Raw genomic sequence first — 112871 nt, forward strand, 5'->3', positions numbered from 1 at the left:
CATCGTTCGGCACATGCTGGGCAAGGGTTGGCGCTACATGATCGGCTATGCGGTGGTGCTGGCGCTGGTGGTGTTCGGCTTCATGAAACTGCCGGTCGGGTTCCTGCCCGACGAAGACCAGGGCACGCTGTTCGTGCTGATCCAGTTGCCGCCCGGCGCCACCGCGGTGCGCACCGATGCGGTGATCCGCCAGGTCGAGCAGCACTTCCTGGTCGACCAGAAGGATTCGGTCTCCGGCGTGTTCGCCGTCAATGGCTTCAGTTTCGCCGGCAGCGGGCAGAACCTGGGTCTGGCCTTCGTCAAGCTGCGGCCGTGGGACGAGCGCACCGGCAAGGACCAGAGCGTGACCGCGGTGGCCGCCAAGGCCGGCAAGGTCTTCGCCGGCATCCGCGACGCCAGGGTGTTCGCGTTCGCGCCGCCGGCGGTGTCGGAACTGGGCAATGCCACCGGCTTCGACCTGATGCTGCAGGATCGCGCCAACCTCGGCCACGACGCGCTGATGCAGGCGCGCAACCAGTTGCTGGCCGAACTGTCCAAGGACCAGCGGCTGGTCGCGGTGCGCCCGAACGGGCAGGAGGACACGCCGGAGTTCAAGCTGGACATCGACGCGCACAAGGCCGAGACGCTGGGCCTGTCGATCTCCGACATCAACGCCACGTTCTCCAGCGCCTGGGGCAGCAGCTACGTCAACGACTTCATCGACAAGGGCCGGGTCAAGAAGGTGATGCTGCAGGCCGAAGCGCCGTACCGCATGCTGCCGGAGGACATCGACCGCTGGTACGTGCGCAACGGCGCCGGCGAGATGGTCGCGTTCAGTTCCTTCGCCACGGCCGGCTGGACCATGGGCTCGCCGCGCCTGGAGCGGTACAACAGCCTGCCGTCGGTGGAGATCTTGGGCATGGCCAAGCCGGGCGCGGCCTCCAGCGGGCAGGCCCTGGCCATCGTCGAGGCCGCCGCGGCCAAGCTGCCGCCGGGCATCGGCTACGAATGGACCGGGTTGTCGCGGCAGGAGAAGGCGTCCAGCGGCCAGACCGGCCTGCTGTACGGACTGTCGATCCTGATCGTGTTCCTGTGCCTGGCGGCGCTGTACGAAAGCTGGTCGATCCCGTTCGCGGTGATCCTGGTGGTGCCGCTGGGCGTGATCGGCGCGCTGCTCGGCGCGGTGCTCACCTGGAAGATGAACGATGTCTACTTCCAGGTGGGCCTGCTGACCACCATCGGCCTGGCCTGCAAGAACGCGATCCTGATCGTGGAGTTCGCCAAGGAACTGCACGAGGGCGGCAAGAGCCTGGTCGAGGCGGCACTGGAAGCGGCGCGCATGCGCCTGCGGCCGATCCTGATGACCTCGCTGGCGTTCATCCTCGGCGTGGTGCCGCTGGTGCTGGGCAGCGGCGCCGGCGCCGGCGCGCAGCACGCGCTGGGCACCGCGGTGATCGGCGGCATGCTGTCGGGCACGGTGCTGGCGATCTTCTTCGTGCCGCTATTCTTCGTGCTGGTGTGCGGCCTGTTGAAGCGCCGCACCGGGTCCGCTCCGGATCCGTCCGCCACGCCTGCCGCGGGAGGCGCCTGACATGGTGCGTTCGCGCTTCGCGCCGCTGTTGCTGGCGCTGGCGATACCGGCCCTGCGCGCCGGCTGCAGCCTGATGCCGGCCTATGCGCGTCAGGCCGCAAAGGCATTGGGCGGCGGTCGGGTGGAAGCGCCAGACACGGCGATGGCCTCGGCGAGCCGCTAGCCATGGCCCGCGGTGGACGCGCCGGGCCGCGCCGCCGCGCCGGCAGCGCCTTCGTCGCCAGGCGCCAGGCGATCCTGGCGGCGGCCAGGCGCCTGTTCGTGGAGGCGGGGTTCGACACCACCAGCATGGATGCGATCGCCGTCCATGCCGGTGTTTCCAAGGCCACGCTGTACGCGCACTTCCTCGACAAGAAGGACCTGTTCCTGTGCGCGCTGGAAGAGACGCTGCGGCAGGCGCCCGATCCGTGGCAGGCGCTGCCCTCCGTGGACGGGCCGTTGCGCGCGCGCCTGGCGGCGGTGGCGCACGTGCTGCTCGACGTCATCGCCGGGCTGGCGCTGGACGAGATCCGGCGCATGCTGGCCGGCTGTGCGCGGCACGCCTTCGTGCGCCGCGACGTGTTCTGGGAGCTGTGCTTCGAGCGCTACCACCTGGCGATGCAGGCGGTGCTGGCGCGCGAGGTCGAACGCGGCGAACTGGCGGTGCCCGATCCGGCGCAGGCCTCCCGCCAGTTCTTCGGCCTGATCGCGGCCGGGCCGCTGCTGCGGATGCGCTCGGCGGCGCTGTCGGGCGCCGGAGGCGACTGGACGCACCAGGATGTCGGGGCCTCGGTGGAGGTGTTCCTGCGCATCTACGGTGCCGGACGCGCCTGCGGCTAGCCGTCGCGGCGCGCCCGGTGCCGCGACGGCTAGCCGCAGGCGCATCCGGTGCCGCGCCGGAAGCGGCGGGGCGGGCCGGCGCGCACTTGTCGGCGGGCGTGGCCGCGATACCGGACCGGCGCGATCGCGTCTGGCGACCTCGCCGCCGCGCAGGCGCGCACGGCGCCCTTGCTATCCTGCGCCGATCCTCGCGATGTCCCGACGCCCATGCCGAAGCCCAGGTCGCCCGCCGCCTCCCTCCCCATCGCCGCCGCGCACGCGCGCGCGCTGTGGCTGGACGCGCAACGGCTGACCAGCCCGGCGCCATTCGGCGCCGGCGTCGAGGCGGTGCGGCAGGCGACCGCGCATCTGGGCTACGTGCAGATCGACACTATCCACGTGATCGAGCGCAGCCATCACCACGTGCTGTACACCCGCATTCCCGACTACCGCAGGCAGGACCTGGAGCAGGCCCAGGCGCAGGACAAGTCGGTGTTTGAATACTGGACGCATGCGCTGGCCTACGTGCCGGTCGCCGACTACCGCATGTATGTGGCGCAGATGGCGCGCTATCGCGCCGAGGCGGACGCGGCCGGCAGGATCGATCCGGCCGATTACGCCAAGCTGCTGCGCCGCATCCGCAACGACGGGCCGTTGTCGATCCGCGACATCGACGACGACGTGCTGGTCGAGAAGACCCATCCGTGGGGCAGCCGCAAGCCCTCGCGCGCGGCGTTGCGCTACGGCTTCTTCAGCGGCGACCTGGTGGTCAGCCAGCGCAGCGGCATGCTCAAGACCTACGACCTGGCCACGCGCCATTTCGGCTGGACGCGGCGCCCGCGCCCGGCCAGCGCCGCGCAGTACGCGCGCTACCTGCTGCAGCGCGCCTTGCGCGCGCAGGGCGTGGTCGGCGTGGATTCGATCTGCTACGGCGACGCCGGCGCCAAGCCCGCGGTGCGCGCGCTGCTCGCCGCCGCGGTCGCCGCCCGGCGCCTGGTGCCGGTGCACCTGCAGGGTCAGGAGCGGGGCGCGCTCTGGGTCGAGCCGGCGTTGCTGGAGCGGGTCCCACCGGTGCCGGACCCGAGCGTCGCGCATCTGCTGTCGCCGTTCGACCCGCTGGTGATCCAGCGCAAGCGGCTGCAGCTGTTCTTCGACTACGAACACCGCTTCGAGGCCTACGTGCCGGCGGCGCAGCGGGTGCTCGGCTACTTCGCGCTGCCGGTGCTGGTCGGCGACCGCATCGTCGCCGCGCTCGATCTGAAGATGGACCGCCAGGGCGGCCGCCTGCTGGTGCAGAAGTGGACCTGGCTGGTGCCGCGGCGGCCGGCGCTGAAGGCGGCGATCGAGGCGGCGCTGCACCGCTTCGAACACTTCCATTTGCGCTAGCGACGGCGCGCGACCGAGCGTCGCGTTCGCGCCGGACCCTCACCCCAACCCCTCTCCCGGTGGAGCGGGGGCTAGGCTGTGCCACCCGCGCAGTTCTTCGTACTGATCGGCAGCGCGTCGGCGTTGCGCGGATGGCTGCCCGGGGCACTGCAGCGGCCGGGCGCGCGTTGCCCGGAAAGCGCGGTCGCATTGTCGGCGCGCGGCTATCGCGCGGACGCGCATCCTGCGCCGGCATCGCGCTGCGCGCCGCCGCCGGATCCTAGGCGGGCCGTGCGGCCGCGAGCGGACGCTGTTCGCGGATCGGTAGATTGACCAGCGCCGCCGCCACCGCCAGGGCCATGTCGGCGTACCACATCCACTGGTAGTTGCCGAAGCGCTCCAGCGCCACGCCGCCGAGCCAGGCGCCGAAGAAGCCGCCGATCTGGTGCGACAGCAGGGTCAGGCCGAACAGGGTGCCCAGGTAGCGGGGCCCGAACAGTTTGCCGATCAGGCCGGCGGTGGGCGGGACCGTCGCCAACCAGGTGAAACCGAGCGCGGCGGCGAACAGGTAGAAGGTCAGCGGCGTCGGCGGCGCGACCAGGTACAGGGCGATCAGCACCGCGCGGCTGGCGTACATCGCCAGCAGCAGCCACTTCATGCGCACGCGCTCGCCGAGCTTGCCGGCGATCAGGCTGCCGGCGACGTTGAACAGGCCGATCAGCGCGATGGCGATGGCCGACACGCTGGGCGCCAGCCCGCACAACGCGATTTCCCCGGGCAGGTGGGTCACCAGGAAGGCGATGTGCACGCCACAGGTGAAAAAGCCCAGGTGCAGGCACCAATAGCTGCGGTCGCGCAGGGCGACGCGCACCTGCGCGCGCAAGCCGCCGTCCGCCGCGACCGCCGTCGCCACATTGGCTTGCGCCTTGCCCTTGCGGCGCAGCGGCCAGGCCAGCGGCAGGGTCAGCAGCGACAGCGCGGCCATGCCGGTCATCGCCATCGCCCAGCCGGCCGCGCCGATCATCCATTGCACCAGCGGCGCGAACGCGAACTGGCCGAGCGAGCCGCCGGCGTTGATCAGCCCGGCGGCGAACGAGCGCTGTTCCGGCGCGAGGCGATGCGCGGTGGCGCCGATCAGCACCGAGAAGCTGCCGGCACCGGCGCCCGCTGCGGCGAGCAGGCCCAGGCTGACGATCAGGCCCCATTCGCTCGGCATCCAGGGCGCCAGCCCCAGGCCCAACGCCAGCAACAGCCCGCCCAGCCATAGCACCGGCAACGGACCGCGCTGGTCGGCGATGGCGCCGAACACCGGCTGCACCGCGCCCCATACGAACTGGCCGACCGCCAGCGCGAAGCTGATCGCGGCGATGCCGACGCCGCTGCTGCGGTGGATCGGTTCGACGAACAGGCCGGTGGTCTGGCGCGCGCCCATGGTCAGCATCAGCGTCGCCGAGGCGATGAGCAGCAGGCCCCAGTGGCGGCCGGCCCGCGCGTGCGGCGCCGCGGCGCTCATGCGGCGGCGTCCTCGCGCTCGGCGCACAGCGCGCGTTCCAGTTGCCGCAATTGGCGGTGCAGGGTGGCGATGGCGGCATCGCCGGCCAGCGCGTCGATGCGCGCCTGCGCGCGTTCCCAATGCGGCAGCGCGCGCTTGAGCAGGCGCCGGCCGGCGGCGCTGATCACCACCAGCTTCTGCCGCGCATCGTCGCCGCGGCGTTGCTCGATCCAGCCGGCCGCCTGCATCGGCTTGAGGTTGCGCGACAGCGTGCTGCGGTCCATGCCCAGGCGCTCGGCCAGCGCGCCCAGCTGCTGCGCGGTGCCGGCGCGGCGCAGGATCGAATACTCGTTCAGGCTCAGCCCCACCGCACTGAGTTCGCGGTCGTAGACCTGCGAGGTCCGCCGCGCCGCTCGGCGCAGCAGGAAGCAGGTGCAGCGGCAGGGGGCCGTGTCGTCCATGTCCGGCAAATTACGTGCATATGCATGTAATTGGCAAGCGCCGGGCGGAGAAGGTGGCGCATCGCCGCCATTCAAGGGCGACGCTGGCAGGGCATGTCCCGGTGGTCGACGGTATACTTCGAGCGCTTCCATCCGCAACGGCCAGCGCGGCGCTTGCCGCGTCCGTGCGCCGCCGGGTTGCGCTGACCTGGCCACGCCGCACGCACGAGGCACGGCCCATGGCGGGTGCGTCGTATACTCGCCGCCTCGTGCAAGAACGGCGCAGCGGGTGCGGTCACATGCGGCTGATCCTCGAAGACGCCGAGCAGTCCCTCACCGAGCAGGAGCTGGACGAATTCCAGCAGCGCTTCGATGCGCGGTTGCCGGCGGGGTTCAGGCGATTCTATCTGCGGCACAATGGCGGCGACCTGTCAGAGGACAACGGCGGCAACGATGTTCTGCTGCGCGGTTTCACGCCGATCAAGTACGGCGTCGCCCCGATCGAGCGTGTCTACCGCGACCTGATCGACAGCGTCCCCTCGCTGCAGGGAATGCTTCCCTTCGCCTACGACGAGGGCGGCAATTCCTTCCTGTTGTCGCTCAGGGAAGACGACCACGGAAGCATCTACCTCTACCTGATGGTCGAGGCGGAACTGGCATGGGTCTGCGATTCCTTTGACGAGTTCATCGCCGACCTCACGGGCTGAGCGGCCGCCGCCTAGTTCTTGCAGGCCGCTGCCGCCGCTTCGCTTGCGCCTGCGCCGACCGCCTCCGCCACTGCACGCGCCAGGCCGGCGCGGGTGTACGGCTTGGGCAGGCGCGGCAACTGCGGGTGCGCGCCGGGCGGCAGGTCGGTGTAGCCGGACACCAGCAGGATCGGTTGCGCCGGCCGCGCCGCGCGGATCGCCATCGTCAGTTGCATGCCGGTCATGTCCGGCATCGCGTAATCGGTCACCACCAGGTCGAAGCTGCGCTGCTGCAACCGGCGCAGCGCCTCGGGACCGGAGTCGGCGACGGTGACGTGGTGGCCGAGTTCGTCGAGCATCTGCGCCGTGTTGGCGAGCACCAGCGGATCGTCGTCCACCACCAGGATCGCCAGCGGGCCGGCCGCGCCCGCAGGCGCCGCGGACGCGCGCGGTGCCGGTGCGGCGGCGACAGCGACCTCCGCGCTGGCGGCAGGCAACCAGATTTCCGCGGTGGTGCCCAGGCCGGGCGTGCTGTGGATCAACAGCGCGCCGCCGCATTGCTGGGCCAGCCCATGCACCATCGACAGGCCCAGGCCGGTGCCCTTGCCGACGCCCTTGGTGGTGAAGAACGGTTCGGCGGCGCGCTTGAGCGTGGCCTCGTCCATGCCGGTGCCGGTATCGGTGACCGCCAGGCACACGTAGCGGCCGGGACGCAGCCCGTCGGCCGCGTGCCTGCGCTGCGCCGCGCGCGCGGCGATCAGGATGCGGCCCTGGCCGTCCATCGCGTCGCGCGCGTTGACCGCCAGGTTCAGCAGCGCGGTTTCCAACTGGTTGGCGTCGGTCTCGACCGCGGGCAGGTGCGCCGGCAATTGCAGCTGCAGCGCGATGGTCGCGCCCAGCGAGCGTTCCAGCAGGTCGGTCATGCCCTCGACCAGGGCCTTCACGTCGAGCCGTTCGGTCTGCAGGTCCTGCTTGCGCGCGAACGCCAGCATGCGCGCGGTCAGCGCGGCGCCGCGCTCGGCGCCGGCGGTGGCGTTGTCCAGCAGCCGCTGCAGCCGCGGGTCGTCGGGGACGCGCGCGCGCAGCAGTTCGAGGTTGCCGAGGATCACCGTCAGCAGGTTGTTGAAGTCGTGCGCGATGCCGCCGGTGAGGTTGCCGATTTCCTCCATCTTCTGCGCTTGCCGCAGCGCCTTCTCGGCCATGATCCGCGCGGTCATCTCCACCGCCTCGAACACCAGGCCGACCGCCGCGCCGGCCGGGTCCAGCACCGGCCGCAGCGACAGGTCGAAGGCGCGCACGCCGGTGGGCAAGTGCAAGGTCATGCTCATGTGTTCGGTGGCGCCGGCGGCGGCGCGGCGTACCGCCGCCTCGACCAGCTCCGGTGCGCCCTCGGTGCCGGCGAACCACGGCGTGGTCCACAGCGGCCAACCGCGGATGTCGTCCAGGCGCGCGGCGATGCCCTGCAGCGCGGTGGCGTTGGTGTAGCGCAGGCGGCCGTCCAGGTCCAGCAGGCCCTGGAACAGATGCGAGGTTTCCAGCACGGTGCGGATATGCGACTGGCTCTGCGCCAGCTCGGCGGTGCGCTCGTCCACCTTGCGCTCCAGTTCGCGCAGGAAGCGTTGTTCGTCGAGCCTGCGCTGCGTCTCCGAACGCACCCGCTCGATGTGCGCCCAGGAACGCTCGGTGACCTCGGTCAGCAAGGCCAGTTCCTCCTGGGTCCAGCGGTGCGGATCCTTGTCGTGGACCGCCATCAGCGCGGTCAGGCGCCCTTCCTTGACCAGCGGCATGCAGATGGTGGCGGTGACCCCGATCCGCTGGAACGTGGCCGCCTCCTCCGGCGGCAACTGCACGCGGTTGTCGTCCAGCACGAGCGGCAGGCCGGCGCGCAGCCTGGCGACCGCCAGTTGGCCGAAGGCCGCCAGGCTGTAGTGGCCGGCGATGCTGCGCGAGCCCGAGGCGTTCCATTCGCCGCGGATGGTGAAGCCGTCCTGGTCCGCATCCATGTCCGCGTAGGCGCACACCGACACGTCCAGGTGCTGGCCGAGCATGCGCGTGGTGGTGGTGAGCACGACGCTGGCGTCGGTGCTGGCGGCGGTGGCCTTGCTCAGCGCGTCGAGGAAGCGCAGGCGGCGCTCGTTGGCGCGCAGCGCATCGGCGGCCAGATGCTGCTTGGTGACGTCGTGGCCTTCGACGAAGATGCCGGTGACCTGGCCGTCGGGTCCCGTCACCGGCTGGCAGACGAAATCGAGGATGCGTTCGGAAGCCTGGCCGTCGTGGCGCAACTGGATCTTGGCCGCGTTGGCGACGACGGCGGTGCCGGTGCGGTAGGCGTTGTCCAGGATGTCGATGAACTCCTGTTCCGCGAGCTCCTGCAGCACGGCGCGGATCGGCCGTCCGAGCAGGGCGCGGCCGCCGCTGAGGCGCACGAACGCCGGGTTGGCCAGTTCGATCACGTGCTCCGCGCCTGACAGCATCAACATCAGCCCGGGCGCCTGGTCGAACAGCCGCGCCAGGCGCGTGCGTTCGGCCTGGATCTGCGCCTGCGCGCGCACCCGTTCGCTGGTGTCCACGACGAAGGCGATGACGCCGCCCGGCCGCCCGTCGTCGTCCAGCACCGGCGAATAATCCAGGTCCATCCACACTTGTTCCGGCCGGCCGTGGCGATGCAGGGTCAGTTCCTGGTCCTTGTACGACAGCGTCTTGCCGGCCAGTCCCACCTTCATCACGTTGTCGTTGAACTCGGCCACTTCCGCCCAGCCCTGGCGCACCTGCGAACCGAGCAGTTGCGGATGCCGCGCGCCGGCGAACACGGCATAGGCGTCGTTGTAGATCATGATGCCTTCCGGGCCCCACAGCAGCACGATCGGCAGCGGCGAGCGCAGCAGCAGCGCGGTCACCGTGCGCAGGCTTTGCGGCCACTGCGGCAACGGCCCCACCGAGGTGCGCGACCAGTCGAAGCGGCCGATCAGCGCGCCGGTCTGGCCGCCGCCGCGCAGGAACGCCGCCGCATCGGCGGCGGCGTCGGGAGTCGGGTGGTCGAGGCTCATGGGGGGCGTGCGATGTGGTGCTGGTCGACGGCGGTACTCTACCGGAGCGTCGTGCGGCGGCCGTGATCCGGCGTTCATGCGCGCGGCCGCTGCCGGGCCGCCGGCCGCGCGCGCCGTGGCGGGGATGGCGTACGGGACGCCGTGCCGCGCCTGCGCGGCGAGGGGACGCAGGCCGGTGCGACGCGGTGGCCGAGCGCGAACGGATCGTGTCTTCACGGAGGCCTGCTTAGTCTGGCGCTTCCATTCCCGCCCGCGCGATCGCATGTCCGCCGCCCGCCACTGTCTCCACGCCGCTCTCGTCGCCTGCCAGGAACGCGCACCCGCCGTGCTGGCGGTGGTGATGGGCAGCGAGGGTTCCACCTATGCGGGCGCTGGTGCGATCGCGCTGTTCGGGGCCGATGGCGCGCAGCACGGCTGGCTCAGCGGCGGTTGCCTGGAGCCGGAGATCGCACGCTGCGCGGCGCGCGCGGCGGCCGCCGGCGAGGTGGCATGGATGGAGATCGACACGCGCGACGACGCCGATCTGTTGTCCGGCTCGGCGGTGGGGTGCCGCGGACGCCTGCACCTGGCCTTGTTGCCGTTGCCGGCGCTGCCCGGCTTCGCGCGCCTGGCGCAGGCATGGCTGCAGCGGCGCGGCGGCCTGAGCCTGGCGCTGGATGGCGACGGCGGCATCGTCGCGGCAGTGGCCGACGCCACGTTGCAGTGGCGCCTGCCGTGCCGTGCGTGGGAGGGCGCGACCGCCTGCGCCGGGCAGGTGCGGATTCCGCCGCCGCCGCGGGTCAGCGTCTTCGGCGCCGGCCCGGAAACCGCCACGCTGGTGCCATTGCTGCGGCAACTGGGATGGATGACCACACTGGTCGAGCAGCGCCCGCGCTGGGTGGCGCAGGCGGCGTTGGCCGACCAGGCCCTGGCCTGCATGCCGGCGCGCGCGCTGGCCGCGTGCGCCGACAGCGACGCGGCATTGGTGATGCACCATCACTTCGAACTGGACCGCGAGGCCTTGGAGGCGCTGGCGGCCAGCGCGATCCCGTTCGTGGGCCTGCTCGGGCCGGCGCGCCGGCGCGAGGATCTGTTCCGGCTTCTGCGACCGCAGCAGCAGGCGCAACTGCGGCCGCGGCTGCATGCGCCGATCGGCTTGCGGCTCGGCGGCAGCGGCGCGGAGGCGATCGCGCTGAGCATCGCCGCGCAGTTGCAGGCGACCCGCGCCGCGCCGGCGCAACTGCACGCGGTACCGCCGCTGCGTGGCGCCACGCCGTGCGCAGATGCCGAGGCACGGGCCATGGCGACGCCGGTGCCGCTGCAGGCCGGGGGTGGGCGATGAACGCGACGCATGCGGCCTTGATCCTGGCCGCCGGCGGCAGTCGCCGCCTTGGTCAGCTCAAACAGGCGCTGACCCGCGACGGCGAGCCGCTGCTGCGGCGCACCGTGCGTCTGGCGCTGGCCACCGCGCCGGCGCGCTGCGTGGTGGTGCTGGGCGCGCATGACGCGGCGCTGCGTCCGCTGCTGGACGGATTGCCGGTGGAACTGGTGCGCAATCCGCACTGGTCCGCGGGCATGGGCGGCAGCCTCGCCTGTCTGCGTGCGGCGGTGCAGGGCGATGCCGCGCTCAGCCATAGCCTGATCCTGGGCTGCGACCAGCCGGCGCTGGAAGCGGCGCACCTGCAGGATCTGTTGGCGGCGGCGGGTCGCGCCGCGTCCGGCTGCGCGGTCAGCGGCTACGCCGGCATCCGCGGCATGCCCGTCGTGGTGGCGCAGCCGCGCTGGCGCGCGCTGCGCCTGCAGGGCGACCAGGGCCTGCGCGCGCTGTTCGACGCGATGGCGCCGGACAGCCTCGGCTGCATCGTTGCGCCGGCGCTGGCGCTGGATGTGGACACGCCGCAGGATCTGCTGGCGGCGGTGGAGCGCGGTTGGTTGGATCCGTAACGTGGGTGTTGCGGTGGCTTGAAGACGGAATGGTCGTCGGCTTCGTTCGTCGCGGCTGAAGCCGCTCCTACAGGGATTTGCGGGTGGGTGGCTGGTGTGCTGTGGGAGGAACTTCAGTCCCGACTGCGTCCGGCATCGGATGGCGGGCCGCTTTGTTCGTCGCGGCTGAAACCGCTCCTGTAGGGATCGCGAGGGCAGGGCAGGTTGAAAGGTGGATTTCGCTCGATGGCGAGGCTATCGCACCGCTGCCAACATCGCGCCTCGCATCGATGGCCTCGCCTCAACCGATCAGCTTGTCCGGGGTGATCGGCAGTTCGCGGATACGCTTGCCGGTGGCATGGAACACTGCGTTGGCGATCGCCGCGGGAATGCCGACCATGCCCAGTTCGCCCATGCCCTTGACCCCGAGCGCATTGACGACGCGGTCCTGCTCTTCGACGAACATGGTCTCGATCTGCTGGACGTCGGCGTTGACCGGCACGTGGTAGTCGGCCAGCGAGGCGTTGAGCATGCGCCCGTAGCGATGATCGACCTCGGTGCCCTCGCTGAGCGCCATGCCGATGCCCATCACCACCGCGCCGATCTCCTGGCTGTGCGAGGTCAGCGGGTTCATGATCTTGCCGCAGGCGGTGGCCTCGATGACCCGGGTCACCTGCACCATGCCGGTATCCGGATCGACCTTGACCTCGATGAACTGCGCGCCGTGCGCGGCGGTCGCGTATTTCTTGCGCTCTGCGGAAGGCTTGGATTCGTGCACCACTTCCAGTTCCTGCAGGCCGTGCTGGCGCATCAACCTGGTCACCTCCAGGCCCGCCTCGGGCTTGCCGAGCGGTCGCAGGCGGCCGTTGGCCAGTTCCACCTTGTCCACGTCCAGCCCGGCGAAGGCGGCCTGGCCATCCTGCCGCGCCAGCTCCAGCAGCTTGCCGCGGATCTCGCGCGCGGCGCCGTGGATGGCGCTGCCGACGCTGGCGGTGGTCCACGAGCCGCCCTGCGACGGCGCCTTCGGCAGGCGCGTGTCGCCGAGTTCGAACTGCACGCGCTTGGCGTCCAGGCCCAGGTACTCGGCGGCGATCAGGGTCATCACCGTGTAGGTGCCGGGGCCGATGTCGGCGGTGGCGCTGCCGACCACGGCGCTGCCGTCGGCCTTGAGCAGCACCCGCGCCAGCGCCGGCATCTGCATCGCCGGCCAGGTGCCGGTGGCCATGCCCCAGCCGACCAGCAGGCGGCCGTCGCGCATCGAGCGCGGCTCGGGGGTGCGCTTGCTCCAGCCGAAGGTCTCCGCGCCCAACTGGTAGCACTCGCGCAGCGCCTTGCTGGAGAATGGCTTGCCGGTCTCCGGGTCGGTCTCGGCGTAGTTGGCCAGGCGCAGCTGCAAGGGATCCATCTTCAGCGCGTAGGCCAGTTCGTCCATCGCGCACTCGATGCCGAACATCTGGCTGATCGCGCCGGGCGCGCGCATCGCCTGCGGCGTCGGCAGGTCGGTGTCCACCACTTCGAAGCGGTCCTCGACGTTGGGGCAGGCGTACAGCCCGCGCGCATTGCGCAGGAACGCCTCGTTGAACGCCTCGATGCGCGAGGTGTTCAGTACGTGCCGGTAGCGGATCGCCTGCAGCTTGCCGGCGGCGTCGGCGCCCAGCGCCAGCTCCACGCGGTAGTAGGGGCGGTAGCCGTGGCCGCTGAACATCTGCCGGCGGGTGTAGACGATCTTGACCGGGCGCCCGACCGCCTTGGACACCGCGCCGAGCAGGAAGGTGTAGTAGTTCGGACGCAGGCACGAGCCGAACGCGCCGCCGACGAACAGCGACACCACGTTGACTCGCTCGATCGGGATGCCGAAATAGCCGGCCAACTGCTCGCGGTCCTGGTGGACGTTCTGGCTCTTGTTGATCACGGTCAGCGTGTCGCCGATCCAGTAGCCGATGCCGCCGTGCGGTTCCATCGGGTTGTGGTGCTCGATCGGCATGGTGTACGCGGCCTGCACCTTGACCGGTGCGCCCGCGAACGCCGCGGCCGGCGTGCCGCGCGGCTTCGGCGACTGCTCCGGCGTCGGGTCGTAGGCCTGGTCGAGCAGCGCGACGAAATCGGTCTGCGGCGTTTCTTGCGCGTACTCGACCTGGATCAGCCGCGCCGCGTACCGCGCCTGCTCGAAGCTGGCGGCGACCACCACCGCGATCGGTTGCGCGCTGAAATGGATGCGATCGTCGACCAGGGCGCGGAACGACAGGTCCTCGCCCTTCTTCTTGACCGCGTCGGACACCGGCTTGATGGAATTGAGGTGGGTCAGCACCTTGATCACGCCCGGTGCGGCCTCGGCGGCGCGGGTGTCCATGCGCACGATGCGGCCCTTGGCGATCGTGCTGGTGAGGATGTAGCCGTGGACCAGATGCGGGATCTGGAATTCCGCGGCGTAGCGCGCCTTGCCGGTGACCTTGGCGTAGCCGTCGACGCGGCGCATTTCCTTGCCGATGTAGTTCATTGCGCAGTCTCCGGTTCGGCACTCACGCGGCGTCGCCGCCGCTGGCGCGATGCAGGGCGCGGATCATCGCGTGCGTGCCCGTCGGTACCTTGTAGGCGTTGTGCGCCAGCGGACGCGCCGCGGCCATCTCGGCCTGCGCGGCGGCGGCGAAGGCGGCCTCGCCCACGCGCTGCCCGCGCAAGGCGCGTTCGGCGGCGTGCGCGCGCCACGGCTTGTGCGCCACGCCGCCCATCGCGATCCGCGCCTCGCCGATGCGCCCGTCCGGCTCCAGCGCCAGCGCCGCGGCCACCGAAACCAGGGCGAAGGCATAGCTGGCGCGGTCGCGCACCTTCAGATAGTGGCTGTGCGCGGCGAAGCGCGGCGCCGGCAATACGATCGCCTCGATCAGTTCGCCATGCGCCAGTTGATTGTCCAGGTCGGCGCGCGCGTCGGGCAGCAGGTGGAAGTCGGCGAAGGCGATCTCGCGGCGCGTGCCGGCCGGCGTGCGCACCTGCACCGTGGCGTCCAGCGCGGCCAGCGCCACGCACATGTCGGAAGGGTGCACCGCCACGCAGTGTTCGCTGTGGCCGAAGATGGCATGGGTGCGGTTGAGTCCCTCGCGTGCGCCGCAGCCGCTGCCGGGACTGCGCTTGTTGCAGGGCAGGGCGGTGTCGTAGAAGTAGCCGCAGCGCGTGCGCTGCAGCAGGTTGCCGCCGTTGGTGGCCATGTTGCGCAGCTGCATCGTCGCCCCGGCCAGGATCGCCTGGCTCAGCAGCGGATAGCGCGCGCGCACCAGCGGATGGTTGGCGGTGCGGGTGTTGTTGGCCAGCGCGCCCAGGCGCAGGCCGCCCTCGGCGGTCTCGGCGATCTCGGCCAGGTCCTGGAGCCGGGTCAGGTCGACGATCTCGTCGGCGCCGGTCACGCCTTCCTTCATCAGATCCAGCAGGTTGGTGCCGCCGCCCAGGAAGCGCGCCTGCGGATTGGCGGCGACGCGGCGTACCGCGTCCTCGGCGGAACTGGCGCGCTGGTACTTAAACGGCGTCATCGGCCACCTCCTTCGCCATCTTCAGCGCGGTCAGCTCGGACTGGTCCACGTAGCGCCAGGTCAGCGGCCGCGGCGCGCCGCCGCTGTGCACGTCCTGGATCGCGGCGACGATCTTGGGGTAGGCGCCGCAGCGGCAGATGTTGCCGCTCATGCGTTCGCGCACCTCGGCGTCGCTGAGCGCGGTCACCGGCTGGCGTACGTCGGCGCTGACATGGCTGGCGTCGCCGCGCTTGATTTCCTCCAGCAGCGCCACCGCCGAGCAGATCTGGCCCGGCGTGCAGTAGCCGCACTGGAAGCTGTCGTGCTGCACGAACGCGGCCTGCATCGGATGCAGCCGTTCGCCGTCGGCCAGGCCTTCGATGGTGGTGATCCGCGTGTCCTCGGCCTGCGCGGCCAGGGTCAGGCAGGACAGCCGCCGCTCGCCGTCCACGATCACCGTGCATGCGCCGCACTGGCCGTGGTCGCAGCCCTTCTTGGTGCCGGTCAGGGCCAGGTGCTCGCGCAGCGCGTCCAGCAGCGTGGTGCGCGGATCCAGCCGCAGCGCGTGGCGCTGGCCATTGACCTGCAGCGTCACCGGCATCGCATTCTGCGGCGGCGTCGGCGCGCTCGCCGGCGCGGCGAAGGCGGCCTCGCTGAAGGCGATCTGGCCGCCCGCGCCGCTCAGCCCGGCGGCCGAGAGCAGGGCGAGGAATTCGCGCCGGGACAGGCCGTTGATGCCGAGCCGGCGCGCCAGCGCGGCCTCGTCGGCGCTGAGCGGCGCGTCCTGCGGCGCTTCGGCGCTGCCGGGCGTTGTCTGGGACGGATGGGGATCGTGCTGCATCGGTCTCTCCTGCCTGGGGGACCGCCGCGCCGCCGCGCGTGGCGCGGCGGAGGCAGGCGGTACGACCTGGGTAGCGGCGCCGCCGTCGAAGCCGGCAACGGACGCGCGATGGCGACCTGTCCGAGGATTGCAGCGCCGCCGCGAAGGATGTGCGAAGAGGCGCCGCGCGCGCCTTCTGTAGGAGCGGCTTCAGCCGCGACAGGACCTGTCTGGGGTGTCTGTCGCGGCTGAAGCCGCTCCTACAGGGGCATTGCGCTATTGCCCACGCATCGCTACCAGCGGTACGCCACCGAGACCTGGTACTGGCGGCCGGCGATGGGGCGGCCCATGAACACGCCGCCGGTGGCCGCGCCGGGCACGCGCACGTTGCCTTCGGTCAGGCCCAGTTCGTCGGTCACGTTGCTGCCGCTGGCGGTGAATTCCCAGTGATCGCCGGCATGCAGGCTGGCGCCGACGTCGAGCATGTCGTAGGACGGCAGGCGCTGGCTGTTGGCCAGATCCGCGTAGCGCTCGCCAATGTAGGAGTAGGTGGCGAACACGCGCAGGTCGCCGAACGGCAGCATCCAGTAGTAGCTCGGGGTCAGCCGGAACTGGCGCTTGGGCTGGCGCATCACCTGGTTGCCGGTGAATTCGCGGTAGTTGCGGTACTTGGCATCCAGCCACACGCCGGTGCCGGCCAGTTCGAAGCCGCCGAACGGACGGATCGCGCCTTCCACCTCCAGGCCGTAGGCGCGCGAATCGCCGACCGTGGTGAAGTTCTCGCCGTTGGCCAGGAACGCCTGGAATGGCGAGTTCTTGAAGGTGTTGTAGAACGCGGTCAGGTACAGGTCGTAGGCGGCGCCGCCGGATTTCAGGCCCAGTTCGTACTGGTCGATGTCCTGCACCTTGGTCTGCCCGTCGCGCAGGTTGTCGAAGCCCGGGAACTTGACCCCGGAATTGACCCGCGCGAACAGGCTGTTGTGCGCGTCGAGCTTGAAGTTCAGGCCCGCGGTCCACGACAGCGCGTTGTCGTCCTGGTCGATGCGGCGCGCGCTCGGCAGCGAGATCGAGGTGGCGTTGTCGTACAGCGTGGCCGGATCGCCGTCCAGGTCCACGGTGGCGGTGTCGTGCACGCTGCCGGTGACGCGCTGGCGCTCGTAGCGCACGCCCAGGTCCAGGCGCAGGCGTTCGTCCAGTTCCCATTCGTCGGCCACGAACACCGCGCTGTTCTCGCCCTTGTAGTGCGCGCGTAGGGCGAAGAAGGCGGTGCTGGTGAAGCCATCGCGGGTCGGCCGTCGGCCGTCGGCCAGGTCCACGTCGATGCGCCGCGCATGGTTCTGCGCGGTCAGCAGCATGCTGTTGCCGAGATACCAGGTGTCGTCGGAGGTGTACCTGGCGTAGTAGCTGCCCACCGTCAGGGTGTTGCCGGCGAACAGTTCGCGGCTCAGGCGCAGGTCGTTGGTGAAGGCGTTGAGGCGCTTGTCCACCGACCACCAGCCGGCCTCCAGCACCTGCTGGTCCGGATCCACCGCGCCGCCGCCATTGGTGTAGCGGCCGCTGCCGACGCTGCCGTAGCCGGCGATGAAATCGCCCAGGCGCTGCGGCGCATCGCCGGTGAACAGCGCGTAGGTCGGCGCGTCGCCGCCCATCACGCTGAAGCGGTCGGCCAGGGTCCAGTCGCCGACCTGCCAGTTCAGTTCGCCGCCGAACACGTCGATGTTGACGCCGCGGCCGTCGGCCAGATCGCGCTGGATGGTCTGCCCGTTCGGTCCCACCGGCAAGGTGACGTTGCGGAAGTCGTTGCTGAGCAGGGTGCCGCGTTGCGCGTTGAGGCCGGGGAAGCTGGACAGGTCGCTGCCGTTGTTGCGCGACAGCAGCGGGATCGCGGTGTAGAAGGCGTTGTTGTCGTCGGTGTGGCGCGCGTAGAACGTCAGGTCGCCGCTGTCCCAGCGCTTGCTCAGGGTGGCGCTGAACTGGCCGCCCTTGTCGGCGGAGAACTGCGGGTCGCGCACGCCGTCGGTCTCGCGGAAGAAGCCGCCGATGCTGTAGTACCAGCCGTTGCCCATCGGCCCGCTGTTGAAGAGGTCGATGCGGCGCAGATTGTCGCTGCCGCCGGTCAGGCGCACGCTGCCTTCCGGTTCGTCCTGGCCCTGCTTCTGGATGAAGTTGGCGGTGATGCCGGCCTGGCCGTTGGAGAAGATCGGGCTGGAACCGCCGCGCAGCACCTCCATGCGCTCGATGGTGTCGTCGGTGCGGAACAGCGTGGAGTTTTCCAGGAACGACAGCGTCGGTGGCGGAAACAGCGGCGAGCCGTCGAGCTGGAAGGTGACGAACGGCGCGTCGCCCTCCGACGGCATGCCGCGCACGAAGATGTTGGCGCCGGTACCGCCGCCGCTGGGTTCGGCCCACACGCCGGGGACGATCTTCAGCAGGTCGGCGCTGCTCTGCGGCACCGCCTGCTGGATCTGCTCGGGCGTGGCGGTGGTGATGGAGAAGCTGGCGTCGCGCTTGCGCAGGCCCTTGAAGCGCGCGGTGCCGCTGACGACGACGGTATCCAGCGTGGTGGCGTCGGGTTGCGCGGCCGGCGCATCGGTGGCGGTGGCGGGGTCGGTCTGCGCCAGCGCTGGTGGCGCGAGCAGAACGACGGCGACGGACAGAGGCAGCAAACGCAGGGACAGGGTGGGCTTCATGAAGAATCTCTCCTTTCTTCATTCGAATACGGTGCGCCGGCGGTGGCGAATCGCGCGTGTCGCACGCGCATGCGCGAGAACGGGTCCGGCGCGGCGCGCAGCGGGGGCTGTGCGCCGCGCCCTTTGTAACGCCGTTGTGCGGCAACACTGTTGTGCGCCGCGGTATAGGCCGCGATTGCGTGATGGGATGCGCAGGCTTGCGCTGTCATGGGCATGGGCCCGCGGCAAGATCCGCGAGGTCGCGCCTGATGCCGGTTGCGCGCTTTGTCGCCGATGGCGCGGTGAGACGTGTGCATGGCGCACTCAACGCCAGGCGCATCCGCGCATGCATTGCGCAGGCGCAATGCCCGCCGGAGAGCATCCTGTAGGAGCGGCTTCAGCCGCGACGGATATCCTCCGCAATCAATGCACTCCCAGGGCCGATGTCGCGGCTGAAGCCGCTCCTACATTGCACAGCTGCGTTCGGCGCGGGCACGCGGCTTGAGGCGTCCTTGCATCGTGGATTGCGCATCGTGCTCTGGTCGCGACGCGCGGCGTCGACTGCGTTGGCTGGCTGTGGCTCGCTGCCTCGCGAGGCGTGCGATGCACGCGGCGCGTCAGCCGTTGCAGGCTGTCTTAAAAAAAAAGGCCGCCCGAAGGCGGCCTCGCTGACGTGCGGGAGAGCGCGGCGTCAGAAGAACAGGCGCACGCCGAAGGAGGCATTGCGGCCGGGCAGCATCACGTCGTCTTTCAGGAACGAAGTGTGCACGCGCGCGTCCTGGTCGGTCAGGTTGTTGCCGTCCAGGAACACTTCCCATGCGGTCGCGCCGGCATCGACGTGGTAGGCCAGGTGCGCATCGACCATGGTGTAGCCGGCGGTCGGGGTCTCCTCGACCGCGACCTTGTCCTGCTTCTGGTAGCGCGTGGCGCCGAGCGCGGCGCGCCAGTTGTTCGCGTCCCAGCGCAGTTGCGCGCCATAGCGTGCCGGCGCGATGCGCGGCAGGTTGCCGCCGTCCTTCAGTCGCGCGCGCACCGTGTCGCCGAACACGCGCAGATCCCAGGCGCCGTTGTCGTTGTTGGCCAGGTGGAAGGTGGCCTCGCCCTCGAAGCCGTGGAAGATCGCATCGGCCTGGGTCCACTGGCGGATCGGCAGGAAGTCGTTGTCCTCCTCGTGGAACCACTGCGCGCCGGTATCGACGATGTAGATGAAGTCGTCGTAGCGGTTGTAGTACGCCGAGACCTTGGCATCGACCCAGTCGTTCTTGAAGTTCAGCCCGAGCTCGGCCTGGTTCGCCTTCTCGGTCTTGAGGTCGGGGTTGCCGATCTCGTAGGCGAGGGTGGCGATGTGCGGGCCGTCGGCGAACAGTTCCTCCTCGGCCGGGGCGCGCTCGGCGTGGTCGAGGTTGGCGGTCAGGCGCCACTGTTCGTTGAAGCGGAAGCCGCCGCTGAGCGAGAGGCTGTTCGGGGTGAAGTCGCGGTCCGCGCCGCTGTCGGTGCGGTACTTGGTCTTGTCCACGCGCGCGCCGACCTCGGCGCTGACGCGCTCCCAGGTGTTGCGCGCCACCGCGAACACGCCGATCGCGCGGGTGTCGGTCTTGGGCACGAAGGCTTCCTCGCCGATCGCCTGGAAGGTGCTGTCGCTGCCCTGCACGCCGAACGCGGTCTGCCAGCCGCCGCCGAAGCTGAAGGAGGCTTCCACGCGGCCCTCGTTGGCGCGCTTGTTGAACACCGTGCCCACTTCCTCGCCCTCGAACTCGGTGTGGGTATACGCGGTGTGGCCGAAGCTGTAGCGCAGCGCGCTGCCGTCGCCCCACGGATCGGTCAGGCCGCCCTTGAGCTCGTAGCGGTCCTGGTGCAGGCGCAGCGACACGCCGCGCTCGCCGGCGGCCGGATCGCCGGGTTCGCCCGGGTTGCCGTAGTTGTCGCGGTAGCGCGAGGCCGACAGGCCGACGAAGCCCCAGTCGCCGGCCAGCGAGGCGCCGATCGAGCCGGTCTTGGTATCGAGGAAGGAGTTGGCCTGGCGTCCCTGCGGGGTGTCGTAGTCCTTCTGGTTGCGGTACACGCCGTCGGCGTGGATCGACAGGCCGCTGCCGTTGCCGGCATCGACCCGGAACATGTCGGTGTTGCCGTCCTTGTCGCCGCCGTCGACGCGTACCTCGGCGCGGCCGTGCACGCCGTCCACCGGGGTCTCGGCGATGCGCCCGTCGACCACGTTGACCACGCCGCCGATCGCGCCGGAGCCGTACAGCAGGGTGGACGGGCCCTTGAGCACCTCGATCTGGTCGGCCAGGAACGATTCCACCGCCGGCGAATGGTCCTGGCTGACGGTGGACACGTCCTGCGTGGCCAGGCCGTCGCTGAGGACCGCCACGCGAGGGCCGTCCAGGCCGCGGATGATCGGGCGGCCGACGCCGGGGCCGAAGTTGGAGCTCTGCACGCCCGGCAGGCTGGCCACGGTCTCGCCGATGCTGGCGCCGCGGTTCTCGTCCAGGCGCTCGCCGGCCAGCACGTCGACCGGCTGGCTCAGGTCGCCGGCGGCGTCGCGCAGCGGGCTGGCGGTCACCACCACCGCGTCCAGGTCCTTCACATGCCGGCCCTGGCGATGGCCGTCGTTGTGGCGGCTGTCGCTGGCCGGTGGGGTGGCGTCGGCGTCGGTGGGAGCGTCGGCGGCCAGGGCCAGGGCGGGGCCGAGCAGGGTGCCCAGCGCCAGGAACAGCGCGGTGCGATGGAGCGAACGGGAGCGGGAGGAGGACATAGGCATACCGGGTGAGAGGAAAAGGCATCCAGGCGAGCGCGGACGCTCGCGTTCGCCGCGCGGGCGGCGGACAGGCACGGAGGTGGGGGAGGCGAGGCGACACTGGTCGCCGGCCAGGTGATGTTATATTATTCCATAACGCAACCACCACTGTGCTGGAAGTCATGTCGCCATCCTCCGATCTGCGCGCATTGCTCGACCGCCTCGGCGCCACCGGCTCATTGCTGTGCGCGGTGCATTGCGCGCTGCTGCCGCTGGCGCTGGCGGTGCTGCCGTCGCTGGGCCTGTCCATCTGGCTGGGCGATGGGGTGGAGCGCTCGTTGGTGCTGTTCGTGACCTGCCTGGGCCTGTTCAGCCTGGTCCTGGGCTACCGCCGCCACCGCGCCTGGCAGGCGCTGGGCGTGCTGCTGGTCGGCCTGCTCTCGCTGTGGGCCGGCATGCTGGTGCCGGCGCTGCACCACGCGGTCGCGCCGCACGCGGCGATCATGACCTTCGGCGGCACCCTGGTCGGGCTCGCGCACCTGCTCAACCTGCGGCTCAACCACGGCCACGTGCACGACGCAAGCTGCGCCCACTGAGCGCACGTGGTAGGCTTGCCGGCCTTGCGCGAGGGCGCCGACCGCGTTGCCTCGCCAAACCCGTGCACCGCGCGGGGATTTCGCACACACATTCAGGAGTCGATGAGCATGGGTAAGGGTGACCGCAAGACCGCCAAGGGCAAGCGCTACAACGCCAGCTATGGCAATTCGCGCTTGCACAACGTCAGCAAGGTGGCCGTGGGCGCCGCTGCGCCGGCCGCCAAGAAGTCGGTGGTCAAGAGCCCGGCGGCGAAGAAGGCCGTGGCCAAGAAGACGGTCGCCAAGGCCGGCTGAGCCTGGCTTCCGGCGGTAACGAAAGACGCGGCGCTTGCGCCGCGTTTTTTTGTGCTCGGGAAAAGTGCCGCCACCCGCAGGGCCGCGATTTAAGCCCCTCTCCCCCGGGAGAGGGGTTGGGGTGAGGGTCCGGCGCGAAAGCGTCTCGCGGATTTGGGTACACGAGGCTGCGCCCGTCCCCTCATCCGCCCCTGCGGGGCACCTTCTCCCGATGGGAGAAGGAACTGCGTAAGCCCCTCTCCCATCGGGAGAGGGGTTGGGGTGAGGGTTCGGCGCGAAGCGACCCGCGGAGTTCGGCGCTCAGCGCGGCGGATCGTCCGCGCCGCTGTCGCCGGCTAGGTCGGCGGCCAGCGAGGTCGTTTCCGGTTCGGGCTCGGCGACGGCGGTGGTCGGCAGCAGCTGTTCCGCCAGGCCGCGATAGATCGGCGTGCGGCACACCAGCGCCGAGGCGCCGCGCGCGATCAGCACGGTGGCCAGGATCGGCAGCAGCATGTCGCTGGTGTCGGTGAGTTCCAGCGAGATCACCGCCGAGGTCAGCGGGGCCTGGGTCACGCCGGTCAGGTAGGCGCACATGCCCAGCAGCACGAAGGTGCGCGGATCCACGTCCGGCATCAGCACCGACAGGTTGTGGCCGAGACCGGCGCCCACCGCCAGCGCGGGCGAGAACAGGCCGCCGGGGATGCCGGCCACGTACGACACCAGGTTCGCCAGCAGCTTCATCAACCCGAATTCGTGGCCGACGCTGGCCTGGCCCTGCACCAGGCTGCGCGCCTGCTCGTAGCCGGTGCCGAACGCGCCGGCGCCGAACACCAGGCCCAACGCGACCAGCGCCACGCCGCACAGCGCGGCCAGCAGCACCGGATGGCGGCCGCGCAGCGTGCCCAGCCAGCGCGGCCGGCCGGCGACGGTGGCCAGCACCATGCGGCTGAACACGCCGCCGAGCAGGCCGGCGACCGCGCCGCACAACGCGATCGCCAGCCACGCCCGGCCCAGCGGCAGCGCCGCGGAGACCTTGCCGAAATAGGTGTAGTTGCCGAGCAGGCCCAGCGAGACCACGCCGCCGACGATCACCGCGGTCAGCAGCGTGCCGGAGAAGCGGTGCTCGAAGCGTCCGCTCAGTTCCTCGATCGCGAACACCACCCCGGCCAGCGGCGTGTTGAACGCGGCGGCGATGCCGGCGGCGCCGCCGGCGAGCAGGAAATGCGAGGCCTGGCGCGCATCGCGGAAGCCGAACCAGCGCCCGAGCACGTACATCAGGCTGGCGCCGACGTGCACGGTCGGGCCTTCGCGGCCGACCGAGGCGCCGCCGAATAAGGCCATGGTGGTCAGCAGCAGCTTGCCGGCGGAGACGCGCAGCGACAGGTTGGTCTGCCGGAACCCGTCGTCGGGCCGCTCCAGGGCGGCGATCACCTGCGGGATGCCGCTGCCGCGGGTGGGGCGCAGCACGCCGTTGGTCAGCCAGGCGAGCAGCGCGAACACGCTCGGGGTGAGCAGCAGCGCCCACCACGGCGAGTGCGCGACGATGCGCTGGAACAGGTGGAAGGCCGCGTCGCTGGCCTTGGCGAACACGATCGCCACCAGCGCCACGGCCACGGCGCCGCCCCACAGCACGGCGCGTTGTTTCCAGCCGTCGTGCGAGAGCAGCGGGCGCAGGCGGTGGCGCATGCGGCGCGGCGCGGATTCGGGCGAGGTCATGCGCCAATTGTCGCACGCGTGCCAGGCGCGGGCCCGGTCGGCGGCGCGGGCATTCATGCCTCGCGCAGGGCGGGAGGCGTTTCGTGCGACGGGCGCGCCGGATCTGACGCGTGTTCCAGCGGGCTTCGCACCACGGCCTGACGCATCGCTGCATCAGCGCAAGCGTCGCAGCGCATGAAAGGCCTGGCAGCGCTCTAGCAGGCCGTTGCCGCTGTGCGCGGTGCGTCGCAGCGCATGCGTGTCGTAAGCGGATGTGGGAACCCTGGCGCGAAGGGCGCTGCCGATAAGGTGCGTCGCGACGGAAGGGCACCTGTGACGGCCTGCCTTCGCGATGATCGATCCAGATGCAGCTTGCCTGATGGGAGAGGCTTCAGCCGCGACAGGCACCCTCCATCGCTGGGATCGTCCCTACCATGGCGCTGAACGCGTAGATGCGACGGAACTGACCTAGATCATCCCGCGCAATACGGTTCGCCGGACAGTGTCTGTCGCGGCTGAAGCCGCTCCTACAGGACACTTTCCGACGTTGTTAGGGATGCCCTGAAGCCGCTCCCACGCGCGGCCGATCAGACCACCGCAATGCTGCCTCCACGAATCCCCAATCCCGAATCCCCAATCCCGGCCGTCAACGGCGCAAGGCCGGCAACAGCGCCTGCGGATCGCCGTCGTTGGGCGCGGCGGGAATGCCGAGCAGGCGCGCCAGCAGCGGATACACGTCGACGTTGTCGATCGGCGCCAGCGTCGCGCCCTGACGGAACGCCGGGCCGCGCGCGACGAACACCGCGCGCATCGACGGCAGCGCCGGGTCGTAGCCGTGCGAGCCGCGCAGGCCGGTGGGCGGGCGCTTGGCGGCGAGCGCGGCCGGCAGCGCGTCCCAGCCCTCGTGCATCTGGCACACGATCGGCGGAATGCGCGGATGGCTGCCGTAGTGCCAGCGCGCCGGCAGTTCGGCCTTGCGCCAGCAGTCGTACTGCGGATGCGCGCCGAGCAGCCTGGCCTCGACCCGCGCCTGCTGGCCGGGGCGCGGCGCGATGCCGACCACCTGGCCGTAGCTGATCACCTCGGCATCCTGCGTCGGCACCATGTCCTCGACCGCGACCACGTGATCCGCCGGCACCGTGGCCATGCCGTGGTCGGAGACGACGACCAGGTTGGTGCGCTCCAACTGCCCGCGCCGGGCCAGGCCGTCGAGCAGGTGGCCGATCGCCGCATCGACCTGTTCGATCGCGCGCGCGTATTGCGCCGATTGCGGGCCGAAATCGTGGCCGGCCTGGTCGACCTGCTCGAAGTACAGCGCCAGCAACCGCGGCGGCGGGGCGCTGCGGTCGTCGAGCCAACCCAGTGCCTGGTCGATCCGCGCGTTCGGGGCGACGGTTTCGTCGAAGGGCTGCTGGCGGCTCGGGCGCACGCCCTGGATCGCCGCCTCGCTGCCCGGCCAGGCCCAGCTCGCCGCGGGTAGGCCGGCCTTCTCGGCGCCGACCCAGATCGGCTCGCCGCCCCACCAGCGGCCGTCGCCGACCGCGTCGCGGTCGCTTTTCTCGAACGTGCCCAGCACCGGGTCGCGCATGTTGTTGTGGACGATGCCGTGATGGTCCGGGCGCAGTCCGGTGACCAGGGTGTAATGGTTGGGGAAGGTCAGCGACGGATACGACGGCGTCATCCATTGCGCGCGCACGCCCTCGCGCACCAGCCGGTCCAGGTTCGGGGAGAGGCCGCGGCCGAGCATGTCCGCGCGCAGCGCGTCGATCGAGATCAGCACGAGCAACGGCGGTGTCGTGCTGGCCGGCGCCGCGTGCGCGGCGTCCGGTGCATGCGAGGTGGAAGGAGGGGCGGAGGCGCAGGCGCCGAGCAGCAGCGCCGCGCAGGCGCCGGCCAATCGTAGGGCGATCAAAGTCATCGGCGCATCATAAGACGCGCATGGTGACCTGGCGAAGACATGGCGTGGCGCGTACCGCACGATCGTGCCTGCGGTGCTGGAGTGTGTGATGGCGTTGTTGTTGCTTTGTGAGGCGGCGGCTTCGGCGCGACGGGTTTGCTGATGGTGGTTGTCGCGGCTGAAGCCGCTCCTACAGTGGGTGTGGGCGACGATTGGAAAGCGCGATGCGGTTTCAGTCGAACAGCGGCGCGGTCGCGCCTTGGGCCGCGGCCGCGCCGCGCTGTTCCAGCGCCAGCAGCGCGGCCTTGGTCGGCAGGCCGCCGCCGAAGCCGGTCAGCGCGCCATTGGCCCCGATCACGCGGTGGCAGGGCAGCACGATCGGCAGCGGATTGCGGCCGTTGGCGGCGCCGACCGCGCGCACCGCACGTGGCTGCCCGATGTGCTGCGCCAGTTGCGCGTAGCTCCAGGTCGCGCCGAACGGGATCGCCGCCAGCGCCTGCCAGACGCGGCACTGGAATGCGGTGCCGCGCGGCGCCAGCGGCAGGTCGAAGGCGTCGCGCTCGCCGGCGAAATAGGCCAGCAACTGCGCCCGCGCCTCGCGCACCGGCGCCGCGTCGCGGATCCAGTCGCCGCGGCCGCGCGCGTCGTAGCGGTTCTCCGGGAACAGGATGTGGCGCACGCCGTCGTCGGCGACGGCCACGGTCAGTTCGCCGATCGGGGTGGCGAAGGCGTCGTAGTACAGGCGTTCACGCATGCGAAGTCTCCTCGGCCGGATCGCCAGCCAGATGCCATAGATGCAGGACGGCGTAGGCGCGCCACGGCCGCCAGGCCTGCGCGCGGGCCTCGGTGGCGCGTGCGCTCAGGCGCGCGCCGTCGGCGCCGAGCACGCGTTGCAGGACCAGGTCGCCGGCCGGGAACGCATCGGGTTGGCCGAGCGCGCGCAAGGCGATGTACTGCGCGGTCCAGTCGCCGATGCCGGGCAGGGCGGTGGCGCGCGCGACGAAGTCGGACAGGCGCTGGCCGGCGCGGAACTGCAGGCGTCCGCCCACCACCGCCGCGGCCAGCGCGCGGATCGTGGCCGCGCGCGAGCGCGGCAGGCCGATCGCTTCCAGCGGCGCGTCCAGCAGGTCCTGCGGCGCGGGGAACGCGCGGTCCAGTCCCGGCGGCTGGCCCGGCCGCTGCGCGCCGTGGCGCTCCACCAGGCGCGCGGCCAGGGTCGCCGCGCCGGCCACGCTGACCTGCTGGCCGAGCACCGCGCGCACCGCCACCTCGAAGCCGTCCCAGCCGCCGGGCACGCGCAGCCCCGGGCGCCGCGCGATCGCGCGCGCCAGCAGCGGTTCGGCGGCCAGGGTGGCGTGCACCGCGCGCAGGTCGGCGTCCAGGTCGAAGATGCGCCGTACCCGGCGCACGATGTCCGGGATCGCGCGCGGATCGCCGCCGACGATGCGCAGGCGCAGTTCGTGGCGCAGCGGGTCGGCTTCGACGTGGATCCGGGTCGAGGCGTCCAGCGCCCCCAGCACGCGTTCGTAGCTGGTCTCGCCGATGCGCTCGATGCCGGGGATGGCGCGCTTGCGCAGGAACCCGAGCATGGCCGGGAAGTCCAGCGGCGGGCGATAGCCCAGGCGCAGCACCAGGTCGCCGCCGGGCACCTCGGCGCGCCGCTTGCGGATCGCCGACGGCGGCATGCCGCAGCCCTCCAGGAACGCGGCGTTGAAGCGGCGCAAGCTGTTGAAGCCGGCGGCCAGCGCCACCTGGGTGATCGGCAATGCGGTTTCGGTCAGCAATTGCTTGGCCAGCAGCAGCCGCCGCGTCGCGTGCACCGCGGCCGGGGTGGCGCCGAGCTGGGCGACGAACACGCGTTGCAACTGGCGCGCGCTGAGCCCGATCTCGCCGGCGAGCTGCGCCACGCTCGCCTCCTGCAGCGCGCCGTCGGCGATCAGCGCCAGCGCGCGCCGCACCGCCTCCTCGCCCAGGTGCTGCTGCGCCTCCGGCGACAGCTCCGGCCGGCAGCGCAGGCAGGGGCGATAGCCGGCGGCCGCGGCGGCCGCGGCGCTGGGGTAGTAGTGCACGTTGCTGCGCTTGGGCACCGGCGCCGGGCACACCGGACGGCAATAGATGCCGGTGCTGCGCACCGCGGTGAAGAACACGCCGTCGAAGCGCGCATCGCGCGCCAGGCGGGCGCGGTCGTAGAGGGCGTGGTCGGCGGATGCGGCGTGGGTCATGGCGCCAGTCTAGTCGGCACCGGCGGCGCGTACTGGCCGCTTTCGGACATGGTTGCGCCGGGCCGGTCGCGGCGCGGGCGCCGTCGCCGCGGCGGCGGCGCCGGTTTAGGCGCAGTTCGGAAGCGACCGCGCATCGGCACTAGACTAGACACGCGCACCGCAGGTGCGTCGTCCCTTCGCCCGTGGACCCGCCGCTTGTCTTTCCGATCCAAAACCTGGTGGTTGTCGCTGTGCTGCGCGGGCCTGTTGTCGTGCCAGCAGGGCACGCCGTCCGCCAACAGGACCCTGGCCGACAGCCCGCCCGGCGATGGCGAGCACATGGTCTCGGTGGGGGCGCCGCCCGCACCGCCCGCGCCGCCGCCGGCGGCCAAGCCCAAGCCGGCCAACGACGTCGACGCCGACCTGTGGGACGAGGCCGCGCTGGAGAACGGCGAGGCCTTCGTCAGCTGCGATACCGACTACGCGGCCGAGGCCGGCGACGGCGCGCCGCTGGCCGGGCTGGACCGGCCGGCGATCGAGGCGGCGCTGACGCCGTGCCGCGAGCGCGGCCTGCTGCGGGTGCGCTACGAAGGCAAGATCAACGCCGGATTCGCCGCGCTGGTGCGGCGCCTGGCCAAGGTCGCCGCGCAGCAGGGCATCGGCAAGCGCGTGCTGGACCTGGATTCCAGCGGCGGCCAGGTCGAGGCCGCGATCCGCGCCGGCGACGCGATCGGCGAGTCCGGCTGGACCATCTGGGTGCGCGAAGGCTCGATCTGCCACAGCGCCTGCGTGTTCGTGCTCGCCGCCGGCGACAACCGGCTGATCTCCGGCAAGGTCGGCATCCACCGCATGATGCGGATCAGCTCCACCGCGACCTCGCGCGCCGAACTCAACCGCGAGTTGCAGGAGGTCTACGGCAACGTCAAGGACTACCTGGAGCGCAACGGCGTGGCGGTGGCGGTGGCGGACCTGATGATGACCGTGCCCAACCGCAGCCTGCGCCTGCTCAGCAGCGACGAACTCAAGCAGTACGGGCTGGACGGGACCAACGCGGTGCAGGACGACCTGGAGCGGATCAAGCAGTTGCGCAAGTGCGGCGACGATTTCCTGCGGCGCAAGGACGCCTTCCTGGTCGCCTTCGACCACGAGTGCAAGGCCAAGGAGGTGGACCTGGAGACGCTGACCGCCTGCGGGCAGGCCTTGAAGCAACGCTTCGGCTTTCCCGACCAGGCCTGCCCGGCGGAGAGCCCGCTGTCGGAGATCGACGTGGCCACGCTGCCGCTGGCCTCGCCCGGCGCCTGAACGCCCGCTCAGGGTCCGCGCCGCGCGTTCACGTCTCGGGCACCGCGGCGGCGCTAGCGTCCGCGCCATCCACTTCGGGAGCGCGCGCATGGCCGTCGGAGCCAAGTTGATGGTGCGGCTGTATCTGCCGCCGGCCTTGCTGGCGCTGGGCGGCTTCGTGGTCGCGGAACTGCTGCTGCAGTTCGCCAGTGGCGCGCATGCGCAGGCGCTGGCGCGCACCGCCTCGCTGCTGAGCCTGGCCGGCCTGCTGGGCGGGACCGTGTGGGCGCTGTGGGTGAGCTGGCGCGCCTGGCATCGGCAGCGCTACGCGGTGCCGGTGAGCGCGGTCGCACCGGGCGAGGAGCCGTGAGCGCCACTGCGCGGGCGCGTGCTGTCGACGTAGACTGCGGCCCCGCCGCTGCCACGCGGCCTGCGCGATGACCATCCCGATGCCGTCCCTGTCGATTCGCCTGATCTCGTTGTGCGCGGCCGCCTGGCTGCTGGCGCCGCCGGCCGCTGCGCAGTCAGTCACGCCGCCGCCGGCCGTGCCGTCCGCTGCCGCGCCGCCAGCCGCCACGCAAGCGGCGCCCCCGCAGGCTGCGCCGCCGCAGGCTGCGCCGCCGCCGGCGCGGCCGGCCGCGGCCAAGCCTGGCGCCACGCCCGCGCCGGGGCCGCTGTCCAAGCAGGATGCGCAGATGGCGCAGGCCGGGTTGCGCGCCGCGCAACTGGTCGATGCCGGGCGCAGCGGCGAACTGTGGGATGGCGCCTCGGAGGTGGCGAAGAAGGCGGTCACGCGCGAGGTCTTCGTGCGCCAGGTCGAGGCGGCGCGCGCGCGCCTCGGCGCGCTGCTCGGCCGCGGCGTGGCCAGCGTGGCGCGGGTGCAGTACGCGGCCGGCTCGCAGGTGCCGCCGGGCGTCTACGTCAACGTCAGCTTCCCCAGCCGCTTCGCCAATGCGCCGCAGCCGGTGCGCGAACTGGTGTCGCTGCGCCTGGACGACGACAAGACCTGGCGCCTGGTCGGCTACCACGTCGGCCCGCCCGAGTGACCGGCCCCGTCGCGCTTTCGCTTTCCGTCCCGACCGAGGTCTCCATGAACATCGAAATCCGCATGCTGGCCTGGGCGATCCTGCTCGGGATCGTGCAACTGCTGCTGGCCGCCGCCTTCGTCACCGCGCAGCGCGGGATGAAGTGGAATGCCAGCGCGCGCGACGCGCCGCAGCCGCCGGCGAGCGGGGTGGCCGGGCGCCTGGAGCGCGCGATGCGCAATTTCCTGGAGACATTTCCGTTCTTCGCCGCGGCGGCGGTGGCGGTGGTGGCGACCGGCCAGGGCAGCGCGCATACCGCGTTGGCGGCGCAGCTTTATTTCTGGGCACGGGTGGCCTACGTGCCCTTGTACGCGGCCGGCGTGCCGTACGTGCGTAGCCTGGTGTGGGCGGTGTCGCTGTGGGCGATCCTGCAACTGGTGTGGGCGCTGCTGTGATGCGCGTGCGGCGTGGCGCGGCAGCCCGTGCCACGGCCGGGCGGACGCTGTGCCGCGACCGTTTGCCGCAGCCCTGATCCAGATCAATGCGGCGCGCCGCGACCGGTCTATGCTGACGGCGTCCGTTACGGGAAGCGCTGCAATGCATGTGGATATCGCCATCGTCGGTGCCGGTCCCGCCGGCCTGTGTTTCGCCCGCTCGCTGGCCGGCAGCGGGCTGTCGCTGGCGCTGATCGAGCCGCAGCCGCGCGCGGCGCTGGCCGAGGCCGCCTTCGATGGCCGCGAGATCGCCCTGACCCATGCCTCGCGCGCGGTGCTGGAGCAACTGGACCTGTGGTCGCGGATCGATCCGGAGGAGATCTCGCCGCTGCGCGATGCGCGGGTGATGAACGGCTCCTCGCCGTTCGCGTTGACCTTCGCCGCGCGCCAGGGGCGCGGTGGCGACCTGGGCTGGCTGGTCCCCAATCACCTGATCCGCCGCGCCGCGTTCGATGCGGTGCAGGCGCAGCCAGGGCTGACCTTGCTCGATGGCGTCTCGGTGCAGGCGCTGCACTGCGACGACACCCAGGGCCGGCTGCGCCTGTCCGACGGGCGCACGCTGACCGCGCGCCTGGTGGTCGCCGCCGACAGCCGTTTTTCCAGCACCCGGCGCATGCTCGGTATCGGTGCGCAGATGCGCGACTTCGGCCGCAGCATGCTGGTGTGCCGGGTCCGCCACGAGCGGCCGCATCACCATGCCGCGTGGGAATGGTTCGGCTACGGCCAGACCCTGGCGCTGCTGCCGCTGCACGGCAACCAGGCGTCGGCGGTGCTGACCCTGGCCCCGGAGCGGGCCCAGGTGCTGCTGCAGATGGACGAGGCCGCGCTGGGCGCGGAGATCAGCGCGCGCTTCGAGCACCGGCTCGGCGCGATGACGCCGCTGGTGCGGCCGCAGGCCTATCCGCTGGTCGCGGTGTACGCGCAGCGTTTCGTCGGCAAGCGTTACGCGCTGATCGGCGACGCCGCGGTGGGCATGCATCCGGTGACCGCGCACGGCTTCAACTTCGGCCTGCAGAGCCAGGCGCGGCTGGCGCGCGCATTGCACGCGGCAGTGGCGCAGGGCCGCGACATCGCCGCGCCGGCCTTGCTGGCCGGCTACGAACGCGGCCATCGCCTGGCCACGCGGCCGCTGTACGAGGCGACCAACGCGATCGCCGCGCTGTACACCGACGACCGCCTGCCGGCGCGCGCCCTGCGCAACGCCGCGCTGCGCGTGGCCGACCGGGTGGCGCCGTTCAAGCGCGCGATCGCCGCGCACCTGACCCAGCGCGTGGCGCAGGGCGCGCGCTGAGGTGCGCGTGCGATGACGCATTGCACGCTCGTGTAGGAGCGGCTTCAGCCGCGACTGATCCTGTCAGATCCTGTCGCGGCTGAAGCCGCTCCTACAAACGCCGGCGTCGGGACACGGCCACAAAAATATCGTTGCCTGGACAGGTACGAAAAAGCGTTAGCGCTGCGGGGTGCCATCGAGGCGGTGTTCTTCAGCCCCGGCAACGAGCAGGGCGAGGACGCCCTGCACATCGCCCGAGCACTGCGCCGCCTCGATCGGGGCGATGGCCCAGGCGCAGCCGGCGTGGCGCAGATGCTGGCGCCAGTCGCCGCGCCAGCCCTCCAACTCGTGCAGGCCCAGAAACACCGAGCCGCCGCTATCGGCCTGCCCGCCGCGGATGGATTGCGACAGGCAGAACGGACGCGCCGCGTCGGGATCGAGCGAGAACAGGTACACGTCGTGCCGCGCGTCCTCGGCCGAGGGCGCGATGTTGCGCGCGGCGATCTGGATCAGCACGGCGCGGCCGCGCCGCGCAGGTGCCGGCAACGCGGCGCGCCGCCCGCGCTCATGCCTTGCCGATCACCCGGATCTGCACGCCGTCCAGGGTGACGACCTGGCCCGCGTGGATCTTGCAGGCCTTGCGCAGTTCGACCTCGCCGTCCACCCGCACCTGGCCTTCGCTGATCACGGCCTTGGCCGCGCCGCCGCTGTCGCACACGCCGGTCAGCTTCAACAGGTGCTTGAGTTCGACGTAGTCGCTTTCTAACTGGAGATCGATGGTCTGCATGGGGGCTGTGCTCGGAAATCGGCGCCCATTGTCGGTCATTCGCGCAACAAACGCTCGGACTTCGCGCCGCGTCGCGTTTGCCGCCGCTACGACCGCGATCCGCGCGGTTGCAGTCGCTACCGATCCATCGCACCGGCGCGCAAGCCAACGAACGCTGACCGACCCGCGCGCGGCGAACGCCCGCGCGGCCATCGATCACGCGCGCGCGAAGCGCGCCGCCTCCTCGAGCAGGTCACTGGCCTTGCGCAGGCTGGCGCCGCCCAGCCAGCGATCGACCAGCCGTGCCAGTCGCGGCCGCGCCGGATCGCGCGAGCGCCAATAGAGCGCCGCGCACAACGCCAGGCCGGCCACGCCGATGCCGAGTCCGGCCCAGACCATGCCCGGTGCGTGCGCCAGCAGATCGACGCCGGCCAGCGCGGCCAGCACCATCAGCGCCGGCACCCACAGCAACCACCACGACAGCCCGCACAGCAGGCCGGCGAGGACATATCCGCGCCGGGTGTGCGCGAGCTGGCGCTGGATCTCCAGCACCGGCGCCGCGTAGTCGATGCGCAGCAGCCGGCCCAGCACGATGCCGGCCATCGCCACGGCGACCACGCCGTAGACATGCACCGCCACGCCGGCGGCGATCACGTGCGTCGGCAACGCCTGGTGCCGCCACAGCAGGCCGGCCAAGGCGATGCAGGCCAGTCCGAACGGCAACTGCAGCAGTTGCCCCCAGAGCAGCGGGCGCAGACTGCCGCGGACGCGCTGCAGGTCCTGCCGCAGCAGGGCCTGCAACTGCAGGCGGTCGTGGCGTTGCAGGCGCAGGTCCAGTGCCTGCCAGGCGTGTTTCAGTGCGTCGGGATGCATGGGGCGGAGTCCTGTCGGGTGGGTCAGAGTTCGTTGCGAAGCCGCTGCTTGAGGCGGCCGATCTTGGTGGAGACGTTGCTTTCGCCGATGCCGAGGATCTCGGCGATCTCGCGTTGCGGCGTGTCGTCCAGGTACAGCAACGCCAGTGCCCGCTCCAGCGGCGGCAACTGGGCGATGAAGCGGTACAGCGCCTGCACCTGACGCTCGCGCTCCGGGTCGGCGGCCTGCGGGTCGGCCGGCTCCGTGTCGTCCAGCGGCTGGGCCTGGCGATGCGCACGGCTGCGTCCGCGCAGGTCGCCGATCGCCACGTTCAACGCGATCCGGTACAGCCAGGTGGAGAACGCGCGCTGCCGGTCGTAGCGCGGGAAGGCGCGCCAGGCCTGGGCCGCGATCTCCTGGATCAGGTCGGCGCGGTCCTCGGGGTGCCAGCAGTAGCTGCCGGCGACCTTGGCGACGATGCCGCGGTGGGCCTGGAACAGGCTGGCGAAGGCGTCGGCGGGCGCGATGGGAGGGGTGGGGCGGTCGGGCATGGGGCGCGTGGAAGGGGAGTCTGTGGGGTGATTCGCCGCAGCGCGGGGTTTCTCACGCCTGAACGGGGCCGTTCACCTGCTTTCGACATGCGGCCCGCCAAGGCGCACAATAGGGGCTTATTTGCGCCTGCCGGTTCTGTGCGGCGCCCCCGGAGTCTCCCATGTCCCAAGATACCCCCGCGCCGCTGCTGTTCGCAGATCTCGGCCTCTCGCCTGCTGTGATGAAAGCCGTCGCCGACGTCGGCTACGAGTCGCCGTCGCCGATCCAGGCCGCCACCATTCCCGCGCTGCTGACCGGCCGCGACCTGCTCGGCCAGGCCCAGACCGGCACCGGCAAGACCGCCGCGTTCGCGCTGCCGATCCTATCGCGGCTGGACTTCAACCAGCGCAAGCCGCAGGCGCTGGTGCTGGCGCCGACCCGCGAACTGGCGATCCAGGTGGCCGAGGCGTTCCATCGCTATGCCGCGGCGATCCCGGGCTTCCAGGTGCTGCCGGTGTACGGCGGCCAGCCCTACGTGCAGCAGCTGTCGGCGCTCAAGCGCGGCGTGCACGTGGTGGTGGGCACCCCGGGCCGGGTGATCGACCACCTCGACCGCGGCACCCTGGACCTGTCCGAGCTGAAGACGCTGGTGCTCGACGAGGCCGACGAGATGCTGCGCATGGGTTTCATCGACGACGTCGAGGCGGTGCTTAAGAAGTTGCCGGACTCGCGCCAGGTGGCGCTGTTCTCGGCGACCATGCCGCCGGCGATCAAGCGCATCGCGCAGACCTATCTGAACGACCCGGCCGAGGTCATCATCGCCTCCAAGACCACCACGTCGGCGAACATCCGCCAACGCTACTGGGCGGTCAGCGGGCTGCACAAGCTCGATGCGCTGACCCGGATCCTGGAAGTGGAGCCGTTCGACGCGATGATCATCTTCGCGCGCACCAAGGCCGGTACCGACGAGCTGGCGCAGAAGCTGCAGGCGCGCGGTCTGGCCGCCGCGGCGATCAACGGCGACATCCAGCAGTCGCAGCGCGAGCGGGTGATCCAGCAGCTCAAGGACGGCAAGCTCGACATCCTGGTCGCCACCGACGTGGCCGCGCGCGGCCTGGACGTGGAGCGGATCAGCCACGTGCTGAACTACGACATTCCCTACGACACCGAAAGCTACGTGCACCGCATCGGCCGCACCGGCCGCGCCGGCCGCAGCGGCGAGGCGATCCTGTTCGTCAGCCCGCGCGAGAAGGGCATGCTGCGCGCGATCGAGCGCGCCACCCGGCAGCCGATCGAAGAGATGCAGCTGCCGAGCGTGGACGCGGTCAACGACCAGCGCGTGACCCGCTTCATGGAAAAGATCAGCGAGACCATCGCCAGCGGCGGTATCGATATGTACCGCGATCTGCTGCAGAAGTTCGAGGCGGAGAAGAACGTGCCGATGGTCGAGGTGGCCGCGGCGCTGGCGCGCCTGCTGCAGGGCGACACGCCGCTGCTGCTGGCGCCGGAGCGCGCGCGTCCGCCGCAGGGCGAGCGCTACGAGCGGCCCGCTGGCGAACGCCGCGACCGTGCCGACCGCGGCGAGCGCGCGGAACGCCCGAAGTTCGACCGCGAAGCACGTCCGCCGCGCCGCGACGAGGGCGAGCGCGCGCCGCGTCCGCCGCGTCCCGCGCCGGCCGGGCACGGCCCCGACTTCGACTACCAGCGCGACGTCGGCAGCTTCGAGGCGCCGCGCCGCGACAAGGCGCCCAAGGCGCCGCGCGGCGAGCCGGAAGTGGGCATGGAGACCTACCGCATCGAAGTCGGCCATCAGCACGGGGTCAAGCCGGCCAACATCGTCGGCGCGATCGCCAACGAGGCCGGCCTGGAGAGCAAGTACATCGGCCGCATCGACATCCACGACGACCATTCGGTGCTGGACCTGCCGGCGGACATGCCGCGCGAACTGCTGACCCACCTGAAGAAGGTCTGGGTCTCCGGCCAGCAACTGCAGATGCGCAAGCTCGACGGCGACGATGCCGGCGCCGCGCCGTTCAAGCCGAAGTTCGCGCGTGGCGCGGGCAAGCCCGGCGGCCGCCCGAACGCGGCCGGTCCGCGCCCGTCCGGCGCCGCCACCCGCATCGCCGACCGCGCCGGCGAACGCCCGCCGCGCAAGGGGCCGCCGAAGCGCTGAAGAGCTGGGAACAGGGAGTAGGGAATCGGGAATGGGGGCGTTCCCGCTGCCGCAACCCGCCTGTCTTCCCGTAGCTAGCCATCGTCCCAGATGGCAGCAGCCCGCTGTTGCCACTCCCCATTCCCGATTCCCCATTCCCAGCTCATGTCCGTCCGCCTCAACAAGCACATCGCCGAGACCGGCTACTGTTCGCGCCGCGAGGCGGACCGGCTGATCGCCGCGCGCCGGGTCACCGTCAACGGCATGCCCGGCGGGGTCGGCTCGGTGGTGGGCGAGGGCGATGAGGTCAAGGTCGATGGGCAGCCGCTGCGCGCGCGCGCCAAGGCCAAGAGCGGGCGGCGCCATGTCTACATCGCGCTGAACAAGCCGGTCGGGGTGACCTGCACCACCGAGAGCGCGGTCAAGGGCAACATCGTCGACTTCGTCGGCCACGAGCAGCGCATCTTCCCGATCGGGCGCCTGGACAAGGAGTCCGAGGGGCTGATCCTGATGACCAGCAACGGCGACATCGTCAACGAGATCCTGCGCGCGGAGAACCGCCACCAGAAGGAATACCTGGTCGCGGTGAACAAGCCGGTCACCGACGAATTCCTGCGCGGCATGGCGCGCGGGGTGCGCGTGCACAACGAGATGACGCTGCCGTGCCGCACCGCGCGCATCGCCAAGTTCGGCTTCCGCATCGTGCTCGAGCAGGGCCTGAACCGGCAGATCCGGCTGATGGCCGCCGCGTTCGACTACCGCGTCACCCAGCTGCGCCGCGTGCGCATCGACAACATCAAGCTCGGCGCGCTGAAGCCGGGGCAGTGGCGCAATCTCACCGAACAGGAACTGCACGGGCTGCTGCCGCAACGCCAGGACTGGTGATCGGCGGGCGCACGCCTTCACTGGCGTCGGCCGCATTTTTGGCGATACTCGCCGGGCATCCGCCGCCGGCCCCCCGCTCCCGTGATCAAGCCACGCAAGCCCGACAACGAAGCCGACCGCCTGCGCGCGCTGCATGCGTTGCGGATCCTCGATACCGAGCCGGAAGCGGCCTACGACGACCTGGTCGGCATCGCCGCCAGCCTGTGCGATACGCCGTCGGCGCTGATCTCGCTGGTCGACGGCGAGCGCCAGTGGCTGAAGTCGCAACGCAACGTCACCTTGCTCAGCGCGGCGCGCGACGATTCCTTCTGCGGCCACGCCATCCTGAATCCGCAGCAGGTGATGGTGGTCGCCGACGCCGCGGTGGACCCGCGCTTCGCCTTCAATCCGCTGGTCACCGAGGTCGGGGTGCGCTTCTACGCGGGCTCGCCCCTGGTCGACCGCGACGGGCTGGCGGTGGGCGCGCTGTGCGTGCTCGACCGTCGCCCGCGCACGCTGGAGCCGGAACAGGTGGTGGCGCTGCAGGCGCTGTCGCGGCAGGTGATGCAGTTGATCGAGCTGCGCCGCACCAGCCACGCACTGGCACTGCAGCTACGCGAGCGCGACTGGTACGAGCAGCAGTTGGCGCAGTACCAGTCCACGCTGGAATCGCTCAACGCCGACCTGCTCGAACAGGCGCGGACCGATCCGCTGACCGGACTGCTCAACCGGCGCGCCTTCGCCTCCGCGCTGATGGTCAACGTGGAGGCGGCGCATCTCGACGGCGGCCCGCTGAGCGTGGCCCTGCTGGACCTGGACTACTTCAAGACCGTCAACGACCTGCACGGCCACGACAAGGGCGATGCGGTGCTGCAGGCGCTGGCGGACATGCTGCGCGCGCGGGCGCCGTCGGCCAGCCTGGTGGCGCGCTACGGCGGCGAGGAGTTCGCGGTGCTGCTGCCGGGGCTGGACGCCACCCAGGCCATGCGCGAGTGCGAAGCGCTGCGGCACGAGGTCGCCCTGCTGCGCACCGGGGTGCCGCTGACCGCCAGCTTCGGCGTCGCCGCCTACCAACAACCGGAAAGCGCCGAGCAACTGCTCAAGCGTGCCGACCTCGCCCTGTACCGGGCCAAGCGCGCCGGCCGCGATTGCGTGTCGCTGGCGGAGTGAGTCGCGCCAGCGCGCGGCTCAGTCCAGCGCGTTCTTCGCTTCGGACGTGGCCAGCAGTTCCGGGTGCCGCAGCGGCCTGGAGCGGGTCAGCAGCGGATGCAGGAACACCGCGCCCAGGATCACCGCCACGCCCAGGTAGAACAGCGCGGTGAGTTGCTTCTGCTCGTCCAGCAGCACGATCGCGAACACGATCGCGTAGACGGGCTCCAGGTTGGTCACCAGTTGCACCGCGTAGGCGCTGAGGTGGCGCAGCGCGACCAGCGCCAGGGCGAATGGCAGCAGCGTGCACAGCAGCGCCAGGGCCAGCAGCAGGGCGGTGTCGTGCAGGCCCGGCAGCACCAGCAGCGGGCCGCTCAGCGCCGGCAGCAGGATCGGCAGCAGGATCGGCAGCAGCGGCGCCAGCAGCGTCAGGGTGAGGGTGCCGGCGCCCAGTTCCACCGCGGTCACGGTCAACGGATCGGCGTGATCGACCAGGCGCTTGTTGAGCGAGCCGAACGCGGCCACGAACAACGCCGACACCGCGCCGATCGCCACGCCGGCGCGCATCCCGTCGGGCACGCCGCCGACCACCAGCGCCACGCCCGGCAACACCGCCAGGCCGAACACCAGCTCGCTGGGGCGGAACGGACGCTTGGCCACCCACGGCTCGATCACCGCGGTGAACACCGGCGCCAGCGCGATGCAGGTCGCCGCCACCGAGGCGTTGGCCAGCTTGATCGCGCCGTAGAAGGTCAGCCAGTGCAGGCCGACCAGCGCGCCGACCGCGGCATAGCCAAGCAGCAGCCTGGGGGTCAGCGCGGCCAGCCCGCGCCACACCCGCGGCAGCAGTGCCAGCGCCGCCACCACCATCAGCATGCGCCACCACACCAGCGGCAAGGCCGGCAGCGTGATCAGCTTGCCGAGGATCGCGGTGATGCCCCACAGCAGCACGCAGAAATGGATTTGCAGCTGGGCTTTGGTGGTGGGTTGCAGGGGCATGGCGCGTATTGTCGCGCGTTGACGCGGGGCGTGGGGAGAATCGGGAATGGGCATCGGCGGCGCACCGGCATTCGCCGACGCTCTTGGCGGTGCGCAGCGCATCGCCCCTCTCCCGTCGGGAGAGGGGTTGGGGTGATGGTCCGGCGCGAAAGCGACTCGCGGAGTTTGGGCACACGAGGCTACGCCCGTACCCTCATCCGCCCCTTCGGGGCACCTTCTCCCGAGGGGAGAAGGGAGTCGCCGTAGCCCCTCTCCCGTCGGGAGAGGGGTTGGGGTGAGGGTTCGGCGCGCAGCGTCTCGCGATGTCTGGTGTCGACGCCGTCGCCCTCCAACTGCGCGCGACGCCTCAGCCCTTGCCGAGTTCGGCCAGCAATGCCATCGCGGCGGCCGGGTTGCGCTCCTTGGCGGCGCTGATGAAGTAGACGAACACCTCGCGCGGCTTGGAGTTGGCGAGCGGCGTGCCGGCGTGCGGCAACTCGTCCGTGTCCTCGCCACGGCGCCAGGCCTGCGCCTGCGCCGCCCACGCTCGCAGTTCCTTGGGCGGATAGCCGTGGGCCAGGGTCGCGCGGCTGCGCATCAGCCGCGCGTAGACGAAGTCGGCGGTGAGGTCGGCGAAGGACGGATAGTCGGGCGAATCGGTGAACACCGTGGCCACGCCGTGGGTGCGGGCCAGGTCCAGCAGGCGCGGCCCGATGCTGGCCGGATCGCGCACTTCCAGCACGTGCCGCAGGCGGCGGCCGCCGCCCTGCTGCGGCAGCAGGTCCAGGAACACGGCGAGGTCGTCGAGGTCGAGGGTGCGCCCGTGCTCGAACTGCCACAGCAGCGGGCCGAGCTTGTCGCCGAGGGTGACGATGCCGCCGATGAAGTCCTCGATCTGCGTGCCGGCGCCGGCCAGGCGGCGCATGCCGGTGATGCGCTTGGGCGCCTTGGCCGAGAACAGGAAGCCCGGCGGTGTCTCGTCGCGCCAGCGCGCGTAGGTCTCCGGCTTCTGCGCGCCGTAGTAGGTGCCGTTGATCTCGATGCTGGTGACGTGGCGGCTGGCGTATTCGAGCTCGCGACGCTGCACCAGGCCCTGCGGATAGAACATGCCGCCGCGCCAGGGCGCATAGGTCCAGCCGCCGATGCCGACGCGGATGCCGTCGGACGCGGCCGGGGCGGAGTCGAAGAGATCGTTCATGGCATGTGCGCCGGCGCGGACAGGGAAGAGGGATTGTGCCGCACTGCGCGCCGCGGCCGCGTGCATGGCGCGCGTGGCCGTCGGGCTGCGCGTCGGCGACCGGCGCGCCGCGCTACCATCGTGGCGACGCCCCGCGCCCGACCGACCATGCCCTGGACCACGCCCGATCTATGCGATGCCCACCCCCAGGTCCAGGTGGCCGAACCGCTGTTCCGCAGCTACGGCGGCCACGCCGCGTTCTGTGGGCCGATCGTCACCGTGCACTGCGTGGAGGACAACTCGCGCGTCCGCGAGTTGGCGGCCACGCCCGGCGCCGGCCGGGTCATCGTGGTGGATGGACAGGGCTCGCGGCGGTGCGCGCTGCTCGGCGACCAGATCGCCGAGAACGCGGTGCGACACGGTTGGGCCGGGCTGTTGATCCATGGGTGCGTGCGCGACGTGGAGGCGCTGGCGGCGTTGCCGCTGGGCGTGCAGGCGCTGGCCGCGTGCCCGCGCAAGACCGAGAAGCGTGGCCTGGGCGAGGTCGACGTACCCGTGCGCTTCGCCGGCGTGACCTTCACCCCCGGGCACTGGTTGTATGCCGATCGCAATGGGGTGTTGGTCGCTGCCCAGGCGCTGCTTCCTGCCTGAGCGCGCCGGCGGGGGTCCGCGCCGAGCTAACGCGCTGGCGGTCTTCCGCGGCGCCGCCGCATCCGCCGCGCCCTGCTGCGCGCGGCAGCACGCCCCCGCGTGGGTGCGCTCAGGCCGTTGCCGTCGGGCATGCAGCCGAGGCGCCGACCCGGGCGCGCTCGGCGTCCATGTCGGCCAGCGGCCGCACCTCGATGCTGCCGAAGCGCGACCATGGGAAGTGCGCGGCGATGCGCAGCGCTTCGTCGTGGTCGCGGGCGTTGATCAGATTGAAGCCGGCCAGCAGCTCGCGGGTTTCGGCGAACGGGCCGTCGGTGATGCGCGCCTGGCCCTGGCGCGTGCGCAGGGTGCGGGCATGGGCCACCGGCTGCAACTGCTGCGCCAGCACCAGGGTGCCGTCCGCCTGCAGCGCGTCTGCGTGTTCCAGGCAGCCGCGCATCAGCCGGTCGTACTCCGCGTCCGGCACGGCCTGCAGCAGTGCGGGGTCGATATAGATCAGCAGCAGGAATTGCATGGGGCGACCAGGCGGCGGGGGAGCGGCCATCATCGCGCACCCGGGCATGGTCGCGTGTTGCGTCGCCGCATCCGGTCGCTGTCGCCGGCGCAATTTTTTTCCGCGGACCTGTCGATTTGCGTCGCCCCGGCGCGTCGTACCTCACGAACCGCCCGGCCAGCGGGCTGACTGGAGGAATGCGATGAAAGTGATGGTGTTGGTCAAGGCGACGCCGGAGTCGGAATCCGGTCAGCTTCCCAGCGAGCAGGAGTTCCGCGCGATGGGGGCCTACAACGCGCAGTTGATCGAGGCGGGGATTCTGCTCGCCGCCGACGGCTTGCATCCGAGTGCGCGCGGGCGCCGTGTGCGCTTCGAAGACGGCGGGCAGCGGGTGATCGATGGCCCCTTCGCCGAATCGCGCGACCTGCTGGCCGGGTTCTGGCTGTGGCAGGTGCGCTCGCTGGACGAAGCCACCGAGTGGCTCAAGCGCGCGCCGTTCGATGTCGGCTTCGAGGTCGAACTGCGCCAGGTCATGGAGATGGAGGACCTCGGACCGGGGTTTGCCGAGGACCTGCGGCAACAGGAACGCCACCTGCGCGAGCGCATCGGCGGCGGCGCGTGAGCGCCTTCATCCACACCCACATCCACACCACACCCACAACCCGGAGCATCCCATGAAACTGATCCCCTTCCTGAGCTTCGATGGCGCGACCCACGAGGCGATGGCGTTCTACGCGCAGGCGCTGGGCGGCAGCGTCGTCTCGGAGATGACCTACGGCGAGATGCCGCCCAGCGAGACCATGGACGGCTGCGGCGGCATGCCGGCGCCGCGCCCGGAGCAGGTCGCGCACAGCCAGCTCGAGGCCGGCGGGGCGGTGCTGATGGCGGCCGACGGGCCGACGCCGCAGGAACCCGGCCACGGCACCACCATCAACGTCGAAGTGGACACGGTGGAGCAGGCCGAGCGGGTATTCGCCGCGCTCGCCGAGGGCGGCCGGATCGGCGTGCCGCTCGGCGAGACGTTCTGGGCGCTGCGCTGGGGCATGCTGGTGGACCGCTACGGCAAGCCGTGGATGGTCAACTGCATGAAGCAGCCGTGATCGGCGCCTGCCCGCCGCGCTGCGCACATGGGCGCGCCGCGGCTTGTGCGGCGGCACCGGCGGTGCTCTGATCGCGGCATGCACGGCGCACTGACGCAACGCCTGGAGACGGTCTGGCGCATGGAGGCGCCCGGCCTGATCGCGCGCCTGACCCGCCTGCTCGGCGGCGACATCGGCCGCGCCGAGGAACTGGTCCAGGACACCTGGGTGGCCGCGCTGGAACGCTGGCCGACCCAGGGCATTCCCGACAATCCCGGAGCGTGGCTGATGACCACCGCGCGCAACCGTGCCATCGACGTGCTGCGCCAGCACCAGCGGATCGCCGGCCAGCACGCGCAGTGGGGCGACCTGCTGCAGCCGCAGCCGCTGCCCGCGCCGGACGACAGCGACGCGCTGCAGGACGACATCGGCGACGACCTGCTGCGGCTGATGTTCGTCGCCTGCCATCCGCTGCTGCCGGCCGACGCGCGGGTCGCGCTGACCCTGCGCCTGCTCGGTGGCCTGAGCACGGAGGAGATCGCGCGCGCGTTCCTGCTGCCGGAGCCGACCATCGCCCAGCGTATCGTCCGCGCCAAGCGCACCCTGGCGCAGAAGCGGGTGCCGTTCGAGGTGCCGCGGCAGGCGGCGCTGGCCGAGCGCCTGGCGTCGGTGCTGGAGGTGATCTACCTGGTGTTCAACGAGGGCTATGCGGCCAGCGCCGGCGACGACTGGATGCGGCCGGCGCTGTGCGAGGAGGCGCTGCGGCTGGGCCGGGTGCTGGCGCAGCGCTTGCCGACCTGGCCGCAGGTGCACGGCCTGCTGGCGCTGATGGAACTGCAGGCCTCGCGCAGCGCGGCGCGGGTGCGCGCCGACGGCAGCGCGGTGCTGTTGCCCGAGCAGGACCGCGCGCGCTGGGACTGGCTGCAGATCGCGCGTGGCCAGGCCGCCCTGCAGCGCGCGCGGCAACTGGGCGGTGGCGACGACGCCTACGTGCTGCAGGCGGCCATCGCCGCCTGCCATGCCGGCGCGCGCCGCGCCGAGGACACCGATTGGGCGCAACTGGCGGCGCTGTACGCGCGGCTGGCGCAACTGCATCCCTCGCCGGTGGTGGACCTCAACCGGGCGGTCGCGGTGGCGCGCGCGCACGGCGCGGCGGCGGCCTGGGCGCTGCTGCAGCCCTTGCGCGACGATCCGCGGCTGCGCGACTACGCGCCGCTGGCCGCGGCCTGCGGCGACGTGCTGCAACGCCTGGGCAGGATGGAGGAGGCCCGCGCCGCCTTCGCCGAGGCGGCCGCGCTCAGCGGCAACGCACGCGAGCGGCAGGCGCTGCTGGCACGGGCCGCGGCGCTGTAGCGCGCCACTGCCGCGCGGGTCGCGGCTGGCCTACACTCGCTCCTGCGCCGCGGCCTGCGGGGCGTGCTGCAGATCACGCCGGTTGCCGCCGGTTGCCGTGGACGATACGACCTGCGCCTTGGCAAGGCGGGTCGGCACGGCCGGGTGCGTGGCGGCGAGGTCGCGATGCGGCATGCGCGCCCCGTTGCGCTGCCGCAAACGGCGCCGTCGTTGGCGGTGTCTTTCCCTTTTTCAGGAGCGATGGATTTGAAGAGCATGTCGATGGGCTGCGGCCTGCTACTGGCGATGAGCGCGACCGTGCAGGCGCAGGCGCCTGCCGCCGTGGATGCGGCCTTGCCGCCGTCGCTGCAGGATCTGGATGCGCGGGTGGAGCGCGTGCGCAAGCAGTTCGACGTGCCCGGCATCGCCATCGCCATCGTCAAGGACGGGCAGGTGGTGCTGGAGCGCGGCTACGGCGTGCGCGAACTCGGCAAGCCGGAGCCGGTGGACGCGCAGACCCTGTTCGCGATCGCCTCCAACACCAAGGCGTTCACCGCCACGGCGTTGTCGATCCTGGCCGACGAGGGCAAGCTCAAGCTCGACGACCGGGTGATCGAACACCTGCCGTGGTTCCAGATGGCCGACCCGTACGTGACCCGCGAGATGCGCGTGCGCGACCTGCTCAGCCACCGCAGCGGGCTGAGCCTGGGCGCCGGCGACCTGTTGTTCTGGCCGGCCACCGCGTACAGCAACGAGGAGGTGGTGCGGCGCCTGGCGCAGGTGCCGCTGAAGGGCGGTTTCCGCGACCGCTACGCCTACGACAACATCCTGTATGCGGTGGCGCAGAAGGTGATCGAGCAGGTCTCCGGCCAGTCCTATGCCGCGTTCGTGCGCCAGCGCATCTTCGTGCCGGTGGGCATGAGCGGCGCGCGCATCAACAGCGACCATCTGCAGCCCGGCGACCAGGCCGCGGTCGGCCACGCCAAGTTCGACTTCCGCGCGCTGCGCACGGTGCCGCCGCTGACCTGGTCCAACAACTCCGGCGCCGGCGGCATCTACGCCAACGTGCACGACATGGCCAAGTGGATGCAGGTACAGCTCGACGGCGGGCGCCTGCCCGCCGATGGCGGCGCCGAGCGGCGGCTGTTCAGCGCGCAGCGGCAGCAGGAGATGTGGCAGGTGATCACCCCGATCGCCATCGCCGAGCCGAGCGTGCCGAAGCTGCTGCCGGCCAAGCCGAACTTCGCCGGCTACGGCGAGGGCTGGAGCCTGAGCGATTACCGCGGCGCCAAGCTGGTCTGGCACACCGGTGGCTGGCCCGGCATGGTATCGCGGCTGACCCTGGTGCCGGAGCGCAAGCTGGGCGTGATCGTGCTGACCAACCAAGAGGTCGGCGCCGCGTTCAACGCCATCACCCTGCAGGTACTGGACGCCTACCTGGGCGCGCCGGCGACCGACTGGACCGCCGCCTACGCCAAGGCCGTGGCCAAGGCCGATGCCAATGCCGACGCGGACTGGGCCAAGCACGTGGCCGCGCGCGACGCCACCTCGCGGCCGTCGCTGCCGCTGTCCGGCTACGCCGGCACCTATCGCGACCCGTGGTACGGCGAGGTGGCGATCGCGCAGCGCGGCAAGCAACTGGAGCTGCGCTTCAGCAAGACCGCGCAACTGGTCGGGACCCTGGAGCACTGGCAGCACGACACCTTCATCGTGCGCTGGCGCGACCGTTCGCTCAATGCCGATGCCTTCGTCAACTTCGCGCTGACCCCCGACGGCAAGGTGCGCGAGGTGCGCATGGAGGCGATTTCGCCGCTGACCGATTTCAGCTTCGACTTCCAGGATCTGCTGCTGACGCCAGTGGCCGCCGCGTCGTGAGCGTGGCCCTGCCGATGCTCTCGCACGCGCATCTCGGGGTGAACGACTTCCCGGCCGCGTTCGCGTTCTACGCGCCGCTGCTGCAGGTGCTGGGATTGCAGCTGCAGTTCCGCGACGACACGCGCGGCTGGGCCGGCTGGACCGCGCCGGACGCACCGCGCCCGTTGCTGCTGATCGGCCGTGCCTTCGACGACCAGCCAACGACCCCGGGCAACGGCCAGATGCTGGCGTTGCAGGCGGCGAGCCGGGCGCAGGTGGATCGCTGCCACGCGCTGGCGCTGGCCCAAGGTGCGCGCTGCGAAGGCGCGCCTGGGCTGCGCGCGCACTACCACCCGCACTATTACGGCGCATATTTCCGCGACCTGGACGGCAACAAGCTGGGCGTGTGCTGCCATGGCGCGGAATGAGTGAGGTGGTGGGGGCGATGCTGTTGGTCGCTGTCCCGGTCCAGGTGCGCCGCGCAGGAAACAAGCGCCAATCGTCAGGCCGGTTGTAGGAGCGGCTTCAGCCGCGACACCGAAGCCGCAAGGCATCCGGTTTCGGCAGCCGTCGAGACTGAAGTCCCTCCCACAAGACGCCATGGCGCGGTAGCGCCATTCCCACACTTGCTCGCGCAACGGCAGCCGTCGCGGCCGATCATCCAGCATCGGCAGCGTCGCGCAGCAGCGCGAACCCCTCGTCCAGCCAGCCCGTGATGCCGCCGATCATCGGCTTCACCTGCCGCTGCCGCCGCTGCAACGGCGGCCACACTGGCAGGGTGGACGAACAGCGGTCATTTCCTGCCAAGACGAACGCCTCGCCCTCCGTGGTCGCGTTGGCCTATCCGAACCGGTGCCTGTTCGAGTTCGGCATCACCGCCGAGCTGTTCGGCCTGCAGCGGCCGGAACTGGACATGCCGTGGTACCAATCCCAATCCCGGCTCCCAAGCCTCAACACTTCCCAGGCGGCGGTCCGATCGAATCGCGCAGCAGCAAGCGATACGGCAGGGTCTCGCAGTCCGGCGGCTGCGGCGCGCGTACCCGCGCCAGCAGCAGTTCCAGTGCGCGCCGGCCCATCTGCTGCAGCGGTTGCTGCACCGTGGCCAGGGCCGGCGAGACCTGCTGCGCGACCAGGGTGTCGTCGAAGCCGCAGACCGACAGGTCGGTGGGCACGTGCAGGCCGCGCAGGCTGGCGCTGCGCAGCACGCCGGCGGCCATCTCGTCGTTGGCGGCGAACACCGCGCTGGGCCGCGGATGCTGCGCGAGCAGGCGCTCGCCGGCGGCGACGCCGGAGGTGAACTCGAAGCGTCCCGGGACCACCAGCTCCGGGTCGTAGGCGATGCCGGCCGCCGCCAGCGCGTCGCGGTAGCCGGCCAGTCGCCATTGCGTCGCGCCGTGGCCGGGCAGGCCGCGCACATGGGCGATGCGGCGATGGCCGAGCCGCACCAGTTCGCCGACCAGCTCGCGCGCGGCGGCGCGTTCCTCCAGCCGCACCCCGGGCCAGTCGCGCTGGCGCCGCGGCGATACGCAGGCCAGGGCGATGCCTTCGGCGTCCAGACGGCGCAGCAGCGGCGTGTCGTCGGTCAGCGGCGGGATCAGCAGCAGCCCGTCGATGTGCTGGTGCCGCGCCAACGCGACCAGCGCATCGGCATGGTCGGCGTGGCTGCGGTCCACCGGCGCCAGCATCAGCGTGTAGCGCTGCGCGCGGCAGGCCGCCAGCACGCCGTTCTGGATCTCCATCTGGTAGTAGGAGGGATTGTCGTAGGCCAGCGCCACCGCATAGGAGCGCTGCCCGGCCAGGCTGCGCGCCGACGGGTTGGGTTGGTAGCCCAGTCGCTGCATGGTCTGTTCGACCTTGCGCCGGGTCTGCTCGCGCACGTTGGGCTCGCCGTTGATCACCCGCGAGACGGTCTTCATCGACACGCCGGCGCGCGCGGCCACGTCCTCGATGCGCAGGCCCGGCGTGGCGCGTTTGCTCACCGCGGCGCGACCGCGGCCGGCGCCGGCCACACGAAGCTGGCCAGGCTGCGTGCCGGCACGGTGTAGCGGAACCCGCGCGTGCCGTCGGCGACGCTGACCGCACGTGCGCGTTCGGCGCTGTTGACCACCACCAGCACCCGCGATCCGTCCGGATTGAGGAACGCCACGTTGTCCATGCCTTCGCTGCCCTCGCTGGAATCGATGCGCCAGGCCTGCGGACGCACGAAGCGGCTGGCATGGGCGAGGGCATAGTACTCGTCGGTGCGCACCACGCGCTCGCCACGCGGATCGACATCGACCACGCCGCGGCAGGTGCCGCAGCCGCCGGCATGCGGGCCGCCCTGCAGGTCCAGCGCCAGGTTCCAGAACAGCACGCCGCGCGCGCCGTGGCGCACCGACTGCACGATCAGCCGCCGCGCCTGCAGGGTCAGCCCGCCGCTGCGCAGCGGCTCCCAGTCGCCGCCGGAGCATTCGGTCATGTACGCGTCCTTGTCCGGATAGGCGGCCTGCACCGGGCTCTGCGCGGACGGGTCGCCGGCGTAGCAATGCCAGGCGACGGCGGCGACATGGCGCCGCGCCTGCGCATCGGCCAGCACCGCCAGCGGTTCCTGCGGCTGGTCCCAGTTGTGGTCCCAGTCGAAGATCAGCGGCGGGTCGCGGCGCGCGTCGAGCAACGGGCCGAGGTGGCGGCCGATCAGTTGCGCGCGCTGCGCCGCCTCCAGGCGCATGCCCGGGTAGTCGGTGGGGGTGAAGCCCGGCTCGTTCTGCAGGGTCAGCGCGAAGATCGGCACGCCCGCCTGCGCGTAGGCATCGACGTAGCGCAGCAGGTAGCGGGCGAAGGCGTCGTAGTACTCGGGCTTGAGCGTGCCTCCGATCAGGCTGCCGCTGGTCTTCATCCACGCCGGCGCGCTCCACGGCGAGGCCATGATCCTGAGGTCCGGATTGATCGCCAGCGCCTGCCGCGCGATCGGCAGCACGTCGTCGCGGTTGGGGGCGATGCTGAAGTGCGCCAGGGTCGGATCCGGCGCGTTGTCCGGCGTGTCGTCGAGGCTGTAGTGGTGGCGCGAGAAGTCCGAGGCGCCGATGGTCAGCCGCGCGAAGCTCAGGCCCAGGCCGCCGTCGGCGCGGCCGAACAGTTCGCGCATCAGCGCGTCGCGGCGCGCGGCCGGCAGTTGCTGCAGCACCCAGGCCGAGGCGTCGGTGATCGAGGCGCCGAAGCCGAGCATGCGCTGGCGCCGGGCCGCGGCGTCGACGCGGATATCGGCGTCGGGCTGCGCGCTCCAGGTCGCGGCCGGTGCCGCCGCCAGCGCCTGGCGATGGTCCTGGGTGGTGATCCAGACCTGGACCTCGCCGCTCGCCCGCGGCGCGGCGAACGCCGCTCCGGACACGATCAGCAGGGTGCCGCACAGCGCGCCGGCGCAGCGCCGCCACAGGGCGGGCGAGGGCCGCGATTGCCGCGCAAACGGCATGCTGCGCCGCAGCGATTTCGCCGATGGCGATGGCGCATCGGCCCGGAACTGGTTGAACTTGCGTGGGTGCGGCACGGCGCGCTCCTGATCGGGATTGACCGCACTGGATACGACGGGTATGACAGCGCTGTCAAAAATGCCGGGAGGGGCACGACATGAGGGGTATGCAGGAATCGTTCGTAGGCCGCGCGCGCCGCGGCGCGCCGTCGCGGCGGCTGTTGGCCGTGGCCTGTTGCATCGCCGCGTTGCAGCAGGCGCATGCGCAAACCGCCAGCGCCGATGCGCCGCCGTCCGCGTCGCAGGACACGGTCGGCACGCTGGATACGGTGCGCGTCACCGGCATCCGCCACGCCATCGAGACCGCAGTGGAGACCAAGAGCGAATCGTCGCTGATCGTGGAGGCGATCTCGGCCGAGGACATCGGCAAGTTGCCCGACGTGAGCATCGCCGACTCGATCTCGCGGCTGCCCGGCGTGGCCACCCAACGCGTGGACGGGCGTTCGCAGGTGATCAACATCCGCGGCATGTCCGAGCAGTTCGTCGGCACCACGCTCAACGGCCGCGAGCAGGTCAGCACCGGCGACAGCCGCGGCGTGGAGTTCGACCAGTTCCCGGCCGAACTGATCAACGCGGTCACCGTCTACAAGACCGCCGACGCGGCGGTGATCGGGCAGGGCCTGTCCGGCACCGTGGACCTGAAGACGATCCGCCCGCTGGACCTGGGCGAGCGGCGCATCGTGGTCAGCGGCAACGGCGAGAAGAATTCCTTCGGCAAGCTCGGCGCCGATGGCCACGACACCGGCTACCGCGCCGCGGCGTCCTATGTCGATCAGTTCGCCGGCGACACCATCGGCGTGGCGCTGGGCGTGGCGCGGCTGAATTCGCCGTTCCAGGAAAAACACTACAAGGCGTGGTGGTGGGGCAATCCGGATAGCTGGGGCGCGACCCAGCCGGGCAAGCCGCCGGGCGCGGTGGCGCTGCAGGGCTCGGAGGCGTGGATCAAGTCGCGCGAGCTGACCCGCGACGGCGTGATCGGCACTCTGGAATACAAGCCCAACGAACACTTCCACAGCGTGCTCGACGGCTACTGGTCCAAGTTCGACCAGAAGGAGACCATGCATGGCGCGATGTGGTCCAACGCGCCGGATTTCAGCAATTCGCTCGGCCAGCAGGTGAGCTACAACGACATCGTCACCACCGACCGGCAGGGCGTGCCGATCATCACCCAGGGCACCTTGAGCGGCGTGCAGCCGGTGCTGCGCAACGACCGCAACGACAGGCAGGACAAGCTGCTCTCGGTGGGCTGGACCAATACCCTGCACTGGGAGCCGTGGTCGCTGAGCCTGGACCTGAACTACTCGCGCGCCGAGCGCCGGCAGTCGCAGCTGGAAACCTACGCCGGCCTGGCCGATCCGCAGGACATCGGCTTCGACCTGCCGCTGAGCCACGATTTCGCGCGCTATTCGCTGGCCAATCTGGCCGATCCCGGCGCGGTGTACCTGTGGGACCCGCAGAAGTGGGGCCACGACGGGCGCCTGGAGAATTCCTGGCAGAAGGACGAGATCAAGGCCGGCCGCCTGGAGTTCAACTACGACCTCGACACCGCGCTGGTGCGCAGCATCGACCTGGGCGTGAACGTCAACCGGCGCAGCAAGGACAAGCGGGCCGACGTGTACTTCGCCGACCTGCCGGGGCGCACGCCGACCCTGGTCGACCCGGCGCTGCTGTATTCGCCGACCTCGCTGGGCTTCGCCGGCATCGGCGACGTGCTCAGCTTCGATCCGCGCGCGCTGCTGTCGCGCTACTACGACGTGACGCTGTCGGAAAGCAACGACGACCTGCGCAAGGACTACGTCGTCGACGAGCACGTCAACACCTACTACCTGCGCGCCAACATCGACATGGACCTGGGCGAGCGGGTGCGCGTGCGCGGCAACGCCGGCCTGCAGTACATCAGCACCGACCAGTCCTCCACCGGCTTCAACGCCAGCGGCGGCGCGGTGGTCGGCGCGCAGACGCTGGGCGCGCGCTACCACGATGCGTTGCCGAGCCTGAACCTGGTGTTCGACTTCGGCGACGGCTGGATGGCGCGGCTGGGCGCGGCCAAGCAGTTGATGCGCCCGCCGATCAACTACCTCAGCGCCGACGCCAGCGCCGCGGTGGACACCACCACCGGGCTGTGGAGCGGCAGCGGCGGCAATCCGACCCTGCAGCCGTATCGCGCCGATGCGCTGGACCTGTCGCTGGAGAAGTATTTCGGCTCGGCCAGCTACGTCAGCCTGGCGCTGTTCTACAAGGACCTGCAGACCTACATCTACCGGCAGAACCTCACCTGGGATTTCACCGGCTACAACCCGGACGGCAAGACCCCGCTGTCCAACATCGGCACCTTCAGCACCTGGGCCAACGGCAGCGGCGGCTACATGCGCGGCATCGAGTTCGCCGCCACCGTCACCGGCGACGTGTTCAGCGAGCGCCTGGACGGGTTCGGCGTGCAGTTCAACGGCTCCTACACCGAATCGTCGATCGATCCCGATCCCAGCGACAACTCGCCCGGCACCGACACCATCCCCGGCCTGTCCAAGATCGTCGCCAACGCCACGTTGTTCTACGAGAAGCACGGCTTCGGCGCGCGCGTCAGCCAGCGCTACCGCGATCCCTACCGCGGCGAGTACGGTTCGCTGTTCGGCCAGCGCAGCTACCGCAACACGCTCAGCGAGCGCGTCACCGACCTGCAACTGAGCTACGACTTCCCCGACAGCGGTCGCTTGAAGGGACTGTCGCTGATGTTCCAGGTCAACAACCTGACCAACGAGGCGTTCCGCACCGAGGTCAGCGCCGCCGGCGTCGCCTCCACCGTGTTCCTGCCCGAGGAATACACCGAGTACGGACGCCAGTACCTGCTCGGCTTCCGCTACAAGCTCTGATCCCCGCCGCACCGCCTGCCGGAGCGGGCGCCACGTCGCACGTGGCGCCCGCATCCGCATCCGATGGAGAAACCCGCATGTCCACACCGCCCCCCTGGGCGCGCGCGCTGCTTGCCGCCGCCACGCTTGCCGCTGTCGCCGCCGCCGCGCCGCCGTCCGCGCCGACATCGGCACCGGCACCAGCGCCGCTGCACGACTGGCCGGCGCTGCGCAGCGCGGTCGCCGCCGATCCGGCGATCGAGGCCCGCATCGATCGGATCCTGGGCGGCATGACCCTGGCGCAGAAGGTCGGGCAGATGACCCAGGCCGAGATCAAGTCGATCACGCCCGAGCAGGTGCGGCAGTACTACATCGGCTCGGTGCTCAACGGCGGCGGTTCCTGGCCGGGCAAGGACAAGCACGCGCGCGTGGCCGACTGGCTGCGCCTGGCCGATGCCTACTACCAGGCCTCGATGCACACCGATGCGCAGGTGCCGATCCCGATCGTATGGGGCACCGACGCGGTGCATGGGCACAGCAACGTCTACGGCGCCACGCTGTTCCCGCACAACATCGGCCTGGGCGCGGCGCGCGACCCGGCGCTGGTCGAGCAGGTCGCGCGCGCCACCGCCGAGGCCAGCCGCGCCACCGGCATCGCCTGGGCGTTCGCGCCGACGTTGGCGGTGGCCGAAGATCCGCACTGGGGGCGGACCTACGAGAGCTTTTCCTCCGACCCGGTACTGGTGCATAGCTACGGCGCCGCCTACGTACGCGGCATGCAGGGGCGACTGGGCGACGATGCCAGCGTGCTGGCCACCGCCAAGCACTACCTGGGCGATGGCGCCACCGAGCACGGCCGCGACCAGGGCGTGGCGCGGATCGACAAAGCGCGCATGGTCAACGTGCACGGACAGGGCTACTACGGCGCGATCGAGGCCGGGGTGCAGACCGTGATGGCCTCGTACAGCAGTTGGAACGACGTCGCCGCCGGCGTCGATTACGGCAAGATGCACGGCGCCGAACCGCTGCTCACCGAGGCGCTGAAGCGGAAGATGGGCTTCGACGGGTTCGTGGTCTCCGACTGGAACGGCATCGGCCAGGTGCCGGGCTGCAGCAATGCCAGTTGCGCGCAGGCGATCAACGCCGGCGTGGACATGGTGATGGTGCCCGACGACTGGAAGGCGTTCATCGACAACACCATCGCCCAGGTGCGCTCCGGGCAGATCCCGCAGGCGCGCATCGACGATGCGGTGCGGCGTATCCTGCGGGTCAAGCTGCGCGCCGGGCTGTTCGCGCACGCGCCGTCGGCCAGCCGCTATGCCGGGCGCGAGGACGCGCTGGTGCACCGCGACCTGGCGCGACGCGCGGCGCGCGAATCGCTGGTGCTGCTGAAGAACGAGCGCGGCGCGCTGCCGCTGCGCCGCGGCCAGCGGCTGCTGGTGGTCGGCAAGAGCGCCGACAACCTGGCCGACCAGGCCGGCGGCTGGTCGCTGACCTGGCAGGGCACGGACAACCAGAACGCCGATTTCCCCAATGCGCAGAGCATCCTGGCCGGCTTGCGCGAGGTGGGCGGTGCCGACAGCGTGCGCTACGCCGAGTCGGTCGCCGCGGCGGCGCCGGGCAGCTACGACGCCATCGTCGCGGTGATCGGCGAAACCCCGTATGCCGAGGGCAGCGGCGATATCGTCGCCTCCAGCACCATGGCCCACAGCCAGCGCCATCCGGAGGACCTGAAGACGCTGCAGGACGCGGCGGCGACCGGCAAGCCGGTGATCACGGTGTTGCTGTCCGGGCGGCCGCTGTACGTCAACGACCTGCTCAACCTGTCGCAGGCTTTCGTCGCCGCCTGGCTGCCGGGCAGCGAGGGCGGCGGCGTGGCCGACGTGCTGTTCGGCGGTCGGCACGACTTCCGTGGCCAACTCGGCTTCCCGTGGCCGGGCCAGGCCTGTCCGCCGCCGGTGGCGCCGGCCGACCCGGCGCGGCCGCCGCTGTTCGCGGTCGGCTACGGCCTGCGCTACGCGCGTGGCGGGCGCGTGGGCACCTTGCCGGTGCAAGTGCCCGAGAACTGCGGCGCAGCCACCGCGCTGCCGGTGTTCAACCTGCGCGATGCGCCGCCGTTTTCCCTGAAGCTGGCCGCGCGCGGCCAGCAGCAGGCGCTGGGCGCCGATCTCAACGCCGAACGGCAGTGGCCGCAGCCTACGCCGGCGCTGCGCGTGCGCACGGTGCAGGTCAACACCCAGCAGGATGCCAAGCAGGTCACCTGGCTGGCGCCGGCGCGGCTGTTCGCCAGCAGCGATGCCAGCCAGAACCTCACCGCGCTGGCGCAGGCGCACGCCGCGCTGCAGTTCGACGTGGTGGTGGAGCAGGCGCCGACCGTGCCGGTGACGCTGCGCCTGGGCTGCACGCGCGGCTGCGGCGAAGGCATCGACATCGGCCCGCTGCTGGCCGCCGCCGGCAAGGCCAAGCGCACCGTGACCGTGCCGCTGGCCTGCTTCGCCAAGCGCGGCGCCGACCTCGGCGGCATCGACATGCCGTTCGCGGTCGATGCCGACGCGCCGTTCGCGGCCGCCTTCACCCGCATCCAGGTCGTCGCCGGCGCCGCGGACGCGAGCGACGCGGTGCGCTGCGAGTAGCCGCCGTGCGCGGCGGTGGAGGCCGGGGCGTTCGACGCCGAGCGCCGCCGGCGCGAGCGTGTCGGCGTCATCCCACGGCCTACCCGGTGGCGATGGGCGGGCGTTCCGGGTGAGGCCGCACGGCCGCGCGCCGGCATGACGGCGCGCGGCGGGATCCCGGCATCGCTCGTCGCGGCTGAAGCCGCTCCTACAGGGGACGGCGCGCGGCGGACACCTGCGTTCGCTGGCTCGTCGTGGGGGCATCTTCAGTCCCGACGCTCGGTTCGCGCGCCATCCGCGCACGCGGCCGGCGCCATCCGCGGTTGACGCCCGATACGCTACCCTGGCGCCCCGTTGCTGGTTGGCGCTGTGCGATGTTCCGCTGGTTCGAATCCCTGATCGACGTCTTCCCCAAGGTGGAGACCCGGATGCCGCCGCGCGACGTCGCGCGCTTCTATCTGCACTACCTGCGGCCGCTGTGGCCGTTGCTGCTGGCGACGGTGGTGGCCGGCTTGCTGCTGGCGTTGGTGGAAGTGGCGATGTTCGATTTCCTCGGGCGCATCGTCGACATGCTCGCCGAGCAGCCGGGGCCGGACTTCTTCCAGCGCCACGCCGGGGAACTGCTGTGGATGGCGCTGATCGTGCTGGTGGCGCGCCCCTTCTTCGTCGGCCTGCACAACCTGCTGGTGAACCAGGCGATCGTGCCCGGCCTCAGCAACCGCGCGCGCTGGCTGATGCACAACTACGTGGTGCGGCAGAGCCTGGGCTTCTTCCAGAACGATTTCGCCGGGCGCATCGCCAACCGGGTGATGCAGACCGGGACCTCGCTGCGCGAATCGGCGGTGCAGATGGTCGATGCGCTGTGGTACATCGTGGTCTACACCGGCAGCGCGCTGTGGCTGTTCGCCCAGGCCGATCCCTGGCTGATGCTGCCGCTGATCGCCTGGCTGCTGGTGTACGTGGGCTTGATGGTCTACTTCGTGCCGCGGATGAAGCAGCGCGCCTGGATCGCCTCGGACGCGCGTTCCAAGGCGATGGGCCGCATCGTCGACGGCTACACCAACATCGCCACGCTCAAGCTGTTCTCGCACGCCGGGCGCGAGCAGCGCTATGTGCGCGAGGCGATCGAGGAACTGGCGTTCAAGCATCGCCGGCAGACGCGCATGACCACCACGATGGACACCGCCATCGCCATCGCCAACGGGTTCCTGATCGCCGGCACCTGCGGCCTGGCGCTGTGGCTGTGGAGCCGCGGCGAGATCAGCGTGGGCGCGATCACCGTGGCCACCGGCCTGGTGATCCGCATCCACAACATGTCCGGCTGGATCATGTGGACGGTCAACGGCCTGTTCGAGGACATCGGCGCGGTGCAGGATGGCATGGAGACGATCGCGCAGCCGGCGCAGGTGCAGGACCGCGCCGATGCGGTGCCGCTGCGGGTCGAACGCGGCGAGGTGCGCTTCGAGGACATCCATTTCCACTACGGCAAGCGCGGCGGGGTCATCGCCGCGCTGGACCTGCAGGTGCGCGCCGGCGAGAAGATCGGCCTGGTCGGGCCGTCCGGCGCCGGCAAGTCGACCCTGGTCAACGTGCTGCTGCGGCTGTACGACCTGGAGAGCGGACGCATCCTGATCGATGGGCAGGACATCGCCGGCGTCACCCAGGAAAGCCTGCGCGGGCAGATCGGCCTGGTCACCCAGGACACCTCGTTGCTGCACCGTTCGATCCGCGACAACCTGCTGTACGGCCGTCCCGACGCCAGCGACGCGCAAGTGCACGCGGCGGTGGCCAAGGCGCGCGCGGCCGAGTTCATCGAGCAGTTGGTGGACGGCGAAGGCCTGCGCGGCTACGACGCGCAGGTCGGCGAGCGCGGGGTGAAGCTGTCCGGCGGCCAGCGCCAGCGCATCGCCATCGCGCGGGTACTGCTCAAGGACGCCCCGATCCTGATCCTGGACGAAGCGACCTCGGCGCTGGATTCGGAAGTGGAGGCGGCGATCCAGGACAGCCTGGACGAACTGATGGCCGGCAAGACGGTGATCGCGATCGCGCACCGGCTCTCGACCATCGCGCGCATGGACCGCCTGGTGGTGATGGACCGGGGCGTCATCGTCGAAAGCGGCACCCACGCCGAACTGGTCGCCCGCGGCGGCCTGTACGCGCGGCTGTGGGCGCGGCAGACCGGCGGTTTCGTTGCCGGCTGAGGCGTTTGCTGGGCGCTTTGGTATCGCGGCCGTTTCATCGTTCTGTCGCGGCTGAAGCCGCTCCTACAGGGAGCTCATGCTTCGTGTAGGAGCGGCTTCAGCCGCGACAAAAAAATGGAGCAGACGGTGATGCCTCAACCACGCAAATTCCGAACGCGAGGTTGTTCGAAGTGCCCTGAAGTCGCTCCCACAATGAGCGAGCCAGCGAGGCGCCGCGCCATCGGATTCGCGCTGTCGCCCCCACAGTTTGCTACGCAAACCGTGGGTCCCGGCTCATCATCCCCCACATCCCCGCGCCTGTCGGCGCGCCCCCTTGACTCAAGGGGGCTCTTCTCCAGATGGACCACGTGAGGCATCAGGCGTGGGAAACGCGTTTGCGATTCCCCATTCCCGAATCCCCATTCCCAGCTACTGGATCGGCTCGTCCAGCATCAACTCGCGCACGAATCGCACCGGCGGCGCGCCATAGGACAGCACCTGGTCGTGGTAGGCCTTGAGGTCGAACGTGTCGCCGAGCTTGGCCTGCATCGCCTTGCGCAGGTCCAGGTGCTCCTGCACGCCGACGAAGTAGGTCGGCAGCTGCGCCGAGGTCAGCTGCGCGCGCACCCACTTGCCCTCGGCCTCGCTCTGCTGCTGGAAGGTGTCGTGCACCATCAACTGCAGCGCCTGCTCCTTGCTCCAGCCGTCCACGTGCACGCCCTGGTCGAGCAGCGCGTTGGCGATGCTGCGCAGGTAGAACTTCAGCTGCACCAGGTGGAACAGCGGGTCGTTGTCCAGGTAGCCCTGCTCCTGCATCATCCGCTCGGTGTACACCGCCCAGCCCTCGGCGAACACGCCCGAGCGCAGCACGCCGCGCAGGGTCGAGGGGAACTTGGCCGAGTGCCAGCCTTCCACGTAGTGGCCGGGCACGCCTTCGTGGATGCTCAGCAGGTGGATCATGCGGCCGTTGTATTCGCGCAGGAACGACTCGGCCTGCTGCGCGCTCCAGTCGTCGGGAATCGGCGACACCGCGTAGAAGGTCTTCAGGTTCTTGTCCAGCGGGCCGGGCGAATCGCAGTAGGCCACCGCCACGCCGCGCTGGAATTCGGGCATCAGGATGATGTCCACCGGCGCGTCGGGCAGGGTCAGCAGGTTCTTGCGGCGCACGAACTCGGTGGAGGACGCCAGCGAGGCCTTGGCGTCCTCGACCACCTTGTCGCGCGCCGGGTGTTGCGCGTAGGCCAGTTCCAGCGCCGCCTCGATCGCCTGTTGCTGCTGCGCGTCGCTGGGCGCGTCGGGCAGCGCCGGCGCGTTCGGCTTGTCCTTCAACACGGTGCGGGCGATGCCGTACATCTCCTCGCGCACGCGCGTGAGCTCGGCCTGCGCGCGCTGCTTGATCTCGGCGCGCGACAGCGACGAATTGAGTGCGAACTTGAGCTTCTGGTCGTACTTTTCCGCGCCGATGCGGAAGTCGCCCTTGGCGTTGGGCACCAGGGTCTTGTCCAGCCAGGTCTGCTGCTCGGCCACCGCCTTCTTCAGCCCGTCGATCGCCGCCTGCAGGCGCTGCGCGTCGGCGGCCGGCAGTTCCTTGACGTGCGGGACGATGAAGCCGTCGACGATGCTGAGGATGCCCTGGTTCTGCTTGGCCACGGTCTGCGCGTTGATCAGCGGCACCCGCGCCGGATCCAGGTTCTCGCGCGCCTGCGCGAACAGCGCCGGGATCTTCTCCATGCGCGCGGTGGCCGACTTCAGTCGCTCCGGCAGCGGCGCGAATTCGCGCGCCATCAGCCCGTAGATCGCGCCGCCGGCCAGGCCGTTGTAGACCTGCGGATCGGTCGCCCAGCCCTGCGCCACCTCGCTGTTCCAGATGTCGGACTGCAACTGGTTGCGCAGGATCGCCGCGTCCACCTGGTTCTCGCGCGAGAGCTTGGCCACGTCGAGCTTGTCCAGGTCGGCCAGCAACTGCTTGCTGGCATCCAGGCTCTTCTGCCGGCCGGCGGCGCTGAGGTCGTCCAGCTCGCTGTCGTAGCGGTGGTCGCCGGTCTGGGTGGCGCCGACCGGGGACAGCTGCATCCAGGTGTCCACGGCGCGCTTGGACAGGGCGGCGAAGGCGGCATCGGCGGCCGCATCGGCGGGGGCGGCGCGGCCGGGCGCGGCGGCGGCGGGCGACGACGGGGCATCGGCGGGCTTCTGGCAGCCGGCGAGGGCGGCCAGCAGGGCGGCGGCGAGCAGGTGCTTGCGCATCGGGGTTCCTGATGTGGGTCGATCCACCAGCATAGGCGGCCGCCGCCGCCCGCGCACCTGCCGTTGGATTACCCTTGCGCTTCTCGACTTGGATCTAAGGAGTGCAGGGATGAACTATACCGGCAGCTGCCATTGCGGCCGCATCGCCTTCGAGCTGGACACCGAAGCGCCGATCGCGGAGGTCTACGATTGCAATTGCTCCATGTGCCGCCGCCGCGGCGGGCTGCTGTGGTTCGGCGCGCGTGCGGCGCTGTCGCTGCGCAGCGCGGCCGAGGCGCTGGGCACCTATCGCTTCCATCGCGAGCACATCGAGCATCACCATTGCCCCGACTGCGGCATCGCGCCGTTCAGCGAGGGCCGCCATCCCAAGACCGGCGAGCCCACCGTGGCGGTCAACGTGCGCTGCCTGCCGCAGGTGGACCTGCTGGCGCTGCAGGTGCACCGCGTGGACGGAGCCAGTCTGTGAGGGGCGCGACACTGCAGTGCGGCGTGCTGCTGCTGGCGCTGGTGGCAGGCGGCTGCTCCAGGAAGGTCGGCGAAGCCAGCGCGCCCGCCGGTGCCGGTGCCGCTGAAGCCGCGGCGGCAGCCGCGACGGCGGACGGCCGCGCGGCGATGCTCGCCTACGAGCACGAGGTGAGCGTGGAACTGCCGGCGGCGCAGATCGAGGCGCGGCTCAAGCAGGCTCAGGAGAGTTGCCTGAGCGGGCGCTTCGGCGCGTGCAACGTGCTGTCGGTGGAGCAGCGTGGTGGCGATTTTCCGCGCGCGTCGCTGACCGTGCGCGTCGTCCCGGCGGGAGTCGAGCCGCTGATCGCCCAGGCCGGCAGTGGCGGCGAGATCGGCAGCCGCAGCACCCAGGCCGAGGACCTGGCGCAGGTGGTGCAGGACAACGCCGCGTTGCAGCAGCGGCTGCAGGCCGAGCAGCGTCGCCTGCAGGAGTTCCAGCAGCGGCGCGACCTCAGCGTCGCCGACATGATCAGCCTGTCGGAGAAGATGGCCGAGGTGGACACGCAACTGCTGGCCGCCAGCCAGGACGCGGCGCAGCATCGCCGGCGCATCGAGACGCAGAAACTCACCTTGCGCTTCTCCGCGCCCGACGGCGAGCGCGGCCGCGGCGAGATCGGCGAGGCGTTCACCGACATGGGGTCGATCTTCGCGTCCGCCACGGCCTGGGCGATCCGCGCGGTGGCCGCATTGGCGCCCTTCGTGCTGCTCGGCGCCGTCCTCTGGTGGCTGGTCGCCTGGCTGCGTCGGCGTCGCAGGCGCGCTTAAGGTCTGATGCAACACCTGTAGGAGCGGCTTCAGCCGCGACCGGGCATTACCGGTAACGCCCGGTCGCGGCTGAAGCCGCTACTACAGGCCTGCGGCAACCGCAAGGCAGGCGTCAGCCTTCGTCCTGCTCGAACTCCACGATCACCTCCAGGTCGAAGGCCAAGGCCTCCACCGCCTCGCGCACCTTCTGCGCGGTGGCGAGGTTGCCCGCCTCGATCTCCACTTCGTGGGTGCCCGGGCCCTGGTCGTCGGGCAGGCCGGCGGAGCTGGAATCGTCGTCGTCCATATGGTCCATCAGGTCGTCGATCTCCTCGACGTGCTCGATGCCTTCCAGGCTGCCCAGCAGGTTGATGATCGCGCGCGCGTCGTCTTCGCTGCCGGTGATGCGGATACGGAGCAGGGGCATGGGCCTTCCTCTGAGTGGGGAAGGGCAAGGCTAGGCAGGCGCCGGCTAAGGCGAAGTGATGACGCCTCGGCGCGTGCGCGGCTCCAGCGCGGTCTGGTCCAGCGCGGTCTCGTCCAGCACCGGCGCCAGCAGCGCCGTGGCCGCCGCACGCAGCATCGCCGGGGCGATGTAGTGGCGATGGGCGCGCGCGATCAGCGCCATGTACAGGTGGCCGAAGCCGTTGCGGCAGGCCACGCGCGTGTCCAGGCTCAGGTCGACGCTGCCGTCCTCGGCCACCGCCACGCCCACGCAACTGCGGAACGCCAGGTGCCGGTCGTCGGCCCCGAGCAGGACCTGCGCGCGCCGGTCGTGCGGCGCGTGCGCCTGGTCCAGTACCGGGAAGCGGCCGGCGAACAGGCGATCGCGTTGTGGCGACAGCAGCGAGGACACCGGGCAACCCAGCGGCGAGGTGCGCAGGTGCAGCGGCGCGACCAGCACGTTGCGGATGCGCATCAGCCAGGTCACGCCCAGCGGCGGACGCTGCATGAAACCTTCCAGCAAGGACACCATCAGCGCGTGCGCGCCACGCTGGCGCAGTTGGTGCGCTTCGATGCGCAAGCGCACGCTGTCCTGGTGGTGGTGCGCGGGCAGGGCACGCCACAGCAGCGAACCGGGCGCCGGCTCGGGCAAGGCGCGCACCGGCGCCAGCCGCGGCGCCAGCGCCGCGAAGCCCGGTGGATGCCGCCAGCGGCTCAGCGCCTGGCGCAGGCGACCGCTCAGCGCGCGCAGGCCGGCGCACCACGCCAGCCGGCGGCTGCCGGGCGAGGCGGACAGCGACAGGCGCACCGTGGGCACCCGCATGGCCTGCGCCTGCGGCGATGCCAGCAGCGCGGTCACCGGCGCCGGCAGCAATTCGGTCAAGGTCGCGATGTCGGCGTCGCCGGCCAGCACCTGTGCGCGCACGGCGTCGGTCAGTTCGCCGCCGGCCTCGTCGCTGTGGCAGGACAGGGCGAAGAACGCCGGATGCGCCGCGTTGGCGCGCAGCGGCACGAACTGGTGCCAGGTGCCGCCGCCGAAGCGCACGGTGAACAGGCAGTCGGCCGGCAGGTCGATGTGGCGCAGCGCGGCCAGGAAGTGCTGCGGGTCCTGCTCGATCTGCGCCATCGACGCGGTGCTGAAGCGCAACTGCGCGCCGCCGCTGCCGGTGATCGCGGTGAACATGCGATGGCCGGCATGGCGATGGAAGGGATGGCCGTCCGCGCCGACCGCGAAGGAGAACAGCGCGGTGCGCTCGCCGTTGCCGAAATCGGTGCCGGCCAGGCGAGCCGACGGCTCGTCCAGCGCGTCGCGAAAGGTCGGATGCGCGCGCTGGCGCACGCAGGCCTGGGCGATCAACGGATCGCCGGCGCCGGCGCCGAGCTGCGCGATCAGCGTCACTTCCACCGGCAACCCGCCGCTGTAGGAGGCCAGGCGCACGGAGGGAAAGCCGGCCTGGGCGGCGGCGGTTTCGCGAAGCGGGGCACTGGTGGACATCGGCGGATTCCTTGTGGCCGTGGCGGATTGGGGTCAGGCGTTCTTCTTCGCCAGCTTGCGCGCTTCGCGCTTGAGCGGGCCGGCGCTGGGGCAGACCTCGAAGGCGAAGCCGCTGAGCGTGTTGACCAGGTTGTCCGGAGTCAGCCGGTACACCACGAACTGGCCGCGGCGCTCGCTGGACACCAGGCCGGCCGCTTCCAGCACCGAGAGATGCCGCGAGATGGCCGGCGCGCTCATCGCGAAACGCTGGCCGATCTGCCCGGCGGTGAGTTCCTGCGCCGACAGGTAGGCGAGGATCTCGCGACGGGGGCGCGAGGCAAGGGCTTCGAAGACGCGGTCGATGGACATCTGGTATTAGCTAATTAACGAACTAGTTAATTAATGACGCGTTGTCGGGCGGATGTCAAGGGCAGGCGGCGCGGCCCGATCCGGCGGTGGCGTTGGGGACGCTGCCTCGCGTAGGAGCGGCTTCAGCCGCGACAGGCACCCTCGGTCCGCGCACGGGCGGAAGGCACGATGATCGAGCCAGGTCCGCAGCGGTGGTGCCGGCGTGATCGCCGTTGGGACCGCCGAGACGACGGGCGCGGTCCCGCGCTTCGTTCAAGGTTCCTTGCCGGTCGTCACCAGGCGCAGGAAGGCTTCGTGCTGGTAGCGGCTCATGCGCAATTGCTGGCCGGTCTCCATCGTGACCACATGGTGGCCGTTGAACCAGGGGTGGATCGCCTTGACCCGGCGCAGGTTGACGATCGCCGATCGATGCACGCGGGCGAAGTGGCGCGGATCCAGCCGCGCGGCCAGCGTGGCCATGGTCTCGCGCAGTTCATGGGTACGGTCGGTCAGGTGGATCAGCACCGTGTTGCGGCTGGCCTTGATCCAGACGATGTCTTCCACCGCGACCAGCGTCACCGCGTCGTCGACCCGCACCGGAATCCGTTGCAGATAGTCGTCGCGCTGGCGCAGCGCATCCAGGGTCTGCAGGATGCGCGCCTCGGCAAGGGAGCCCATGCCGCTGCCGGCGGACAGTCGCCGCTTCGCGCGCTGCAAGGTCTCGGCGAAGCGTTCGCGGCTGAAGGGCTTGACCAGGTAGTCCACCGCATTGGCCTCGAATGCACGGACCGCGTACTGCTCGTAGGCGGTGACGAAGATCGTCGCCGGCATGTGCGCCGCGCCGATGGTGGCGAGGACGTCCATGCCGGTCATCGCCGGCATCTGGATGTCCAGGAACACCAGGTCGGGCGACTGGCTGCGGATCGCGATCACCGCCGAGGCGCCATCGCCGCATTCGCCGAGCAGTTCGATGTCCGGATCGGCGCGCAGCAGCCGCACGATGGCGTGGCGTGCGATCGGCTCGTCGTCGATCACCAGTGCGGTGACGCTCATGCGGGGAGGTGCTCCGGGGCTTCCTCGGCGTCCAACTCGCGGAACGGCAGCCGGATGCGGCAGGCAACGCCTTGCGGATAGAGCGTGTCGAGCCGGATGTCGGCGTTGTCGCCGTAGAGTTCCTTCAGCCGTAGGCGGGTATTGGAGAAGCCGATGCCGTGTCCGCCCGCTTTGCTGTTTTCCTCCAGCGTGCTGTTGCCATTGCGCACTTCGATGGACAGCGTGTCGCCTTCGCGGCGGCTCTCGATCTCGATGCGGTCGCTGCCGACGCGCTGGCCGATGCCATGGCGGATCGCATTCTCCACCAGCGGTTGCAGCAGCAGGCTGGGCACCGCGCAGTGCAGCGTGCCGGGCGCGACGTAGACGGTCGTGCGCAGGCGATCGCCATAGCGCTTGCGCTGGATGCCGAGATACAGGTCGAGCAGGGCCAGTTCGCGTTCCAGGGTGATTTCCTGGCCGTCGTATTCCTCCAGGAACGCGCGCAGCAGTTCGCTCAAGCGCAGCAGCATGTCCTCGGCGGCGACGGTGTCTTCGTCCAGCAGGGTGACGATGGCATGCAGCGTGTTGAACAGGAAATGCGGTTGCAGTTGGCTCTTCAGCACTTGCAGGCGCGACTGCGCGAGCTCGGCGGCCAGGCGGCTGGCTTCCACTTCGCGCCGGGCCTTCTCGGCATGGAAGTGCAGCGCTTGCTGGATCGCGAACAGGGTCCAGTAGGTCAGCAACCCGATGGCGAAGTGCTGTTCCAGGAAGTAGCCCAGCTGTTCAGCGAAACCGCTGGGCTCGAACAGGGTGGAGGCCAGCGCGCCGATGACCATCGCGGCAAACGTCACGCACAGGCTTGCGACTGCCTGCGCGCCAAGCCCGTGGAAGCGCTGAGCGCCGCGGACAGGAAAGCGTTCGGCGAGCCGGAAGACGGTGGGCGCCAGGAGGGCCCAGCTGTACCACTGGATCAGCGACCATCGGATGAGCACCTCCAGAGGCCATCTGCCGATAGACGCACCGTTGTTGACGATGTTCTGGAGCATGAACACCATGGCCACCAGCGTCCACAGCGCGATGTAGCGCCCCAGGCGGATGTCGGTATTGCCGAGTCGGACGTTCATCCAGGGGCGGTCGAGGGGGACGGAGGCATCCTAGGCGCAGCGACACGCCGTGGAAAGCGCCGGTGCGCGCGCACTACGATTGGGAGCGCGATAGCGACGATTCGTCCCAAAACGATTTGCAGCCGCGCGGCGACGCGGCCTGATGGGCATGCCAGTACACGGGGAATTCGTTCCGCTCGCGGCTGGCGAATCCTTCCCGTCGGAGCTCACGTCATGCCCTCGATCCGTCTTCTTGCCTTGTCCCTTTGCTTGTCCGTCGCGACACAGGCTGCCGCGTCCGAGCCGATGCGCTATCTGGAACTGAGCAACCGCGCCCACGACGCGCTGACCGCGCTGGCGGTCGCCGCGCCGGGCAGCGATGCCTTCCGTGACGTCGCGCTCGGCGCGCCGCTGCAGGGCGGTGGCGACGCCGCGACCTTTCGGCTCGCAGGCGCCGCCTGCCGCTACGACCTTCGCTTCACCTTCCGCAACGGCCGCTCGATGCTGTATCCGAACGTGGACATCTGCGCGAACCGTGTCCGCATCCGGCCGCTGCCGCTGCTGCATCCGCAGTCGGGCGGACGTGCGCTGCAGGTCGCGGAGACGGCTGGAACGTCGCCTTGACCCGCTCTCCCGATGGGAGAGGGGCTCGCGGCTTTTCCTTCTCCCCTCGGGAGAAGGTGCCCCGCAGGGGCGGATGAGGGTACGGGCGCAGCCTCGTGCACCCAAACTCCGCGAGTCGCTTTCGCGCCGGACCCTCACCCCAACCCCTCTCCCGGCGGGAGAGGGGCTAGGCGTTCCCTTCTCTGTTGCGTTTGGCTTCGCGGTGGCGGCACGCCGATCCAGCGCGCGCGGCCAGGCGAGCTAACTCGCCGTCGGCGGCAACCCGAGCAGTTCCGCCGGCAGCGCCGGCATCGGCGTGCGCTCGTCCTGGGCCTCGCGCTTGAGCCAGTCGATGAACTGGCTGGCCGCCGGACTGGGCAGGCGATGCCCGGGATGCACGATGTAGTAGGAGTAGCGCGCCTTCAGCGCGGGGCCGGGCAGGCGCACCAGCTCGTAGCGCTGCAGGTACGGCTGGGCGATGTGCTTGCGCGCCAGCACCGCGCCGACGCCGTATACCGCCGCGCGCATCGCGTCGGTGCTGTCGTTGAAGGTGTGCATCGGCGGCAGCGCCACGCCGCGCACGCCGGCGGCGCGGAACCAGTCGCGCCACCCCTGCGGCGACATGTCGGTGAGCAGCGGCAGTCGCGCGATCTGCTCGGGGCGATGCAGCGTGGCCAACTGCGGCAGCGCCGGCGAGGCCACCGGAAACAGCGCGTCGTCCATCAGGTGGTGCGAGGTCAGTCCCGGCCACGCGCCCTGGCCGTAGCGGATGCCTAGTTCCGGGCCGCCGTCCTCGAAGCGCGAGAACGCCGCGTCGGTCTGGATGTCCAGGCGCACGTGCGGATGCGCCTGGCAGAAGCGCGGCAGCCGCGGCAGCAGCCAGCAATACGACAAGGAACGCAGCGTGGTGATGCGCAGCGGCGCGGTGTCGGCCTGCGGATGCAGGTTGCCGGCCACGGCGGCGATGTCGGCCAGCGCCGCGCTGGCCGCGTCGGCCAGTTGCCGGCCTTCCGCGGTCAGCTTGACCCCGCGGGCGTGGCGCTGGAACAGGGCGGTGCCGAGCAGCGCTTCCAGCTTGCGCACGTGGTGGCTGACCGCGCTGGCGGTGAGGTGCAGTTCCTCCGCGGCATGGGCGAAGTTCTGGTGGCGGGCGGCGGCGGCGAACACGCCGAGCGCGGGCAACAGGGCGGGGCGCAATTGCATTGGCAGGCACGCGGCAGATTTGTGGCTCGCCACGATACTACGCGCTTGTGGACATTGCGGCGTGGCAGGATCCTGGCAGCCATGCGCAAGATGCGAGGCCGGTGCAGCCCATGCGGGCCGCGGCGGCCGCCTGCCTGTGCCCGGTGCGCCGGGCGCAAGCAGCCCGCGACGACATCGCCGCGCCCCCCAGTCCAGGAGACATCACGGTGAATGCAGCCAACCCCGCTTCCGGCGAACCGCTCGACCATCGCCCCGCGGCGGTGCGCGATTGGCGCACGCCGCTGGAACTGTTGTTCCTTGGCATGGTCTGGGGGTGCTCGTTCCTGTTCATGCGTGTGGCGGCGCCCCGGTTCGGCGCCTACGCGCTGGTGGAACTGCGCCTGGCGCTGGGCGCGGCGGTGCTGCTGCCGTTCCTGTGGATGGCGCGCGCGCGCTTTCCGCTGCGGCGCTGGCCGACGCTGGCGGCGATCGGCCTGCTCAACTCGGCGCTGCCGTTCCTGCTGTTCGCCTGGGGCGCGCAGCACGCGCCGGCGGCGATCGGCGCGATCTGCAACGCGATGACCGTGCTGTTCACCGCGCTGATCGCGTTCCTGTTCTTCGGCGAGAAGATCGGCACGCGCCGCGCGCTGGCCTTGCTGATCGGCTTCGCCGGCATCGTGGTGCTGGCCACCGGCAAGTCGGCGGGGCTCAGCGTGGGGCCGGCCGCGTTGGCCGGCACCACCGCCTCGCTGCTGTACGGCATCGGCTACAGCCTGGTGAAGCGGCATATGAGCGACCTGCCGCCGGCCGCCGCCGCCGCCTCCACCCTGGGCTGCAGCGCGCTGTTGCTGGCGCCATTGGCATGGACGCATTGGCCGGCCGCGCCGGTGCCGGCGGTGGCCTGGGCCTGCGCCGGCGCGCTGGGCGTGGTCTGCACCGGGCTGGCGTTCCTGATGTACTACCGGCTGATCCAGCGCATCGGCCCGGCGCGTGCGTCGACGGTGACCTACCTGGTCCCGGTGTTCGGTGCGCTGCTGTCCTGGGCGATTCTCGGCGAGCCGCTGACCTGGAGCATGTTGCTGGCCGCGGTGCTGATCCTGGGGAGCGTCGCCTTCAGCCAGCGCGCGCGCTAGGGCGCGGCGGCCTGCCGCAGTCGGCGGACATGCGCGTGGATCGGAGATACTCGGGCGCGTGGCGAGCGTTCCAGTCGCGCGCCAGGGCGACGCCCTCGATTCGTGGCGTAGGCCATGGCCTGGAGATCCGCCGCAACGACACATTCCCTATGGCCTGGAGGCCGTCGCAATGACACAGTCCCTGCTCGCATCGCAGTTCGCCTTCAAGGCCTGGGCCAACGCCGAGCTGCTGCAGGCGCTGGCGCGGATCGACGCGGACGCGTATCCGGCGCAACGGCACCGCGCGATCCGGCTGTTGAACCACACCTACGTGGTAGACCAAATCTTCGCCGCGCACCTGGACGGTGGCACGCATGCGTTCACCGCCAGCAACACCCCGCAGACGCCGGAACTGGACGCATTGGGCGCCGCCGTCGCCGCATCCGATCGTTGGTATGCGGATTACATCGCCCGGCTCGACGCGAACGCGTTGCAGCAGTCGCTCGCGTTTCGCTTCACCGACGGCGATGCCGGGCGCATGACCCGCGAGGAAATGCTGTTCCACGTGCTCGCGCACGACGCCTTCCACCGCGGCAACATCGCCATGCTGCTCAGCGACTGCGGACTGGAACAGCCGCGCGAACTGTTCACCCGCTTCCTGCACATGCGCGACCCCGAACGCCGCGGCGCGGCGCCCTGATCGTTCTGCCGTGCGCGAACCAACGACCGCGGCAAGCCGGTAGGCACGCGACGCGTCACTGCGGCGGCGTGCGCACCGGCAGCGGCACGTTGCACAGGTCGATGTTGCCGGCCGGGCGCTTGTAGAAATCGTCCTTGCGGTTGCGCCGCGCCTCGACCACGTCGCGGAAGGTCTGGGTATCGGTGCGCAGCAGCTGCAGCGGCGTGCGTTGCGCCTCCGGCACGTCGCTGGCGAGGGTGATCGCGCGGATCGGCGTGCGCTGTTCGGGCTTGGCGTAGAAGCCCATCGGATCCGGCCCGCGCGGGATCACGCTGAGCAGTTCCATGCCCTTGACCACGCGCCCGACCACGGTGATGTTGCGGTCGAGCTGGCGCGGCGATTGCCCGGTGACGACATACAGTTCGGCGCCGATGCTGCTGTCCTCCTCGTTGTTGCGTCCGGCGCCGAGCGTGCCGTAGCAATGCGCCAGCCACGCGGTGCCGTCCTTGGGATCGCGCGCGGCCGGGAAGCCGTCGACGAAACCCACCTGCGGCGCCCAGCCGTCGCGATCGGGCAGCGCCTCGAACGGCAGGCCCTTGGCCGGGCGCTGGAATTCGGCCGGCAGGTGCCGTTTGGCCGACCCCAGCGACTTGGCCTTGCCCGGCTCTTCGCCGTCGGGATCGCCGAACTGCACCACGAAGTTGTCCTGCGAGCGGTAGATGCTCAGTCCGTCCCAGAAGTGCGCGTGGGCCAGGGTCCGGATGTTGCCGACGTGTTCCGGCGCGAACGCCGGCGCCAGTTCAATGACCACGCGGCCGCTGTCCAGGTCCAGATACAGCGTGTTGGCCGGGTCCAGCGTGCGCCAGTCGCTGGGCTTGGACGCGTCCAGGATCTGCTGCGGACTGCGGTACGGCGTCGCCGGCGCGGCGGCCTGCGCGATGGGGGCGGCGGACAGCAGCGCGAGGGCGAGCAGGGTGGGGCGCAAGGGCATGGCGGCAGCCTGGAGGACGGTAGCCGATTCTTACCCAGCCACCGGCGGCTGCCAATGCCAATGCCGACGCCGCAACGCCGCCGTTGCGGCGATCGGGTTCAGCGCGCCGGCGCGGCGCGCTGCTGGACGTCCTGCATGTCCTGGGTGGCGGCCGCCGCGGGCGGGGTCGCCGCGCGCAAGGCGTCGAGCTGGCGCATGCTGTCCTGCAACGGGATCGCCGCGGCCTGCGCATCCACGTAGGCGGTGCGCTTGTCCGCGGCCAGCGGGTCGCCCTGCACCGCGAACACGCGGCCGGCGTCGTTGCGCAGCACATGATCGACCTCGGTCAGGCCTTCGCGCTTGGCCGACAGCAGCAACTGGGTCGCCAGTTGGGGGTCGGCCGGACGCAGCTTGGCGTCGATCGCGCACTGCATCGCATAGTCGGGGTGGGCCGGATCGCGCGGATCGGGCGCGGCGCTCGTCGTGCGCGCGCCTGGCGTGGCGGCTGCCGCAACCGGGGTGGTCGCGCCGATCCCGGCATCGATGCGGGTCAGCGCGCCGCTCAGTTGGCCATCGGCGTCAGCGGCGACCTTGAACAGGCGCTCGCTCAGGCCGTGCGGGGAGTTGCCCAGGTTGCGCGCCAGGCCGATCGCGAAGTCCTGGTTGCTGGCCGCGGCATAGGCGGCCGCCTGCTCGCGATCGAACGGGCGCGCCTGCGCCGCCCGTGCGTATTGCTGGCGCAGCGCGCCCATCTGCGCCTCGGAGAACTGCAGGTTCACGTCCTGGCCGGCGACGATGGGGCCATCCGCGCCGGCCTTCCCGGACAGCGCCGCGTTGAGCAGTTGCGCCTGGTTGCCATCGACCTTGCCGAAGTCGAACGCATAGCGGCGCGCCTCGACGTTCTCGTGGCCGGCGGCATCGAACTGGCGGGTGAGGGTGAGCGGCACGTTGCCGGGGTACTGCAGCCGGCTGCTGACGCTGCTGCTGCCGTCGGCAAGCGTGGTGCGCACGTTCTCGCCGCTGCTGCGCTGGCCGGCCAGGTCCACGCTCAGCGGCCCCAGGCCGAGTTTGCCGCGGGTCTGCGAACTCATGGTCAGCGTGTCGATCCGCTGCACGTCGCTGAGCCCGGACGCCTGCGCCGGCAGCTGGCCGCTGCCGAGGAAGTCGCGATAGGCGGCCTGCGCCTGCGGATCGCGCAGGTCGAACGTGGCGGTGCGCATGCTGGCCTGGCCCAGCGCGTCCTGGCGGCCGAGCATGGCCTGCGCCACCGGCGTCTTCAGTCCGACCATCTCCAGCCGCTCGATCGCCGCGGTGGGGCCGGTCGCCACCCGCACATGGTGTTCGTCCAGACGCTGCGCGGTATAGCTGATGCCGGCCGCGTCGGTCCGCTCGCTGCTGGTGGCGAAGCTGCGGAACGAGGCCTCCAGCGAGGTGCGGACGAAGGCCTGGCCGTCGAGCTTGACGCTGCCGCCGACCGGAATGGTGAGCGGATTGAAGGGATTGACGCCGCGCGCCGCCTCGACGTCGGCCTCGCCGGGCAGGCGCACGCTGTAGCGCGCGCGTTCGCCGAGCTGGGTGGCGTGCTCCGCGCTCGCGGCGTTCCGGCCGCTGGTGGCGGCCTTCGTCTGCTGGCCCTGGCGGAACTCCATCTCCAGGCCGAATTCGGTGCTGCCGTCGACGCTGCGGCGGCTGGCGCCGACGCTGCGGGTGGTGACGAGCTCGTGCTGCAGCGGCCCGGTGCGTCCGAGCGCCTGGCGCTCGGTGCGTTCGGCGCCGACGCTGCCGTCGTCCGGATTCCACTTCAGCGGACCGGCGCTGACGCTGCCGGCGGCGCTGCCGAAGGTGGGGTCGGTGGCCTGGGCGGGGGGCGGGGTCGAACTCATGCATTCCTCCTTGAGCGCCTGCGGCGCGAGCGGCGGCACTGTAGCCAGGCCGACGTTGCCGAAACGTTAGGCGTGGGTGGGTGGGGTGACTAGCGGCACATTCGCTATACCTAACTCAACAGTATTGTGGAACCCAACCTAGCGGCAGCCCGCGATGACCGAGCCGGATGCGCAACTGAAGAAGTTTCAGAAGGAGCTGAGCGCCGGCACGGTGTCGCTCGCGCTGCTGGCGGTGCTGGCCGAGGCCGGTGAGCCGCTGTACGGCTACCTGATCGCCAAGCGCCTGGAAAAAGTCGGCGACGGCGTGCTCAGCGGCAAGCAGAGCGCGCTGTATCCGGTCCTGCGCAACCTGGAGGCGGCCGCGCTGCTGTCCAGCCATGTCGAACCGTCGGTGGCCGGGCCGCCGCGGCGTTACTACCGCATCACCGATGCCGGCCGCGCCACGCTGCGGCAATGGACCGTGGCCTGGCGCGCCACCCGCGATTCCGTCGATTCCGTCCTGAAGGGGATTCCAGAATGAGCAGCGAACACACCCAGGCGCGGCCGTTGCCGGCCACCATCCCCGACTACCTGGCGCAGCTGCGCGCGGCGCTGGCCGGGGCCGATCCGGCGCTGGTACAGGACGCGCTGTACGACGCGGAGGAATACCTGCGGGCGGAATTGGCCGAGCAGGCCGGCAAGAGCGAGGCGGAGGTGATCGCCGAGGTCGCCGGCAGCTACGGCGCGCCGGAGGAGGTGGCGGCGATCTACCGCGATACCGAGGTCACGGTGAACCGCGCGCTGAAGCCGCCGGCGCCGCCGAAGCGCACCTCGCTGCTCGGCCGCTTCTTCGGCGTGGCCGCCGATCCGCGCGCCTACGGCGCCCTGTTCTACATGCTGCTGGCGCTGGTCACCGGCATCTTCTACTTCACCTGGGTGCTGACCGGGGTCAGCGTGTCGCTGGGCATGCTGGTGCTGATCATCGGCGTGCCGTTGCTGGTGCTGTTCTTCGGCTCGGTGCGGCTGTTGTCGCTGGTGGAAGGGCGCGTCGTGGAAGTGCTGCTGGGCGAGCGCATGCCGCGGCGGCCGCTGTACAGCGAGCGCGCGCAACCCTGGCTGCGGCGCATCGGGCAGATGTTCACCGACGCGCGTACCTGGACCACGATGCTGTACTTCGTGCTGATGCTGCCGCTGGGGATCTTCTACTTCACGGTGTTCGTCACCCTGCTCAGCATCGCGCTGGGGCTGGCCGCGGCGCCGCTGGGGTTGCTGTTTCCCGAGCACTTCTATCTTGGCTTGGGATTCGGTGACCTGGTCGTCGCGGGAACCGACCTATGGCTACTGCCGCTGTCGACCGCACTGGGTGTCGTGCTGCTGTTCGTTACCCTGCATCTGGCGCGCGGGATGGGCAAGCTGCACGGCATGCTGGCCAAGCAGCTGCTGGTGCACAGCGCGGGGCAATGACGCGGTGCCGCGGCCGGCGATTGCCGGCCGCGGACGCGATGCCGCTCAGCCGGCCTTGCGGCTGCCGCGGCGCTTGAGCGGGGTGACGTTGCCGGCCGGCGCCTGCGCGCTGGCCGAGGCGTTGGCGGCGATGAACGCACGCACCTGCGGATAGACGATGTCGCGCCAGCGGCGGCCGCTGAAGATGCCGTAATGGCCCGCGCCTTCCACTTCCAGGTGTTGGCGGCGGGTCGCGGGGATGCCGGTGCACAGGTCGTGCGCGGCGGCGGTCTGGCCGAGCCCGGAGATGTCGTCCAGCTCGCCTTCAATGCTGAGCAGCGCGGTGTCGCGGATCGCGGACGGGTCGACCCGCTCGCCGCCGATCACCCATTCCCCGCGCGGCAGCAGGAATTCCTGGAACACCACCCGGATCGTGTCCAGGTAGTAGGTCGCCGGCATGTCCAGCACCGCGTTGTATTCGTCGTAGAAGCGGCGGTGCGCCTCGGCGTCCTGCAGGTCGCCCTTGACCAGGTTGGCGTAGAAATCCCAGTGCGACATGAAGTGCCGGCTGGGGTTCATCGCCAGGAATCCGGTGTGCTGCAGGAAGCCCGGATACACCGCGCGGCCGTGCCCCGGATAGGTCTGCGGCACGGTGTGGATGACGTTGTGCTCGAACCAGGACAGCGGATTGCGCGTGGCCAGGTTGTTGACCTCGGTGGGGCTGCGGCGCGCATCGATCGGCCCGCCCATCATCACCAGCGAGCGCGGCGTGGTCTCGCCGCGCCCGGCCATCAGCGACACCGCCGCCAGCACCGGCACGGTCGGCTGGCACACGCTGATCACATGCAGCTTGTCGGCGCCGATGTGGCGGATGAAGTCCTGCACGTAGTTGACGTAGTCGTCCAGGCCGAAGTCGCCCTCGGCCTGCGGCACCATGCGCGCGTCGATCCAGTCGGTGACGTAGACCTTGTGGTCGCGCAGCAGGGTGCGCACGGTGTCGCGCAGCAGGGTGGCGTGGTGGCCGGACAGCGGCGCCACCACCAGCACGGCCGGCTGCTGCTTGAGGCCGGCCACGATCTTGGCGTCGTCGCTGAAGCGCTTGAAGCGCAGCAGGCGGCAGAACGGCTTGCGCAGCACTTCCTGCTCGACGATCGGCAGCGGATGGCCATCGACCTTGACGTGGTCGAGCGCCCAGGCCGGCTTTTCGTAATCCTTGCCGAGCCGGTGCAGCAGTTCGTTGCTGGCGGCCAGGCGCTCGGCGCCGGGCAGCGTGGACCACAGGCTGTTGGCGTCGGAGAAGATCTTGGCGTTGGCCGCGGCCTGGTGGACCCAGGGGGCGAGCAGGTTGCGGGTCAGTTCGTGCCACTGGTAGAGCATGCCGGCGTTTCCATCCTGAGCGTATGCTGCCGTGCAGCATAACCCAATGCGGCCGCGTGCACCTTAATGGGGCGCCAGACCAATCGTTTCCAGTGCGGCCACATCCCCCGCCAGCGCTGGCGATAGCCAGCAATGACTGCCCACCGGGCGCAGGCCCAGTGCACCAAACTGGCGCCGGTACCAGCGTGCCGGCCGCGCCTGGAAGCCGGCATGGTCGCCATCGAACGCGTCCTCGCTGGCGAAGGTTTCCAGGAACGCGACCCCGCCGCACAGCTCGGCCAGGCCCGGCAGGCCCCGGCGCAGTTCGCGGCTGGGCACGTAGTGGAGCACGTCCGAACAGACCAGCAGGTCCACCGGCGCGCACGGCCGCAGCCAGGCGAAATCGCCGAACCGGGCCGGATGCAGATTGCGCTGGCGGCCGTAGCGCGCCACCGCGTAGTCGCTGCTGTCGAATCCCAGGTATTTCAGCTTCGGCCGCAGTTTCAGCAGCGGCGCGCGCCAGGCGCCTTCGCCGCAGCCGATGTCCAGCACGCTGCGCAGCGGGCGTTCCAGGTAGTACTCGGCCTGGGCGACGGCGAGCGCCACCTTGCGCGCCAGGCGCGCGGCGTCGCCGATGCCGTCGCGGCGGTACCAGCGCTGGAAGTAGTCGGCGTCGTACTGTTTGTCCATGCGGGGTGTCATCCGTGCGGGCGCCGGGCGAATCGGCGAAAATGGCCGCACATCCTACGCCAGCGCCCTGGAGCCAGCATGCAACTCTATCTGTGGATCAAGTCCCTGCACCTGCTGTTCGTGGTCGCATGGATGGCGGCGGTGTTCTACCTGCCGCGGATCCTGGTCAACATCGCCGAGAGCACGGGACAGCCGCAGGTGCAGGAACGGCTGGCGCTGATGGGACGGCGCCTGTACCGCTTCGGCCACAGCATGTTCGGGCTGGCGCTGCTGCTGGGCCTGACGCTGTGGCTGGGCTACAAGGTGCTGCCGGACTTCCCGACCATGGTCGCGCCCGGCCACAGCGGCTGGCTGCACGCCAAGCTCGGCCTGGTGGCGCTGATGCTGGCGTATTACGTGTTCACCGGACGCTGGCTCAAGCGCGTGGGGCAGGCGCAGGCGCTGCCGTCGTCGCGCGCGCTGCGCGTGTTCAACGAAGTGCCGGTGCTGGCGCTGCTGGTGGTGATCTGGTTGGTGTTGGCCAAGCCGTTTTGAGCGGGGATTGGGGAGTCGGGATTGGGGATTGGACATCCCCGCTTGCCTGCCTGCTTGTCGCAGCCTGTTAGGGACTCGCGCTGTCGAGGTGTTTGAGGGCGGTGCGGGCCTGGTCGATCCAGTGGCGTTGGTCGCGTTGGTAGTAGCGCGGGGCCACGCTTGAGCGTTTCAGGACCTCGTTGAACACGTCGCGCGCGCGTTGCGTCTGGCCGGCGCGCTGCAGCAGTTGCGCGTAGCGCACGCGGGCTTCCTCGCCGGGGTAGTCGTCGGCGAGCGCGGCGTATTCTTCCAGCGCCGCCTCGGTCTCGCCCACCGCCTCGGTGGCGCGGGCGTAGAGCAGGTGGCCGTCGTGCGAGTGGAACTGCGGGTTGGCGGCGATCAGCCGGTCCAGGGTGGCCTTGACCGCGGCCGGCTGGTCCAGGCCGAACTGCGCCTTGGCCAGGCCCAGCAGCAGCCCGGGATCGTCGCGGTGAATGCCGCGCAGGGCGCCTTCGAACACCTCGGCGGCCTGCGCGTACTCGCCCTTGTCCAGGTGCAGTTCGGCCAGTTGCCGGCGGTTGTCCGCGGTGTCGGCCAGCGCCAGCCGGGTGTCGGCGGCGCGCTTGTCCCGGTTCGGGTCGAGCGTGGCGCCGACCTTGCGCAGGTGGCGGCGCGCGCGCGGGTCGTTGCGCCATTCCGGCAGCAGCTCGGCGATGACGTAGATCAGGATGCCCAGGTACGAAAACAGCAGCAGGATGAAGATCCAGTACAGCGGCCGCCCGCTGCGCACCACATGCACGCAGCAGGCCAGCTGCAGGGCCAGCGACAGCAGGACGATGGGGCTCATGCGGCGCTTCCTTGTCGCGATCAGGCCGCTTCGTACGCCCCGTAGCCGCGCAGGCGCTCGTAGCGCTTCTGCAGCAGTTGCGCGATCGGCAGCTTCTCCAGCGCGTCCAGTTCGTTGAGCAGCACCGCCTTCAGGCGCCTGGCCATCTGCGTGGGATTGCGGTGCGCGCCGCCGATCGGCTCGCGCACCACCTTGTCCACCAGGCCCAGCGCGGACAGGCGCTTGGCGGTCAGGCCAAGTTGCTCGGCGGCGTCCTTGGCCTTGGCCGCGTCCTTCCACAGGATCGAGGCGCAGCCTTCCGGCGAGATCACCGAATAGGTGCCGTACTCGAGCATCAGGGTGCGGTCGCCGACGCCGATCGCCAGCGCGCCGCCGGAGCCGCCTTCGCCGATCACGGTGCAGATCACCGGCACCTTCAATTCGGCCATTTCCAGCAGGTTGCGGGCGATGGCCTCGCTCTGGCCGCGCTCCTCCGCGCCGATTCCGGGGTAGGCGCCGGGGGTGTCGATGAAGGTCAGCAGCGGCAGCTTGAAGCGCTCGGCCAGCTTCATCAGCCGCAGCGCCTTGCGGTAGCCTTCCGGGCGCGGCATGCCGAAGTTGCGCGCGATCTTGCTCTTGGTGTCGCGGCCCTTCTGGTGGCCGATGATGACCACCGGACGCCCGTCGATGCGGCCCAGGCCGCCGACGATCGCCTTGTCGTCGGCGAACGCGCGGTCGCCGGCCAGTTCCTGGAACTCGTCGCAGAACACGTTGATGTAGTCCAGCGTGTACGGACGCTGCGGATGCCGCGCCAGTTGCGAGATCTGCCACGAGGACAGGTCGCGGAAGATCTGCGCGGTCCGCACCCGCAGCTTGTCCTGCAGCGCCCGCACCTCGGCGTCGACGTTGACCGCCGGGCCGGTGCTGGCATTGCGCAATTCCTGGATCTTGGCTTCCAGATCGGCGATGGGTTGCTCGAAGTCGAGGTAGTTCGGGTTCATGGAGCGCCATGGTGAACGACAGGACGGGAAGTGTAGCCGAACCGGCTCGGCGCACCCGTACGCCGCAGTGCGGTCGGCGTCGGGACGGGCGGGGCCGCTCGGCCTGCCGCCGCCGGGCGCGGCGCGGTGGCGGGCGGGCGCGGCGTCGTTGCGCCGTGCGCGGCGACGGGGCCGGCGGGCAGGATCAGGGCAGGATCAGCACGCTTCTGGAAAGGATGTCGTTGTACTGCTGCATGAAGCGGTTCACGGCCTCGTTCTCTGCGACGCTGTTCTTTATGGCCAGGCCGGCGGTGCCCTTGCTATAGGCCATGGTCGCGTCGAACTCGGCCTTGTGCATGGCCTTCACGTCGGCCGCGCTGCGTGCGCGCAGGTGCGCGGCGTAGGCATCGCGCATCCCCGCCGCATGCGCCTCGTAGCGCGGCGGCAGCGGCGGCAGGGTGGACGGGGCGGGCTGCACCTGGGGCGGTGCGGCGGCGTCCTGGTGTTGCGGCATGTCCGTGTCCGCGCTCGCCTCCACCGGCTCCTCGTAGGCGGCGAACTCGCGCACGGTGAACAGCTTGTCGCTGATCCGTCCATGGCGATCCGCCGGGCCGCCGCCGGTATAGACCCGCTGCTCGTCGGGGAACGGCTCGCGCAGGTCGAAGGTCCAGGTGCGATCGATGAACAACCCCTCCACGCGATCGAAATTGCCTTCGTAGGTCCTGCCGTCCACCACGATGCGCTTGGGAATCATGCCGAAGTGCTTGAGCTGGGACGCGTCGGTCGTATAGATCTCGCGCACCAGCACGTAGGGCGACAGCGTCGGGTTGATCAGCGTGCCCTTCTTCGCGCCCAGCGCGACGAAACGCACTTCGCCGAGCCGCTCGCTGCGCAGGCGATGTTCGCCCTGCGCCAGTTCCACCGGCACCGCGCTGTCGGCGGGGACGTCGTAGCGCGTGTCGTCGATGTACACCTGCAGCGGCGCATCGGTCGGATTGTCGATCTGGAAGCGGTGCGTGGTGGTGGTGCCGATGCCGTTGCAGGCGCTCAGGCACAGCAGGGCGAGGGCCAGCAGCGCGTGTTTCATGGTCAGTCCTTCGAAGATCGCGTCCATTGCTGCGCGGATGCCGCGCAGTGGGCTCAGGTGGCCCAGGGCGGATTGTACTTGACCTTCACCGCGCGCACGCCGGGGTCGGCACGCAGCGTATCCAGCAATTGCGGGTCCACCCGCACCGCATGGCCGCCGTTGAGATCGAGCATGCCGGCCACCGCGCCGTGTTCGGATTGCAGCAGCAGATCCAGGCGCAGCGGCGTCTTGCCGGGGCGGTGGCGCGCCAGCAGCGCGTCGATGCGTGGCCAGGTGCTGCGCTGGCGCAGGTCCAGGCGAAGCGACAGGCGTTGCGCGTGGTGGGTGCAGATCTGCTCGTAGTCCCAGCACTGGCGGATGCGCATCGCGTAGCCGCCGTTGAACTCGTCCTCGCGCACGCCGCCCTTGACGATCAGGATGCGGTCGCGGGTCAGCAGGTGGCCGAACTCGGCGATGGCGTCGGTGAACGCGCTGCACTCGATGCGGCCGCGGCCGTCCTCCAGTTGCACGAACACCTGGCTGTCGCCCTTGCGACGCACGCCGACCACCTGACCGGCGAGGATCGCGCTGACCTCCGGGCGCCAGGCGCGCTTCTCGCCGTCGCCGCCGCCACCGCGGCCGCCGCCGGATTGCGCGCAGATCTTCTCCAGCGCACTCAGGTCGCAGCCGACCAGTTCGCGCACTTCCTCGCGGTACGGGTCGAACGGATGGCCGCTGAGGTAGAAGCCCAGCGTCTCGCGCTCGCCGGCCAGCAACTGGCCCAGCGGCCATTCCTTGCTCTCCGGCAGGTCCAGGCGCAGCGCCGGGGCGCTGGTGTCGGCACCGCCGAACAGCGAGTTCTGCCCGGAGGCACGCTCGCGCGCCATCTGCTCGGTGGCCTTCATCACCTCCGGCAACTGCAGCATCAACGTGGCGCGGTTGCTGCCCAGCCCGTCCATCGCGCCGGCGTTGATCATCGCTTCCAGCGTGCGCTTGTTGAGCTTGGCCGATTCGACGCGGGTGCAGAAATCCAGCAGCGAGGCGTATTCGCCGCCGCGCTCGCGCTCGGCCACGATTGCCTCGCAGGCGCCGCGGCCCACGCCCTTGATCGCGCCCAGGCCGTACTGGATGGTGTCCGGGGTGGCCGCCTCGAACATGTAGGCCGAGGCGTTGATGCGCGGCGGCAGCACGGTCAGGCCGAGGTTGCGCACCTCGTCGAGGAAGCCGACCACCTTGTCGGTGTTGTCCATGTCCGAGGACAGCGTGGCCGCCATGAACTCGGCCGGGTAGTGGCGTTTCAGCCACGCGGTCTGGTAGCTGACCAGGGCATAGGCGGCGGCGTGCGACTTGTTGAAGCCGTAGCCGGCGAACTTCTCCATCAGGTCGAAGATTTCGTCGGCCTTGGCCTCGCCGACGCCGCCCTTGGCCGCGCCCTCGCGGAAGATCTCGCGGTGCTTGGCCATTTCCGCCGGCACCTTCTTGCCCATCGCGCGGCGCAGCAGGTCGGCGCCGCCCAGCGAGTAGCCGCCGACGATCTGCGCCATCTGCATCACCTGCTCCTGGTACACCATGATGCCGTAGGTGTCCTGCAGGATCGCTTCGGTGCGCGGATCGGGATAGACGATCTCCTGCTGCCCGTGCTTGCGCGCGTTGAAGTCGGGGATCAGGTCCATCGGGCCGGGGCGGTACAGCGACACCAGCGCGATCAGGTCCTCGAAGCGGTCGGGGCGGGCGTCCTTCAGCAGCCGGCGCATGCCCGAGGATTCGAACTGGAACACCGCGCCGGTGTTGCCCGAGGCGAAGATGCCCTTGTAGGTGGGCGCATCGTCGAGCGGGATCGCGGCGATCTCCACCGGCGGGATGCCGGCGCGCGCGTGGCGCACGTTGATCGCCTTCACCGCCCAGTCGATGATGGTCAGGGTGCGCAGGCCGAGGAAGTCGAACTTGACCAGGCCGACCTGCTCGACGTCGTCCTTGTCGAACTGGGTGACCGGGTTCTTGCCGAAATTGTCGACGTCGTGTTCGGCGAACAGCGGGCAGAAGTCGGACAGCGGCGTCGGCGCGATCACCACGCCGCCGGCGTGCTTGCCGGCGTTGCGGGTCAGGTCCTCGAGCTGCCGCGCCAGGTCCATCAGGTCGCGGACGTCGTCCTCGCTCTGGTAGCGCTGGATCAGCTCCGGCGAGGCCATCTCGCTGTCCTTGCCTTCGCCCATCGCGTCCTTCAGCGTGATGCCGAGGATGTTGGGGATCAGCTTGGCGACGCCGTCGACCAGGCCGTACGGGAAGCCGAGCACGCGGCCGCAGTCGCGCACCACCGCCTTGGCCGCCATGGTGCCGTAGGTGATGATCTGGCTGACCCGGTCGCGCCCGTACTTGCGCGCGACGTAGTCGATCACCTCGTCGCGGCGATCCATGCAGAAGTCGATGTCGAAGTCGGGCATCGACACGCGTTCCGGGTTGAGGAAGCGCTCGAACAGCAGGTTGTACGGCAGCGGGTCCAGGTCGGTGATCTGCAGCGCCCAGGCCACCAGCGAGCCGGCGCCGGAGCCGCGGCCCGGGCCGATCGGGATGCCCTGGTTCTTGCCCCACTGGATGAAGTCGGCCACGATCAGGAAGTAGCCGGGGAAGCCCATCTTGATGATGGTGTCCAGCTCGAACTCGAGCCGGTCCACGTAGTCCTGGCGGGTCTTGCCGGGCGCCAGCGGGTTCTTCTCCAGGCGCGCGGCCAGGCCGTCGCGCGACTGGCTGCGGATCCAGCTGTCCAGCGTCTCGTCGTCGGGCACCGGGTAGGCGGGCAGGAAGTAGGTGCCCAGCTGCATCTCGATGTTGCAGCGTTGCGCCAGCGCCAGGGTGTTGTCGATCGCGTCGGGGATGTCGGCGAACAGCGCGGCCATTTCCTCGGCCGACTTCAGGTATTGCTGGTCGCTGTACTCGCGCGGGCGCTTGGGATCGTCGAGCACGCGACCGGAGGAGATGCACACGCGCGCCTCGTGCGCGGCGAAGTCGCTGGCGTACAGGAAGCGCACGTCGTTGCTGGCGACCACCGGCAGGCCGCGCATGCCCGCGGCGTGCAGCGCGAACTGGTTGAACGCCTCCTCACCGTCGCGGCCGGTGCGGGTTAGTTCCAGGTGCAAGCCGTCGCCGAAGATGCGCTGCCAGTCGGCCAGTTGCTGCTCGGCCAGGTCGTGCTGGCCCTCGGCGGCCAGGCGTCCGGCCAGGCTCTCGCGCCCGGCCAGGGCGAACAGGTTGTCGCTGCCGGTCTGCAGCCATTCCGGGCGGATCGCCACGCCGCCCTCGTTGCGGTGGCCTTCCAGCCAGGCGCGGGTCAGCAGCCGCGACAGGCTTAGGTAGCCGTCGCGGTTGCGGCACAGCACGGTCAGCCGCCACGGCGCCTGGGCGCCGTCGCTGATCACCAGGTCGGCGCCGGCGATCGGCTTGATGCCCACGCCCTCGGCGGCCTTGTAGAACTTGACCAGCGCGAACAGGTTGTTCAGGTCGGTGACCGCGAGCGCGGGCAGCTCCAGCTCGACCGCGCGGCTGAGCAGGTTGGCCTGCTTGGCTTTCTTCGGGTCGGCCTGATCCGGTTTCTCGGGCACACGGATGGTCGAATCCGCCAGCGAGAACTCGGTGTGGACGTGCAGATGGGCGAAGCGGGAAGTGGACATGCGGAACCAGGACGATGCCCGGTCAGGTTAGCGGCGGGGGGCGGGGCGAACAAGGCTTGACAGCGAGGCGCGGGGATTCGGGAGTGGGGATCGGGGATGCATCGCGGTCTCACTGGGCGTTGAGTGTGCGTGCTCGGGGGCGCACCAGCTAAACGGCCTAAGCGAGTTGCAACGGCTCCAGCGAATCCCCCATCCCGACTCCCGACTCCCGGCCCGCCAGGGCCATCCGCACCGGCGCGAAGCTGCGTCGGTGCTGCGGGCAGGGGCCGTGCGCGGCCAGCGCTGCCAGGTGCGCCGGGGTGGCGTAGCCCTTGTGCAGGTCGAAGCCGTAGTGCGGGTGTTCGTCGTGCAGGCGCTGCATGATCCGGTCGCGGGTGACCTTGGCCACGATCGAGGCGGCCATGATCGCGCGGTCGCGGGCGTCGCCGCCGACCAGCGCCTCGGCGGCGCAGGGCAGGCCCTTGGGCACCCGGTTGCCGTCGATGCGGGCGAAGCCGGCCACGTGCGCCACGCCCTCGACCGCGCGGCGCATGCCCAGCATGGTCGCCTGGTAGATGTTCAGGCGGTCGATCTCCTCGGCCTCGATCAGCACCACCTGCCAGGCCAGCGCGCGGTCGACGATGCGCGCGTACAGCGTCTCGCGCCGCGCCGCGGTCAGTTGCTTGGAATCGTCCAGCCCGTTGATGCGGGTGCGCGCCGGATCGAACACCACCGCCGCCACCGCCACCGGCCCGGCCAGCGGCCCGCGCCCGGCTTCGTCGACGCCGGCGTAGAGCCGGGAATCGGGAGTGGGGAATAGGGAATGGGACAAAAGCGACTGCTGCGGCGTCGGCGGGGAAAGGGAGCGCTTCATGCCGTTGCTCCTGACGATTCCCGATTCCCGATTCCCGACTCCCGGCTCTCAAGCAATTCGAGCACCGCATCGGCCGCGCGTGCCGAGGCGTCCTGCCGCAGTAGCCGGTGCAGGCGTTCGTACTCCGGTTGCAGCGCGGCGACCGCCTCCGGATCGCGCAGCCAGTGCAGCAGCGCGGCGGCGAGGGCGTCCGGTGTGCACGCGTCCTGCATCAGTTCCGGCGCCAGGTCGCGGCCGGCGAGGATGTTGGGCAGGGCGTAGCGATCGACCTTGAGCAGTCCCAGCGCCTTGACGATGCGGTAGGTCAGCGGCGCGACCTTGTAGCCGACCACCATCGGCCGCTTCACCAGCATGGTCTCCAGCGTCGCGGTGCCGGAGGCCAGCAGCACCGCGTCGGCGGCGAGCAGCGCCGTGCGCGCCTGCCCGTCGAGCAGGTGCGAATACACCACCGGCAGCGCCGAGCGCGACAATTGCTCGGCGAGCAGCGCCTTGCAGGCGGGATTGGCTGCCGGCACCACCACGTGCGCGCCGGGAATCTGCTGCAGTACCTGCCAGGCGGCGGCGAAGAAGGTGTCGCCGAGCCGGCCGATCTCGCCCAGGCGGCTGCCCGGCAGCACCGCCAGCACGGTTGCGCCCGCCGGCAGGCCGAGTTCGGCGCGCGCCGCCGCGCGGTCGCCGTGCAGCGTGATCGCATCGGCCATCGGATGGCCGACGAAGCGCGCATCCACGCCGTGCCTGGCGTAGATCGGCGGCTCCATCGGGAACAGGCACAGCACGCGGTCGGCGCTGGCGCCGATCTTGGCTGCGCGCCGCTCGCGCCAGGCCCACACCGAGGGGCTCACGTAGTGCACGGTGCGGATGCCGCGCTGCTTGAGCCAGCGCTCCACGCCGAGATTGAAATCGGGCGCGTCGATGCCGACGAACACATCCGGCTGCCAGGCCAACAGGCGCTCGCGCAGGGTGCGGCGCAGCCTCAGCAGCCGCGGCAGATGCCGCAGCACTTCCAGCAGGCCCATCACCGCCAGTTCGCTGGCATCGAACCAGGTCTGGCAGCCGGCGCTACGCATCGCATCGCCGCCGATGCCGGCGAACTCCGCCTCGGGATGACGCGCGCGCAGCGCCTCGATCAGCCCGGCACCGAGCTGGTCGCCGGACGCTTCGCCGGCGACCAGGGCGATGCGCAGCTTGGCTGCGCCGGGAATCGGGAGTTGGGAATGGGGAATGGTTGAAGCTAGAGCGGGGCTGCGGCCGAGCGTGGGATCGCTCTTGCCATTCCCCATTCCCGATTCTCCACTCCCGGCCTTCATCGCAACAACGGCCGCTCGCTGGCCTCGATGAATTCAAGCATCGCGCGCACGTCCTCGCTGCTTTCGGCCAGCACCGCCAGTTGCTGCTTGGCTTCGGCCAGCGGCAGGCCGGCGACGTACAGGGCGCGGTAGGCGCGCTTGATCGCGGTCAGGCGCTCGGGGTCGAAACCGCGGCGCTTGAGGCCTTCGCTGTTGATGCCGCGCGGGCGTCCCAGCGAATTGCCGCCGACCATGGTGAACGGCGGCACGTCGCCGTTGATCAGCGCGCCCATGCCGAGGAAGGCGTGATCGCCGATGCGGCAGAACTGGTGCGCGCCGGCGAAGCCGCTGATGATGACGTGGTCGCCCACTTCCACGTGCCCGGCCAGGGTGGTGTTGTTGGAGAACACGCAGTGGTTGCCCACGATGCAGTCGTGGGCGACGTGGGTGTAGGCGAGGAACCAGTTGTCGCTGCCGACCCGGGTGATGCCGCCGCCGCTGCCGGTACCGCGGCTGACGGTAACGAACTCGCGGATCACGTTGCGGTCGCCGATCACCAGTTCGGTGCGTTCGCCGGCGAACTTCTTGTCCTGCGGGTCGCCGCCGAGCGCGACGTGGCCGACCAGGCGGTTGTCGCGGCCGAGCCGGGTCGGGCCGACGATGCTGCAATGCGAGCCGATCTCGCAGCCTTCGCCGATCTCCACCTCGGCGCCGATCACGGTGAAGGCGCCGACGCGCACGTCGGCGGCCAGCGTCGCCGCCGGGTCGATGATGGCGGAAGGGTGGATCAGGGGGGCATTGGCGCTCATCGCAGGTCTCCTGCCTGGGTCATTCGCGGGTGCCGGCGCATAGCACCTCGGCGCAGGCGACGACCTTGCCGTCCACCTTCGCCTCGCCGTAGTACACCGCCATGTTGCGGATCACGCGCTTGATCTCCACGTGCAGCTCCAGCACGTCGCCGGGCACGACCTGGCTGCTGAAACGCGCCTTGTCGACCTTGACCATGTAGAACAGCTTGGATTGCGCATCGCGGCCCAGCACCAGCTGGGTCAGGATGCCGCCGGCCTGGGCCAGCGCCTCGACGATCAGCACGCCGGGCATGATCGGCTGGCCCGGGAAGTGGCCCTGGAAGAACGGCTCGTTGATGCTGACGTTCTTGTGCGCGACGATCTTCCTCGCCTCGAAGTCGAGGGAGATCACCTTGTCCACCAGCAGGAACGGATAGCGGTGGGGCAGCAAGGCCTGGATCTGCGCCATGTCCGGCAGGCACTGGGCGTGGTGGTGGCTGTGGCTCATTCGTTCTCCTTGCGGACAGACAGGATGCGACGGGCCAGGGCATCGAGCTGCTTGAAGCGCGCGGCGTTCTTGCGCCACGTGCGGTTGTCGGTCAATGGGGTGCCGGAGGAATACTCGCCCGGCTCGTGAATGGAATTGCGCACCACCGACTTGCCGGTGACCACGACCTTGTCGCAGATCTCCAGGTGGCCGACCACGCCGACCGCGCCGCCGAGCATCACGTAGCGGCCGATCTTGGCGCTGCCGGCGATGCCGGTGCAGCCGGCGATGGCGCTGTGCGCGCCGATGTGCACGTTGTGCGCGACCTGCACCAGGTTGTCCAGGCGCACGTCTTCCTCGAGCGTGGTGTCTTCCAGCGCGCCGCGATCGACGCAGGCGTTGGCGCCGATCTCGCAGTCGTCGCCGATGGTCACGCCACCGAGCTGCGGTACCTTGATCCAGCGGCCGGCGTCCATCGCCAGGCCGAAGCCGTCGGCGCCGAGCACCGCCCCGGGATGCACGCGCACGCGCTGGCCCAGGCGTACCCGGGTGACCAGGGTGACGCGTGCGATCAGTTCGCTGCCGGCGCCGACCTGGCAGTCCTCGCCGATCACGCAGCCGGGGCCGATCACGCAACCGTCGCCGACCACGCTGCGCGCGCCGATGCTGACGAAGGGGCCGATGTGGGCGGTCGGGGCGATCTGCGCGCTGGGGTCGATGCTGGCGCTGGGATGGATACCGGGCGGGCGCACCGGCACCACCTCGAACAGCGCGGCGATCTTGGCGAAGGCGACGTAGGGATCGCGCGCGATCAGCGCGGTGCCCGGCGCCGCCTCGGCATCGTCCGCGCGCAGGACCACGATCGCGGCGGCGCTGTCGGCCAGTTGCGCCCGATAGCGCGGATTGGACAGGAAGCTGAGCTGGCCGGGTCCGGCATGCGCCAGCGTGGCGACGCCGTGCACGGCCACGGCGCCGTCGCCGTGAACCTGCAGGCCGAAGCGCTCGGCGATCTCGTGTGCGGTATAGGTCGGAGTATTCACCGGGCGATTCTACCGTGTGCCACCAGCACGGTCATGCTGCCCTGCGTAGCGGGCATGGCGACACGGATCAGCTACCGCCTGCCGAGCGGGCTGGCCGCCATCGACCAACTGCAGGAACACCCCTGACCGGCCTATCGCCCGGCGACCATCTCGACACATTCCCCATGTCAGACCGCGACCAACTGACTGGAGCAAAGCCCCCTTTAGTAAAGGGGGCGCGCCGGCAGGCGCGGGGATTTGGGAGAAGACGAGCCGGGGCCCACGATTCGCGCAGCGAATCGTGGGGCGTCAGCGCGAACGCGATGACGCGCGAGCAGTTCGTCAGAACTGCCCACCAAAGGTGAACTGCAGGCGCTCGATCTCGTCGTTGTCTTCCTTCTTCAACGGGAACGCGTAGCTGATCGAGATCGGGCCGACCGGCGCGCGCCACAGCAGCGCCACGCCCGTGGAGGCGCGCAGCTGGTTGGACTTGAAGTTGTCCACGCCGTTGAACACGTTGCCGACGTCCACGAACGCCGAAATGCGCGCCGACGGGCTGTCGAACAGCTTCGGGAAGTACAGTTCCGCCGAGCCCACGGTCTTGAACGAGCCGCCCAGCGGCTGGCCGCGGCTGTACGAGGCGGTGGCCTCCGAGCGCGGGCCGAGGGTGTTGTCCTCGAAGCCGCGCACCGAGTTGGTGCCGCCGGCATAGAAGTTCTCGTAGAACGGCAGGCCGGAAGCGGTCACGCGGCGGCGCAGATTGGTGCCATCACAGGCCTGCGGGTTGTACACCGTGACGCCTTGCGCAGTGGTCGTGTAGGTGCCGCAGATGTCGCGCGAGACGTCGCTGCCGTAGCTGTCGCCGTAGCCGAACTCGGCGCGGGTGTTGAGCACGATGGCCGGGATCAGCGTCCAGTACTTGGAGATCTGGTAGTTCAGCTTCCAGTACTCGACGGTGGAGCCGGGCAGGGTCGCTTCCAGGCCCACGCGCTGATACATGCCGCGGGTCGGCATGAAGTAGTCGTTGCGGGTGTCGCGCGCCCAGCCCAGTTCGGTGCGCCAGGCGTGGAAGGTCTTGGTCCCCATCGCGTCGATGTAGTTGATGATCGCCTGCGGGGTGTAGCTGGGATAGACGGTGATCTGGTTGCTGTCGACGCCGAACATCAGCGAGACGGTGTCGTTCTCGGTGATCGGCACGCCGAAGATCATCTGCGCCGCGCCGTTCTTGCTGTTGTACTGCGCGGTGCCGAAGTCGGAGTAGTCCAGCTTGCGGTAGGAGAGGTTGTAGCCCAGCGACACGCCGTCGTCGGTGAAGAACGGATTGGTGTAGGAGAACGCGTAGCGCTCCTGGTAGCTGCTGCGCGAGGCGTCCACCGAGACGCGGTTGCCGCCGCCCAGGAAGTTGTTCTGCGAGAGCTGGATCGAGGTGGTCACGCCGTAGGTCTGCGAGTAGCCCAGGCCGAAGGTGAAGCTGCCGGAGGTGGTCTCCTTGACGCTGTAGACCACGTCGACCTTGTCGTTGCTGCCCGGCACCGGCGGCGTTTCCACGTCCACCGACTCGAAGTAGCCCAGGCGCTGCAGGCGGATCTTGGAGCGGTCGATCGCCGCCTGCGAGTACCAGCTGTTCTCGAACTGGCGCATTTCCCGGCGCAGCACTTCGTCGGAGGTGCGGGTGTTGCCCTTGAACAGGATGCGGCGGACCGCCACGCGCGGACCCGGCACCACCTGCAGATTGATCGCGACGGTGCGCCTCTCGCGGTCGGTGGTGGGGATCGGATTGACCTTGGCGAAGGCGTAGCCGATGTTGCTCAGGGTATTGGTGATCGCGTCGGAGCTGAACTCCAGCAGCGCGCGCGAGAAGGTGTCGCCCGGCTTGGGGATCACCAGCTTCTCGACCTCTTCCTGCGGCAGCACGGTGTCGCCGGTGACCTTGATGTCGGAGATCTTGTACTGCTCGCCTTCGGTGATGCCGGCGGTCAGGTACATGTTGCGCTTGTCGGGGCTGATCGACACCTGGGTGGAGTCGACGCTGAAATCGACGTAGCCGCGGTCCAGGTACCAGGAGTTGAGCTTCTCCAGGTCGCCGGACAGCTTTTCCTTGGAGTATTGGTCGTCGCGGCGGTACCACGACAGCCAGTTGTGCTCGCGCGATTCCCAGTTCTCCAGGATGTCCTCGGTGGCGAACTTCTCGGTGCCGACGATGTTGACGTGCTGGATCTTGGCCGCCTTGCCTTCCTTGATCGCGATCGCCACGTCGACGCGGTTGCGGTCCAGCGGGCTCACCGTCGGGGTGATCTCCACGTTGTACTTGCCGCGGTTGTTGTACTGGCGGGTCAGTTCCTGCGTCACCCGGTCCAGGCTCAGCCGGTCGAAGGTGCCGCCTTCGCTCAGGCCGATGTCGGACAGGCCCTTGAGCAGTTCCTCGCTCTTGATGTCCTTGTTGCCGGTGACGGTCAGCTTGTTGATCGCCGGGCGTTCCTTGACCGTGACCACCAGGATGTTGCCCTGGCGATCGACCTGCACGTCCTCGAAGAAGCCGGTGCGGTACAGCGCGCGGATCGCCTCGCCGACCTTGGCGCTGTCCACCGTGTCGCCGCGTTCCACCGGCAGGTAGGTGAACACGGTGCCGGAGGAAATGCGTTGCAGCCCGTCGACGCGGATGTCGCTGGCGGTGAAGGGCTCCGTTACCTGCGCCATGGCCGGCAGGCTGAGGCTGGCGGCGAGGGCGAGGGCAAGCAGGCGGCGAGTGGGAAATCGCGTCATGTCACGTCCGGTAGAGGTCGATATATCGTTGTTGCATGGGCGCCGGCGTAAGACGACAGCGTGGTCGGGTGGAGCGGCAGCGGACTCATCGCAGAACCTGGCCGAAAAGGTCGTTGTAGAACGCCAACCCCATCAACCCGGCCAGTAGCGCCAGCCCGACGAACTGCCCCGCCGCCATGGCACGCTCGCTGAGCGGGCTGCCCTTGACCAACTCGATAAGGTAATACAGCAAGTGCCCGCCGTCCAAGATCGGGATCGGCAGCAGGTTCATGATCGCCAGGCTCAGCGACAGCAGCGCCAGGAAATTCAGGAACCAGTCCGGGCCCTGCTTGGCCGAGACATTGGCGACCTTGGCGATGGTGATCGGCCCGGACACGTTCTTCAGCGAGGCCTGGCCGGTCAGCATGCGGCGGATGATGCCCAGCGTGTCCCCGGCCAGCTTGCCGGTTTCGCGGAACGCGGCCGGGATCGCCGCCAGCGGTCCGTACTGCAGCTTGGCGTCGAACGCCGGCGCCGGGCGCTCGCCGCCGATGTCCACGCCCAGCGACAGGCCTTTCAGTCGCGGGTCCTTGCTGGGGGTCAGGCGCACGTCCAGCGCCAGCCGCTCGCCATTGCGCCAGACCTCGACCAGGCCGCTGCCGCCGTTGCGGGCCAGTGCCTGGACCTGCGCGGCGACCTGGTCGGCGCTGGTGATCGAGGCGCCGTCCACCGCCAGAATGCGGTCGCCCGGGCGCAGCACGCCGTCGGCGGCCGAGCCAGGCGCGACCTTGGCGATCACCGCCGGCTGCAGCATGAAGCGCCAGGTCAGGCCGGCCAGACGCGGCACCTGCTGTTCGTCGAAACCGGCCGGCAATTGCGACAGGCGCAGCGTATGCACGCGGCTGGCGCCATCCTGGGCGTCCTCGGTGTGGATGCGCAAATCCGCGCCGTCCATCGCCGCCACGGTCAACTGCATGCTGGCATCGCTCCAGCTGGACACCGGGCGCGTGCCGATGCGCACGATGCGCTCGCCGGGCTGCAGCCCGGCCTGTTGCGCCAGGCCCTCGGCGCGGCCGACCACCGCCGCATAGTCCTGCTTGCCGATCACGAACATCGCCCACAGCAGCGCCACGCACAGGATCAGGTTGGCGATCGGGCCGGCGGCGACGATGGCGATGCGCTGCCACACGCTCTTGGTGTTGAAGGCCTGGTCGCGCTCGGCCGGGGCGACCTCGCCCTCGCGCTCGTCGAGCATCTTCACGTAGCCGCCCAGCGGGATCGCGGCGATCGCGAACTCGGTGCCATGGCGGTCGTAGCGCGACCACAGCGGCTTGCCGAAGCCCACCGAGAAGCGCAGCACCTTGACCCCGCAGCGGCGGGCCACCCAGAAGTGGCCGAATTCGTGGAAGGTCACCAGCACGCCCAGGCTGACGATCATCCACCAGACGGACCCGAGGAAATCACCCATGCGCGTGGCTCATAGCGGCGTGCGTCTCAGACATGGGCGGGCTGACGGGCGATGGCGAGTTCGGTGAGCTGGCGCGATTGCGCGTCCGCCGCGAGCAGCGCGTCCAGCGAATCGGCCGCGCCTGCAGGCAGCACGGTCAGGGCGTTCTCGACCAGCGCAGGAATCGATAGGAAACCGATCCGGCCCTGAAGAAAGGCTGAAACGGCCACTTCGTTGGCCGCGTTCAGGATCGCCGGGGCGCTGCCGCCGGCCCGCATCGCGCGCCAGGCCAGGCCCAGGCAGGGGAAGGCGTCCAGGTCGGCCGGCTCGAAGTCCAGGCGGCCATGCGCCAGCAGGTCCAGGCCGGCGACGCCGGAGGCGATCCGCTGCGGCCAGCCCAGGCCCACCGCCAGCGTGGTGCGCATGTCCGGCAGGCCCATCTGCGCCAAGGTGGAACCGTCGATGAACTCCACCAGCGAGTGCACCAGGCTCTGCGGGTGCACCAGCACCTCGATGCGCTCGGGCGCCAGCGCGAACAGGTGATGCGCCTCGATGACCTCCAGGCCCTTGTTCATCAGGGTGGCCGAGTCCACCGAGATCTTCGGGCCCATCGACCACTTGGGGTGGGCCACCGCCTGCGCCGGCGTCACCGTCTGCAGGCGCGCGCGGTCCCAGCCGCGGAACGGGCCGCCGGAGGCGGTCAGCAGCACCCGTCGCACCTCGGTGCCGGCCTGGCGCGAGCGCAGGCACTGGAAGATCGCGTTGTGCTCGCTGTCGATCGGGATGATCTCGGCGCCGGCCGCCGCCGCCGCCGCGGTGACCAGTTCGCCGGCCAGCACCAGCGCTTCCTTGTTGGCCAGCAGCAGGCGCTTGCCGGCGCGCGCGGCGGCCAGGGTCGAGGCCAGGCCGGCGGCGCCGACGATGGCGGCGACCACGCTGTCGCAGGCGTCGCTGGCGACGAGTTGGTCCAGCGCGGCGGCGCCGGCGTGCGCCTGGGTGCGCAGTCCGGCATCGCGCAGGCCGTCGCGCAGCGCCGGGTACAGCGCCGGGTCGGCGATCACCGCGTGCGCGGGCCGGTGCGCGGCGCACAGCGCCAGCAGCGCGGCGACGTTGCTGCCGGCGGCCAGCACGCTGGCGCGCAGCCGCTGCGGATGGCGCGCGATCACGTCCAGCGCCGAGGCGCCGATCGAGCCGGTGGCGCCGAGCACGGCGATGTGGCGGACGGCGTCGCTGGCGCCGCGGCCTGTCCCGAGAGTCTGCATAGGCCTAGAACCCGAAGATGTCCTTGCCCAGCGCGAAGATCGGCAGCGCCGCCAGCACGCCGTCGACCCGGTCCAGCACGCCGCCATGGCCGGGGATCACGTTGCCCGAATCCTTGGCGCCGACGTGGCGCTTGAGCAGGCTCTCGAACAGGTCGCCGACCACCGAGGCCAGCACGCTGACCGCGGCGACGGTCAGCAGCCCGGGCAACTGCGGCAGGGTCACCCCGGCCAGCCAGCCGAAGCCGGCGGCCACGATCAGCCCGGCCAGCAGCCCGCCGATCAGCCCTTCCACGGTCTTGTTGGGGCTGATCCGCGGCGCCAGCTTGTGCTTGCCGAACTGGCGGCCGGCGAAATAGGCGCCGGAATCGGCCGCCCACACCGTGGCCAGCGCGGTCAGCAGCCAGCGGTGGCCGTTCGGCTCGCTGGCGTGGATCAGGCCCAGCGCGGCCCAGGCCGGGACGATCGCCAGGGTGCCGGCGGCGAGCTTGAACACGCGCGCATAGGTGGCGTGGTCGGAGCCGAAGCGGTAGAAGCCCAGCCACAGCAGCGCCACGCACCACCAGCCGACGCCGACCAGGGTGGTGAGCTGGAACAGCACCAGCGAGCCGGCCGAGGCCCACACCAGCAGCACCATCAGCAGCAGGTTGAGCATCAGCAGGATGGTGCGCGGCAGGGTGTCGTCGACCTCGGCCAGCTTCAGCCATTCCCACAGGCCGATCAGGAAGATCAGGGCGGCCAGCGCCGCCAGCCACTGGGTCGGCAGCAGCAGGATGGCGCAGATGGCCAGCGGGGCCATGATCAGCGCGGCGATGACGCGGGTACGGGTCATGCGGATGTGCTCTCCGTCGCCGTGGCGACTTGCGCGCTGGTCAGGCCGAAACGCCGCTCGCGGCTGGCGTAGTCGTCCAGCGCTTGCTGCAGTACCTCGGCGCCGAACTCGGGCCACAGGGTCTCGGTGAACCACAGTTCGGTGTAGGCCAGCTGCCACAGCAGAAAGTTGCTGATGCGCACGTCGCCGCCGGTGCGGATGAACAGGTCCGGCGGCGGCAGGTCGGCCAGCGCCATGCGCGCCGACAGCGCGTCCTCGTCGATCTGCTCCGGGCGCAGGCGCCCGGCCGCGACGTCCTCGGCCAGCGCGCGCGCGGCCTGGGCGATGTCCTGGCGGCCGCCGTAGCTGGCGGCGATCGACAGGTGCAGGGCCTGGTTGTCGCGGGTGGCGCTTTCGGCCGCGGCCATGCGCTGGCGCAGCGAGGGCGCGAAGCGCGCGCGGTCGCCGATGAAGCGCACGCGCACGCCGCGCCGCTGCAGTTCCTCGACCTCGCGGTCGAGCGCGTGCAGGAACAGCTTCATCAGCGCGTCCACTTCCTCCTGCGGCCGTCCCCAGTTCTCGCTGGAGAAGGCGAACAGGGTCAGCGCGGCGATGCCGCGCTCCAGGCAGAAGTCGATGGTGCGGTTGACGGCGCGCGCGCCGGCGCGGTGGCCGATCACGCGCGGCCGGCGGCGACGCTGCGCCCAGCGGCCGTTGCCATCCATGATGATGGCGATGTGGCGGGGCAGGGACATGGAGGGCAGGTCGGAAGGCATGGCCGGCAGGCGCAGGCTCAGACCGCCATCAGTTCCTGTTCCTTGCCCTTGACCACCTCGTCCACGTCCTTGATCGCCTTGTCGGTCAGCTTCTGGATGTCGTCCTCGCTGCCGCGGGCCTCGTCCTCGGTGACCTTCTTGTCCTTGAGCAGATCCTTGATCTGCTGGTTGGCGTCGCGGCGGATGTTGCGGATCGCGACCTTGGTGTCCTCGCCTTCGCCGTGCACGACCTTGGACAGCTCGCGGCGGCGCTCCTCGGTGAGCGCGGGCAGGTTGAGGCGGATGGTGGTGCCGGCGGTGTTCGGGGTCAGGCCCAGGTCGGAGGCCAGGATCGCCTTCTCCACCGCGCTGACCATCTGCTTTTCCCACGGGGTGATGGTCAGCGAACGGGCGTCGGCGACGGCAACGCTGGCGACCTGGCTCAGCGGCATCTCCGAGCCGTAGTAATTGACCTTCAGGTGCTCGACCAGGGCGGTGGAGGCGCGGCCGGTGCGGACCTTGATCAGCGTATGCCGCAGCGCCTCGATGCTCTTGGCCATGCGGGTCTGTGCGTCTTGCTTGATGTCGTTGAGCATCGCCGGTGTCCGTGCTGAATCTGAATCGGACGATTATAGCCTGCTGGGAGTGGGGAATCGGGAATGGGGAATCGTAGAGGCGGGTCCGGAACGATTCACTAACCACTGGCCATGTGGGGGGAGGTCGGCTGCACGCGATGCTGCAGCGCGCAACGTTCTACCATTCCCCAATCCCGATTCCCCATTCCCGGCTTTTTTCAGCCCCGACCCTTCACCAACGTGCCGATGTCGGCGCCGCGCAGGATCTTCAGAAGTTCGCCGGGCTGGCCCATGTTGAAGATGCGCAGCGGCAGGTCGCTGTCGCGGGCCAGGGCGAAGGCGGCGGTATCCATCACTTCCAGGTTGCGGGCGATGACCTCGTCGTAGGTCAGGCTGTCGAAGCGCACCGCGTCGGGATGCTTCTTCGGGTCCTTGTCGTACACGCCGTCGACCTTGGTCGCCTTCAGCAGCAGGTCGGCGCCGATCTCGATCGCGCGCAGCGCGGCGCCGGAGTCGGTGGTGAAGAAGGGGTTGCCGGTGCCGGCGGCGAAGATCGCGATGCGGCCCTTTTCCAGGTGGCGGATCGCGCGGCGGCGGATGAAGTCCTCGCACACGTCGTTGATCTTGATCGCGCTCATCACCCGCACCTTGGCGCCGAGCTTCTCCAGCGCGTCCTGCATCGCCAGCGCGTTGATGACCGTGGCGAGCATGCCCATGTGGTCGCCGGTGACCCGGTCCATGCCGCCGGCGGCCAGGCCGGCGCCGCGGAAGATGTTGCCGCCGCCGATCACCAGCGCCACTTCCGCGCCGGCCTGCTGCGCCTCGATCACTTCATGCGCGAGGCGGTTGATGATCTTGGGATCGATGCCGTAATCCCCGTCTCCCATCAGCGCTTCGCCGGATAGTTTCAACAGGATGCGGCGATAGGCGAGCTGGGACATGGCGACCTCGTTGGGGGGACGGGCAAACCATGCGATTCTAGCCCAAGCGCGCCGCGGAATCTGCCGTGTCGGAGGTTCAGGCCGGGGTGTCGCGGAACGAGCGGGCGGTGACGCGCTTGCGGCCGCCGTGCTTGGAGCTGTACAGCATGTCGTCGGCGGCCTGCAGCAGTTCCTGCGCGCTGCTGAAACGTTCGTGCCCGCCCTGGGTGGCGATGCCGGCGGAGAAGCTGACGTACAGCGGTTCGCCCTTCACCTGCGCCATCGGCCGCTGCACGAGCTCGGCGAGGATGCGCCGGATCACGTTCAACGCCGCCTCCTCGCTGGTGTTGGGCAGCAGCACCAGGAATTCCTCGCCGCCGAAGCGGGCCACGGTGTCGCTGCTGCGCAGCAGCGGCTGCAGCGCCTGCGCGAAGGCGCGCAGCACCTGGTCGCCGATCAGGTGGCCGTGGGCGTCGTTGATCTTCTTGAAGTCGTCCAGGTCGATGAAGGCGACCGACAGCGGCCAGTCGTGGCGCGAGGCCAGGTCGAATTGCTGGGCGAGCAGGGTGTCCAACTGATGCCGGTTGTAGACCCCGGTGAGCGCGTCGCGGCTGGCCTGCTCGGCCAGGCGTCGCGCGCGGTGCTCGGTTTCGTCGGCCTGGTGCCGGGCCTGGGTGGCTTCCTGGATCTCGCGCAGGTTGCGCAGCACCATCAGTTCGCGGGCATGGCTGATGATCGCGTCGATCCGCTCCGGTTGGGCGATGCGCACGTCGAAGATCGGGGCGATTTCCGGCAGCGTCGCGGCGATGCCGGCGATGACCTCGTCGAAGCGGCGGCTGTCCAGTTGCAGGTCGCGGTAGGCGCGTTCCATTGCCACGCTGCGCGCGGCATCGGTGTCGCTGGCCAGCCAGATGTCGGCGATGGCGCCGGACAGTTGCACGCAGCGCGCGAAGGTGTCCGCTACAGGGGCGGTGCCGGCGCCGCGGCCGATGCTGCGCTGCAGGTATTCGGGCAACTTCCACTTCTGCGCCAGCCAGGCCCCGACCTCGGCGCGGTCGCAGCCCAGCCGCTCGCGCTCCCGCGCGGACAGGCCTTGTCCCGTGCCGTCGTCGCCGGCCTCGCGCAGCAATGGCGCGTACTCGTCGTAGCACACGTGCAGCAGGGCCAGCGCGCCCATGTCCTGCAGCAGCCCGGCCAGCATCAGTTCCTCGTGCTTGCGCAGGCCCGCCGCCTGGCCGAGCATGCGGCTGGCCAGCGCCGACAGCACGCTGCGCCGCCAGATGCGTTCCTGCAGGTCGTTGGCGGTGCTGCCGTCGCGCAGGCTGTGCACCATCGAAAAGCCCAGCGCCAGGCTCAGCGCGGCATTGAGCCCGAGCATGGTCAGCGCCTGGCCGAGGTTGTCGACGCGGCGCCGGCTGGCGTAAAGCGGCGAGTTGGCGATGCGCAGCATGCGCGCGCTCAGCGCCATGTCCATCGCGATGGTGTCGGCGGTGGTGGCCAGATCGACGTCTGGATCCTGGGCCAGTTCGATGATGCGCAGCGCGATTCCCGGCGGCGAGGGCAGGTTGCGGGAGTGAGCCAGGATGGCTTCGAGTTCAGGGCGCATGCGGTTCCGCGTAAGAAGTGTGACCTGGGCGGCGACATGCCCGACGTGCAGAGCGTACCACCTGCAAAAAAAAAGCCGCGACCATGCGCGGCTTTTTTCTCCCGGGAAACGCGGGCGTCAGGCCAGTCCGGCCTGCTTCATCACTTCGGCGGCGTAGTCCTCCACCACCTTCTCGATGCCTTCGCCCACCGCCAGGCGCTGGAAGCCGACCACGTCGGCGCCGGCGGCCTTGACCGCCTGCTCCACGGTCTGGTCGGTGTTCAGCACGTAGGGCTGGCCGTACAGGGTGACCTCGTTGACGATCTTGGCGATCTTGCCGCTGATGATCTTCTCCAGGATGTCGGCCGGCTTGGCCTTGTCCTTCTCCGACATCTTGGCCAGCTCGATTTCCTTTTCCTTGGCCACGAACTCGGCCGGCACGTCGGACGCCTTGACGTGCGGCGGGTTCATCGCCGCGATGTGCATGGCGATGCCGCGGGCCAGCTCGATGTCGCCGCCCTTGACCTCGACCAGCACGCCGATGCGGCCGCCGTGCACGTAGGCGGCGACGTTGTTGGCGCTGTCGATGCGCGCCAGGCGGCGCACCTGCACGTTCTCGCCGACCTTGGCGATGACCGCGGCGCGGGCTTCCTCGACGGTCTCACCGCCGGGCAGCTTGGCGCTCTTGAGCGCTTCGGCGTCGGCGGCGCCGGAGCTCAGCGCGGCCTGGGCCACGGCGTCGGTGAAGGCCAGGAAGTTGTTGTCCTTGGCGACGAAGTCGGTCTCGGAGTTGATTTCGACCAGCACGGCCTTGCCGCCGTCCTGGGCCATCGCGATGCGGCCTTCGGCGGCGACGCGGTCGGCCTTCTTGTCGGCCTTGGCCAGGCCCGACTTGCGCAGCCACTCGGCGGCGTTGTCGATGTTGCCGGCGTTCTCGGTGAGCGCTTTCTTGCACTCCATCATGCCGGCGCCGGTGCGCTCGCGCAGTTCCTTGACCAGGGAAGCGGTGATTTCCACGGGGTGACCTCACAAAAGGTGGGAAAGGGCCGGCTTGCGGCCGGCCGGGAATTCTGGAAAACGGGCGCTTGCGGCGCCCGCGGACCCGGGCGCGCCGCGCGCGCCGGGGGGGCGACCGCGCATGTTCGCGCAGTCGCATGGCGCGCCGGTTACTCGGCGGCGGGAGCGGCGGCTTCTTCGGCCTTCTTGCCGTTCTTGCGCGGGCCGCGGCCCTTGTCGTCGCCGGCTTCGCTGAACTCGTCCTCGCGCACGCTGGCGGCGTTCGGCGCGGCGGCCTTGCCTTCCAGCACGGCGTCGGCGGCGGCGCGGGCGTACAGCTGCACGGCGCGGATGGCGTCGTCGTTGCCGGGGATGGCGTAGTCCACCAGTTCCGGGTTGTAGTTGGTGTCGACCACCGCGATCACCGGGATGCCGAGCTTCTTGGCTTCCTTGATGGCGATGTCTTCATGGCCGATGTCGATGACGAACAGCGCGTCGGGCAGGCGGTTCATTTCCTTGATGCCGCCCAGCGAGGCCTGCAGCTTGTCGCGCTCGCGGCGCAGGGTCAGCACTTCGTGCTTGACCAGCTTGTCGAAGGTGCCGTCGGTCTCGGCCGCTTCCAGCTCCTTCAGGCGCGCCACCGACTGCTTGACGGTGCGGAAGTTGGTCAGCGTGCCGCCCAGCCAGCGCTGGGTCATGAACGGCTGGCCGCAACGCTCGGCTTCTTCCTTCACCGAGTCGCGGGCGCTGCGCTTGGTGCCCAGGAACAGGATGGTGCCGCGCTTCTGCGCGACGCTGGAGATGAAGTTCATCGCGTCGTTGAACAGCGGAACCGTCTTCTCGAGGTTGATGATGTGGATCTTGCCGCGCGCGCCGAAGATGTACGGCGCCATCTTGGGGTTCCAGTAGCGGGTCTGGTGGCCGAAGTGGACGCCGGCTTCCAGCATCTGACGCATGGTGACCTGAGGCATTGCAGTGACTCCTGATGGGGAACCGGCCGTGCGCGGGCGGTGATAGGTGACGTCCGCGCATGGACGTGCAGGCCCTGGCGGGCAGGCACGACGGTTCCGGGGTTGGGCCTCCCTGCGGCCTCCGTGACCGAACTCCTCGCGGAGCACCCCGGCACGGGCGATGGCAGCAGGTGTGGATTCGCCGGTGCGTCCGGCGTGGACGGTTCGCTGGCCCGGATGGGCGCAATGAAGCAGCGGAACTATAACCGGCCGCGGCTGGCAGCGCAAACCCGCGTGTGGCGGGTCATTCGGCCGGCAGCGCCTGCAGCGCCGCGTCGCCGTCCAGGCGGGCGGCGAAATGGCCGCCGCGCGCGGTGCCGAGCTCGGCCGGCAGCGGCCAGCGCTTCTGTTCGCCGGCCAGCACGTAGCCGGCCAGGTTGTGGAACAGGGTCACCGTGCGGCCGTCGGCGCCGACGAAGCTCAGGTCGCTGAGCCGTGCGTACGCGTTGCCGCGATTACGCACCTGCAGTTCCGGGCCGTGGACGTCGACGACCACGCTGGCGCTGAGCGCGGGGGCCGCCGCGGCGCCGGGCGCGGACAGGAACACCGGGGTGGAATAGCGCAGCAGCAGGCGTGGGTCGGCGGTGGCGGCGTCCGCCGCCGGGCGCTCTTCCAGGACCAGGCGGTAGGCCTGTTCGCGGTCGGTCGCGCCCGGCCCGGTGCGGACCACCCGCAACAATTGCCGCCCGTGCGCGGGAATGTCGAGCAGTTGCGGGCTGAGCTGGACGTCGTCGGTCGGCAGCAACTGCTCCGCGCCGTTGGTCTGATGCCAGCGGTACAGCCGGGCCTGGGCCTGCCAGGGCCGGTCCTGGGTGTTGTCCAGCCAGATCTCGGCGGTCTGCGCATCGGCGGCGAGGCGCACGATCATCGGGCTGATGCGCACCCCGGCGGCCGCGGCCAGGCCCGGCAGCACCGCCAGCAGCAGGCCGGCTAGGCGTGCGCGATGGCGCCGGCGCACTTAGAACGCGACCGTGGTGTAGCGCGCATCCTGGCGCAACGGGCCGCCGGCCGCGCTCAGGCTCAGTGCCAGCGCGCCGTTCGTGCCCGGCGCGCTGGCGCCGTCGATGCTGACCTGGTAGGGCAGGGGCCGGGTGCAGGCCACCTGGGCGATCGCGCCGGGCTGGTCGCGCGCGGCGGCGCCGATCTCGCAGCTGCGCTGCAACTGGATGCCCACCCGGAACGCCGTGCTTTCGTTGGCGGCAATGGACTGCGCGGCGGCATTGGCGCAGACGGCACACAGGCTTGCGAGCAGCAACGATTGCATGAACGGGCTGGCGGTCATGGGCGGTTTCCCGGAGAGGACACGACAGATAACGGCGCCCGCCAGCGCAACTTTATCGCCGCCGCGGGCACGCGTTCATCCGTCAGTAGGTGACCGTGACCTTGACCACGTCGCTGTAGCTGCCCGGGCGCGGGGTCTGCGCCGCCGGGACCCGACCGTACAGGATCAGCGATTGCGCGCTGCCGGTGCCGGTGCCGGTCTGGGTGTCGCTGTTGAGGGTGCTGCCCCAGCGCTGGCTGCGCGCCGCGTCGCGGTACAGCTCGTAGGTCAGGTACTGCCCGGCGGCGTTGCGCATGCGGCGGACGGTGCCGCTGGCGTTCTGGCCATTGTCCAGGCTGACCTGCCAGGCGGTGCGCCGGCGGCAGTTCATGCTGAGCGTGGTGGTGTAGTTGAGCGCGGTGTCGACCAGGCCGGACTGGGTGCCGAAGTCCAGGTCGGCGATGCTGGCGATGGTGCAGACCGGGGCCACAGTGGCCGAGCCGACGAACGGGAACTGCACCGCGCTGGCGCCGCCGGTGCCGCCGGTGGTGCAGGAGGCGGGCATGCTCGCCGGGGTGCCGATCAGCGGTTCGTCGTAGCGGTACTGCAGGTTGGTGTAGACCCCGCTGAAGTTGTTCTGGTACGTCCCGGTGGCGATGCCGCTCTGCAAGGGGATGCGCCCGTAGAGGGTGTAGCTGGCGCTGCCGCTGCCGCCGGTCACCAGCGAGGAATAGGTCAGGTCCACCTGCAGCGGGGTGGAGGCGTTCAGCGTGCTGCCCCAGATCAGGCTGCGCGCGCTGTCGCGGTAGAGCTGGAAGCTGAGGCTGTCGCTGAGCGGGTTGAGCATGCGCCGCGGCGCGATGCCCAGGCCGCCGCCCTGCGCGCCTTCGCCGATGTTCAGGCACATGCGCACGTAGATGGTGCCGAGGATGCTGAGCGCGCCGGTCTGGCAGGTGACGGTGATCTGCGCGGAGGTGTCGGTGGCCGCGCTGTTGGAGACGCTGCCGAAGTCCAGCGCGGTGGCCACCGCCGTGCAGGTGGTGGTGGCGCCGGCGCGCAGCGGCGCCAGTGCGGCGGCCAGCGCCAGGGCCAGTGCCAGGCAGCAGCGCCAGACGGCGGCGCTCACGGCGCCGCCTCCGCGCCGCAGCGCAACGGTCCCAGGCGGGTCGGGCGGCGCTGCGCGGCGTGGTCGATGCGCACCCGGCAGTTGCCCGCCACGGTCTCCACCTCCAGGTCGTTGGGTCCGGCCTTGAGTCCTTCCAGGTAGGCCTCGCCATCGTAGCCGACCACCGCGTCGATGCCGGGGCCGCGGACCCGGCTACCGACCGGCAGCGGCGCGTCCTGCGCGTCGTGCAGTTGCACCAGCACGCCGTCGCTGCTGCGGATCGGGAAGGCCACCACCACCCCGGTGCGGTCGCGCGGCACCACGATCTGGTCGACCCGCTCCGGGCGCATCTGCGGCGGCAGCCGCATCGGGTCGATCGACAGCTGATTGTGTTGCCAGCCCATCAACGGAGCGACCAGCAGGAAGCCGCGCGCGTCGGTGACGCCGACCGGGCGATTCTCCAGCAGCACCGGCACGTCGGCCACGCCGCCGGTGGAGACCAGGGCGAAGGCCTGGTCGAGATCGCGGCCGGGAAACCAGCCGCCGCCGATCCAGGCCACGCCGCCGGAGGCTTCGGCATAGCCGTAGCCCTGCCCGCCGTAGCTGGCCACCCCGGCCGCATAGCGCGCGTTGTCGCGCCGCCAGGTGGCTTCGGCCAGGCCGCCGGCGCCGTCCTGGCCGCTGCGCGCCTGGACCCGCCAGCCGCTGCCGCCCTCGGCCGGGGCCGATTGGCTGAGGTCGGCGGCCACGCCCAGGCGCTCGCCGCCGGCACGCTGCAGCGCGACGCTGGCCTGGCGCGCGCCGCCCAGCGAGACCGACCAGCCCAGATACAGGCTGCGGTCGCTGGCCTGGTCCAGGTTCTGGTTGACGCTCAGGTTCAGCGAGGACTGCCACGGCAGCGCCCGGCTCCAGAACATGCTGGCGTAGCGCAGATCGCCGCTGTCCGGGTAGGACAGGCGCACGTAGCTCAGGGCGACGTTGCCGACCCGGTTCCAGGTGACCCCGACCAGCGCGCGCTCGCTGATCCGCGGCGGTGCCGCGCCGTATTCGGCGGCCACGTCGCGGTAGTCGCGCTGCGCGCGTTGCGTGTCCAGCGCGACGTTGAAACGGCCGTTGTTCCAGCGATAGCCGAGCGCGTACTGGTGGCCGCTGCGGCCGTCGCCGTGGCTGTGCGCCAGCGACGCGCTGAGCACCCCGGCGCGCGGCAGCAGCCAGATCCCGCCGGCGCCGGCGTTGCGCACCCCGGCGCCGGCCTCGGCGTGTGCTTCGGCGGTGAAGCCGGCGCTGACGCCGCGGCGCCAGCTGGCGCTGCCGACGATGGGGCCGGCGTAGTCGACGCTGTCGCTGCCGTAGCCCTGGCGGACACGGCCCAGCGCCAGCGACCAGTCGTCCAGGCCCGCGGCCAGCAGGTCCTGGGTGGCATAGAACGGGAACTCGACCGAACGGCTGCGGCCATAGGCGTCGGTGATCACCAGTTGCGCGTTGCCGGCGCCGTCCACGCCGGGCGCGGCCGACAGCTGGAACGGGCCGGCCGGCAGCGCCGAGCCGTATTGGCGGATGCCGTTGACGTACAGGTCCACGCTCGAGGGCACGGTCACTTCGCCGAGGAATTCCGGCAGCGGCGTAGTCACCCGGTACGGCTGCAGGCCGAAGTCGCGGCCGACCCGGATCCCGCCCAGGCGCAGCGCGCGACTCCAGGTGGTGCTGCTGCTCAGGGTGTCGCCGAGCACCACGCTGGTCATGCGGTCGGGCAGCGACCACCACAGCTGCGTGTCCAGGCGGATCGCCTGGCTGCGCCAATCGCGGCGCGGCTCGCGGTACAGGCGGGCGACGAAGGATTGACGGAGCATGGCGCCGTCGAGCACGCCGCGGCCCAGGCCGAAGCCGCGCACTTCGCCGCTGGCGGTGAGGTTGCTGGCGCTGCCCTGGTGGCTGGCGTACAGGTCGTAGTCCAGCAGCGCGCCGGGCGAACTGGTCGCCGGCAGCGCCGCGCCGCCGCCTTGCGCGTCGATGCGGGTCACCGGCACGTCGAGCAGGGCCACCGGCGCGTCGATCGCCAGTTGCTGCAGGCCGGCGTCGTAGCGGTAGCTCACCCCGTCCAGGTCGTCCAGCGCGATCGCCGTGCCGGCGTTGCCGTCCTCCAGGCGCAGGCCGAGCTGGCGCAGCGTGGCGGCATCGGCGCGCATGCGCTCGCCTTCGCGCTGGAAGCGGAACAGTCCGGGCTTGCGGGTCTGGTTCAGGGTGACCTCCAGGTACAGCGTTTCCTGTTCCGGTACGGCGCCGCTCGGCTGGGCGACCGCGAGCTGTGCGGCGCAGGCCCACAGCGCCAGCAGCAGCTCAAGGAGCCTGTGCGTCCAGCGCGAGCGACTGAGCAAGGGGCTCACCGTTGATCGTGGCCTTGAACGTGCCGTCGGCACGCACCAGCGCGGGAGGGAGCGGCCAGCGCTTGCGCTGGCCCGGCAGCACGTAGCCGGCCAGGCCGTCGGCGATCGCGGCACGGGTGCCGTCGCTGGCGATGAAATGCAGGTCCACCACCTGCGCGTGTTCGGTGCCCTGGTTCACGACTTCCAGCGCCGGCGCGTCGGCATCGCGGATCACCCTGGCCTGCAACGACGGGGCCGCGGCGGCGGCCGGCTTGACGAAGATCGGCACCGAGTAGCGCAGCACGAACTGCAGGCCGGCGGCGTTGCCGGCGCCGGCGTCGGGCGACGGCAGTTCGTCCACCAGCACCCGGTAGGTGTCCTCGGTGGTGCGGGGCGCATCGTCCAGGCGGATGATGCGCACCAGTTGCCGCGAGTGCGGCGCCAGTTGCAGCATCGGCGGGCTGATCGCGATCCGGTCGCTGGCGTCGAGCAGGTCCTCGCCCTCGTGCTGGCGCCAGCGGAATACCCGCACCTGCGCCTGCAGCGGCGTATCGCCGCTGTTGCTCAACCACAGGCCCTGCGCCGTCTCCTCCGCGCTCAGCTGTACCGAGGTCGGCGCGACCTGCAGGCTGGCGGCCTGGCCCGCCAGCGTCGCCGCCAGCCACAGGCCGGCGGCGGCCAGCACACGCAAAACGGGGAATCGGCGCAGGGACATGGGGTGCTCCGGTTACCAGGTGACGGTGGCGGTGACGACGTCGCTGTACGCACCGGCAGGGTAATTGGTGCTGGCGACCTGGCCGTAGACGACCAGGGGTTGCACCGCACCATTGCCGGTGCCGGCCTGGGTGTCGGTACCGATGGTCGAGCCCCAGTTCTGGGTGCGCGCCGAGTTGCGGTACAGGGCGTAGGGCACGCGCGCGGTATTGCCGGCATCGGCGCTGCCCATGGTGCGCGAGGTCACCGTGGCGCCGGAGCCGCTGCCGGCGTTGAGCGCGATGTTGTACGGGGTGCCCGAGGTGCAGCGCACGTTCAAGGTACCGGTGCTGTTGATCGAGGTCTGGGTCGAGTTGACGCTGCCGAAATCGACGTCGGTTGGCGCGGTCTGGATGTCGCAGACGCTGGTGATCTGGATCTTGACGTTGAAGGTGCGCGAGTCGGATTGGGCGAACGCCACGCCGGTCCCGGCGGCCAGCAAGGCGACAGTGGCAAGGGCGCGATGGAAAGCTTGCATGGGTGAAGGCTCTTCGGAATGACGGAGTCCGTCGGTGCCTGGGCCAATACAAAACGTGTGCCATTTCACATTTTTATGGATGCGCATCTAGGTTTTTGACGTGATGTCCTTCACCGATCCACGGATTCGAATTTGTGAAGACGGTCGCATGGCGTCTCCGGGGTCGAAAATCCGACGGCCTCCATGGGCGCGTTCAGGAAGCCCGCGGATGAGCGATAATGGTGGGTATGACCGTCAATCTGAAAAGTCCCCAGGACATCGAGAAGATGCGCGTCGCCGGCCGCCTGGCCGCCGAGGTGCTGGACATGATCGGGCCGCACGTGAAGCCGGGGGTGACCACCGCCGAGCTGGACCGGCTGTGCCACGACCACATCGTCAACGTGCAGCAGGCGGTGCCGGCCAATGTCGGCTACCGCGGCTATCCGAAGACCCTGTGCACGTCGGTGAACAACGTGATCTGCCATGGCATCCCCAACGACAGCAAGGTCCTGAAGGACGGCGACATCGTCAATATCGACGTCACCGTGATCAAGGACGGCTGGCACGGCGACACCAGCCGCATGTACTACGCCGGCACGCCGTCGGTGATGGCGCGGCGCCTGGTCGAGGCGACCTACGAGGCGATGTGGCGCGGCATCCGCGCGGTGCGCCCGGGCGCCACGCTCGGCGACATCGGCCACGCGATCCAGCAGTACGCCGAAAGCCAGCGCTTCAGCGTGGTGCGCGAGTACTGCGGTCACGGCATCGGCAAGGTCTACCACGACGAGCCGCAGGTGCTGCACTACGGGCGCCCAGGCGAAGGCTTGGTGCTGAAGCCGGGCATGACCTTCACCATCGAGCCGATGATCAACGAAGGCGCCCGCCACACCCGCGTGCTGCCCGACGGCTGGACCGTGGTCACCAAGGACCGCAAGCTCTCGGCGCAGTGGGAGCACATGGTCGCCGTCACCGAGGACGGCGTGGACGTGCTGACCCTGTCGCCCGGCGGCCTCGGCGAGCCGTGAGCCTGCTGCCGGCCGGTGCCGATGCCGGCATGCCCGATGCCGGCGCCGACGATGCCGACTGGGCCGCGGCGGCGCGACACCTGCTGGCCCAGGCCGATGCGCGGCTGAACAAGCGCTTCGACCAGGGCGACGACATCGACCGCTTGCTGGCGCTGCGCGCGCGCGCGCTGGACCAACTGATCCGGCACGCCTGGAGCCGCTGCGTGCCCCGCGATGCGGGGCTGGCGCTCTACGCGGTCGGCGGCTATGGCCGTGGCGAACTGTTCCCGCGCTCGGACATCGACCTGCTGGTGTTCGGCGAAGCACAGTGCCAGCGCCTGCACGAGCAGGCCCTGGCGCGGCTGTTCGCGCTGCTGTGGGATGCCGGCGTGCCGGTGAGCCACGCGGTGCGCTCGGCCGCGCAGTGCACCGCGGCCTGCGCCGACCAGACCGTGCTGACCGCGCTGATTGAGGCGCGCCCGCTGCAGGCCGACGCCGCGGCCAAGGCGGCGCTGGCCGCGGCCATCGCGCCGCCGCGCGTGTGGCCGCCGCGCGAATTCTTCATGGCCAAGCGCGAGGAACTGCAGACCCGCCACCAGCGCTTCGGCGACACCGCCGACAACCTGGAACCGGACATCAAGGACGGCCCCGGCGGCCTGCGCGACCTGCACACGCTGGGCTGGATGGCGCTGCGCGCGTTCGGCGTGCGCGACCTGGAGCCGTTGATCGGGCTCGGCCACGTCGGCGGCGACGAGGCCGCCGCGCTGCGCCGCGAGCGCCGCGAACTGGCGCGGTTGCGCTACGGGTTGCACCTGGTCGCCAACCGGCCGGAGGAGCGCCTGCGCTTCGACTACCAGAAGACCCTGGCGCAACGCCTGGGCTTCTCCGACGACGCCGAGAGCCTGGGCGTCGAAAAGATGATGCAGCGCTTCTACCGCAGCGCCGCGATCGTGCGCCGGCTCAGCGACCGGCTGCTGCAGCGCTTCGAGGAGCAGTTCGACGGCGAGGCGCAGCCGCAACCGCTGGGCGAGGGCTTCTCGCTGCGCCGCGGCTATCTGGCGGCAGATGCCGAGCGTTGGCCGCAGGCCGACCCGGTGCAGGTGTTCGCGCTGTTCGCGACCTGGGCCGCGCATGGCGAGGTGCGCGGGCTGCATTCGCTGACCGCGCGTGCGCTGGCCGAGGCGCTGCCGCGGTTGCCGGCCTACGCCGATGCCGGCGCGGCGGCGCGCGAGCGCTTCCTGGCCCTCCTGCGCGGCCCGCGCGCGGTGCAGACGCTGACCCGGATGGCGCGGCTGGGCGTGCTCGGGCAGTGGATCCCGGCGTTCGCGCAGGTGTCCGGACGCATGCAGTTCGACCTGTTCCATGTCTACACCGTGGACCAGCACACGTTGATGGTGCTGAAGAACATGGCGGTGTTCGCCAGCGCCCGCGCCGACGACCGCTTCTCGATCGCGCACGAGGTGTGGCCGCGCCTGCGCAAGCCGGAACTGCTGCTGCTGGCAGGGCTGTTCCACGACATCGCCAAGGGCCGTGGCGGCGACCATTCCGAACTCGGCGCGGTCGATGCGCGCGCGTTCTGCGCCGCGCATGGGCTGCGCGCCGCCGATACCGACCTGGTCGCGTGGCTGGTCGAGCAGCACCTGCGCATGTCGGTGACCGCGCAGAAGCAGGACATCTCCGATGCGGACGTGATCCACCGGTTCGCCACCCTGGTCGGCGACCGCGAGCGCCTGGACTACCTGTACCTGCTGACCTGCGCCGACATCGCCGGCACCAGCCCCAAGTTGTGGAACGCCTGGAAGGACCGCTTGCTGGCCGACCTGTATTTCGCCGCGCGGCGCGCGCTGCGCGAAGGCCTGGAGCATCCGCTGCCGGTCGCCGAGCGGGTGCAGGAGGCGCGCGAGGCCGCGCGCGCGCTGATGCATCTGCAGGGCCACGACGATACGGTCATCGACCGCCAGTTCGCCGGCATGCCGGACGAGAGTTTCCTGCGCTTCCGCCCCGAGCAACTGGCCTGGCAGGCGACGGCGCTGATGGAAGTGGAACTGGGCGGAACCCTGGTCAAGGTGCGTCCGGTCACCCCCGACGACGCGGCGCTGGAAGTGTTCGTGTATTCGCCCGACCGCGACGGCCTGTTCGCCGCGATCGTGATGACCCTGGACCGTTGCGGCTACGGCATCCACCGCGCGCGCGTGCTGGACGCGCCGCACGACGCGATCTTCGACACCTTCGAGGTGATGCCGGCCGACGCCTTCGCCAGCGGCGACCCGGCGCAACTGGAGGCGGCGCTGCGCGAGGCGCTGGCCGGCGACCTGACCCGGCTGCGCCCGGCGCGGCGGGTGGTGCCGCGGCAACTGCGGCATTTCCGCTTCGCGCCGCGCATCGAGTTCCGCGAGGACGTGGATGGTCGCCGCACCCGCCTGAGCCTGGTCGCGCCGGACCGGCCGGGACTGCTCTCCAACGTGGCGCAGGTGCTGCGCCGCCAGCGCTTGCGCGTGCACGACGCGCGCATCGCCACTTTCGGCGAGCGCGCCGAGGATCTGTTCCAGATCACCGACGAACACAATCAGCCCTTGCCCGACGCCTCCCGTCAGGCGCTGCATGCCGCATTGCAGGCCTGCCTGGACCCCGACATTCCGCCTGGAGATCCCCGCTAATGGCCACCAAGAAGCCTGCCGCCGCCAAGAAGTCCGCTACCAAGACCGCCGCCGGCAAGACCGTTGCCAAGAAGGCCGTCGCCAAGAAGACCGTCGCCAAGAAGACCGTCGCCGCCGCTGTCGCAACGCCCGTCGTCGCGCCGAAGCCGCCGGCCAGGCCGGTGCGCGCCAAGCCGGCCGCCGGCCCCAGCGCCGACGAACTGAAGTTCACCATCGACAGCGCCTTCGAGCGCCGCGCCACCCTGACCCTGGACGAGATCGAAGGTTCGACCCGGCCGGTGGTCAATCGCGTCATCGATGGCCTGGAACGCGGCGAGTTCCGCGTCGCCGAGCCGGACGGGCATGGTGGCTGGAAGGTCAACGAGTGGCTGAAGAAGGCCGTGCTGCTGTATTTCCGGGTCAACGAGATGGCCGTGGTCGAGGCGCAGCCGGCGCCGTTCTGGGACAAGGTGGAGTCGCGCTTCGCCGGCTACCACGAGGCCGAGTTCCGCAAGGCCGGGGTGCGCGTGGTGCCGGGCGCGATCGCGCGCCGCGGCAGCTATTTCGGCAAGGACGTGGTGCTGATGCCGAGCTTCACCAACATCGGCGCGCACGTGGGCGAGGGCACCATGGTCGATACCTGGGCGACGGTCGGTTCCTGCGCGCAGATCGGCAAGCATTGCCACCTGTCCGGCGGCGCCGGCATCGGCGGCGTGCTCGAACCGCTGCAGGCCGGCCCGACCATCATCGAGGACCACTGTTTCATCGGTGCGCGCTCGGAGGTGGTGGAGGGCGTGGTGGTCGGTCATCACAGCGTGATCGGCATGGGGGTGTTCATTGGGCAGAGCACGCGGATCTACAACCGCGCCACTGGCGAGGTGTCCTATGGGTACGTGCCGCCGTACAGTGTGGTGGTGTCCGGGCAGTTGCCGTCCAAGGACGGTTCGCATTCGCTGTATTGCGCGGTGATCGTGAAGCAGGTCGATGCCAGGACTCGCAGCAAGACCAGTGTCAACGATTTGCTGCGTGGGTTGGCGGACTGAGTGGGGTGAGAACGGTGCAAGCCCGGTCTAGCTCTGGCATTTCCCCGCCGGCTTTTTGGCTAAACGGGGCCATCTTCCTACGTTGCGCAGTTGCTGTTTGAGCGTATGACGGTGGCATTTGCAAAGACGCGCGGCATTGCGGTAGCACATCGTGTCGACGTTGAAGCCGCTCTTACATTGCCACTCATCAAGCATCTGAGCTTGGAGCAAGGGCAACGGCAAAGGCTTTCGCCCTTGCGGGCGAGTCACTTTTCTTTGCTCGTGCAAAGAAAAGTAACCAAAAGAAAGCACGCCCTGCCTTGCGCCCTCCGCGCTGCGCGCTCCGGGTCTGCGGATGCACCGGGGATCCGCGGAAGGGGCATCCTGCCCCTGCCGCGGACGGCGCACATCCATGTGCGCCGCCCTTCGGGTGTTTCCCCGGTCCATCCGCCGCTGCGGAAGGGAACCCGGTAAATCAAAAGCAAAAGCAAAAGCAAATGCAACGGCGGTATCTCGCGCAACGGACGGCCGCTGCGTAGGAGCGCCTCCAGCGCTTCGTGCTTGAAGCAAGCGGCAGCGTCGTGCGTCGTCGTCGGTATGCCAGGTAGCTGTTGGCCTAGCACCGCCGTGTAGCCTTCAGGTAGGCCGGACAACGGTTTTTGGGTCGCCGCCGGCGCGAGGCGGTGTTTGGTTTCCCACTGATTCGCGATCCCACGCTCAGGGGTAGGGCGCATACCCGGCGTACATCGGTGGCCGGATACGCTGCCATGCAGGTTCGGGCGCCGCGGTGGCGGCGCGCATCGGACCCGACCATGCCCGGCGCAGACCGTCGCCGGGCGCTGCCGCTGCGCCGACAGGAGACTCCGATGCGGAAGACGAAATGGGTTTGTTGGATGACGGTGGTGTTCGCGCTGTCCGGGTGCGGGCGCGAGGGCGCACCGGCGCAGACGGCCCCTGCGGGTGACCACACGCCTGCGGCGACGGTCGCTGCGCCAACTCCGCCGTCGGCCGCGACCTCCGCGCCTGCACAACCGCCTGCGACGCCGACGGCGAGTACCAGTGAGGCGACTGAGCCGCTGTCCTGCGTCGCCGAGATCGGCGCCGCCGCCGCGACCGCGCGGGTGACCACCTGCCGCGCGGTGTCGCCGGCCACCCATCCGCCCTGCAACGCCGCCAACAGCTGCGCCATGATCGACGACGAGATCGCCCGCGGCTGCGCGCTGCTCGGCCGCGACGGACCGACCACGGCCGAGTGCGGCCCGGCCGCCGACAGCCCGCAGGCGGCGGCGGACGTGGTGCGGCGTTACTACGCGGCGATCAACGCGCGCGACTACGCCGTGGCCTGGCGGCAGTGGGGCGAGGACGGGCGTCCGGGGCAGTCCTACGCGGCGTTCAAGGCCGGCTTCGCGCGGACCCGTGCGGTGACGGCGACGATCGGCGCGCTCGGCGCCGGCGAGGGCGCCGCCGGATCGGTCTACCAGCCGGTGCCGGTCACCGTGGAGGCGACGCTGGACGATGGCACGCGGCAACGCTTCCGTGGCGATTACATCCTGCGCCGCGTCAACGGCGTGGACGGCGCCTCGGCGGCACAACTGCGCTGGCGGATCGACTCGGCGCAGCTCAAGGAGGTGCCGGCGCAGTGAGGCCTGGCGCGGCTGATCGCGTTTCCCGCAGGGAGCCGACGGTGCGCATGCCGGGTAAGATCACGCGCATTGCCTGGGTGCCTGTCGATGACGGACGCACGGCTCGTATCCTTGCGGTCCCGCTCGCCGCCTTGCTGTGCGTGGAATCCTGAGGGATTCGATGCGCCCTGGCGGGCGGACCCTCACCCCGACCCCTCTCCCGGTGGGAGAGGGGCTTTAGTCAATGAGACAGTGCCGATGACGACGTTGTACGGATTGAAGAACTGCGACACCTGCAAGAAGGCGACGAAGTGGCTGGACCGCTTCGGCGTGGCCTACAGTTTCGTCGATTACCGCGAGCACAAGCCCAGCCCGGAGACGCTGCTGGACTGGGCGGGCCGGGCCGGCGGCTTCGATGCGCTGGTCAACAAGTCCTCGACCACCTGGCGGCAATTGCCCGACAACAAGAAGACGCCCGGCTCGGAGGCCGAGTGGAAGCTGCTGCTGCGCGAGTATCCGCAACTGATCCGGCGGCCGCTGGTGGTGACCGAGGACGGTCAGTTCAGCCAGGGCTTCTCGGACAACGGCTTCAAGCAGCGCTTTGGGTTGAAATGAACATCCGTCCTTATCGAGACGACGACTGGGCGCGCCTGTGCGTCATCCACGACGCCGCGCGCCTGGAGGAACTGCAGGCCGCGGGGTTGACGGATGCGTTCCTGCCGCTGCCGATCGCGGCCGAGCGCGAGGGCCTGTTCGACTACCGCCTGCAGGTCGCCGAGTGCGATGGGCAGGTGCTGGGCTTCGTCGCCGACAACGGCGAGGAACTGGCCTGGCTGTACGTGGATCCGGCCGCGCGCCGGCGCGGGGTCGGCCAGGCGCTGGTGGCCGCGGTGCAGGCGGCGCAGCCCGACGGCCTGTCGCTGGAACTGCTCGAGGGCAATGCGGCGGCGCAGGCGTTCTACCGCGCCTGCGGCTTCGTCGAGACCAGCACGTACGGCGGTCGGATGCCCGGCAACGAGACCTTCGCGGTGCGCGTGCAGTGCATGCGCTGGCCTGGCGCGACCGAGTGACCCGTTCGTTGCGTTCCTTCCTTTGCGTTCCAGAAGGTGTCCTTGCATGTCCGATGTCCTTGAACTCGCCTGCGACCTGATCGCCCGCCCGTCGGTCACGCCCGACGATGCCGGGTGCCAGGCGCTGATCGCGCAGCGGCTGGAGCGCGCCGGTTTCGTCCTCGAACGCTTGCGTTGCGGCCAGGTCGACAACCTGTGGGCCACCCATCGCGGCGGCGATGGGCCGGTGCTGGCGTTGCTCGGCCATACCGACGTGGTGCCGCCGGGGCCGCGCGACGCCTGGGCCAGCGATCCGTTCGCGCCGCAGATTCGCGACGGCGTGCTGTACGGGCGTGGTGCCGCCGACATGAAGGGCAGCGTGGCCGCGTTCGTGGTCGCCGCCGAACGCTTCGTGGCCGCGCAGCCGCGGCACCCGGGCACGCTGGCGCTGCTGCTGACCAGCGACGAGGAAGGCGATGCGATCAATGGCGTGCGCCACGTGGCGCGCCTGTTCGCCGAGCGCGGCGAACGCATCGACTGGTGCATCACCGGCGAACCCTCGTCCACCGACCGGCTCGGCGACTTGCTCCGCGTCGGTCGCCGCGGCAGCCTCTCCGGCACGCTGGTGGTGCGTGGCGTGCAGGGCCATGTGGCCTATCCGCACAAGGCGCGCAATCCGATCCACCTGGCCGCGCCGGCGCTGGCCGACCTGGTCGCCCGGCACTGGGACGACGGCTACGAGAGCTTCCCGCCGACCAGCCTGCAGATCTCCAACGTGCATGCCGGCACTGGCGCCAACAACGTGATCCCCGGCGAACTGCAGGTCGCGTTCAATCTGCGCTACACGCCGCATTGGGATGCCCCGCGACTGGAAGCGGAAATCGCCGCGCTGTTCGATCGCCATGGGCTGGACTACAGCCTGCGCTGGCATCGCAGCGGCGAGCCGTTCTACACCCCGGAGGGCACGCTGCGCCAGGTGGCGCGCGAGGTGCTGGGCGAGGTCGCGGGCGCGCCGCCGGAGGAAAGCACCGGTGGCGGCACCTCCGATGCGCGCTTCATCGCCCCGCTGGGCGCGCAGTGCATCGAGGTCGGCCCGGTCAACGCCAGCATCCACCAGGTCGACGAGCATGTGCGCGTGGCCGACCTGGAGGCGTTGCCGGATCTGTACCTGCGCCTGATCGAACGGTTGCTGCGGTAACAGTTGCGCCGGCCCGCGCGCCGGGTTACGGTCGCCGCATGACCTCGCTGTCCGCCCTCCGCCCGAACACCACCAACGGCCGCAATCATGCGCTGGCGAATAATCGTGCGCGGCCGATGCGGGTCTGCGACTAGGCGCTACCAGAAACACCGCGCCCAGCCACCAGAAAACCCGCATCGGCCGATGCGGGTTTTTTTGTGCCTGCGGTGTGGATACCTCCACACGAGCCCGGCCATCCATGGCCGGGGA

At 70.4% G+C, this 112871-nt stretch carries 98 protein-coding genes (1 of these 98 only partly in view); 41 read left to right on the plus strand and 57 right to left on the minus strand.

The features are described from left to right. The 4 genes from AB3X07_RS08145 to AB3X07_RS08160 form a co-directional block, all read left to right on the plus strand. Nucleotides 1-1570: the final stretch of an efflux RND transporter permease subunit gene (locus tag AB3X07_RS08145; protein ID WP_369943921.1), read on the plus strand. Its footprint begins 1580 nt before the window's first position; 1570 of the gene's 3150 nt are visible here — the last part of the coding sequence; its start codon lies beyond the left edge, outside the window; it ends in the stop codon at nt 1568-1570. A gap of 1 nt (nt 1571) precedes the next feature. Beyond that, entirely contained in the window at nt 1572-1733 is a 162-nt protein-coding gene (locus AB3X07_RS08150) for a hypothetical protein (RefSeq protein WP_369943922.1), read from the plus strand. A 2-nt stretch (nt 1734-1735) separates the two neighbouring features. Beyond that, nucleotides 1736-2389, plus strand: a complete 654-nt coding sequence (locus tag AB3X07_RS08155) for a TetR/AcrR family transcriptional regulator (protein WP_369943923.1) — start codon at nt 1736-1738, stop codon at nt 2387-2389. A gap of 207 nt (nt 2390-2596) precedes the next feature. Then, nucleotides 2597-3754 carry a winged helix-turn-helix domain-containing protein gene (locus AB3X07_RS08160; RefSeq protein ID WP_369943924.1) on the plus strand — a complete coding sequence of 386 codons (1158 nt, stop codon included), beginning with the start codon at nt 2597-2599 and terminating at the stop codon, nt 3752-3754. Nucleotides 3755-4013: 259 nt separating this feature from the next. Here AB3X07_RS08160 and AB3X07_RS08165 read toward each other — a convergent pair whose 3' ends face one another. Together AB3X07_RS08165 and AB3X07_RS08170 are read right to left on the minus strand one after the other, a co-directional pair. Further along, nucleotides 4014-5246, minus strand: a complete 1233-nt coding sequence (locus tag AB3X07_RS08165) for an MFS transporter (protein ID WP_369943925.1) — start codon at nt 5244-5246, stop codon at nt 4014-4016. Continuing rightward, nucleotides 5243-5686: a MarR family winged helix-turn-helix transcriptional regulator gene (locus AB3X07_RS08170; protein ID WP_369943926.1), complete on the minus strand. Its 444-nt coding sequence runs from the start codon at nt 5684-5686 to the stop codon at nt 5243-5245. Before AB3X07_RS08170 ends, AB3X07_RS08165 begins: the two co-directional genes overlap by 4 nt. A 278-nt stretch (nt 5687-5964) precedes the next feature. Here AB3X07_RS08170 and AB3X07_RS08175 point away from each other — a divergent pair, with 278 nt between their 5' ends. After that, nucleotides 5965-6372, plus strand: coding sequence for an SMI1/KNR4 family protein (locus AB3X07_RS08175; protein ID WP_369943927.1), 408 nt, complete (start codon nt 5965-5967; stop codon nt 6370-6372). 11 nt (nt 6373-6383) lie between these two features. Here the strand turns inward: AB3X07_RS08175 and AB3X07_RS08180 are convergent, their stop codons facing one another. Continuing rightward, nucleotides 6384-9398 carry a PAS domain-containing protein gene (locus tag AB3X07_RS08180; protein WP_369943928.1) on the minus strand — a complete coding sequence of 1005 codons (3015 nt, stop codon included), beginning with the start codon at nt 9396-9398 and terminating at the stop codon, nt 6384-6386. A gap of 262 nt (nt 9399-9660) precedes the next feature. Between AB3X07_RS08180 and AB3X07_RS08185 the strand changes: the two genes are divergently transcribed. Together AB3X07_RS08185 and AB3X07_RS08190 are read left to right on the plus strand one after the other, a co-directional pair. Further along, entirely contained in the window at nt 9661-10719 is a 1059-nt protein-coding gene (locus AB3X07_RS08185; protein ID WP_369943929.1) for an XdhC family protein, read from the plus strand. Beyond that, nucleotides 10716-11321, plus strand: a complete 606-nt coding sequence (locus AB3X07_RS08190; protein WP_369943930.1) for a nucleotidyltransferase family protein — start codon at nt 10716-10718, stop codon at nt 11319-11321. Before AB3X07_RS08185 ends, AB3X07_RS08190 begins: the two co-directional genes overlap by 4 nt. Nucleotides 11322-11601: 280 nt before the next feature. On the opposite strand, the gene AB3X07_RS08195 is transcribed toward AB3X07_RS08190, so the two are convergent. The 5 genes from AB3X07_RS08195 to AB3X07_RS08215 all read right to left on the minus strand — a co-directional run bounded on the left by AB3X07_RS08195 (nt 11602) and on the right by AB3X07_RS08215 (nt 21044). Then, a complete protein-coding gene (locus tag AB3X07_RS08195) occupies nt 11602-13797 on the minus strand; it encodes a xanthine dehydrogenase family protein molybdopterin-binding subunit (protein WP_369943931.1) in 2196 nt (731 codons plus the stop codon). Nucleotides 13798-13819: 22 nt separating this feature from the next. Beyond that, the gene (locus AB3X07_RS08200; protein WP_369943932.1) at nt 13820-14821 is read right to left on the minus strand and encodes an FAD binding domain-containing protein; all 1002 of its coding nucleotides are present in this window, start codon (nt 14819-14821) and stop codon (nt 13820-13822) included. Beyond that, nucleotides 14808-15641, minus strand: a complete 834-nt coding sequence (locus AB3X07_RS08205; RefSeq protein WP_369943933.1) for a 2Fe-2S iron-sulfur cluster-binding protein — start codon at nt 15639-15641, stop codon at nt 14808-14810. Before AB3X07_RS08205 ends, AB3X07_RS08200 begins: the two co-directional genes overlap by 14 nt. 272 nt (nt 15642-15913) lie before the next feature. Beyond that, complete coding sequence (locus AB3X07_RS08210; RefSeq protein WP_369943935.1) at nt 15914-18310, minus strand: TonB-dependent receptor; 2397 nt, start codon at nt 18308-18310, stop codon at nt 15914-15916. Between the two features lie 670 nt (nt 18311-18980). Beyond that, nucleotides 18981-21044 carry a TonB-dependent receptor gene (locus tag AB3X07_RS08215; RefSeq protein WP_369943936.1) on the minus strand — a complete coding sequence of 688 codons (2064 nt, stop codon included), beginning with the start codon at nt 21042-21044 and terminating at the stop codon, nt 18981-18983. Nucleotides 21045-21208: 164 nt separating this feature from the next. On the opposite strand from AB3X07_RS08215, the gene AB3X07_RS08220 reads away from it, so the two are divergent. Further along, on the plus strand, nt 21209-21622 hold the full coding sequence (locus AB3X07_RS08220) for a MerC domain-containing protein (RefSeq protein ID WP_369943938.1): 414 nt from the start codon (nt 21209-21211) through the stop codon (nt 21620-21622). A 108-nt stretch (nt 21623-21730) separates the two neighbouring features. After that, a complete protein-coding gene (locus tag AB3X07_RS08225) occupies nt 21731-21916 on the plus strand; it encodes a 30S ribosomal protein THX (RefSeq protein ID WP_369943939.1) in 186 nt (61 codons plus the stop codon). Nucleotides 21917-22216: 300 nt separating this feature from the next. Here the strand turns inward: AB3X07_RS08225 and AB3X07_RS08230 are convergent, their stop codons facing one another. The 4 genes from AB3X07_RS08230 to AB3X07_RS08245 all read right to left on the minus strand — a co-directional run bounded on the left by AB3X07_RS08230 (nt 22217) and on the right by AB3X07_RS08245 (nt 27709). Further along, entirely contained in the window at nt 22217-23611 is a 1395-nt protein-coding gene (locus AB3X07_RS08230) for a chloride channel protein (protein ID WP_369943941.1), read from the minus strand. Nucleotides 23612-24236: 625 nt separating this feature from the next. Continuing rightward, nucleotides 24237-25502, minus strand: coding sequence for an ectonucleotide pyrophosphatase/phosphodiesterase (locus AB3X07_RS08235; protein WP_369944696.1), 1266 nt, complete (start codon nt 25500-25502; stop codon nt 24237-24239). A gap of 217 nt (nt 25503-25719) precedes the next feature. Beyond that, a complete protein-coding gene (locus tag AB3X07_RS08240) occupies nt 25720-26241 on the minus strand; it encodes a methylated-DNA--[protein]-cysteine S-methyltransferase (RefSeq protein WP_369943942.1) in 522 nt (173 codons plus the stop codon). Beyond that, nucleotides 26234-27709, minus strand: coding sequence for an AlkA N-terminal domain-containing protein (locus AB3X07_RS08245; RefSeq protein ID WP_369943944.1), 1476 nt, complete (start codon nt 27707-27709; stop codon nt 26234-26236). The genes AB3X07_RS08240 and AB3X07_RS08245 overlap by 8 nt, the downstream gene beginning before the upstream one ends. 195 nt (nt 27710-27904) lie before the next feature. Between AB3X07_RS08245 and AB3X07_RS08250 the strand changes: the two genes are divergently transcribed. The 5 genes from AB3X07_RS08250 (at nt 27905) to ubiM (ending at nt 31779) form a co-directional block, all read left to right on the plus strand. After that, nucleotides 27905-28990, plus strand: a complete 1086-nt coding sequence (locus tag AB3X07_RS08250) for a hypothetical protein (protein ID WP_369943945.1) — start codon at nt 27905-27907, stop codon at nt 28988-28990. 88 nt (nt 28991-29078) lie between these two features. Further along, nucleotides 29079-29339, plus strand: coding sequence for a hypothetical protein (locus AB3X07_RS08255; protein WP_369943947.1), 261 nt, complete (start codon nt 29079-29081; stop codon nt 29337-29339). Between the two features lie 67 nt (nt 29340-29406). Continuing rightward, entirely contained in the window at nt 29407-30015 is a 609-nt protein-coding gene (locus tag AB3X07_RS08260; protein ID WP_369943949.1) for a DUF4019 domain-containing protein, read from the plus strand. Nucleotides 30016-30059: 44 nt separating this feature from the next. Then, on the plus strand, nt 30060-30449 hold the full coding sequence (locus tag AB3X07_RS08265) for an MAPEG family protein (protein ID WP_369943950.1): 390 nt from the start codon (nt 30060-30062) through the stop codon (nt 30447-30449). 142 nt (nt 30450-30591) lie between these two features. After that, entirely contained in the window at nt 30592-31779 is a 1188-nt protein-coding gene (gene ubiM / locus AB3X07_RS08270) for a 5-demethoxyubiquinol-8 5-hydroxylase UbiM (RefSeq protein ID WP_369943952.1), read from the plus strand. A gap of 156 nt (nt 31780-31935) precedes the next feature. Here the strand turns inward: ubiM and AB3X07_RS08275 are convergent, their stop codons facing one another. From AB3X07_RS08275 to AB3X07_RS08290, 4 genes are all read right to left on the minus strand, one after another. Beyond that, nucleotides 31936-32274 carry a hypothetical protein gene (locus AB3X07_RS08275; RefSeq protein WP_369943953.1) on the minus strand — a complete coding sequence of 113 codons (339 nt, stop codon included), beginning with the start codon at nt 32272-32274 and terminating at the stop codon, nt 31936-31938. A gap of 49 nt (nt 32275-32323) precedes the next feature. Then, nucleotides 32324-32545: an RNA-binding S4 domain-containing protein gene (locus AB3X07_RS08280; protein ID WP_369943954.1), complete on the minus strand. Its 222-nt coding sequence runs from the start codon at nt 32543-32545 to the stop codon at nt 32324-32326. Between the two features lie 195 nt (nt 32546-32740). Beyond that, nucleotides 32741-33397, minus strand: a complete 657-nt coding sequence (locus tag AB3X07_RS08285; RefSeq protein ID WP_369943955.1) for a serine/threonine protein kinase — start codon at nt 33395-33397, stop codon at nt 32741-32743. Nucleotides 33398-33420: 23 nt separating this feature from the next. Beyond that, on the minus strand, nt 33421-33927 hold the full coding sequence (locus AB3X07_RS08290) for an RNA polymerase sigma factor (RefSeq protein WP_369943956.1): 507 nt from the start codon (nt 33925-33927) through the stop codon (nt 33421-33423). A 161-nt stretch (nt 33928-34088) separates the two neighbouring features. Here AB3X07_RS08290 and AB3X07_RS08295 point away from each other — a divergent pair, with 161 nt between their 5' ends. The 3 genes from AB3X07_RS08295 (at nt 34089) to AB3X07_RS08305 (ending at nt 38093) form a co-directional block, all read left to right on the plus strand. Further along, entirely contained in the window at nt 34089-36080 is a 1992-nt protein-coding gene (locus AB3X07_RS08295; RefSeq protein ID WP_369943958.1) for a DEAD/DEAH box helicase, read from the plus strand. Between the two features lie 144 nt (nt 36081-36224). Further along, a complete protein-coding gene (locus AB3X07_RS08300) occupies nt 36225-36944 on the plus strand; it encodes a pseudouridine synthase (RefSeq protein WP_369943959.1) in 720 nt (239 codons plus the stop codon). An 81-nt stretch (nt 36945-37025) separates the two neighbouring features. After that, nucleotides 37026-38093: a GGDEF domain-containing protein gene (locus AB3X07_RS08305; RefSeq protein ID WP_369943961.1), complete on the plus strand. Its 1068-nt coding sequence runs from the start codon at nt 37026-37028 to the stop codon at nt 38091-38093. An 18-nt stretch (nt 38094-38111) separates the two neighbouring features. Here the strand turns inward: AB3X07_RS08305 and AB3X07_RS08310 are convergent, their stop codons facing one another. Together AB3X07_RS08310 and AB3X07_RS08315 are read right to left on the minus strand one after the other, a co-directional pair. Beyond that, nucleotides 38112-39071 (minus strand): DMT family transporter, encoded by a 960-nt coding sequence (locus AB3X07_RS08310; protein ID WP_369943963.1) that lies wholly within the window; start codon nt 39069-39071, stop codon nt 38112-38114. A gap of 346 nt (nt 39072-39417) precedes the next feature. Further along, nucleotides 39418-40248 (minus strand): DUF72 domain-containing protein, encoded by an 831-nt coding sequence (locus AB3X07_RS08315; protein ID WP_369943964.1) that lies wholly within the window; start codon nt 40246-40248, stop codon nt 39418-39420. 147 nt (nt 40249-40395) lie between these two features. Between AB3X07_RS08315 and rraA the strand changes: the two genes are divergently transcribed. Further along, nucleotides 40396-40878, plus strand: a complete 483-nt coding sequence (rraA, locus tag AB3X07_RS08320; RefSeq protein WP_369943966.1) for a ribonuclease E activity regulator RraA — start codon at nt 40396-40398, stop codon at nt 40876-40878. 109 nt (nt 40879-40987) lie between these two features. Here the strand turns inward: rraA and AB3X07_RS08325 are convergent, their stop codons facing one another. Next, nucleotides 40988-41389 (minus strand): YciI family protein, encoded by a 402-nt coding sequence (locus AB3X07_RS08325; protein ID WP_369943967.1) that lies wholly within the window; start codon nt 41387-41389, stop codon nt 40988-40990. Between the two features lie 181 nt (nt 41390-41570). Here AB3X07_RS08325 and AB3X07_RS08330 point away from each other — a divergent pair, with 181 nt between their 5' ends. The 5 genes from AB3X07_RS08330 to AB3X07_RS08350 all read left to right on the plus strand — a co-directional run bounded on the left by AB3X07_RS08330 (nt 41571) and on the right by AB3X07_RS08350 (nt 46061). Next, complete coding sequence (locus AB3X07_RS08330) at nt 41571-41990, plus strand: YciI family protein (RefSeq protein ID WP_369943969.1); 420 nt, start codon at nt 41571-41573, stop codon at nt 41988-41990. 52 nt (nt 41991-42042) lie between these two features. Beyond that, nucleotides 42043-42468, plus strand: coding sequence for a VOC family protein (locus tag AB3X07_RS08335; protein ID WP_369943971.1), 426 nt, complete (start codon nt 42043-42045; stop codon nt 42466-42468). 78 nt (nt 42469-42546) lie between these two features. After that, complete coding sequence (locus AB3X07_RS08340) at nt 42547-43800, plus strand: RNA polymerase sigma factor (RefSeq protein ID WP_369943972.1); 1254 nt, start codon at nt 42547-42549, stop codon at nt 43798-43800. Between the two features lie 240 nt (nt 43801-44040). Further along, on the plus strand, nt 44041-45654 hold the full coding sequence (locus AB3X07_RS08345; RefSeq protein WP_369943973.1) for a serine hydrolase: 1614 nt from the start codon (nt 44041-44043) through the stop codon (nt 45652-45654). Further along, the gene (locus AB3X07_RS08350; RefSeq protein ID WP_369943975.1) at nt 45651-46061 is read left to right on the plus strand and encodes a VOC family protein; all 411 of its coding nucleotides are present in this window, start codon (nt 45651-45653) and stop codon (nt 46059-46061) included. The genes AB3X07_RS08345 and AB3X07_RS08350 overlap by 4 nt, the downstream gene beginning before the upstream one ends. Before the next feature lie 522 nt (nt 46062-46583). Here AB3X07_RS08350 and AB3X07_RS08355 read toward each other — a convergent pair. Continuing rightward, on the minus strand, nt 46584-47612 hold the full coding sequence (locus AB3X07_RS08355) for a LacI family DNA-binding transcriptional regulator (RefSeq protein WP_369943977.1): 1029 nt from the start codon (nt 47610-47612) through the stop codon (nt 46584-46586). Beyond that, nucleotides 47609-49156: a glycoside hydrolase family 30 protein gene (locus AB3X07_RS08360; protein WP_369943978.1), complete on the minus strand. Its 1548-nt coding sequence runs from the start codon at nt 49154-49156 to the stop codon at nt 47609-47611. Before AB3X07_RS08360 ends, AB3X07_RS08355 begins: the two co-directional genes overlap by 4 nt. Nucleotides 49157-49245: 89 nt before the next feature. Between AB3X07_RS08360 and AB3X07_RS08365 the strand changes: the two genes are divergently transcribed. The 3 genes from AB3X07_RS08365 to AB3X07_RS08375 all read left to right on the plus strand — a co-directional run bounded on the left by AB3X07_RS08365 (nt 49246) and on the right by AB3X07_RS08375 (nt 56800). Then, nucleotides 49246-52008: a TonB-dependent receptor gene (locus AB3X07_RS08365; protein ID WP_369943980.1), complete on the plus strand. Its 2763-nt coding sequence runs from the start codon at nt 49246-49248 to the stop codon at nt 52006-52008. Nucleotides 52009-52085: 77 nt separating this feature from the next. Next, nucleotides 52086-54620, plus strand: coding sequence for a glycoside hydrolase family 3 protein (locus tag AB3X07_RS08370; protein ID WP_369943981.1), 2535 nt, complete (start codon nt 52086-52088; stop codon nt 54618-54620). A 353-nt stretch (nt 54621-54973) separates the two neighbouring features. Next, nucleotides 54974-56800, plus strand: coding sequence for an ABC transporter ATP-binding protein (locus AB3X07_RS08375; protein ID WP_369943983.1), 1827 nt, complete (start codon nt 54974-54976; stop codon nt 56798-56800). A gap of 408 nt (nt 56801-57208) precedes the next feature. Here the strand turns inward: AB3X07_RS08375 and AB3X07_RS08380 are convergent, their stop codons facing one another. Then, a complete protein-coding gene (locus AB3X07_RS08380) occupies nt 57209-59023 on the minus strand; it encodes a DUF885 domain-containing protein (RefSeq protein WP_369943984.1) in 1815 nt (604 codons plus the stop codon). Nucleotides 59024-59132: 109 nt separating this feature from the next. Between AB3X07_RS08380 and AB3X07_RS08385 the strand changes: the two genes are divergently transcribed. Next, nucleotides 59133-59489 carry a GFA family protein gene (locus AB3X07_RS08385; protein WP_369943985.1) on the plus strand — a complete coding sequence of 119 codons (357 nt, stop codon included), beginning with the start codon at nt 59133-59135 and terminating at the stop codon, nt 59487-59489. Further along, a complete protein-coding gene (locus tag AB3X07_RS08390) occupies nt 59486-60292 on the plus strand; it encodes a DUF4349 domain-containing protein (protein WP_369943987.1) in 807 nt (268 codons plus the stop codon). Before AB3X07_RS08385 ends, AB3X07_RS08390 begins: the two co-directional genes overlap by 4 nt. Nucleotides 60293-60404: 112 nt before the next feature. Here AB3X07_RS08390 and AB3X07_RS08395 read toward each other — a convergent pair whose 3' ends face one another. The 5 genes from AB3X07_RS08395 to AB3X07_RS08415 all read right to left on the minus strand — a co-directional run bounded on the left by AB3X07_RS08395 (nt 60405) and on the right by AB3X07_RS08415 (nt 64693). Then, the gene (locus tag AB3X07_RS08395; RefSeq protein ID WP_145707668.1) at nt 60405-60698 is read right to left on the minus strand and encodes a hypothetical protein; all 294 of its coding nucleotides are present in this window, start codon (nt 60696-60698) and stop codon (nt 60405-60407) included. Between the two features lie 45 nt (nt 60699-60743). Continuing rightward, a complete protein-coding gene (locus tag AB3X07_RS08400) occupies nt 60744-62210 on the minus strand; it encodes a DUF2867 domain-containing protein (RefSeq protein ID WP_369943989.1) in 1467 nt (488 codons plus the stop codon). A gap of 33 nt (nt 62211-62243) precedes the next feature. Continuing rightward, entirely contained in the window at nt 62244-62558 is a 315-nt protein-coding gene (locus AB3X07_RS08405) for a metalloregulator ArsR/SmtB family transcription factor (RefSeq protein ID WP_179565917.1), read from the minus strand. Between the two features lie 252 nt (nt 62559-62810). Continuing rightward, complete coding sequence (locus tag AB3X07_RS08410; protein ID WP_369943990.1) at nt 62811-63590, minus strand: LytR/AlgR family response regulator transcription factor; 780 nt, start codon at nt 63588-63590, stop codon at nt 62811-62813. Then, nucleotides 63587-64693 carry a sensor histidine kinase gene (locus AB3X07_RS08415; protein WP_369943991.1) on the minus strand — a complete coding sequence of 369 codons (1107 nt, stop codon included), beginning with the start codon at nt 64691-64693 and terminating at the stop codon, nt 63587-63589. Before AB3X07_RS08415 ends, AB3X07_RS08410 begins: the two co-directional genes overlap by 4 nt. Nucleotides 64694-64906: 213 nt before the next feature. Here AB3X07_RS08415 and AB3X07_RS08420 point away from each other — a divergent pair, with 213 nt between their 5' ends. Continuing rightward, nucleotides 64907-65296: a hypothetical protein gene (locus AB3X07_RS08420; protein ID WP_369943992.1), complete on the plus strand. Its 390-nt coding sequence runs from the start codon at nt 64907-64909 to the stop codon at nt 65294-65296. 240 nt (nt 65297-65536) lie between these two features. Here the strand turns inward: AB3X07_RS08420 and AB3X07_RS08425 are convergent, their stop codons facing one another. Continuing rightward, on the minus strand, nt 65537-66478 hold the full coding sequence (locus tag AB3X07_RS08425) for a LysR substrate-binding domain-containing protein (protein ID WP_369943994.1): 942 nt from the start codon (nt 66476-66478) through the stop codon (nt 65537-65539). A gap of 206 nt (nt 66479-66684) precedes the next feature. Here AB3X07_RS08425 and AB3X07_RS08430 point away from each other — a divergent pair, with 206 nt between their 5' ends. Beyond that, nucleotides 66685-67590 (plus strand): DMT family transporter, encoded by a 906-nt coding sequence (locus AB3X07_RS08430; RefSeq protein WP_369943995.1) that lies wholly within the window; start codon nt 66685-66687, stop codon nt 67588-67590. A 169-nt stretch (nt 67591-67759) separates the two neighbouring features. Next, entirely contained in the window at nt 67760-68269 is a 510-nt protein-coding gene (locus tag AB3X07_RS08435) for a DinB family protein (protein WP_369943997.1), read from the plus strand. A 55-nt stretch (nt 68270-68324) separates the two neighbouring features. On the opposite strand, the gene AB3X07_RS08440 is transcribed toward AB3X07_RS08435, so the two are convergent. Together AB3X07_RS08440 and AB3X07_RS08445 are read right to left on the minus strand one after the other, a co-directional pair. Continuing rightward, nucleotides 68325-69239: a peptidylprolyl isomerase gene (locus AB3X07_RS08440; RefSeq protein ID WP_369943998.1), complete on the minus strand. Its 915-nt coding sequence runs from the start codon at nt 69237-69239 to the stop codon at nt 68325-68327. A 98-nt stretch (nt 69240-69337) separates the two neighbouring features. Then, the gene (locus AB3X07_RS08445; RefSeq protein WP_369943999.1) at nt 69338-71101 is read right to left on the minus strand and encodes an XVIPCD domain-containing protein; all 1764 of its coding nucleotides are present in this window, start codon (nt 71099-71101) and stop codon (nt 69338-69340) included. A gap of 154 nt (nt 71102-71255) precedes the next feature. Between AB3X07_RS08445 and AB3X07_RS08450 the strand changes: the two genes are divergently transcribed. Both AB3X07_RS08450 and AB3X07_RS08455 read left to right on the plus strand, forming a co-directional pair. Further along, a complete protein-coding gene (locus AB3X07_RS08450; protein WP_369944000.1) occupies nt 71256-71621 on the plus strand; it encodes a PadR family transcriptional regulator in 366 nt (121 codons plus the stop codon). After that, on the plus strand, nt 71618-72544 hold the full coding sequence (locus AB3X07_RS08455; protein ID WP_369944001.1) for a sensor domain-containing protein: 927 nt from the start codon (nt 71618-71620) through the stop codon (nt 72542-72544). Before AB3X07_RS08450 ends, AB3X07_RS08455 begins: the two co-directional genes overlap by 4 nt. A gap of 45 nt (nt 72545-72589) precedes the next feature. On the opposite strand, the gene AB3X07_RS08460 is transcribed toward AB3X07_RS08455, so the two are convergent. Then, nucleotides 72590-73900, minus strand: coding sequence for a polyhydroxyalkanoate depolymerase (locus AB3X07_RS08460; RefSeq protein WP_369944002.1), 1311 nt, complete (start codon nt 73898-73900; stop codon nt 72590-72592). 63 nt (nt 73901-73963) lie between these two features. Beyond that, nucleotides 73964-74569, minus strand: coding sequence for a class I SAM-dependent DNA methyltransferase (locus tag AB3X07_RS08465; protein ID WP_369944004.1), 606 nt, complete (start codon nt 74567-74569; stop codon nt 73964-73966). Between the two features lie 78 nt (nt 74570-74647). On the opposite strand from AB3X07_RS08465, the gene AB3X07_RS08470 reads away from it, so the two are divergent. Continuing rightward, nucleotides 74648-75103, plus strand: a complete 456-nt coding sequence (locus AB3X07_RS08470; protein ID WP_369944005.1) for a CopD family protein — start codon at nt 74648-74650, stop codon at nt 75101-75103. A 67-nt stretch (nt 75104-75170) separates the two neighbouring features. Here AB3X07_RS08470 and AB3X07_RS08475 read toward each other — a convergent pair whose 3' ends face one another. From AB3X07_RS08475 to AB3X07_RS08595, 25 genes are all read right to left on the minus strand, one after another. Continuing rightward, on the minus strand, nt 75171-75929 hold the full coding sequence (locus tag AB3X07_RS08475) for a tetratricopeptide repeat protein (protein ID WP_369944006.1): 759 nt from the start codon (nt 75927-75929) through the stop codon (nt 75171-75173). A gap of 20 nt (nt 75930-75949) precedes the next feature. Further along, nucleotides 75950-76909 (minus strand): acetyl-CoA carboxylase carboxyltransferase subunit alpha, encoded by a 960-nt coding sequence (locus AB3X07_RS08480; RefSeq protein WP_369944008.1) that lies wholly within the window; start codon nt 76907-76909, stop codon nt 75950-75952. Between the two features lie 184 nt (nt 76910-77093). Continuing rightward, nucleotides 77094-77975 carry a hypothetical protein gene (locus AB3X07_RS08485; RefSeq protein ID WP_369944009.1) on the minus strand — a complete coding sequence of 294 codons (882 nt, stop codon included), beginning with the start codon at nt 77973-77975 and terminating at the stop codon, nt 77094-77096. A 53-nt stretch (nt 77976-78028) separates the two neighbouring features. After that, entirely contained in the window at nt 78029-81619 is a 3591-nt protein-coding gene (gene dnaE / locus AB3X07_RS08490; protein WP_369944010.1) for a DNA polymerase III subunit alpha, read from the minus strand. Between the two features lie 157 nt (nt 81620-81776). Continuing rightward, entirely contained in the window at nt 81777-82472 is a 696-nt protein-coding gene (locus AB3X07_RS08495; protein WP_369944011.1) for a ribonuclease HII, read from the minus strand. After that, nucleotides 82469-83752, minus strand: coding sequence for a lipid-A-disaccharide synthase (gene lpxB, locus AB3X07_RS08500; protein ID WP_369944012.1), 1284 nt, complete (start codon nt 83750-83752; stop codon nt 82469-82471). Before lpxB ends, AB3X07_RS08495 begins: the two co-directional genes overlap by 4 nt. A gap of 23 nt (nt 83753-83775) precedes the next feature. Next, entirely contained in the window at nt 83776-84567 is a 792-nt protein-coding gene (gene lpxA, locus AB3X07_RS08505) for an acyl-ACP--UDP-N-acetylglucosamine O-acyltransferase (protein WP_369944013.1), read from the minus strand. A 19-nt stretch (nt 84568-84586) separates the two neighbouring features. After that, a complete protein-coding gene (gene fabZ / locus AB3X07_RS08510) occupies nt 84587-85054 on the minus strand; it encodes a 3-hydroxyacyl-ACP dehydratase FabZ (RefSeq protein ID WP_369944015.1) in 468 nt (155 codons plus the stop codon). Then, on the minus strand, nt 85051-86073 hold the full coding sequence (gene lpxD, locus AB3X07_RS08515) for a UDP-3-O-(3-hydroxymyristoyl)glucosamine N-acyltransferase (protein ID WP_369944016.1): 1023 nt from the start codon (nt 86071-86073) through the stop codon (nt 85051-85053). The genes fabZ and lpxD overlap by 4 nt, the downstream gene beginning before the upstream one ends. Nucleotides 86074-86394: 321 nt before the next feature. After that, entirely contained in the window at nt 86395-88815 is a 2421-nt protein-coding gene (bamA, locus tag AB3X07_RS08520; RefSeq protein ID WP_369944017.1) for an outer membrane protein assembly factor BamA, read from the minus strand. A gap of 85 nt (nt 88816-88900) precedes the next feature. Further along, nucleotides 88901-90262 carry an RIP metalloprotease RseP gene (rseP, locus tag AB3X07_RS08525; RefSeq protein WP_369944018.1) on the minus strand — a complete coding sequence of 454 codons (1362 nt, stop codon included), beginning with the start codon at nt 90260-90262 and terminating at the stop codon, nt 88901-88903. 26 nt (nt 90263-90288) lie between these two features. Further along, nucleotides 90289-91503 carry a 1-deoxy-D-xylulose-5-phosphate reductoisomerase gene (gene dxr, locus AB3X07_RS08530; RefSeq protein ID WP_369944019.1) on the minus strand — a complete coding sequence of 405 codons (1215 nt, stop codon included), beginning with the start codon at nt 91501-91503 and terminating at the stop codon, nt 90289-90291. Nucleotides 91504-91507: 4 nt separating this feature from the next. Further along, the gene (locus AB3X07_RS08535) at nt 91508-92332 is read right to left on the minus strand and encodes a phosphatidate cytidylyltransferase (RefSeq protein WP_369944020.1); all 825 of its coding nucleotides are present in this window, start codon (nt 92330-92332) and stop codon (nt 91508-91510) included. Beyond that, a complete protein-coding gene (uppS, locus tag AB3X07_RS08540) occupies nt 92329-93066 on the minus strand; it encodes a polyprenyl diphosphate synthase (RefSeq protein WP_369944022.1) in 738 nt (245 codons plus the stop codon). The genes AB3X07_RS08535 and uppS overlap by 4 nt, the downstream gene beginning before the upstream one ends. A 38-nt stretch (nt 93067-93104) precedes the next feature. Further along, nucleotides 93105-93662: a ribosome recycling factor gene (gene frr / locus AB3X07_RS08545; RefSeq protein ID WP_369944024.1), complete on the minus strand. Its 558-nt coding sequence runs from the start codon at nt 93660-93662 to the stop codon at nt 93105-93107. Nucleotides 93663-93859: 197 nt separating this feature from the next. Next, complete coding sequence (gene pyrH / locus AB3X07_RS08550) at nt 93860-94582, minus strand: UMP kinase (protein ID WP_369944025.1); 723 nt, start codon at nt 94580-94582, stop codon at nt 93860-93862. 76 nt (nt 94583-94658) lie between these two features. Further along, on the minus strand, nt 94659-96167 hold the full coding sequence (locus AB3X07_RS08555) for an HDOD domain-containing protein (RefSeq protein ID WP_369944026.1): 1509 nt from the start codon (nt 96165-96167) through the stop codon (nt 94659-94661). Between the two features lie 117 nt (nt 96168-96284). Then, nucleotides 96285-97163: a translation elongation factor Ts gene (gene tsf / locus AB3X07_RS08560; RefSeq protein ID WP_369944027.1), complete on the minus strand. Its 879-nt coding sequence runs from the start codon at nt 97161-97163 to the stop codon at nt 96285-96287. A gap of 149 nt (nt 97164-97312) precedes the next feature. After that, nucleotides 97313-98113: a 30S ribosomal protein S2 gene (gene rpsB, locus AB3X07_RS08565; protein WP_369944029.1), complete on the minus strand. Its 801-nt coding sequence runs from the start codon at nt 98111-98113 to the stop codon at nt 97313-97315. A gap of 283 nt (nt 98114-98396) precedes the next feature. After that, nucleotides 98397-99110 carry a molecular chaperone gene (locus AB3X07_RS08570; RefSeq protein WP_369944030.1) on the minus strand — a complete coding sequence of 238 codons (714 nt, stop codon included), beginning with the start codon at nt 99108-99110 and terminating at the stop codon, nt 98397-98399. After that, on the minus strand, nt 99111-99434 hold the full coding sequence (locus tag AB3X07_RS08575) for a hypothetical protein (protein ID WP_369944031.1): 324 nt from the start codon (nt 99432-99434) through the stop codon (nt 99111-99113). It lies immediately after the preceding gene. An 82-nt stretch (nt 99435-99516) separates the two neighbouring features. Continuing rightward, nucleotides 99517-100539: a spore coat U domain-containing protein gene (locus AB3X07_RS08580; RefSeq protein WP_369944032.1), complete on the minus strand. Its 1023-nt coding sequence runs from the start codon at nt 100537-100539 to the stop codon at nt 99517-99519. Beyond that, nucleotides 100536-102902: a fimbria/pilus outer membrane usher protein gene (locus tag AB3X07_RS08585; RefSeq protein ID WP_369944033.1), complete on the minus strand. Its 2367-nt coding sequence runs from the start codon at nt 102900-102902 to the stop codon at nt 100536-100538. Before AB3X07_RS08585 ends, AB3X07_RS08580 begins: the two co-directional genes overlap by 4 nt. After that, nucleotides 102856-103596 carry a molecular chaperone gene (locus AB3X07_RS08590; protein WP_369944035.1) on the minus strand — a complete coding sequence of 247 codons (741 nt, stop codon included), beginning with the start codon at nt 103594-103596 and terminating at the stop codon, nt 102856-102858. Before AB3X07_RS08590 ends, AB3X07_RS08585 begins: the two co-directional genes overlap by 47 nt. A 12-nt stretch (nt 103597-103608) precedes the next feature. Next, complete coding sequence (locus AB3X07_RS08595) at nt 103609-104112, minus strand: spore coat U domain-containing protein (RefSeq protein ID WP_369944036.1); 504 nt, start codon at nt 104110-104112, stop codon at nt 103609-103611. A 227-nt stretch (nt 104113-104339) separates the two neighbouring features. Here AB3X07_RS08595 and map point away from each other — a divergent pair, with 227 nt between their 5' ends. From map to dapE, 7 genes are all read left to right on the plus strand, one after another. Next, a complete protein-coding gene (gene map, locus AB3X07_RS08600) occupies nt 104340-105116 on the plus strand; it encodes a type I methionyl aminopeptidase (protein ID WP_369944037.1) in 777 nt (258 codons plus the stop codon). Nucleotides 105117-105145: 29 nt separating this feature from the next. After that, nucleotides 105146-107752 (plus strand): [protein-PII] uridylyltransferase, encoded by a 2607-nt coding sequence (locus AB3X07_RS08605; protein WP_369944697.1) that lies wholly within the window; start codon nt 105146-105148, stop codon nt 107750-107752. After that, nucleotides 107752-108774, plus strand: a complete 1023-nt coding sequence (gene dapD / locus AB3X07_RS08610) for a 2,3,4,5-tetrahydropyridine-2,6-dicarboxylate N-succinyltransferase (protein WP_369944039.1) — start codon at nt 107752-107754, stop codon at nt 108772-108774. Before AB3X07_RS08605 ends, dapD begins: the two co-directional genes overlap by 1 nt. Nucleotides 108775-109874: 1100 nt before the next feature. Beyond that, entirely contained in the window at nt 109875-110396 is a 522-nt protein-coding gene (locus AB3X07_RS08615) for a hypothetical protein (RefSeq protein ID WP_369944041.1), read from the plus strand. Between the two features lie 237 nt (nt 110397-110633). After that, nucleotides 110634-110990 (plus strand): arsenate reductase, encoded by a 357-nt coding sequence (locus AB3X07_RS08620; protein WP_369944042.1) that lies wholly within the window; start codon nt 110634-110636, stop codon nt 110988-110990. Next, the gene (locus AB3X07_RS08625; protein WP_369944044.1) at nt 110987-111445 is read left to right on the plus strand and encodes a GNAT family N-acetyltransferase; all 459 of its coding nucleotides are present in this window, start codon (nt 110987-110989) and stop codon (nt 111443-111445) included. The genes AB3X07_RS08620 and AB3X07_RS08625 overlap by 4 nt, the downstream gene beginning before the upstream one ends. Nucleotides 111446-111491: 46 nt before the next feature. Then, nucleotides 111492-112622, plus strand: coding sequence for a succinyl-diaminopimelate desuccinylase (gene dapE, locus AB3X07_RS08630; protein ID WP_369944045.1), 1131 nt, complete (start codon nt 111492-111494; stop codon nt 112620-112622). Nucleotides 112623-112871: the final 249 nt, after the last annotated feature.

Source organism: Xanthomonas sp. DAR 35659 (assembly GCF_041242975.1).
In the GTDB taxonomy this organism is placed as follows: Bacteria; Pseudomonadota; Gammaproteobacteria; order Xanthomonadales; family Xanthomonadaceae; genus Xanthomonas_A; species Xanthomonas_A medicagonis.

Coding starts and splice junctions, on each gene's coding strand:
- AB3X07_RS08590 (WP_369944035.1), bottom strand. CDS start 103,596: ATGTCCCTGCGCCGATTCCCCGTTTTGCGTGTGCTGGCCGCCGCCGGC.
- AB3X07_RS08345 (WP_369943973.1), top strand. CDS start 44,041: ATGGATTTGAAGAGCATGTCGATGGGCTGCGGCCTGCTACTGGCGATG.
- AB3X07_RS08425 (WP_369943994.1), bottom strand. CDS start 66,478: ATGCAATTGCGCCCCGCCCTGTTGCCCGCGCTCGGCGTGTTCGCCGCC.
- AB3X07_RS08225 (WP_369943939.1), top strand. CDS start 21,731: ATGGGTAAGGGTGACCGCAAGACCGCCAAGGGCAAGCGCTACAACGCC.
- AB3X07_RS08200 (WP_369943932.1), bottom strand. CDS start 14,821: ATGACGCCGTTTAAGTACCAGCGCGCCAGTTCCGCCGAGGACGCGGTA.
- AB3X07_RS08245 (WP_369943944.1), bottom strand. CDS start 27,709: ATGACCCACGCCGCATCCGCCGACCACGCCCTCTACGACCGCGCCCGC.
- dapD (WP_369944039.1), top strand. CDS start 107,752: ATGGCCACCAAGAAGCCTGCCGCCGCCAAGAAGTCCGCTACCAAGACC.
- AB3X07_RS08330 (WP_369943969.1), top strand. CDS start 41,571: ATGAAAGTGATGGTGTTGGTCAAGGCGACGCCGGAGTCGGAATCCGGT.
- AB3X07_RS08260 (WP_369943949.1), top strand. CDS start 29,407: ATGACCATCCCGATGCCGTCCCTGTCGATTCGCCTGATCTCGTTGTGC.
- AB3X07_RS08415 (WP_369943991.1), bottom strand. CDS start 64,693: ATGAACGTCCGACTCGGCAATACCGACATCCGCCTGGGGCGCTACATC.
- AB3X07_RS08595 (WP_369944036.1), bottom strand. CDS start 104,112: ATGCAAGCTTTCCATCGCGCCCTTGCCACTGTCGCCTTGCTGGCCGCC.
- AB3X07_RS08265 (WP_369943950.1), top strand. CDS start 30,060: ATGAACATCGAAATCCGCATGCTGGCCTGGGCGATCCTGCTCGGGATC.
- AB3X07_RS08460 (WP_369944002.1), bottom strand. CDS start 73,900: ATGCTCTACCAGTGGCACGAACTGACCCGCAACCTGCTCGCCCCCTGG.
- AB3X07_RS08375 (WP_369943983.1), top strand. CDS start 54,974: ATGTTCCGCTGGTTCGAATCCCTGATCGACGTCTTCCCCAAGGTGGAG.
- dnaE (WP_369944010.1), bottom strand. CDS start 81,619: ATGTCCACTTCCCGCTTCGCCCATCTGCACGTCCACACCGAGTTCTCG.
- AB3X07_RS08230 (WP_369943941.1), bottom strand. CDS start 23,611: ATGACCTCGCCCGAATCCGCGCCGCGCCGCATGCGCCACCGCCTGCGC.
- AB3X07_RS08445 (WP_369943999.1), bottom strand. CDS start 71,101: ATGAGTTCGACCCCGCCCCCCGCCCAGGCCACCGACCCCACCTTCGGC.
- AB3X07_RS08380 (WP_369943984.1), bottom strand. CDS start 59,023: ATGCGCAAGCACCTGCTCGCCGCCGCCCTGCTGGCCGCCCTCGCCGGC.
- map (WP_369944037.1), top strand. CDS start 104,340: ATGACCGTCAATCTGAAAAGTCCCCAGGACATCGAGAAGATGCGCGTC.
- AB3X07_RS08190 (WP_369943930.1), top strand. CDS start 10,716: ATGAACGCGACGCATGCGGCCTTGATCCTGGCCGCCGGCGGCAGTCGC.
- AB3X07_RS08605 (WP_369944697.1), top strand. CDS start 105,146: ATGCCCGATGCCGGCGCCGACGATGCCGACTGGGCCGCGGCGGCGCGA.
- AB3X07_RS08150 (WP_369943922.1), top strand. CDS start 1,572: ATGGTGCGTTCGCGCTTCGCGCCGCTGTTGCTGGCGCTGGCGATACCG.
- AB3X07_RS08365 (WP_369943980.1), top strand. CDS start 49,246: ATGCAGGAATCGTTCGTAGGCCGCGCGCGCCGCGGCGCGCCGTCGCGG.
- AB3X07_RS08280 (WP_369943954.1), bottom strand. CDS start 32,545: ATGCAGACCATCGATCTCCAGTTAGAAAGCGACTACGTCGAACTCAAG.
- AB3X07_RS08155 (WP_369943923.1), top strand. CDS start 1,736: ATGGCCCGCGGTGGACGCGCCGGGCCGCGCCGCCGCGCCGGCAGCGCC.
- AB3X07_RS08340 (WP_369943972.1), top strand. CDS start 42,547: ATGCACGGCGCACTGACGCAACGCCTGGAGACGGTCTGGCGCATGGAG.
- AB3X07_RS08395 (WP_145707668.1), bottom strand. CDS start 60,698: ATGCCCCTGCTCCGTATCCGCATCACCGGCAGCGAAGACGACGCGCGC.
- AB3X07_RS08295 (WP_369943958.1), top strand. CDS start 34,089: ATGTCCCAAGATACCCCCGCGCCGCTGCTGTTCGCAGATCTCGGCCTC.
- AB3X07_RS08410 (WP_369943990.1), bottom strand. CDS start 63,590: ATGAGCGTCACCGCACTGGTGATCGACGACGAGCCGATCGCACGCCAC.
- AB3X07_RS08290 (WP_369943956.1), bottom strand. CDS start 33,927: ATGCCCGACCGCCCCACCCCTCCCATCGCGCCCGCCGACGCCTTCGCC.
- AB3X07_RS08555 (WP_369944026.1), bottom strand. CDS start 96,167: ATGCGCCCTGAACTCGAAGCCATCCTGGCTCACTCCCGCAACCTGCCC.
- AB3X07_RS08575 (WP_369944031.1), bottom strand. CDS start 99,434: ATGACCGCCAGCCCGTTCATGCAATCGTTGCTGCTCGCAAGCCTGTGT.
- AB3X07_RS08495 (WP_369944011.1), bottom strand. CDS start 82,472: ATGAAGCGCTCCCTTTCCCCGCCGACGCCGCAGCAGTCGCTTTTGTCC.
- AB3X07_RS08620 (WP_369944042.1), top strand. CDS start 110,634: ATGACGACGTTGTACGGATTGAAGAACTGCGACACCTGCAAGAAGGCG.
- AB3X07_RS08195 (WP_369943931.1), bottom strand. CDS start 13,797: ATGAACTACATCGGCAAGGAAATGCGCCGCGTCGACGGCTACGCCAAG.
- AB3X07_RS08165 (WP_369943925.1), bottom strand. CDS start 5,246: ATGAGCGCCGCGGCGCCGCACGCGCGGGCCGGCCGCCACTGGGGCCTG.
- lpxA (WP_369944013.1), bottom strand. CDS start 84,567: ATGAGCGCCAATGCCCCCCTGATCCACCCTTCCGCCATCATCGACCCG.
- AB3X07_RS08435 (WP_369943997.1), top strand. CDS start 67,760: ATGACACAGTCCCTGCTCGCATCGCAGTTCGCCTTCAAGGCCTGGGCC.
- AB3X07_RS08485 (WP_369944009.1), bottom strand. CDS start 77,975: ATGAAACACGCGCTGCTGGCCCTCGCCCTGCTGTGCCTGAGCGCCTGC.
- AB3X07_RS08455 (WP_369944001.1), top strand. CDS start 71,618: ATGAGCAGCGAACACACCCAGGCGCGGCCGTTGCCGGCCACCATCCCC.
- AB3X07_RS08185 (WP_369943929.1), top strand. CDS start 9,661: ATGTCCGCCGCCCGCCACTGTCTCCACGCCGCTCTCGTCGCCTGCCAG.
- AB3X07_RS08205 (WP_369943933.1), bottom strand. CDS start 15,641: ATGCAGCACGATCCCCATCCGTCCCAGACAACGCCCGGCAGCGCCGAA.
- ubiM (WP_369943952.1), top strand. CDS start 30,592: ATGCATGTGGATATCGCCATCGTCGGTGCCGGTCCCGCCGGCCTGTGT.
- lpxB (WP_369944012.1), bottom strand. CDS start 83,752: ATGGGGAATGGCAAGAGCGATCCCACGCTCGGCCGCAGCCCCGCTCTA.
- uppS (WP_369944022.1), bottom strand. CDS start 93,066: ATGTCCCTGCCCCGCCACATCGCCATCATCATGGATGGCAACGGCCGC.
- AB3X07_RS08315 (WP_369943964.1), bottom strand. CDS start 40,248: ATGAACGATCTCTTCGACTCCGCCCCGGCCGCGTCCGACGGCATCCGC.
- rpsB (WP_369944029.1), bottom strand. CDS start 98,113: ATGCCTCAGGTCACCATGCGTCAGATGCTGGAAGCCGGCGTCCACTTC.
- AB3X07_RS08210 (WP_369943935.1), bottom strand. CDS start 18,310: ATGAAGCCCACCCTGTCCCTGCGTTTGCTGCCTCTGTCCGTCGCCGTC.
- rseP (WP_369944018.1), bottom strand. CDS start 90,262: ATGGGTGATTTCCTCGGGTCCGTCTGGTGGATGATCGTCAGCCTGGGC.
- AB3X07_RS08535 (WP_369944020.1), bottom strand. CDS start 92,332: ATGACCCGTACCCGCGTCATCGCCGCGCTGATCATGGCCCCGCTGGCC.
- dapE (WP_369944045.1), top strand. CDS start 111,492: ATGTCCGATGTCCTTGAACTCGCCTGCGACCTGATCGCCCGCCCGTCG.
- bamA (WP_369944017.1), bottom strand. CDS start 88,815: ATGACGCGATTTCCCACTCGCCGCCTGCTTGCCCTCGCCCTCGCCGCC.
- rraA (WP_369943966.1), top strand. CDS start 40,396: ATGCCCTGGACCACGCCCGATCTATGCGATGCCCACCCCCAGGTCCAG.
- AB3X07_RS08300 (WP_369943959.1), top strand. CDS start 36,225: ATGTCCGTCCGCCTCAACAAGCACATCGCCGAGACCGGCTACTGTTCG.
- AB3X07_RS08240 (WP_369943942.1), bottom strand. CDS start 26,241: ATGCGTGAACGCCTGTACTACGACGCCTTCGCCACCCCGATCGGCGAA.
- AB3X07_RS08255 (WP_369943947.1), top strand. CDS start 29,079: ATGGCCGTCGGAGCCAAGTTGATGGTGCGGCTGTATCTGCCGCCGGCC.
- AB3X07_RS08450 (WP_369944000.1), top strand. CDS start 71,256: ATGACCGAGCCGGATGCGCAACTGAAGAAGTTTCAGAAGGAGCTGAGC.
- AB3X07_RS08475 (WP_369944006.1), bottom strand. CDS start 75,929: ATGAGCCCCATCGTCCTGCTGTCGCTGGCCCTGCAGCTGGCCTGCTGC.
- fabZ (WP_369944015.1), bottom strand. CDS start 85,054: ATGAGCCACAGCCACCACCACGCCCAGTGCCTGCCGGACATGGCGCAG.
- AB3X07_RS08400 (WP_369943989.1), bottom strand. CDS start 62,210: ATGTCCACCAGTGCCCCGCTTCGCGAAACCGCCGCCGCCCAGGCCGGC.
- AB3X07_RS08215 (WP_369943936.1), bottom strand. CDS start 21,044: ATGTCCTCCTCCCGCTCCCGTTCGCTCCATCGCACCGCGCTGTTCCTG.
- AB3X07_RS08625 (WP_369944044.1), top strand. CDS start 110,987: ATGAACATCCGTCCTTATCGAGACGACGACTGGGCGCGCCTGTGCGTC.
- AB3X07_RS08175 (WP_369943927.1), top strand. CDS start 5,965: ATGCGGCTGATCCTCGAAGACGCCGAGCAGTCCCTCACCGAGCAGGAG.
- AB3X07_RS08405 (WP_179565917.1), bottom strand. CDS start 62,558: ATGTCCATCGACCGCGTCTTCGAAGCCCTTGCCTCGCGCCCCCGTCGC.
- AB3X07_RS08465 (WP_369944004.1), bottom strand. CDS start 74,569: ATGGACAAACAGTACGACGCCGACTACTTCCAGCGCTGGTACCGCCGC.
- AB3X07_RS08325 (WP_369943967.1), bottom strand. CDS start 41,389: ATGCAATTCCTGCTGCTGATCTATATCGACCCCGCACTGCTGCAGGCC.
- AB3X07_RS08480 (WP_369944008.1), bottom strand. CDS start 76,909: ATGAACCCGAACTACCTCGACTTCGAGCAACCCATCGCCGATCTGGAA.
- pyrH (WP_369944025.1), bottom strand. CDS start 94,582: ATGTCCCAGCTCGCCTATCGCCGCATCCTGTTGAAACTATCCGGCGAA.
- AB3X07_RS08440 (WP_369943998.1), bottom strand. CDS start 69,239: ATGCCCTTGCGCCCCACCCTGCTCGCCCTCGCGCTGCTGTCCGCCGCC.
- AB3X07_RS08370 (WP_369943981.1), top strand. CDS start 52,086: ATGTCCACACCGCCCCCCTGGGCGCGCGCGCTGCTTGCCGCCGCCACG.
- AB3X07_RS08160 (WP_369943924.1), top strand. CDS start 2,597: ATGCCGAAGCCCAGGTCGCCCGCCGCCTCCCTCCCCATCGCCGCCGCG.
- AB3X07_RS08420 (WP_369943992.1), top strand. CDS start 64,907: ATGCCCTCGATCCGTCTTCTTGCCTTGTCCCTTTGCTTGTCCGTCGCG.
- AB3X07_RS08470 (WP_369944005.1), top strand. CDS start 74,648: ATGCAACTCTATCTGTGGATCAAGTCCCTGCACCTGCTGTTCGTGGTC.
- frr (WP_369944024.1), bottom strand. CDS start 93,662: ATGCTCAACGACATCAAGCAAGACGCACAGACCCGCATGGCCAAGAGC.
- dxr (WP_369944019.1), bottom strand. CDS start 91,503: ATGCAGACTCTCGGGACAGGCCGCGGCGCCAGCGACGCCGTCCGCCAC.
- AB3X07_RS08170 (WP_369943926.1), bottom strand. CDS start 5,686: ATGGACGACACGGCCCCCTGCCGCTGCACCTGCTTCCTGCTGCGCCGA.
- AB3X07_RS08310 (WP_369943963.1), bottom strand. CDS start 39,071: ATGCCCCTGCAACCCACCACCAAAGCCCAGCTGCAAATCCATTTCTGC.
- AB3X07_RS08385 (WP_369943985.1), top strand. CDS start 59,133: ATGAACTATACCGGCAGCTGCCATTGCGGCCGCATCGCCTTCGAGCTG.
- AB3X07_RS08285 (WP_369943955.1), bottom strand. CDS start 33,397: ATGCATCCCGACGCACTGAAACACGCCTGGCAGGCACTGGACCTGCGC.
- AB3X07_RS08220 (WP_369943938.1), top strand. CDS start 21,209: ATGTCGCCATCCTCCGATCTGCGCGCATTGCTCGACCGCCTCGGCGCC.
- AB3X07_RS08335 (WP_369943971.1), top strand. CDS start 42,043: ATGAAACTGATCCCCTTCCTGAGCTTCGATGGCGCGACCCACGAGGCG.
- AB3X07_RS08180 (WP_369943928.1), bottom strand. CDS start 9,398: ATGAGCCTCGACCACCCGACTCCCGACGCCGCCGCCGATGCGGCGGCG.